Below are 112356 nucleotides of genomic sequence, written 5' to 3'. Positions count from 1 at the left end.
CGCCACCACATCGAGGCGGTGCTCGCCGAAGCTGAGCCGGCCGGCCGCGCCGCCCGCGGGTTCCTCGGCGCGTCCCACCCAGGGCAGCACCCGCTCGCAGAGCGGGGGGATGTCCGGGCGGGCCGGTTCCGGCAGGGCCGGCAGGGCCGCGGCGAGTGCTTCGACGACAGGGTCCGAGCCGGTCGCCCCCGTGTGCTCGGGGTGCTCGGCGTGCTCGGCGTGCTCGGTGTAGAGGACCGTGCCGTCCCGGCGTCCGTACGCCGTGGGATCGGCCAGTGTCTTGACGGCATAGCGGAGCCCGGCCGCTTCGAGACGCGCCGTGATCTCGGACAGGAAGCGGGGCGCCGAGCGGGAGGGCAGGTTGAGATACCAGCGGACCAGCGGGCCGCCGGGCGCACCGCGGGAGCCGAGCACCGTGAAGAACCCGGGAGAGAGATTCGGGCGGCAGGCGGGCAGCCGCAGGGTGACGGTGTCAGCCCCGACCGAACGCCCGCCGGAACCGGCGGCGGGATCGAGGTGACGGGCCGGGTCCACCGTCAGACGCAGCCCCTCCCGCTCCACCAGCAGACCGCCGTCCGGCTCGGTGCGGACCACCCGCCAGCCGGGGTCGGCGGTCCAGGGCACACGGACGGAATCGAGAAGCAGCCCGGTGAACTCCTCGTCGGGATCGGCGGCCGGCCCGGTCACCGGCCGTCCCGCGTGGAACGTTTCGTACAGCACGCGGCCCAGCTCGGCCACGGCTCGGCCGCCGTTCAGATCCACCTCGGTGGTGCCCGCCGGGGAGCGCACGGCGACGCTGCGCGGCTCGCGCCACTCCACCGCGTCGAGCACGGACAGGAAGACAGGGGCCAGGGCCGGCGCGGCCGGGTCGGGGCGCGCATTCCCGGCCGCGTACGGGCGGCCGGCCGGGTGGGTGGTGTCGGTCGGGTGGGTCATGGTCCTCTCGTCACTCATGGCAGCCGCGGTGCCTCGTCCAGGTAGCGCCCGGCCGCCCGCAGGGGATGCACCAGAAGTTCGCGGGCCCGCCCCACGACCAGCAGGTCCCGTGGCGTCGCCTGACCGGTCACCCGCACGTCGCCCGCGACCCGGGCCAGCAGTGCGGCTCCCGCGTGAGCCATCACCAGGACCGGCAGCAGTGGCGGCCGGCCGGCAGGGTCTGCCGTACCCACCAGGTATCCCTGCCAGAAGCGGCGGACACGGCGGGCGGCGGTGGACAGTCCGGGTTCGGCGGCGGCCAGCCAGGTGTCCACATCGGCACGGGGGGCGCGGACCGCGTACAGGACCCGGTGGAGCAGGTTTCCGATGAAGTAGCCCAGCTCGACGGCCGGGTCGCTGATCCGGGCGAGTTCCCAGTCCACGACGGCGGCCCGGGTGTCCGAACCGTCCCGCAGCAGTACGTTCTCCGCACGCAGGTCGCCATGGATGAGACAGCGCGGACGGAAAGCCTCCAGCAGCGCCTGCTGGGCGGCCGTCATCGCCCGGTCGCGCTGCACCAGGCCGGCCAGCCGGATCTCGCCGGGCGAGAACGCGGCGTACGTCTCGGCGGAGAGCGTGGCGTAGTCCGCCAGTTGGGCGCGCTCGTCCGCCGACGATGCGGTGGGTGCTCCGGCAGCGAGTCCGGCTCGGAGCGAACCCGCGTGGAGTGCTCCGGTGAAGCGGCCCAGGGCTCCGAACAACTCGTCCCGGATCCCCGCCCCCTCGGTGACCCGGTCGGCCAGGGTCACCGCACCCGGCACCAGCTCGAACTCCAGGAGCCGGTCGGCCTGGCAGGAGTCCAGCAGACGCGGTACGAAGATCTCGCCGCCGCCGGGGACGAGGGCGGGCAGTACCCGCTCGTGCACCAGCCGCTCGGCCGGATAACGGTCGTCGGACCGTGCGCGGTGCTGCTTGACCAGTACGCCGTGCCCCTCGGGACGGGCGAGCGCCACGACGGTGTTGCGCCCCGGGCTCACCTGGATCCGGGCGTAGTCGTCCAGCCTTTCCCGCCTGCGGCCGAGCACGGTGGCAAGGCCCTGGGCGGACCCCAGGTCCAGGGGAACATGACCGGGGATACCGGGAGTCGGTGTGACGCCCGGTATCCCCTCCGCGTGGTTCAGCAACCGGCCCACTTGGTGGCGCAGTTCTTCTTGACGGTGTTCTTGATGATGGTGCGTGTGACGGCCGTCGAGACGGGTCCGATCATCTGCAGGTCCGTCAGCTCGCTTCCGCCGTCGGCCTCCAGGATGCGGCGCGCCTCGTCGTCGTAGGCAGCGGCGTCGCCCTCGACCGTCCGCTCGGCCAGCCCGACGAGGGCCGCCTCCAGCATCAGGTCCATGTACTTGCGGCCGCCCTCGTCCAGACCCTCGTACCACTGGTCGAAGGACATCCAGACGTCGTTCTTGCGCCGCAGGATGTCCAGGCTCTCGTCGACACCGACGTGCTTGGTGCTTCCGTCGAGCCCTTCCCGGGCGACGACGTCACGGACGACGTCCTCGCTGAGGTACTGCATCTCCGACAGAGCGGCGATCTGATCGGCAACCGGCATGAGTCAGCCCTTCTCGCAACTGATGGGGTGTGTTGCCCATCCTGCGAGGCCGGGGTGCGTACCGGTATTGGACCTTGGTACACGCCCCCGTCCGGCGGCACAGCGGCACAGCAGGTCGTGGTGGCGCAGTGCCACGACGGCGACCTCCACCCGGGAGGACACCCCGAGTTTGGCCATGACGCTCGACAGGTGGGCCTTCACCGTCCGCTCGGTGATGAGCAGACTGCGGGCGATGGCTCTGTTGCTGTCACATCTGGCGAGCCGGAGCACCACCTGGCGCTCGCGCTCCGTCAGATCCGAGATGGCTGCGGTGAAGTCGGCGGTGAGAGCCGCCACTTCGTCGGAATGGCAGTCCTGAACTGTCACCGGGTTCATGTCCGGTACCCCGTTTCCCCGTTGTACTTCCTGATTCCGCCGCGGTGCGCGAAAGATCTTCCGGGAATGGTCGGGTCCCCGGGATTCGGTCGGCACGTGTCACGGCTTAGGATCACGTTCAGGCTCGCAGACGTCGTCGCCCCGCCTCTCCGACCGCAGGACGACCTTCGCTCTACGACTTGAGGCCGGAGGCGGGGACCGGGGGAGGACTGGCATGATCCGTGTGCTTGTCGTCGACGACGAAGAACTTGTACGTTCCGCGCTTCGCCGCATCCTGGACTCGGCGGACGGCATCACGACCGTCGGCGGGTGTGACGGACACGAGGCGACCGAGACCGTCCGGAAGCTGGCCCCCGATGTGGTCCTGCTGGACATCGGTATGCCGTCCAAGGACGGTCTCAGTGTGCTGCGTGAACTGCGCGCCCTGCCCCGGCCGCCGGTGGTGGCCATGCTCACCGCCCTGGACACAGACGCGCACGTGGACGCCGCGCTGCGGGACGGCGCGTCCGGGTTTCTGCTCAAGACCACCGAGCCACGGCTGTTCATCGACGCGGTGCGGCTGCTGGCCGCGGGCGGCGCGATCTGGACGCCTGGCGTCAGTGCGAGAGTGATGTCCCGGTACGCCGGCACCGCCCCCGTGGCGGCCCCGCGGGAGCTTGCGGGTCTGGAGACGCTCACCGACCGCGAGCGCCAGGTGCTGGCGCTGATCGCGGCCGGGCTGGCCAACGGCGACATAGCCACTCACCTGGGCATGGGGGTCACCACGGTGAAGACCCATGTCGGTGCGCTGAAACGGAAGCTCGCCGTGCCCAACCGGGTCGCCCTGGCCGCCGCGGCCCACCGGGCGTCGGCAGCGGCGGAGTCCGGCGGGCGCGCCGGCTCGGGCGGCGCCGCCGCATGAGCCGGTGGGGGAGGGCGGCGGAGGCGGCTCTGCTTCTCGCGGCCGTCGCCGAGGTGTTCGCCACCAGGTCGCTCGGGCCGTCCTGGGTGTTCGCGGGGGCGTTCGTGGTCGTCTGCGCGCTGACCCTGCGCAGACGTTTTCCGCGTACGGTCCTCGGCCTGGCACTGCTGGCCCTGTCGACCGGCTACCTGTGGATTCCCGCGCTCGGCGCGCTGCACACGCTGGCGGTGACGCGCCGCCGGCTTGCCGAGGTGATCACGGGCTCCGTCGCCGTCGCCGTCGTGGCGTTCGTTCCCTGGCGCCTGTTCGGCAGTGAGCCGGTGTCGTTGCCGGAGGCCACCCTCGGTGTGCTGACCGCGCTGATGCTGGCGTCGGCTCCGGCGTCACTGGGGCTGCTCGGACGCTCCCGCGCCGAACTCGCCCAGCGGGTGGGCGAACTGGCCCTGGCCCGCGAGCGCGAAGGGCGGCTGGCCGCCGAGCAGGCCGTACTGAGGGAGCGGGAGCGGCTCGCGCGGGACATGCACGACACCGCGGCCCACCACCTGAGCCTCATCAGCCTGCAGGCCGCGGCCCTGGCGGCGGTCGCGGACTGCCCCGACTACCGCGAGGCGGCAGAGGAACTGGGCGGACTGAGCCGGCACGCGGCGGCCGACCTGCGCCGGACCATCCGGCAGCTCGGCGCCGACCGGGACGAGTCCGGGCCCGGCCTCGCGGACCTGCGCGTGCTGATCAGGGCGGCGGGGGACACCGTGCGGGCCGAGCTGGACGCGGTCGACCCCGCCGAGTGCTCGCCCGAGGTGCAGCACACGGCTTACCGCGTGGTGCAGGAGGCGCTGGCCAACGTCCGGCGGCACGCTCCGGGCGCGCCGGTGGAGGTCGAGGTGCGCCGGACGGCCGCGGGACTGCTGGTGGGGGTACGCAACGGCCCCGCCGCGGGGGAGGGTCCGCCGGGCGGCCCTGCCGACCCCGGCGGATCGGGGCTGGCCGGGCTGCGGGACCGGGTGGCGGCGGTCGGCGGCACCCTGCGGGCCGGCGCCGAACCGGAGGGCGGCCATGTGGTGCGGGCCGAGATCCCGCTGCGGGGTCGCGGCGGGGCCGGCTGATGCGCGGCGGGACGTCCTAGCGGCCGAGGGCCGCCCGCAGCCCGACCTGGTGGTCGCGGACCACGGCTGGGCGGGCTGCGCGGGCCAGCGCGGGATCGACGCGGTGGGGTACGCGGACAGCAACGACCCGGCGCTGTTCCTCGGCGAGGCGGAGGGCACGCTCCAGGTGACGGTGCCGCTGGACGACCACGTCACCGACCCGCGCTTCTACGACCCGCTGACGGCGTACCTGCTGGACGCGGCGGGGCTGACGGAACGGGACTGACCAGCGTTCGTCAAGGCGGGCCAGGCTTTCACTCGTACGGCGGACTTCTCACGGCTTCCGGCGCCCCATACACTGAGACGTATATACGTTCCGCTGTATGGAAGATCCCTTTGTCGTTGAGATCGAGCCGGAAGTCCGGCTGTGGCTGGCCAACCTTTCGGACCGCGACTATCTCGCTGTCGAGGACGTCGTTGACCGTCTCGTGCGCAACGCAACCACCCTCGGAGAACCGTACTCACGCCATCTGGGTGGCCCGGTGCGCGAGTTGCGGTTCAATCTCGGAAACGATCGTGATGCCGTGCGTATCCCGTATTGGCTGGGCCCGGGACGGAGGATCATCCTGCTGACGGTCTTCCGCAAGAGTCGGCAACGTGAGGTCGCCGAAGTGGCTCGCGCCCAGCGGGCGCAGGCGGTTTGCGAAGCCGAACACGAGCCGGCTCATGAGGAATACACCCGCATCATCAAGGAGGAAAAGCCGCGATGAACCACGCACGATGGAAACTCGCCCGTGACAAGCAGGTCGCCGAGGGGATCAGCGAGGGCCCCGAGGTAGAACGGATGCGCGAGGAAATCCGGCTGGCTTTCGACCTCGGGCAGGCCGTCTACGACCGGCGTACCGAGCTCGGCATTTCGCAGACCGAGCTTGCCAAGCGGGCCGGGATGACTCAGCCGCAGATCTCCAAACTGGAGCTGGGCGGGACCATGCCGACGTTGCCCCTGCTGGCCCGGCTGGCGCGGGCGATGGACGCGGCCCTGAGCCTGGAGCTGGACGGAGACACATCCCGCGTCGCCTTCACTGCGCACACCACGGCCGCCTGAGGCGATGACCAGCGATAAGCGGATGTCGAAGCTCTACGTCGAAGTCGACGACGACGTGCTGAGCGAGGCCGCTTCGGTACTCGGTACTACGACGAAGCAGGACACCATCAACGCCGCCCTGTATGAGTTGGCGCAGCGGCACCGGCGTCTCACGGCGTTGGAGGAGCTTGCAGCCATGGGCGACCGTGGTGACTTCGGCATCCTGCTGGACAAGGGGAACTACCGCCGATAAGGCGGCGGGTCGCAGAACGGGGCGACGCAGCAGCGCGATCTCGCTCAGCGAGGGACCCGGACCACGCCCTCCTGGATCACGGAGATCGCCAGCCGGCCGTCCGCCGTGTAGATCCTGGCCTGGCCGAGGCCCCGTCCGCCGTGAGTGGAGGGCGACTCCTGGTCGTACAGCAGCCATTCGTCGGCCCGGAACGGCCGGTGGAACCACATCGCGTGGTCCAGGCTCGCGCCCACCACATCGCCGACCGTCCAGCCGCCACGCCCGTGCGCGAGCAGCACCGAGTCCAGCAGCGTCATGTCGGAGACGTACGTGGCGAGGCAGACGTGCAGCAGCGGATCGTCCGCCAGCTTGCCCTGGGTACGGAACCAGACCTGCGAGCGCGGCTCGCGCGGCTCGCCCACGCTGCCCCAGGGCGGCGTGTCCACGTAGCGCAGATCGACCGCGGAGCGGGCCTCGATCATCCGGTCGACGACACCCGGGTCGCGGAAGATGTCCCGGTAGCGCGGCAGCATCTCCGCGGCGGTGGGCAGCGATTCCGGGTCCGGTGCGGCCGGCATCTCCGTCTGGTGTTCCAGGCCCTCCTCGTACGTCTGGAATGACGCGGAGAGGTGGAAGACCGGCTGCCCGTGCTGGACCGCGACCACCCGCCGGGTGGTGAAGGAGCGGCCGTCGCGGATCCGGTCGACGGTGTAGACGATCGGCGCGCCGGGGTCACCGGGCCGCAGGAAGTACGCGTGCAGCGAGTGCGCGGTGCGGTCCTCGGGGACGGTACGGCCGGCGGCGACCAGGGCCTGTGCGGCGACCTGGCCGCCGAAGACGCGCGGCACCAGCGAAGGGCGGCTGGTGCCGCGGAAGATGTCCTGCTCGATCGGCTCGAGGTCGAGCAGATCGAGCAGGGACTCCAGTGACTCGTTCATGATTGAACAGTAAGGGAGATCAACTGCCCTAGAGGCCCATCGACTTGGCGATGATCGACTTCATGACCTCGCTGGTGCCGCCGTAGATCCGGTTGACCCGGTTGTCGGCGTACAGGCGGGCGATCGGGTACTCGTTCATGTACCCGTAGCCGCCGTGCAGCTGGAGGCACCTGTCGATGACGCGGTGCGCGACCTCGGTGCAGAACAGCTTCGCGGACGCGGCCTCGGCGGCGGACAGTTCGCCCGCGTCCAGGGCCTCCAGGGCGCGGTCGGCCACGGCCTCGGCGGCGTCCACCTCGGCCTGGCAGGCGGCCAGCTCGAACTTGGTGTTCTGGAAGTGCGAGACCGGCTTGCCGAAGACCGTACGGTCCTGCACGTACTGCTGGGCGAACCGGACGGCGGCCTTGGCCTGCGCGTACGCGCCGAACGCGATGCCCCAGCGCTCGGAGGGCAGGTTCTGGCCGAGGTAGTAGAAGCCCTTGTTCTCCTCGCCGAGCAGGTCCTCCACCGGGACCTTGACGTCGACGAAGGCCAGCTCGGCGGTGTCGGAGGTGCGCAGGCCGAGCTTGTCCAGCTTGCGGCCGACCGAGTAGCCCGCCGACTTGGTGTCCACCGCGAACAGCGAGATGCCGAAGCGGCGGTCGTCCTCGCGCGGGGGGGAGGTGCGGGCGCACACGATCACGCGGTCGGCGTGCACACCGCCGGTGATGAAGGTCTTGGCGCCGTTGAGGACGTAGTGCGTGCCGTCCTCCGAGAGCTTGGCGGTGGTCTTCATGCCCGCGACGTCGGAGCCGGTGCCCGGCTCGGTCATCGCGAGCGCCCACATCTCCTCGCCGGTGACGAACTTCGGCAGGTAGTTCTTCTTCTGCTCGTCGGTGGCGAGCAGCTTGATGTACGGCAGGGCGAGCAGCACGTGTACGCCGGAGCCGCCGAAGTTCACGCCCGCGCGCGAGGTCTCCTCGTAGAGCACGGCCTCGAACTTGTGCGTGTCCAGACCCGCGCCACCGAATTCCTCGGGGACGTTGATGCCGAAGATGCCCAGCTCACCGAGCTTGTAGTAGAAGTCGCGAGGCGCCTGGCCGGCCGCGTACCACTCGTCGTAGACGGGGATGACCTCGGACTCGATGAAGGCCCGGATGGTCTCCCGGAACGCCTCGTGGTCCTCGTTGTAAACCGTACGGCGCACGGACGCCTCCTCAGGACTGTGTGGTGCGGTGCATGTCTAAGCGCTTGCTCAGTCCTAAGTTACCGGGCGGTTGTCTAGCGTGTCCAGAGTGATGCTGCGCACGTACGGCCGCTCATGGCCGGTCCGGAAGGCGGCGTCAGCAGGCGATGCCCTGCGACCGCAGCCACTCGCACTGTGTTTCGCCCGACGTCTTGCCGCCGTCGTAGGCGCGCGGATCCTTGTAGCCGGGCCCCACGGGCTCGTGATCTTCGAAGACGCCGTCGCCGTCCAGGTCGCCACCGTCGGGATCGATGGTCCCGCTCGGGTTCCGGCAGTTCGCGCGGTCGGCCGGGTCCGTGGTGCAGACGGTCCCCGCGCTCTGCGCTGCGGTGAATCCCGACAGCGACAAGGGGAGGCATAGGGCCAGGAGGGCAGAGCCGACGAATGTACCGGTTTTGCGGGGTATGTCGCGCTTGAGGCCCATAGTCCGACCAATGTGAGAATGCGGCGTTGGCATGGACAACGCTACGGCGGCTCTCAGGGCCGGTCAACGCGGGAAGGTGCCGCCTTTGACGGCCGAGACGAAGAACGTCCAACCGGCAATCGGGAAGACCAAGGCGGGGCCGTGCGGAGCCTTGGAGTCGCGGACCGGGACGGCCGAGGGGTAGCCGTCCAGGACCTCGACGCAACTGCCCGACTCGGGCCCGCTGTAGGACGACTTACGCCAGCCGCTCAGCGCCGAAGCATCCGGGATCGTGTGCTCAGTCATGGTGACCGTAGTCCTTAGCTGTCGCTCGCAACGCGGCAAGTGACTCTTTCAGTGGTAGTGCGTCGCTCAGTGCAAGATCGTAGATGCCTTGCAGTCGTGCGACAACGGCTGGGGAATCGTGGAGCTTTCCGATGGACAGGCCCTCGGTGTAGGCGGCCGGGGGCTGGTCCTCGAACCACATGAGCGACACCATGCCTTGACTGATCGGGTGGACGCCGGCGCTGAGAGGGAGAACGTGCACGCGTACTCGCCCGCTCTCGACGAGGCGGACGAGGTGCATGATCTGCTCGGCCATGATCTCCCGGCCGCCGACCGGGCGTCGTAGCACCATCTCGTCCAACAGGGCCCACACTACGGGCGTTTCCTGGTCAGCGAGGATCTTCGCGCGCTCAAGCCGTGTGGCAACGTGCCTGTCGCGTTCTTCGTCGCTCCTGGGAGGAAACGTCGTGCCGAGAACCGCACGGGCGTATCGCTCCGTTTGGAGAATGCCGGGCACGAAGGTCAGGGCGAACTCCCTGATCATCGTTGCCTGTTGTTCGAGTTGCCGGGCCGCCTCGAAGTAGTCGGCAATCGTGCCGTCCTCCTGCGGCCGGAAGCTGCTCAGTACGTTCCCCGTGTTCAGGGCCCTGTCCAGCCGTCGCGCGTCCTCCTTCGACGGGATGCGGCGGCCGGCCTCGATATGGGCGATGTGCGAACGGGTCATGATCGCCGCTTCGGCCAGCTCCTGCTGCGTCAGTCCGGCCGCCTCGCGTTGAGCCCTGAACCACTCCCCATATGTGTTACTCACCGGGCCAGCGTAGCTACACAGCGGAGTCTGAGTACGTCAAAGCCAGCGCAGCGCGAACCACAGGTCCATGCGGACGTCCGGGTCGTCCAGGTCCGCGTCCAGCAGTGCGGCGCAGCGCGCGATGCGCTGGCGCACGGTGTTGCGGTGCACCCCCAACGACACGGCCGTACGGTCCCAGCTGCCGTGCAGCGAGAGCCAGGCGCGCAGCGTCTCGGTGAGCGCGGCGGAGTCCGCGACCGGCGCCAGCCGGCCGCGGGCGTGGGCGCGTGCCTCGTCCGGCGCGACCAGCGCCGCGAGACCGGCCTCGCGGTGCCGGACCAGGTCCGCGCGGCTCGCCTCGGCGCGGCGCAGGGCCCGGCGCGCCTGGGTGTCGGCCGCGGCCAGGTCCGTGGCCGCCGCGGGGGCGCTGACGCCCAGCACCCAGCCCGGCTGCCGCGCGACCTCGCGGTCCGTGACGATCCGTACGGTCCCACCCTCGGTGTCCACCAGCGCGCTGCCCAGGGCCGCGCCCAGTGCCGACGCGGCGAACGGGTTCTCCGGTCCGGTGTCCATGCCGTCACCGCCGGCGCACGCGTGCACCACCGTCCACGGGCCCGGCCCCAGCAGCGGAGCCACCTCCTCCGGCGCGGCCCCGAGCAGCAGCCGGACCAGCGCGGCCGACCGGCCCGCCGCGTCGGCGCCCTGGTGGGGCGCGGTCAGCAGCGACAGCAGGACGGCCGCGACCCCGGCGATCGTGTGGTCGCCGGGCTCGCGCCCCTCGGTGGCGACGCCGAGGACCAGCCCCTCGCTGCCGCCGAGAGCGTACGCGGCCAGGTGCGCGCCCCCGGCGGTGTCGGTGGCGGAGGACGGCCCGGTCCGGGGCGGGGCCGGGGTCACCACCTGAGCCAGCCGGCCCAGGGCGGTCCGGGCCCCGGCGGACGGCGGCCGGTCGGCGGCCTGGATTTCCGTACCGTCCGGGGCGAGCAGCACCGTCCAGCCGCCGACCCGGGTGGCCAGCTGGCGCAGGACCGACGGCACCGGGTCGGGGCGGGCGGCGGCGGTGGCCAGGCCCTGCTGCGCCTGGGTCACCCGGCGCAGCTCATGGGTGCGGGCCTCGGCCATCAGCCGCCACACCGCACGGGCGATCCCGGTGAACGTGGTCTGCGGCGGCACCTCCAGCAGCGGCAGTCCGTGCCGGTCGCAGGCGGCGATCAGCGCCTCCGGTACGGCGTCGTGCACCGGCGCGAGGCCGAAACCGAGGGCCGCCGCGCCCGCCTCGACGATCCGTGACACATAGAAGTCCAGGTGCGCGTCGACGTCGGCGGCCTCCGCGAAGTGCACGCCGGCACTCAGCAGCAGTTCCCCGCCGAGCAGATAGGGGTACGGGTCGCCCATCTCCGAGGTGTGCACCCAGTGCACCGCCACCTCGTCGGCGGGCGGCCCGGCCACCTGGCGCAGCCCGAGATCGCGGTACGCCAGCAGGGCGGGCAGCGGGATGGGCGGAGTGGGCGGGGCCAGGTCCGGCATGGTGGACGGTCCATCCATAAGGTGCGGCAAGGATGTATGAAAAGTACACTTCAGCGCTGCTTTTCGGCCACCTATCGTCATGCCACGCAAGCGATGCCACGCACGCGTCCCGCGGATGAATGGAGGAAGGCCCATGGCTGTCGACTACGCAGTGATCGTCGTCTATCTGGCCGGCATGCTGGCCATGGGCTGGTGGGGCATGCGCCGCGCCAAGTCCAAGAGCGAGTTCCTGGTCGCCGGCCGCCGCCTCGGTCCCTCGATGTACTCCGGGACGATGGCCGCCATCGTTCTCGGCGGCGCCTCCACCATCGGCGGCGTCGGCCTCGGCTACAAGTACGGCCTCTCCGGCGCCTGGATGGTCTTCACCATCGGCCTGGGCCTGCTGGCGCTGTCCGTGTTCTTCTCCGCGCGGATCGCCCGGCTGAAGGTCTACACCGTCTCCGAGATGCTCGACCTGCGCTACGGCGGCAAGGCCGGCGTCATCTCGGGCGTGGTGATGTGGGCGTACACGCTGATGCTCGCGGTGACCTCGACCATCGCGTACGCCACGATCTTCGACGTGCTCTTCGACATCAACCGCACTGCCTCGATCGTGCTCGGCGGGGCGATCGTCGTCGCGTACTCGACGCTCGGCGGCATGTGGTCGATCACCCTCACGGACATGGTGCAGTTCGTCGTCAAGACGATCGGCGTCCTGCTGCTCCTGCTGCCGATCGCGGTCGTCAAGGCGGGCGGCTTCAGCGAGATGAAGGCGGCGCTTCCGACCGAGTACTTCGACCCGCTGGGCATCGGCGGCGAGACGATCTTCACCTATGTCCTGATCTACACGTTCGGCATGCTGATCGGCCAGGACATCTGGCAGCGTGTGTTCACCGCTCGCAGCGACAAGACGGCCAAGTGGGGCGGCACCGTCGCCGGTACGTACTGTCTGGCGTACGCTCTGGCCGGCGCGGTCATCGGTACCGCGGCCAAGGTCCTCTACCCCAACCTCGCCAACGCCGACGACGCGTTCGCCACCATCGTCAAGGACGAACTTCCGGTGGGCGTCCGGGGTCTGGTACTGGCCGCCGCGCTCGCCGCCGTGATGTCCACCTCCTCCGGCGCGCTGATCGCCTCCGCCACCGTCGCCAACAACGACATCTGGTCGCGGCTGCGGGGCGTCGTCTCCCGAGGCTCCGGCGACGGCGGCGACAAGGAACACGACGAGGTGAAGGGCAACCGCGCCTTCATCCTGATCATGGGCGTGGCCGTCATCCTCATTGCCATCCAGCTCAGCAGTGTGCTGGAAGGCCTCACCGTCGCGTACGACCTGCTGGTCGGCGGCCTGCTGGTGCCGATCCTCGGCGGACTGCTGTGGAAGCGCGGCACGGTGTACGGCGCGCTGGCCGCGGTGGTGACCGGCGGTCTGACCGTGATCGCGCTGATGTGGAAGTTCGGCATCCTCGCCAACGAGCCCGTGTACTACGGTCTGCTGGCCTCGCTCGCCGCCTACGTGATCGTCTCCCTCGCCACCAAGCCGACCGACGAGGCCATCCTCGCGGTCTGGCGGGAGCGGCTGGCCGGCCGCGGCGCGGAGGAGGACGAGAAGCCGGAGCCCGAGCCGGTACCGGTGACCACCCCCTAACCGGGTCCCGGCCCGCTCCCCCCGGGCGGGCCGGGACCCACCCCCGCCGGCCCCCGCCGCACCTGCCGGCCGGGGGTACAGGCACACTCGTAACAGCACAGACCCCATGAATTCCGCAGTGAGCAGTACGAAGTACACCGAAGGAAGGCAGCCCCCCATGAGCAGCACCGAGCAGCCGCGCGGCCCCATCGACTCGTCCCGCATCCCGCGGTACGCCGGACCCGCCACGTTCGCCCGGCTGCCCCGGCTCGACGAGGTCGGGACCGCCGATGTCGCCGTGGTCGGCGTGCCCTTCGACACCGGCGTGTCCTACCGCCCCGGCGCCCGCTTCGGCGGCAACGCCATCCGCGAGGCGTCGCGGCTCCTGCGCCCGTACAACCCGGCCCAGGACGCCTCGCCCTTCGCCCTCGCGCAGGTCGCGGACGCCGGTGACATCGCCGCCAACCCGTTCAACATCCACGAGGCCGTCGAGACGATCGAGGCCGCGGCCGACGACCTGCTCGGCACCGGCGCGCGGATGATGACGCTCGGCGGCGACCACACCATCGCGCTGCCGCTGCTGCGCTCGGTGGCGAAGAAGCACGGCCCGGTGGCGCTGCTGCACTTCGACGCGCACCTCGACACCTGGGACACCTACTTCGGCGCCGAGTACACGCACGGCACGCCGTTCCGCCGCGCCGTCGAGGAGGGCATCCTCGACACCGAGGCGCTCTCCCACGTCGGTACCCGCGGCCCGCTGTACGGCAAGCAGGACCTGGACGACGACGCCAAGATGGGCTTCGGCATCGTGACGTCGGCCGACGTCTACCGCCGCGGCGCCGACGAGGTGGCCGACCAGCTGCGCCAGCGCATCGGCGACCGCCCGCTGTACATCTCCATCGACATCGACGTGCTCGACCCGGCCTTCGCGCCCGGCACCGGCACCCCCGAGGCGGGCGGCATGAGCTCCCGCGAACTGCTGGAGATCATCCGCGGACTGTCCTCCTGCAACCTGGTCTCGGCGGACGTCGTCGAGGTCGCGCCGGCGTACGACCACGCGGAGATCACCTGTGTCGCGGCCTCCCACACCGCGTACGAGCTGACGACGATCATGTCCCGGCAGATCGCAGCCTCGCGTCCGGCAGAGGCCGCCAAGTGACCCACGACCATCACCACGAGACGCCCCGGCTGACCGCCGAGCAGACCGCGGCCGCGCTCGCCCCGCCGGCCGGCCGCAACGGCGGTGACCTCCTCGTCGAGACGCTGCACGGCCTCGGCGCCACCACCGTCTTCGGGCTGCCCGGCCAGCACGCGCTCGGCATGTTCGACGCGCTGCGCCGCTCCTCGCTCCAGTACGTCGGCTTGCGCGTCGAGAACAACGCCGGCTTCGCCGCCGACGCGTACGGCCGGATCACCGGCGAGGTCGCCCCGCTGCTGCTCTCCACCGGCCCCGGCGCGCTCACCTCGCTCGCCGCGCTCCAGGAGGCGGCCGCGGCCTCGGCGCCCGTCCTCGCCGTCTCCAGCCAGGTCCCGACCGCCGGTCTCGGCGGCGGGCGGCACGGCTACCTGCACGAACTCCGCGACCAGCAGGCGTCGTTCCGCGACATCGTGAAGTCCGTGCACACCGTCCGGACGGCCTCGCAGATCCCCTCCGCGATCGCCGCCGCGTGGGAGTCCGCTCTGACCGCCCCGCACGGGCCGGTGTGGGTCGAGATCCCGCAGGACGTCCTGCTCGCCCCGACGTCCCTGCCGGTGGTCACGGCCATGGACGCCACCCCGCGCGAGCTGCACCCGCGGCCCGAGCTGATCGCGGTGGCCGCCCACCACCTGGCGCACGCCGAGCGTCCGGCGGTCATCGCGGGCGGTGGGGTGGTGCGCGCGGACGCGTCCGGCAAGCTGCTCGCGCTCGCCGAGAAGCTGAACGCGCCCGTCGTCACCACCTTCGGCGGCAAGGGCGCCTTCCCCTGGGAGCACCCGCTCTCGCTCCAGTCCTGGCTGGAGGACCGGCACACCACCGACTTCCTGGAGGACGCGGACGTCCTGCTCGTCGTCGGCTCGGGCCTGGGCGAACTCTCCTCGAACTACCACACGTTCAAGCCGCGCGGCCAGGTCATCCAGATCGAGGCGGACCTCGGCAAGCTGGAGTCCAACCACGCCGGCCTCGGCATCCACGCCGACGCGCGGCTCGCGCTGTCCGCCCTGCTGGAGGCGGTGCCGACCGTCCGGGAGGATCCCGCCGCCGCGGCGTCCGTACGCAAGGTCCTCGCGCGGGTACGGGAACGGATCGCCGGCCAGGACCTCACCCTGGAGCAGGAGCTGCTCGCGGCGGTCCGGGAGGCGCTGCCCGCATCGTCCCCGAGCTTCTGGGACATGACCATCCTCGGCTACTGGGCCTGGTCCGCCTTCGACGCCCGGCACCCGAACACCATGCACTCGGGGCAGGGCGCGGGCGGCCTCGGCTACGGCTTCCCGGCCGCCCTCGGCGCGGCCGCGGCCGACCGTACGAAGCCGGTGCTCGCGGTGTCGGGCGACGGCGGCGCGATGTACTCGATCGCGGAGCTGGCCACCGCCCGGCAGTACGACCTGCCGGTCACCTGGCTGATCGTGGACGACGGCGGCTACGGCATCCTGCGCGAGTACATGACCGACGCGTTCGGCGAGGCCACCGCCACCGAACTGGCGCGGCCGGACTTCGTGGCGCTCGCCGAGTCCTTCGGTGTACCGGCGGTCCGCACCACGCCGGAGGCCCTGGGCGAAGACCTGGCCAAGGCCCTGGCTGCCCCCGGGCCGTCGGTGGTCGTCCTGCCCGCGCTGCTGAGGATGTTCGCCCCGACGCACCTCTGAACAGCGCCTCTGAACCCGCCGCAGCCGGTGGTTTCCGAAGTGTGATCGAAAGTCGTACAACCATTCCTTCACATCGGTGAGTCATGTGGAGCGGGTGCGCCGGAGGGCGCGCCCGCTTCTACCTCAGGGGACGGGAAAAGCCTCCATGACTCACCACCGAATATCCCGCCGTGCGCGCGGGGCGCTCTCCGCGGTCCTGGCCGCGGGCGTGCTCGTGCCCATGGCCGTCGCCGCGGCGCCCGCCGCGGCGGCCACGCCGACGGTGACGTGCACGTCCGAGAAGCCGGGCCTTGCCACCAAGCTGTCGGCGGACATCACCGCCGCGCTGAAGGGCCGGACCTCGACGACGGCCGTGGCCGTGTACGACCGCACCACCAAGACCATGTGCACCCTGCGCGAATCGCAGCGGTTCGACTCCGCGAGCGTCGTCAAGTCGACGGTCCTCGCGGCGCTTCTCTGGGACGCGGGGAAGCAGAAGCGCCGGCTGACCGACCGTGAGGTCGAACTCTCCACCGCCATGATCACCAAGTCGGACAACGCCTCCACCAGCACCCTGTGGAAGCAGCTCGGCGTGACGAAGATCAAGGCGTTCCTCCAGGTCGCCGGGATGACACAGACCGTGCCCGGATCGGACGGCTACTGGGGCCTCACCCAGATCACCGCCCGCGACCAGCGCAAGCTGCTGGGGCTGCTCACCAATGCGAACTCCGTGCTGAGCGACAGCGCACGGGCCTACGAGCTCAGCCTGATGCGCAGGGTCGTCGCCTCGCAGCGATGGGGGGCGCCGGCCGGCGCCCCCAGCTCCGCCACCATCCATGTCAAGAACGGCTGGCTGTCCCGTGCCACCCACGGCTGGCGGGTGAACAGCATCGGCGCCTTCACCGGCAACGGGCACAACTACTCGATCACCGTGCTCACCCAACAACCGGACCATGGACGAGGGTGTGGCCACCATCCAGGCCGTGGCCCGTGCGGTCCACAAGGACCTGAACCCGACGGTTTCGGCCGACATGCGGTACACGCCGACCACCAAGCCGCAGGAAGCGTTCGTGGCGGTGCCCGAGTCCTAGACGACCGGTATTTGTTGCGGCGGGATGAAAACCGCCGACAGCCGCGTTGGTGCCTTCCGGCGGCAAAGGACTACGGGAGGCACCAGTGGCGGCGGCACAGCAGGGCGAGGCGTCCCAACCGGGCGAGGCGGCGTCCCGACAGGCGTCCCGACGGGAGGACGGCTGGGCACGGCGTCTGACGGGGTACGCCTGGCGGTACCGGCTGAACGTGCTCCTCGCGCTCGGGTCGTCCCTGGCCGGTATGGCCGTGATGGCCCTCGTCCCGCTGGTCACCAAGGTGATCATCGACGACGTCATCGGCGACGGGACCCGGCCGCTGGCCCCCTGGGCGGGCGCCCTGGTCGGCGCGGCCGTCGTCGTCTACGTCCTGACGTACATCCGGCGCTACTACGGCGGCCGCCTCGCCCTCGACGTCCAGCATGATCTCCGTACCGAGATGTACGGAGCGATCACCCGGCTGGACGGCAGGCGGCAGGACGAGCTGTCCACCGGCCAGGTCATCGGCCGCGCCACCAGCGACCTCCAGCTGATCCAGGGCCTGCTCTTCATGCTCCCGATGACCATCGGGAACATCCTGCTGTTCGTGATCTCACTCGTGATCATGACCTGGCTGTCCCCGCCGCTCACCCTGGTCGCCCTGGCCGTCGCCCCGGCCCTGTGGTTCATCGCCAAGCGCAGCCGCACCCGCCTCTTCCCCGCCACCTGGTACGCCCAGGGGCAGGCGGCCGCGGTCGCCGGCGTCGTCGACGGTGCCGTCACGGGCGTCCGCGTGGTGAAGGGCTTCGGGCAGGAGGAGCAGGAGACCGGCAAGCTGCGCGTCGCGGGCCGCCGCCTCTTCGCGGGCCGGCTGCGGACCATCCGGCTCAACTCCCGCTACACCCCCGCCCTCCAGGCCGTGCCCGCGCTCGGCCAGGTCGCGATGCTGGCGCTCGGCGGCTGGATGGCGACCCGCGGGCAGGTCACCCTCGGCACGTTCGTCGCCTTCTCGACGTATCTCGCGCAGCTCGTCGGCCCGGTCCGGATGCTCGCCATGGTGCTCACCGTCGGCCAGCAGGCGCGCGCGGGCGTCGAGCGGGTCCTCGAACTGATCGACACCGAGCCGTCCATCCAGGACGGTACGAAGGAGCTGCCGGCCGACGCGCCGGCGAGCGTCGAGTTCGACGCCGTCTCCTTCGGCTACACCGAGGACCGCCCGGTCCTGCACGGCCTCTCCCTCACCATCGAGCCCGGCGAGACCGTCGCCGTGGTCGGCGCCTCCGGCAGCGGGAAGTCCACGGTCTCGCTGCTGCTGCCCCGCTTCTACGACGTGAGCGCCGGCGCGGTCCTCGTCGGCGGCCACGATGTGCGCGAGCTGACCATGGACTCGCTGCGGGCCGCCATCGGGCTCGTACCGGAGGACAGCTTCCTCTTCTCCGACACCGTGCGCGCCAACATCGCGTACGGCCTGCCGGACGCCACCGAGGAGCAGATCCGCACCGCCGCGCGCGCCGCCCAGGCGGACCGTTTCATCACCGAGCTGCCCGAGGGGTACGACACCAAGGTCGGCGAACACGGCCTCACCCTCTCCGGCGGCCAGCGCCAGCGCGTCGCCCTGGCCCGTGCGATCCTCACCGACCCTCGGCTGCTGCTCCTCGACGACGCGACCTCGGCGGTCGACGTGCGGGTCGAGCACGAGATCCACGAGGCCCTGCGCTCGGTGATGGCCGGGCGCACCACCCTGCTGATCGCCCACCGCCGCTCCACCCTCGCGCTGGCCGACCGGATCGCCGTACTGGACCGCGGGCGGCTCTCCGACATCGGTACGCACGAGGAGCTTCAGCGGCGCTCCGCCCTCTACCGGCGGCTGCTGACCGACCCCGACGAGCTGGCGGGCGGCTCGCCGGACCCGGCGGCCGCCGCCGTCGCCGCCTCGCGCTACGGGCGGGAGGCCGTCGGCCGCGCCGAGCGCGATCCCGAGCTGGACCTCGACCTGGACATCGAGTTCGAGGCGGAGATCGACTCGGAGCCGGTCAGCGCCAAACGCCGCGTCGTCGACGGCGTCACCCCCGAGCTGTGGCGCCGCTCCGAACGCGGCGGCGCCGACACCGCCGGCCGGTCGGCCACCCCCGCCCAGCTCGCCGCCGGCGGCCCCGGTATGGCCGCCGCGATCGAGGGCATGCCCGCCACCCCGGAACTGCTCGCCCAGGTCGCCGCGCTGCCGCCGGCCACCGACACCCCGGACGTCGACGAGACGCGCGCGGCCGGCGCCGAGGAGTCGTACGGCCTGCGGCGGCTGCTGCGCGGCTTCGGGGCGCCCCTGCTGATCAGTCTGCTGCTGGTGGCGGTGGACGCGGGCGCCGGACTGCTGCTGCCCGTCCTGATCCGGCACGGCATCGACGAGGGCGTCCAGCAACTCGCCCTGAGCGCGGTGTGGGTGGCCTCCGGGGTCGCCCTGCTGGTCGTACTCGCCCAGTGGGCCGCGCAGTTCGGCGAGACGCGGATGACCGGGCGTACCGGCGAACGCGTGCTGTACGCACTGCGCGTGAAGATCTTCGCGCAGCTGCAGCGGCTGGGGCTCGACTACTACGAGCGGGAGCTGACCGGGCGCATCATGACCCGGATGACGACGGACGTGGACGCCCTGTCCACCTTCCTCCAGACCGGTCTGGTCACCGCCGTGGTCTCCGTCTTCACCTTCTTCGGCATCCTCTTCGCGCTCCTCGTCATCGACGTGCAGCTGGCGATAGTGGTGTTCGCGACCCTGCCCGTGCTCGTCGTCGGCACGTTCTTCTTCCGGCGGAAGTCGGTCAAGGCGTACGAGCTCGCGCGCGAGCGGGTCAGCGCCGTCAACGCCGACCTCCAGGAGTCGGTCTCCGGACTGCGCATCGTCCAGGCCTTCCGCCGCGAGCACACCGGCGCCGCCGCCTTCGCGGGCCGCAGCGACAGCTACCGCCAGGCGCGGGTGCGCGGGCAGTGGCTGATCTCGGTGTACTTCCCCTTCGTCCAGCTGCTGTCCTCGGTCGCGGCGGCCGCCGTGCTGATCGTGGGCGCCGGGCGGGTGGAGACCGGAACCCTGACGACGGGCGCGCTGGTCGCGTACCTCCTCTACATCGACCTGTTCTTCGCGCCCGTGCAGCAGCTCTCCCAGGTCTTCGACGGCTACCAGCAGGCGACGGTCTCGCTCGGGCGCATCCAGGAGCTCCTGCGGGAGCCGACCACCACACCGCAGGTGGAACGGCCGCGTGAGGTCGCGTCGCTGCGGGGCGAGATCGCCTTCGAGGACGTGCATTTCCACTACGGGGAGGAAGACGCGCAGGCCCTCGCAGGTATCGACCTGACCATCCCGGCCGGCCAGACCGTCGCGTTCGTCGGAGAGACCGGCGCGGGCAAGTCCACCCTCGTCAAACTGGTCGCACGCTTCTACGACCCGGCGTCGGGCCGGGTCACCGCCGACGGCAGGGATCTGCGCGAACTCGACCTCACGGGCTACCGGCACCGCCTCGGCGTCGTCCCGCAGGAGTCGTACCTCTTCGCCGGTACGGTGCGGGACGCCATCGCGTACGGCCGGCCCGACGCCACCGACGCCGAGGTGGAGGCGGCGGCCCGCGCGGTCGGCGCCCACGACATGATCGCCACCCTGGAGCACGGCTACCTGCACACGGTCGCCGAGCGCGGCCGCAACCTCTCCGCCGGCCAGCGCCAGCTGATCGCCCTGGCCCGGGCGGAGCTGGTCGATCCGGACGTACTGCTGCTCGACGAGGCCACCGCCGCGCTCGACCTGGCCACCGAGGCGCTGGTCAACCAGGCCACGGACCGGCTGACCGGCAAGCGCACCACGCTGGTGGTGGCCCACCGGCTGACCACGGCCGCGCGCGCGGACCGCGTCGTGGTGATGGACCGGGGGCGGGTCGTCGAGGACGGTACACACGCCGAGTTGCTGAAGGGGGACGGGCGCTACGCGGAACTCTGGCGCACGTTCGTGGGCGAGGACGAACCTGCCGCGGCCTGAACCTGCCGCGGCCTGATCCGGTCGCAACCAGTCGGTGGCCGCCGTGCGTCCGTACGCGTGTACGCTCACGCGGCGGAGGGAAGAAACTGTGTTCGACGGTTCGAAGAGCAGGCTGCCCGCACGCGGGCTGGCCGTGGGCGCGGCGGCCGTGGCGCTGGCCCTCGGCGTCCTGGCCCTGGGCGCGCCCGCCGCGCAGGCGGCCCCGCCGTGCGCCGGACGGCTCGTCAAGAAGATCCCCTTCGCCACCGGCCAGATACAGCTCTACAAGACCCGCAGCCACGCCTGCGCGGTCACGGTCGCCCGTCGCCCGGGCGTCCGGCAGCACATGTCGGTCAGTGTCCAGCCGCGCGGCGGCCGCGCCGTCAAGGACAGCGGCCGCTTCACGCGCATGGCGGGCCCGGTCACGGTGCACGCGGTGAACCGCTGTGTACGGGTGGCGGGTTCGGTGGGCGCCAAGTCGGCGGCGTCAGGCTGGATCCTCTGCTGATCCCGCCTGATCCCGGCAGCTGCACTCCCTCCTTCCCCTGGCGCGCCAGCCACTTGGCGGTCATTTTCAACTGGGTCTGGCGGCCGATGCGTTGATCCCGCTAGGTTCACGGCGACTGTCGTGAATCCAGGGGAGTGTGAATGCGCAAAACGCTCAGATGGCTGCTGTCGCTCGTGGTGCTCATCGGCACCGTGAGCGCGGCCGGTGCCACCGCTGGGGCGGCCACCGCCGCCGAGCCGGCCGCCGGCCCGGACATCAAGGACCGGATCCTCGCGATACCGGGAATGAGTCTCATCGAGGAGAAGCCGTACCCCGGTTACCGCTTCTTCGTCCTCAACTACACCCAGCCGGTGGACCACCGGCGCCCGGCCAAGGGCACCTTCAAGCAGCGGATCACCCTGCTGCACAAGGACACCAACCGCCCGACCGTCTTCTTCACCTCCGGCTACAACGTCAACACCAACCCGCGCCGCAGCGAGCCGACGACGATCACCGACGGCAACCAGGTGTCGATGGAGTACCGGTTCTTCACGCCGTCCCGCCCGGACCCGGCCAACTGGTCCAAGCTGGACATCTGGCAGGCCGCCAGCGACCAGCACCGTATCTTCACGGACCTGAAGAAGATCTACGCCAAGAAGTGGCTCTCCACCGGTGGTTCGAAGGGCGGCATGACCGCCACGTACTACGAGCGCTTCTACCCGCGTGACATGGACGGCGTCGTCGCGTACGTCGCCCCCAACGACGTGGTGAACAAGGAGGACTCGGCGTACGACCGGTTCTTCGAGAAGGTCGGCACCGAGGAGTGCCGCAACAAGCTGAACGCCGTGCAGCGCGAGGCGCTCGTGCGACGCGAGGAGCTGCAGGTCAAGTACCAGGACTGGGCAACGGCCGAAGGCGCCACGTTCAGCACGGTCGGCAGCCTCGACAAGGCGTACGAGGCCGTCGTCCTGGACTACGTCTGGGCGTTCTGGCAGTACAGCCTGGTGGCCGACTGCGCGTCGATCCCGGTCGCCGCGACCGCCACCGACCAGGAGATCTACGACTCGATCGACGCGATCTCCGGCTTCTCCTTCTACACCGACCAGGGCCTGGCGCAGTACACGCCGTACTACTACCAGGCCGGCACCGAGCTCGGCTCGCCCGACATCAAGCTCCCGCACCTGGACGGCCTGAGCCGGTACGGCTACCAGCCGCCGCGGAACTTCGTGCCGCGCGACATCCCGATGCGCTTCAAGCCGTCGGCGATGGGCGACGTGGACCGCTGGGTGCGGCACAACGCCAAGCAGATGATGTTCGTGTACGGCGAGAACGACCCGTGGGGCGCCGAGCCGTTCCGCCTGGGCAAGGGCGCGCGGGACAGCTACGTCTTCACCGCGCCGGGCGCCAACCACGGCGCCAACGTGGCCGGTCTGGTCGCGGACCAGAAGGCGAAGGCCACCGCGGAGATCCTGGAGTGGGCGGGCGTCGCCCCGGCCGCCGTCCAGGAGAACCCGGCGAAGGCCAGGCCGCTGGCGAAGTCCGACGCGAAGCTCGACAGGTTCGACATCGAGCGCGAGCCGACGCTGCGCCCGTAAGCACGGCACGTCGGCACGGCACGTCCGTACGGCACGTCCGACCGGTTCGAGAGGGGCTGTGCCCGCCGTTCACACGCGGCGGGCACAGCCCACCGGTTTGTCGCCGACCAGGTGTACGTACAGCGCGGTCGACGGCGGGCACTGCCCCCGCCGGGTCACCGCCCGCTCCACCCGGAACTCCGGGGCCCGCTCGGCAGATCCGTCGCAGGCGGTCTCCCGCACCTGGCCCTCGCGCGCACGGTAGACGCAGTCGCCGGCCACGGTCAGCGGCCCGCCGCCCATGCCGGGGTCGCCGGGGTGCGGTGGTTCGAGGTTGCGCATGCAGGCATACCCCTGCGGGACCGTGGCGGGTCCCGGCGCGGTCCCGCTCTCGCTGATGTGCAGGACGAAGTCGGTGGCTGCCGGGCAGGCGGGGCCGACGGCCCGGCTGCCGTCATGACGGGCCAGCACCTGGGCGGCCGCCTTCTCGCTGGTGCAGGAGACCTCGCGGAACCTGCCCTCGGCGCGTGAACTGCACTCCGCCGTCCCCAGAAACGTCGCGCCGTACCCGGACGGCGTGACGGCGGCGGGGCGGTCGCCGTCGCCGAGCTCCGCCCCCGCGCTCTCGCGGCCGGCCGGCCGCGACTGGCAGCCCGACAGGACCACCGACAGCAGCAGGGCCCAGATCACCCCCGTGTACGGCGACTTGCTCATGAGAACCCCCCGGTGCGTCCGTCCAGCGTGGCCCGCCGGAGCGGGCACACGCCGGATGAACCGGGGTCAGTACGTCAATCCGTGTCCCATCGGATACAGCACCTGCGTGGGGTCGTCCGCGCGCTGTATCGGCACGGGCAGCCGGCCGGAAGGCGCGGCCTGCCCCGCGATCACCCGCGCCGCCGCCCGGAGTTCGACATCCGTCCAGGAGTAGGTGGCGAGGCTTGCGGCGAACCCGCTCAGCCGGGCGATGTCGTACGGATTGCGGATCGCGACCGCCACCACGGGTACCCCGGTCGCCGCCAGCTCCGCCACCAGCGTGCGCTGCGGGCTGGTCGCCGAGACGTTGTACGTGCCGACGACGACGACGTCCTTGCCCCGCGCGGCGGCGACCGCTTCGTCGATCTTCGCCCGCGTCGGCGTGATACCGGTGGAGAGCGCGGTGGCGGTGAAGCCCAGTTCCGTGAGCGCCCGGGCCAGGACGGTGGTCGGCGGACCGGTCGTCCCGGACGGCGAGGCCGGGTCGGCCCCGACGACCAGCAGCTTCGGTTCGCGGCGCCGGGACAGCGGCAGCAGCCCGCCGGTGTTGGTGAGCAGGGTGGTGGTCTCCTCGGCGATCCGGTCGGCCGCGGCGAGGTGCGAACGGGTCCCGACGGTCCGGTCGACGCCCCGGTGGGTGACGTACGGATCGCGGAACAGCCCGCGCCGCGCCTTCAGTTCGAGAATGCGCAGAATCGACTCGTCGAGGCGCGCCTCGCTGATCTCGCCGTTCTTGACGGCGTTCAGTACCGCGTTCCAGGCGACCGCCAGGTTCGGCGGGTTGAGCAGCTGGTCGCAGCCCGCCTTGAGCGCGAGCACCGGTACCCGGTCGTCTCCGTACTTCTGCCGTACGCCCGCCATGGCGAGGGAGTCCGTGACCACGACCCCGTCGTAGCCGAGCTTCTCGCGCAGGATGCCGGTGAGGATCGGGCGGGAGAGGGTGGCCGGGTCCTCGGCCGGGTCCAGCGCAGGGACGACGATGTGCGCGGTCATGATCGAGTCGATGCCGGCGGCGATCGCGGCCCGGAACGGCGGGGCGTCCAGCTCCTCCCACTGCTCGCGGGTGTGGTGGATCGTGGGCAGGGCGTAGTGGCTGTCGTCCTTGGTGTCGCCGTGCCCGGGGAAGTGCTTGGCCGTCGCGGCGACTCCGGCGCTCTGGTAGCCCGCGACCTGTGCGGCCACCAGGCGGGCGGCGGCCTGCGGGTCCGAGCCGAAGGACCGTACCCCGATCACCGGGTTGGCCGGATTGACGTTGACGTCCGCGACCGGGGCGTAGTTCTGCAGGATGCCCACGGCGGCGAGTTCGGCGCCGGCGATCTGCGCGGCCCGGCGGGTGTCGGAGCGGGAGCCGCCCGCCCCGAGCGCCATCGCGCCGGGCAGCAGGGTGGCGGGCCTGCCGACCCGGCAGACGATGCCGTGCTCCTGGTCGGTGGAGATCAGCAGCGGTACGGGGGTGGGCTGGGCGAGGCCGGCCCGCTGGATGCCGTTGGAGAGGTCGGCGATCTGGTGCGGGTCGCGGGTGTTGTGGGCCCAGGTGAAGTAGATGATGCCGCCGACGTGGTAGGTGGCGATCAGCTCGGCGGCCGTCCTGACGCCGATCTCCTGGAGGTTGGCGTCGATGTCGGCCTGGTCGGGTGCGGTGGCGGAGTGCCCGTACACCCGCATCACGAAGAGCTGGCCGACCTTCTCCTCAAGGCTCATCCGGGCGATGAGCCGCTTGAGCCGCTTGAGCCGTTGCCGGGTCTGCGACGGGCCGGACTCGGCGCCGGCGGTGGCAGCGGCGGCGGTCGGGGCGGTGGCGGCCGCGGCGGCCACCGCGGCGGTTGCGGTGAGCAGGGTGCGTCTGGAGGTGCGGTACTGCACGTGAGCTCCTTCCGGCCGTGCTGTGAAGGAAACTTCCAAGGAGTCACGGATATCCGGAAAGTAACTGCCAGGTCAAGAGACCCGCCCGAGAAGGGACCGCCACCGGCGCAAGGGAGGGGGGCGCGCCGATGGCGGTGTGCGGCCGGCCGCGGGCGGCTGGAGAGGGAAGTCGACGGTCGCAGCCAGCAGCGAGGCCGACACCGCCCGGCGGAGACTCTCCGACGGCACCCCCCTGGGACGCCTCTGCCCGGCCGAACGGTTCCCCCGCGGGGCGTTATCTTCTGCTATGGGGCGAGTACGGAAACGGCGACCGGCGCTCCTAACTTGCACTCATGCCGCGATCGGGCCAGCGGGTAGTCTCTCCGAACATCGCGTTGATCTTCCGCGACGCTTTGAGGAAGAGGTAGTCCGCGTCACCATCGACGGGCTGGGATCTGCGGCTGGTGGTGTCCATGGTCAGACGGCGTGACATTTCTGCCGGATCGTCACCAAAAACGTACTCGATGAAGTTCTCGCCTTCGGATACCTTCCGAAAGTAGACGAGTGCAGCCATCACCAATCACCCTCCATGTCCTCGCGCTTGTTCAGCGGCACCTGTTCCTGCCAATTGTACTTTTCGTTCGCCACGCGGTGCGCTTCCTGATAAGTGGCTCCGGGGTTTTCGCGGAGATAAGTGAGCTCGGCAACTTCGTGTTCCAGCAGAAGATGATCCTCGGGGAGCGCATTGCCCGAGCGCAACCGGATCCAGGCGTCGGCTATCTCCGCGTCCGCATCGAACTTCCGCATGACGACCTGGCCCGTTTCATAGTCTTCGATGGGGTGTTCCGTATCGAAGACATGCTTCTTGACCGCTGCAATCTCCTCAGCAGTGAATCCGGTGGAGCCGTCTGCGCGGGTCACCCCGTGGGTGCCCTGAGCGATGGCGTCGATGTCGCGCGAATCCTCCAGGAAGTTTGCGTACGCCTGCTCGGCCCACCGGGTCTGCTCCGGGTCGTCGAGCAGGTCGCGTGGACGCCTTCGTGCTCCCGTAAGCCATTCGTCGGTCAGCCGTTGCAGGGATCCGACTCCTGGGTTCCTCAGTCCGGCCCGGAGGCCAGCGCGACCGAGACCGGACCCCTTGGTTCCGATGAGTTCAGGTATGAGTCGGCCGAGGAACTCACTCGGGTCGTTCTTGAGGCCGTCCCAGGCGTTTTTGATGGTCCGGTCGGGGTGGGCAACGCTTGCAGCCAGGCCGGCGAGTGTCGTGTTGATGCTCTCGTAGTACTCGGCCGGATGGGTCAGGTTGTACGGGTCCAGCGGATTGACGCCGCGGACGAAGTTGACCAGCCCTCCAGCGCCCTTGGCCACGCCGCCCACCACGTGGGCGAGTTCGACGCCTGCAGCCACCCTGCCGGTGATGAAGTCGTTGACGGCCCGCTCCAGGGGCGGCGGCTCAGCTGGTGCATGCGCTAGGGCCGCGCTGACGGCCTTCTTTGCGGTCTCCGCAGCGTCGTTGCGCTGCCGACGGGCGTCGTCGAGGATCTCCTGAGCGCGCTCCATCTGAGTCATGCCCGGGTCGGAGAGAGTCCCGGGCCTCGGGCCCGGATCTTCTCCCGCTTTGAGGAGCGTTTCGTAATTATCGACCTTCTTCTGGTGCGCGTCGACGGCCTTGGCGGAGGCTTCCCTGCCTTCCTTGTAGAGATCGATCGCCTCCTTGGCCTTGTCCTGTGCCCACTTGACTGTGTCTGCGTAGGCGCCCAGCGCCTTGGCCGCGCTCTCGCAGGCGTCAGCGGCGTGCAGCCAATCGGCGGGATGCATGGCGAATTCGTCGCGAAACGCCTCGGCCGCTTCACCTTTCCAATGCGAGGAATCGAGCCGCTTCATGCCCTGGCCGACGCGGTCGAACGCCACCTGGAAGTCGAAGAGATGCTTTGCCTTCTCCCGGATGGTGCTTGGGCTGCCGTGGACGAGCTCGTTGGCGTCCTCGGTCTTGCCGAGCTGCTGCTCGCCCACCTCCGCGCCGAGCGACGCAGCGGTGCGATCGCCCCAGTCCTCCACTGCATCGGCGGCGTCTTCTGCATCGACGTAGTCCAGGCCGTCACCGATCCGGTCGGTGGTCCAGTCGACGCCCTCGCCGAGCTTTTCCTTGCCCCAGTCGGCGCCCTCCTCAAGCCCGCCAAGGCCCTTGTTTGCCCAGTCGCCAAGCGGCCCCCAGTCCGGCATCAGCTGCCCCAGCTCTGCTCGTTCGCCCTGTCGTGGGCGTCATCTGAAGGGCCAATCCATTCGTCGAGCCTGCCGTCCGCCACGTCCCTTATGGCCGGATCCACCATCCCGGCGTTCTCCATTGAGTCCATCAGTCCGTCGTTCACGTCCCAGGCCGTGTCCCGCCATGTCTGCTTGACATTCGCGTGAGCCTTTTCCGCGGACGCCGAGCTCCAGTCCGGGTTGTCGTACGCCGACTGCGTGCGGATTTCGGCCCAGTCTTTCTTGGTGATGTCCTCCTCACTCGCGTAGGGATTGCCGTTCACCGAGTTCGCCAGCACCTTGAAGCTGTTGCCGAGGTACTGCTCCTGCTCATGAAAGACACCCGCAGACAACCCCACCTGCTGCGCGAACGTGTTGCCCTTCTGCACCAGTGAGCGGACACCCCACTCCCAGCGCTCGCAGAACGTCTTGAACTCAGCCGCCAATCCTCCGTGGCCCAGCTCGAGACCTGACAACACAAGGTCGGAGAAGCCGCGCCCCATGCTCGCTTCACCGACCATGCCGAGCTCTTTCAGCTCGGCTATCGCCTTCGTGATCCCGTCAGCGATCAGAGCCAAAGCTGCCTCAGGGGCCGCGAGATCCGGCTCGCCCCCGCTCATGACACCCCTTCGTTGTCCAAATCCACAGCTGCTGAGTCCGGCACGATCCCCACCACGGGTGGGAACAGCATTCCCTCCTCGCATCCCGGATCCAGCGCCACACCGCACGGCACCGTGACGGCTGGAACGACATCGTCCAGCAGCCGCGCGCCCGACACCGTTCGGAACCCCCACTCCCGTGCTCCGTCACACCGCGCAAGCGCGAACTGTGCCATCGTTGTCTCGCTGGAGAACGCCAGGATCCAACGAACATCTCCCTGTTCGGCAGACCATGGGCTGCCTCGTTCATCGAGGGGCACCATGACAATGGCACTGCGGAATAGAGCGATGCGTTCCAGAACCACCTCGCGTGCGTTCGCAGCAACGCTTCCGTGCTCTCTGGAAGACGCAGCGCGATCCCCCTCTCTCACCGCTGATGTAGCAGGGAGGTCTGGGGTCTGCTGTTTGGTGGCAGACCGTTCCGTCGCTGCGGCGCGCAGCAGACGCCACTGGTCCGCGAAGCCTCCGTGGTGACTCCCGCACTCTGGTCGGTTGGCCGGGTCGGCCTCGCCGGGTGAAGGCGACAGTGAGTCGACCAAGTCCGCCAGCCGGTAGGGCCTTTCCTGCCCCACTGTCCCGTCGTCGTTCGTGATCACGCCAGAAATTGTCACATGAGCGAACTCTCGCTCGTCTTGAACGTCTCTGCAAGGATGGCGCGAAGTGGTCCACCCGCTGTCAGGTAGCCGCGTCAGCCCGGTCTTGCAGGTACTTCCGTCCCGCGGCCAGTAGTTCCGGCAGGTCGGGGGCCTCGGGGTGCCAGCGCTTCTCGTACTCCCAGCACAGCCACGCGTCGACCCCGAGGAGTTCCACCGCCTCGGCGAGCGGCAGCACCCCCGCGCCCAGCGGCAGTGGCGTGGTGTCCTCGGCCGAGGCGATGTCCTTGACCTGGACGTAGCCGAGGTGCGGAGAGAGGGCGGCGTGGGTGTCCACCGGGTCCTCGCCGCCCAGCCAGGTGTGCATCACGTCCCACAGCGCGCCGATGTTCGCGTGCCCGACCGGGCCCAGGACGCGGATCGCGTCGGCGCCCGTGCGGTGCGAGTCGTGGGTCTCCAGCAGGACGCGCACCCCGCGGTCGGCGGCGAGCGGGGCGACGGCGGCCAGCCTGCGCGCCGCCGTCGCGTCCGCCTCCGCCGGGTCCTGGTCGCCGCCGCCGGGGAAGACCCGGACGTAGGGCGCGCGTAGGTCGGACGCGAGGAACACCAGCTCGTCCAGCTCGTGCTGCACGGACTCTTCGTCGCCCTCCGCCGCGACCTTCGTGTAGCCGGCGACGGAAAGGATCTCGATGCCCCCGTCCGCGAACTGCCTGACCACCTCGGCCCGTTCCCGCATTCCGAGGCCCGGGTGCACGGGCTCCTCGGGGTGCGCGCGCAGCTCCACGCCGTGGTAGCCGTGCGCGGCCGCGAGCCGCACCACGTCGGGGACCGGCATTCCGGGAAGGCCGAGGGTTGAGAAGGCGAACTTCATCTGATTTCTCCCAGGGTGCCCCGGCCTTCAGGCCGGGGAGGGATGGGTCCTTGGAGCGGAGCCGCGAAGCAGCGGAGTTATCTGCACATCTGGCGTGACCTGTCCTTTCGGCTGTTGTCAGTGGTCGGGGATAGGTTGAAGAGGTGAAGATCGTGGTGCAGGTGAAGCTGCTGCCGTCGCCCGGGGTGGCGACGGCTTTGGCTGCGACCCTGTCCGCGTGCAACCGGGCGGCCGATGCCGTATCGGTGGTGGCGTACGAGACGGGCACCACGTCCCGTAACGAGTTGCAGAAGCTCGTCTACGCCCGTCTCAAGGTCGAGTTCGGGCTCGCTGCCCAACCGGCCGTGCGCACGGTGAAGAAGGTCGTGGACTCCTACACGACGTTGCGTGCGAACATCCGGGCGGGGCACCTCGGTCCGGCCGGGTCGAAGCGGCGCGGGCGTGCCGAGTCGAAGCCGATTGTCTTCCGTCACGATGCCGCGCAGCCGTATGACGACCGGATCTTGTCGTGGCAGCACGACGCCAAGACCGTCAGCATCTGGACCGTGGCCGGGCGGATCAAGGGCATCCGGTACACCGGGCACCCCGGCCAGTTGGCGATGCTGGCGAAATACCGGCAGTGCGAGTCGGATCTCGTTCACCGGGGCGGCATGTGGTTCCTGATTGCGGTGTGCGAGGTCCCCGAAGCGGCGCTGAACACTGATCCGGTGGACTGGATCGGTGTGGACCGGGGCATCGCCAACCTCGCCACCACTTCCGACGGGGACAACTACCAGGGCCGCCGGCTGGTGCGGTACCGGCGCTGGCACGCCCGCAAGCGTGCTGAACTCCAGGCGAAGCAGACCCGCTCCGCTACCCGCCGTGCCAAGCGGCGGGCCAAGCGTGAGGCGCGGCACGCCGCGCACGTCAACCACAAGATCAGCAAGGAGATCGTGGCCGTCGCACAACGCACCGGACGCGGTATCGCCCTCGAAGAACTGGGCGGCATCCGTGACCGGGTACGGCCTCCCCGCGACCAGCGGGCCGCGCTCTCCTCCTGGCCGTTCCACCAGCTCGAAGAACACCTCCGGTACAAGGCCCGGCGGGCCGGAGTACCGGTGGTCGCGGTGGACGCCCACTACACCTCGCAGATGTGCCCGCGCTGCGGACACACAGCGAGACACAACCGTCCCACCCGGGACACCTTCCGCTGTCGTCGGTGCGGCCTCGCTGGGCCCGCCGATCACGTCGCCGGGGTCAACGTGCGCAACCGCGCCCGCTCGGCGTGGGTTCTCGTCAACGGACCCGTACCACAAAGGGCTTAACCTCCCTGGCTGGTAGATGCGACCCGTGACCGCCCTGTCGTAGGGGGCAGTCGGGAGCGCGACTAGGTGTAGACGACTGAGTCGACAAGCTCGGTCGTTACGGCCGAGAAGTTGACCGTGCGGTTCCTTCCTGGAGGCCGAGCCGCCAGTCCTGGCCGACCAGGTCCACTCCGTACGAGCGGTGCGGCTTCTCCGCGACGAGCGTGAAGCCGGCGCGCTGATAGATCTTCCGGGCCGCGGCCAGCACGTCGTTGGTCCACAGCACGAGTTCCCGGTACCCCGCCTCGCGCGCGAAATCCACCACGGCGCCGACCAGTTGCTCACCGATCCGGTGGCCCCGGCCCGCCGGATCGACCAGCAGCAGGCGCAACCGGGCCGTGCCGGGCACGTCGTCCCGTACGCACATCACCGAACCGACCGGCCGGCCGTCCAGTTCGGCGATCCACACCCGTTCCAGGAGGGGGTCGTGGTCCTGGGCGAAGTCCGCGACGATCCGGGCCACCAGTCCCTCGAAGTCGGCGTTCCAGCCGAACTCGGCGGCATAGAGCGCGCCGTGCCGCTGCACGATCCACCCGAGGTCCCCGGGCGCCGGCTCGCGCAACGTGACCTTTCCGGGCGTGGTCGTCATGTGGTCCTCCGGGTGCCGGGTGATCTCACGATAACGCGCCGGCCCGCGGCCGCTCGCGCCGCGCCCGCCTGCACGTGGTCACCGCCCCGGCCGGGCCGTCGAGGCGCGGGCGATCAGGTCCGCCGGGACGTTCGCGAGGCCCCCGGGCGGCGGCTCCTCGCGGCCCATCGCCAGCCGTCCCGCCCGCGCCCCCGCCTCGTACAGCGGCAGCCGTACGGTCGTCAGGGCCGGGACCGCGTCCGCGCTGAACGGCAGGTCGTCGAAGCCGGCCACCGAGACGTCGCCCGGGATGCTCAGGCCCTCCTCGCGCAGCGCCACGCAGGCGCCCAGCGCCACCGTGTCGTTCGCCGCCACGACGGCGGTCAGCCCGGGGTCCCGGCGCAGCAGTTCCCGGGTGGCGTCGAAGCCGGTCCGGCGGTCGTACGGGCCGTGCACGGTGAGCCGGTCCGCGCCGTCGCCGAGCCCCGCCGCGGCCATGGCCGCCCGGTGGCCCTCCAGCCGGTGCCGGGTGGTGGTGCGGCCGGCCGGGCCCGCGATGTAACCGATGCGCCGGTGGCCGAGGGTGAGCAGGTGCTCGGTGAGCCGCTGTCCGCCGCCCCGGTTGTCGAACGTGAGCGCGGCCGTGACGGAGTCCTCCGCACCGGCGAGCCGCGGCCGCCCGCACAGCACCACCCGGGTGCCGGCCGCCGCCAGCTTCGCCAGCTTGGCGGTCATGGCGGCGCAGTGTTCCGGGTCCTCGACGGCGCCGCCGGTGATGACGACCGCGGCGGCGCGCTGCCGCTGAAGCAGGGTCAGGTAGGTGAGCTCGCGGTCGGGCGAGCCGCCGGTGTTGCAGACGACGGCGAGCTTCTCGCCACCGGCCCGCCCGGTGCCCTCCTGGCCGCCGATCTCGGACTGCGCGGCCCCGGCCAGGATCCCGAAGAACGGGTCGGCGATGTCGTTGACCAGGATGCCGACCAGGTCGGAGGTGGCGGCGGCGAGCGAGCTGGCGGGCCCGTTCAGTACGTAGTCGAGTTCGTCGACCGCCCGCAGCACCCGCTCCCGCGTCGACGCGGCCACCGGGTAGTTGCCGTTCAGCACCCGGGAGACCGTGGCAGGGGAGACCTGGGCGCGGGCCGCCACATCCGCCAGCGTCACTGTCATGAGGTCCTCCCGAGGAGCGTTTGTCCGCCGGGCCCTTGCCGGGCCGCTGTCCGCAGGCTAGCTTCATCGGGCACAGAAAGCGCTTGCTATCGCGGTACGGTGCCCGGTTCGCCGAGCACGTGCTGTAGGCGGAAAGAAACTCCCCGCAGCCGTGCAACCATTCCCGCCGTTTGTGGGTCGTACTGGGAGTCAGGGCTTCTGGGAGGGGATCCGGGGGGATCGGGAAGACCTGACGGGGAGGGAACCGCGAGGGGTCCCGGCCGACGGGCCGGGCCCCCTCGATGAGTTCGGCCCCCGTTCCCTGACCGTCCACAGGGCGGGGACTTGTCCACAGGCCGCACGCGCTGTCGGCGCCCGGCGGTAGCGTCGGATCATGTCCAACCCAGCAGTGGTCGAAGGGGTCCTTGAGCGGATCACGTACGCCAACGAGGAGAGCGGCTACACGGTCGCCCGTGTCGATACGGGCCGCGGTGGCGGCGACCTCCTCACGGTGGTCGGCTCGCTGCTCGGCGCGCAGCCCGGCGAATCGCTGCGCATGGAGGGCCGCTGGGGCTCCCATCCGCAGTACGGCAAGCAGTTCACGGTGGAGAACTACACGACCGTCCTGCCGGCCACCATCCAGGGCATACGCCGCTATCTCGGCTCCGGCCTGATCAAGGGCATCGGGCCGAAGATCGCCGAGCGGATCGTCGAGCACTTCGGTACGGACACCCTCGACGTCATCGAGCAGCAGCCGGAGCGGCTCATCGAGGTGCCCGGACTGGGCCCCAAGCGCACCAAGCTGATCGGTGCCGCCTGGGAGGAGCAGAAGGCCATCAAGGAGGTCATGGTCTTCCTCCAGGGAGTCGGGGTCTCGACCTCGATCGCCGTCCGCATCTACAAGAAGTACGGCGACGCCTCGATCTCCATAGTGAAGAACCAGCCCTACCGGCTGGCCGCCGATGTCTGGGGCATCGGCTTCCTGACCGCCGACCGGATCGCCCAGGCCGTCGGGATACCGCACGACAGCCCGGAGCGGGTCAAGGCCGGCCTGCAGTACGCGCTGTCGCAGTCCGCCGACCAGGGCCACTGCTTCCTGCCCGAGGAGCAGCTCATCAGCGCAGCGGTGAAGCTCCTTCAGGTCGACACCGGGCTGGTGATCGACTGCCTGGCCGAGCTCGCGGGGGAGGAGGAGGGAGTCGTACGAGAGAAGGTCCCCGCCCCGGACGGCGGCCCGCCCGTCACGGCCGTCTACCTCGTGCCCTTCCACCGGGCGGAGCTCTCCCTGTCCGCGCAGCTGCTGCGCCTGCTGCGGGCCGAGGAGGACCGGATGCCGGCCTTCCAGGACGTGGCGTGGGACAAGGCGCTGGCCTGGCTCGCGGACCGTACGGGGGCGGAGCTGGCGCCCGAGCAGGAGGCGGCGGTCAAGCTCGCGCTCAGCAGGAAGGTGGCGGTGCTGACCGGCGGGCCGGGCTGCGGGAAGTCCTTCACCGTCCGGTCCATCGTGGAGCTGGCCCGCGCCAAGAAGGCCAAGGTGGTCCTCGCGGCGCCGACCGGCCGGGCCGCCAAGCGGCTCGCCGAGCTCACCGGGGCCGAGGCCTCCACCGTGCACCGGCTGCTGGAGCTGAGACCGGGCGGCGACGCGGCGTACGACCGGGACCGGCCGCTCGACGCCGATCTGGTGGTGGTCGACGAGGCGTCCATGCTCGACCTGCTGCTGGCGAACAAGCTGGTCAAGGCGGTGGCACCCGGTGCCCATCTGCTGATGGTCGGCGATGTGGACCAGTTGCCCTCCGTGGGCGCGGGCGAGGTGCTGCGCGATCTGCTCGCCGACGGCGGCCCGGTCCCGGCCGTCCGGCTCACCCGGATCTTCCGGCAGGCCCAGCAGTCCGGTGTGGTCACCAACGCCCACCGGATCAACTCCGGGGTGCCGCCCCTCACCGACGGGCTGCCCGACTTCTTTCTCTTCGCCGAGGAGGACACCGAGGAGGCGGGCAGGCTGACGGTGGACGTGGCCGCCCGGCGCATCCCGGCGAAGTTCGGACTGAACCCGCGCCGGGATGTCCAGGTGCTGGCCCCGATGCACCGGGGCCCGGCCGGTGCGGGCACGCTGAACGGCCTGCTCCAGCAGGCCATCACGCCCGCCCGGCCGGATCTGCCGGAGAAGAGGTTCGGCGGCCGGGTCTTCCGCGTCGGAGACAAGGTCACCCAGATTCGCAACAATTACGAGAAGGGGCGAAACGGCGTGTTCAACGGCACCGTCGGCGTCGTCACCTCGCTCAACCTTGATGACCAGCGGCTGACGGTGCTGACCGACGAGGACGAGGAGGTGCCGTACGACTTCGACGAACTGGACGAACTGGCGCACGCGTATGCCGTGACGATCCACCGCTCGCAGGGCAGCGAGTACCCCGCCGTGGTGATCCCGGTCACCACCGGCGCGTGGATGATGCTCCAGCGGAATCTGCTCTACACGGCCGTCACCCGGGCCAAGAAGCTCGTGGTCCTGGTGGGCTCGCGCAAGGCGCTGGGCCAGGCGGTTCGGACCGTTTCCGCAGGCCGGCGGCATACCGCGGTCGCGCATCGGCTGTCCGGCACGCTGCCCGCGGGAAACGTCACCCAAGCGGCACCCGGCCCGGGTTTCCGGAACCCGCGGTAAGAAGGCAGGATGTGGAAGTTGGCGGCACTCAGTGCCGTCGATAGGCCTGATGGTCGACCCCGAGTGCACTCTCCTGGGCCAAATGGGGGAAGGTAGAGACAGTCAGGGCACCTCGAAAAAGAGGCACTACGTCGGTGAGGGATGACGTGAGCGACAACTCTGTAGTACTGCGGTACGCGGACGGTGAATACACCTACCCGGTGGTCGACAGCACCGTCGGTGACAAGGGCTTCGACATCGGGAAGCTCCGAGCCCAGACCGGTCTGGTCACCCTGGACAGCGGATACGGCAATACCGCCGCCTATAAATCCGCGATTACCTACCTCGACGGTGAGCAGGGCATTCTGCGCTACCGCGGCTACCCGATCGAGCAGCTCGCCGAGCGCAGCACCTTCATCGAGGTGGCGTACCTGCTGATCAACGGCGAACTGCCGACGGTCGACGAGCTCGCGGCCTTCAAGAACGAGATCACCCAGCACACGCTGCTGCACGAGGACGTCAAGCGCTTCTACGACGGCTTCCCGCGCGACGCGCACCCGATGGCGATGCTGTCGTCCGTGGTCAGCGCACTGTCGACGTTCTACCAGGACAGCCACAACCCGTTCGACGACAACCAGCGCCACCTGTCGACGATCCGGCTGCTCGCCAAGCTTCCGACGATCGCGGCGTACGCGTACAAGAAGTCGATCGGCCACCCGGTCGTCTACCCGCGCAACGACCTCGGCTACGTCGAGAACTTCCTGCGCATGACCTTCTCGGTGCCGGCCGCCGAGTACGAGCTGGACCCGGTCGTGGTCTCCGCGCTCGACAAGCTGCTGATCCTGCACGCGGACCACGAGCAGAACTGTTCGACGTCCACCGTGCGCCTGGTCGGCTCCTCGCAGGCGAACATGTTCGCCTCGATCTCCGCCGGTATCAGCGCCCTGTGGGGGCCCCTGCACGGTGGCGCCAACCAGTCGGTCCTGGAGATGCTCGAGGGCATCAGGCAGTCCGGCGGCGACGTCGACACCTTCATCCGCAAGGTGAAGAACAAGGAAGACGGCGTGAAGCTCATGGGCTTCGGGCACCGCGTCTACAAGAACTTCGACCCGCGGGCGAAGATCATCAAGGCGGCGGCGCACGACGTCCTCTCGGCGCTCGGCAAGTCCGACGAGCTGCTCGACATCGCGCTGAAGCTGGAGGAGCACGCGCTCGCCGACGACTACTTCGTCTCGCGCAAGCTCTACCCGAACGTCGACTTCTACACCGGTCTGATCTACCGGGCGATGGGCTTCCCGACCGAGATGTTCACCGTGCTCTTCGCGCTCGGCCGGCTGCCCGGCTGGATCGCCCAGTGGCACGAGATGATCAAGGAGCCGGGTTCCCGTATCGGCCGTCCGCGCCAGATCTACACCGGCGAGGTCCTGCGCGACTTCGTCCCGGTCGAGGCCCGCTGACGTTCGTCCGCCGCTGCACAGCCCGCCGACGCACCGGCCGCTGACGTAGAGCTTGCCGGCGTACAACCTGCCGACGTGCCCGCTGACGTACGCCAAGCGGAAAGCGCCCCGCCGCCGATCCCCCCACGGGTCGACGGTCGGGGCGCTTCCCATTTCCCCGGTGCGGATTCCCCCCACGGGATCCGTCCGGGCGTCTGCGGGTCGCAAGCTCCGTATGCGGTCTGCCGGGACGCGTACGTGCGGGAGGGCCGCTCAAAGCACCCCGCGTGGCACGTGCCCCGGCCAACGCTTGCCCAGGACGTCCCCCAAGACATCCACTGAAACGTCCCCCAAGACGTTTCTGGCATCGCCTCTTAGACTCGCGAGCCCCCCGAATGGTTACGTTCGGATTGCTGTGATCTACGTCTCTTGCATATGTCCAGTAGTGGCGCAAGAGCCCCGATATGACGATCGGCGCTCAGAGGTGTGGATGCTGCGGACCTCATGTGAAGAACTTGAGATGAGGGCGGTTCGCCGCCAGGGTGCGCTCAGACCTGTCCGTCGAGCTCGTAGCCCGCCTCGTCGACCGCGGCGCGCACGGCGTCCTCGCCGAGCGGGGTCGCGGAGACCACGGTCACCTGACCGGTGGAGGCTACCGCCTTCACCGAGGTGACGCCGGGGATCCCGGAGATCTCGGCGGTGACGGCGCCTTCGCAGTGGCCGCAGGTCATGCCGGTGACCCGGTAGACGGTGGTGATCTCGGTCTGGGTGGTCATGGCGTTCTCCTCGTCGGTGCGTACGTGTCGGGGGCGCCAGGAGGCATCGGGTACCCCGGTATCTCCTGACGCACTCGACACTATACCCCTAGGGGGTATTGAGGAGCGAGTCGGTGCGGGCGTGGCGTCTCAGTCCACGCGTCTGCCCCGGTTGCCGGGGCGGCGGGCGACCCAGGCGCGGACGGTGTCGGCGTACCAGTAGGGCTTGCCTCCCTCGACGTGGTCCGGCGGCGGGAGCAGGCCGTGCTTGCGGTACGAGCGGACGGTGTCCGGCTGCACGCGGATGTGCGCGGCGATGTCCTTGTAGGACCAGAGCCTTCGGTCGGTCACGGTGGCACCTCCCTGTCCGCACCGCAGCGGCAGCCGGGGGGGCCGTCGGGGGAGCTGGGGCACGGACTGCTGACGATCAACTCAGCCTGTGTTCCGTGAACGACACGGACGCCGGACAGGGGAGGGCCTGTCGACCGGCTGTGACGGAAGGGCCGCGTAACCGGGACATGTGTGACACGAGAGGGACGACACTGGTGTGTCTACGCGGAGACCGAAACGCCCGACACTGTGTCCGGCCCGCCCGCCGCGCAGGCATGGTGGGATTGGTCCAGTGGCCGAGACCGCGACCCGCCCGTCGGCGGCCCCGGCCCCGCGAGGAGTACGACCGTCAAGCCCCAGCGCGACGTCGCCATCTGTGAAGGAGTACGTAATGAAGACCGTCAACCACTGGATCGGTGGCAAGACCGTCGAGGGCGCGTCGGGCAACTACGGCCCGGTCACCGACCCGGCGACCGGCGAGGTCACCACCCAGGTCGCGCTCGCCTCCACCGAGGAGGTCGGCGCCGCGGTATCCGTGGCCAAGGCCGCGTTCGAGACCTGGGGGCAGTCCTCCCTCGCCGCCCGTACCAAGGTCCTCTTCGCGTACCGCGCGCTGCTCGACGCCCACCGCGACGAGATCGCCGCGCTGATCACCGCCGAGCACGGCAAGGTGCACTCGGACGCGCTGGGCGAGGTCGCCCGCGGTCTGGAGATCGTCGAGCTGGCCTGCGGAATCACCACGCAGCTCAAGGGCGAGCTGTCCACGTCCGTCTCCAACCGCGTGGACGTCTCCTCCATCCGCCAGCCGCTCGGTGTTGTCGCGGGCATCACCCCGTTCAACTTCCCGGCGATGGTGCCGATGTGGATGTTCCCGCTGGCCATCGCCTGCGGCAACACCTTCGTCCTCAAGCCCAGCGAGAAGGACCCGTCGGCGTCCATGAAGCTCGCCGAGCTGGCCTCCGAGGCCGGCCTGCCGGACGGCGTGCTGAACGTCGTCCACGGCGACAAGGTCGCGGTCGACGCGCTGCTCGCGCACCCCGACGTCTCGGCGGTCTCCTTCGTCGGCTCCACCCCGATCGCCCGGTACATCCACACCACCGCCTCCGCCAACGGCAAGCGCGTCCAGGCGCTCGGCGGCGCCAAGAACCACATGCTGGTCCTGCCGGACGCCGACCTGGACGCCGCCGCCGACGCGGCCGTCTCCGCCGCGTACGGCTCGGCCGGTGAGCGCTGCATGGCGATCTCGGCGGTCGTCGCGGTCGGCTCGATCGCCGACGAGCTGGTCCAGAAGATCCGCGAGCGCGCCGAGAAGATCAAGATCGGTCCGGGCAACGACCCGACGTCCGAGATGGGCCCGCTGATCACCAAGGCGCACCGCGACAAGGTCGCCTCCTACGTCACCGGCGCGGCCGCCCAGGGCGCCGACGTGGTCCTCGACGGCACGGGACACACCGTGGACGGCTTCGAGGACGGCCACTGGATCGGCCTGTCGCTGCTCGACAAGGTCTCGACCGACTCCGACGCCTACCGCGACGAGATCTTCGGCCCGGTGCTGTGCGTCCTGCGCACCGAGACGTACGAGGAGGGCGTCGAGCTGATCAACGCCTCCCCGTTCGGCAACGGCACCGCCATCTTCACCCGTGACGGCGGCGCCGCCCGCCGCTTCCAGCTGGAGATCCAGGCCGGCATGGTCGGCGTGAACGTCCCGATCCCGGTGCCGGTGGGCTACCACTCCTTCGGCGGCTGGAAGGACTCGCTCTTCGGCGACCACCACATCTACGGCAACGACGGCGTGCACTTCTACACCCGCGGCAAGGTCGTGACCACCCGCTGGCCGGACCCGGCCGACGCCCCGGCGGGCGTGGACCTGGGCTTCCCGCGGAACCACTGACCGCGCACCGGCGGCGCGCACCGGCGCACGCGTCGGCCCGTACGGAATCCGCTTCCGTACGGGCCGACGCGGCGGGCCGGGGCCGAAGGTCAGGTCTGCGCACCGGAGCCGGGCATCGCCGCCTTGACCTCCTCGGTCATGTCCACCGTGTCGCCGGCCGGCGGGGCCTTGATGGGCTTGGTCGGGCCGAACTTGTCGAAGTCCATGGTGACGATGCTCGGGCCCACCTGCTCCTTGATCCGGACGGGCAGGTCATTGCCGTCCACCCAGGCATCGATCGTGATCTCCTCGACGCCTGCGGTGAACTCGTTCAGGAGCGCCTTCTCGTCCTCCGGCCTGAGCAGCTCCTTGGCCGCTCCCAGGTCGTCCTTGGTGATCACGCCCTTGTAGTGCGTGGCCTTCTTGCCGAGCACGGTTTCCTCGCCGACGTTCTTGACGTCGTCGGCGAGTGTGAGCAGGCCCAGGTCGCTGAAGCCGCTGCCGGAGAGCGCCGAGGCGCCTGCCTCGCCCAATGCCGCCGAAGCGTCGACCTTCATCCAGCGCTTGCCCTGGAGCGGACCGCTCGTCTGCGGATCGACGTTGTAGTGGTACGCCCCGTCGACGAACACGCACCGGACGGTCCCGTCGGACACCAGGTCCTGCATACCGGCTGCCTCGGCGTCCATCTCAAAGTCCAGGGCCACCTCGTCGCCCCAGGAGTAGGTGCCCTCCATCGCGACCGGATCGGCGGCGGGCATCTGGATGGTGGTGTCGATCTCGGCCGAGCCGAACTCGTCGGCCTTCGCGATCGCCCGTTCGACCGCCACGCGCTCCGGATCCGGCGTGGACGGGTCCATCGGCATGGCGAATGCGCTGGAGGGCAGCAGCGCGCCTCCTGCGGCCAGGGCGGCGGAAGCGGAGATCAGCACGAGACGCTGGGTCTGGGAGGTGCGGGACATGGGATTCTGCTCCATAAGAGAAGGGGGCGGGTGGCTGACGGCCCTGGCGGTTCGGGCCCTGCCTCAAGTACGCCCCGGCGAGTGAATCCCGTCACGCCGCTGAATCTCGGGGCTTGACAAGGGACAGCGGTCCTGAGCAACGGAAAGGGGCGGGGGGGGGGGGGGGGGGGGAAAAGAGACAACCCCCCCCCCCCCAAAACACCCCCCCCACAACCAGAGAAAAACAAAAAAAATACCGCCAACATCCCCCCCCCCCTTTGGGGGGTGGGGGGGTGGGGGGGGGGGGGGGGGGGGTGGGTAAGGGGGGGGGGGGGAGTGTTGCCTCCCCCCCCCCCCCCCCCCCCCCCCCCCCCCCCTGCCCTCAAAAGGTCCGCCTATGCGGTCAGAAGAGCGAGTACAGCAGCTTGTTCGGAGATCCGGTCCTCGGGTCCTGGACCTTGCCGCTCGTCGCGTTGTTCACGACCGCGTCCCTGACCTGTGCCGGGCTCGCCGTCGGGTTGTTCGCGAGGTAGAGCGCTGCGACGCCCGCCGTGTGCGGGGTGGCCATCGAGGTGCCGGAGATGGTGTTGGTGGCGGTGTCGTTGTCCTTCCAGGCCGACGTGATGCCCACCCCGGGAGCGAAGAGATCCAGGCAGGTGCCGTAGTTCGAGAACGACGCGCGGCGGTCGTTCTTGTCCGTGGCGCCGACCGTGATCGCCTCGGGGACGCGGGCCGGGGAGTAGTTGCACGCGTTGGCCGGCCAGCCGAGGATGTTCCCGTTGCCCGCCGCGATGGCGTAGCTGACACCCGAGGCGATGGACCGCTTCACCGCGTTGTCGAGGGTGGTGTTGGCGCCGCCGCCCAGGCTCATGTTGGCCACGGCGGGCTTGACGGCGTTGGCCGTCACCCAGTCCACGCCCGCGATGACCCCGGCGTTGGTGCCGGAACCCGTGCAGTTGAGGACACGTACGGCGACGAGCTTGACGCCCTTGGCGACGCCGTAGTTCTTGCCGCCCACCGTGCCGGCGACATGCGTGCCGTGGCCCTGGCAGTCGTTGCCGTTCTGCCCGTCGCCGACGGTGTCCGTGCCGAGCCGGGCGCGGCCGCCAAACTCGCTGTGCGAGGTGCGGATCCCGGTGTCGATGATGTACGCGGTGACGTTCGACGCGGCGGTGTTGTGCGTGTAGGTGCCGGACAGCGGCAGGTTGCGCTGATCGACGCGGTCGAGGCCCCAAGTGGCATTCGGCTGCGTGTCGTTGATACGGACCACGGCGTCCTGCTCGACGTACGCGACGCGCGGGTCGGTCGCGAGCTCGGCAGCCTGCGCCTTGGACATCTTGGCGGAGAAGCCCTTGAGCGCGCTGCGGAAGATGTGGTCGACCGAACCGCCGGAACGGTCGGCGAGGGCGGTGGTGGCGGCGGTCGACGTGCCGTCCTTGAGGACGACAATCCAGCTGTTCTGTACGGCGGTTGCAGAGGGGGCGAGACGGAGATCGCCGGTCGGAGCGCCCTGGGCGGACGTCGTACCGGCGAACTGGAGACCGGCCGCGAGGACAACTGCGGGTATCAGCGTCCCGATGCGGCGGGCAGTAAATCTCATCTCGTGCACCTGACCTTTCGTTGACCGGATCTGGATCTCGGGCACGTACAGGTTGCCTTGGTGCGCACTGGCGAAGGTGATGCTGAAGTGCAGGAAAGGGTCTCGTGCGGTGTCCGGGTGCACAAGATGTCGTTACTGGCGGGTTCCAGCCAATTGAACGGCGCGCCGATCACCGGGACCGACCGGGTCCTCGACATCGGCTGCGGCAACGGGCGGATCACCCGGCTCGCCGACCGCGGCGCACTGGGTGGTTACTGTGGTTCGTCCGCGAAGGGCCAGCTGAGCAGGGCGAACACCCCGTCGTCCTTCGCGGCCGCCGACCGGTAGGTCGCCAGCGCCGGATCGTTGTCCGTGTCCACCCCCACCCACATGTCGTAGCACTCGCGCTCCCGCGCGACCGCCGCCAGCGCGTCGGTCAGTGCGCGGCCGATGCCTCGGCGCCGGTACGCCTCGTCCACCCCCAGTTCGTACAGGCACATCTCCGTGCCCTTGTCGGGGTGGCTCATTTCTATCCCCGAGACCATGCCGGCCGGGAACCCGTCGACGTACGCGATCAGCATCAGATGCCCGGGGGAGGCGAGGAAGCGCTCGGCCCACGCCTGCCGTACCGGTCCGTCGAACAGATGCTGCGCCGCGCTGAGTTCGGCCACGGTCGTCGCCCGTCGGATCTCCATGAAGCGTCGCCTCTCCGGGGAAGGTGGGAACGGGGAAGGTGCAAGGTGTACCGCGTCTGCTGTACGCCGGACGGCCCGCGTACTCCTCAAGGAGACGCGGACCTCCGCCTGAGGGCAGCTTAGGCGGAGGGAAATGGCGCTTAGGGTTTGTCGTCATGGAGATCCGACTTCCCCGGCGCCGCCGGCGCCTTCTCGCCGGTGCGGCTGCCCTCGCCGTCCTCGCGGGAGCCGGCACCTGGACCGCCGCCGCCTCCGACGGCGAGCCCGCCGTGCGGCGGGCGGACCGAGTGATGCAGATGCCGGGGGCGGGGATCGACACCTCGTACTTCACGGCCGGCGGCGGCGGGCGGCGGCCCGCCGTACTGATCGGCCACGGCTTCGGCGGCAGCAAGGACGACGTCAGGGCGCAGGCCGAGAAGCTGGCGCGGGACGGCTACGCCGTGCTCACCTGGTCCGCGCGCGGCTTCGGCCAGTCCGGTGGGCGGATCGGCATCAACGACCCCGATCACGAGGTCAAGGACGTGTCCCGGCTGATCGACTGGCTCGCCGGGCGCCCCGAGGTGGAGCTCGACGCGGCCGGCGACCCGCGCGTCGGAGTCACGGGCTCCTCGTACGGCGGAGCGGTCTCGCTGCTCGCCGCCGGCCACGACAAGCGTGTCGACGCGATCGCCCCGCAGATCACCTACTGGAACCTGGCCGACTCGCTCTTCCCGAACGGCGTCTTCAAGAAACTGTGGGCCGGGCTGTTCTTCACGACCGGTTCGGCGCAGGGTGCGAACGGCCTCGCCGGCCCCGCCGAGCCCGCCCGCCCCGCCGGCCCGACGCAGACCGGATGCGGGCGGTTCGAGAAGCGGCTGTGCGAGATGTACGAACGGGTCGCCGTCGCCGGCCGGCCCGACGCGGCCGCCCGCGCCCTGCTGGAGCAGCGCAGCCCGTCCGCCGTCGGCGACAGGATCAAGGTCCCGGCTCTGATCGTGCAGGGCCAGTCCGACTCCCTCTTCCCGCTCGGCCACGCCGACGCCATGGCGAAGACGATCCGGGCCAACGGCGCGCCCGTCGCCGTCGACTGGATCGCGGGCGGGCACGACGGCGGGGACCGGGAGACGGTGCGCGTCGAGAGCCGGATCTCCACCTGGTTCGACCGCCATCTGAAGCAGGACAAGGGTGTCGACACCGGCCCGGCCTTCCGCGTCACCCGGACCGGAGGCGTCGACTCCACCAACGGCGCCGCGCAGCTGAGGGGTGCGACCGGCGGCAGCTACCCCGGACTCGCCGGTGGCGGCCGGACGTTCGCGCTGAGCGGCCGCGCGCAGTCCTTCGGCAACCCGGCCGGGGCCACGCCGCCCGCGATCTCGGCCCTGCCCGGAATCGGCGGCGGCCTCTCGCAGTTCTCCTCCCTCGGCGTCGGGGTCTCGCTCGACTTCCCCGGCCAGTACGCGCGCTTCGACTCCGCGCCGCTCGCCACCGGCCTGCGCGTCACCGGATCGCCGACCGTCAGGGTCAAGGTGACCTCCAGCGCGGCGGACGGGTCCGCGGTGCTGTTCGGCAAGGTCTACGACGTGGCGCCGGACGGCCGGCAGCAGGTGCTGCCCGCGCAGCTCGTGGCACCGGTGCGCGTGACCGGCGCGAAGGCGGGGAGGACCGTCGAACTGACGCTCCCCGCCGTCGACCACGGCGTCGAGGCCGGCCACCGGCTGCGCCTGGTGCTCTCCGCGACCGACCTCGGCTACGCGTCACCCGTAGCCCCCGCCACGTACACCGTCTCCGTCGAGAGCCCGCTCACCGTGCCGACCGCCGACGGCGTGAGGACCGCCGCCGCCGGGCTGCCCTGGTGGACGTGGGGACTGCCGCTCGGCGCGGCCGCCCTGGCGGCCGGGCTGTTGCTCACCGCCCGCCGCCGCACCGCGGCCCCTGCGCCCGACCCCGCGCTGGCGGACGTACCGCTGGAGATCACCGGCCTGACCAAGCGGTACGCCAAGTCGGCCGACCGGTACGCGGTGCGCGACCTCGCCTTCCGCGTCGAACAGGGCCAGGTGCTCGGGCTCCTCGGTCCCAACGGCGCCGGCAAGACCACCACCCTGCGCATGCTGATGGGCCTGATCACCCCGGACAGCGGCGAGATCCGGGTCTTCGGTCACGCCATCCGCCCCGGCGCGCCCGTCCTCTCCCGCGTCGGCTCCTTCGTGGAGGGCGCGGGTTTCCTTCCGCATCTGTCCGGCCGGGCCAACCTGGAGCTGTACTGGCAGGCCACCGGCCGCCCTGCCGAGGACTCCCACCTGGCGGAAGCGCTGGAGATCGCCGGGCTCGGCGACGCGCTGGAGCGGGCCGTGCGGACGTACTCCCAGGGCATGCGGCAGCGGCTCGCCATCGCCCAGGCCATGCTGGGACTGCCGGATCTGCTGATCCTCGACGAACCGACCAACGGACTCGACCCGCCCCAGATCCGCGAGATGCGGGACGTGATGATCCGGTACGCGGCCGGTGGCCGGACCGTCATCGTCTCCAGCCACCTGCTCGCGGAGGTCGAACAGACCTGTACCCACCTGGTGGTCATGGACCGCGGGCGGCTGGTGCAGGCCGGCCCGGTCGCGGAGATCACGGGCGGCGGCGACATGCTGCTCGTCACCGTGGCCGGGGAGGTCACCGAGGCGCTGGCCGAGAAGGCGGCGGCACTCGAAGGGGTCGGCTCGGCGGTCCGTACGGACGAGGGCCTGCTGGTACGCCTCGATGGCGCGACCCCGAGTGAGCTGATCGCCGAACTCGTCCGCCTGGACGTGCCGTTGACCGGTGTGGGACCGCACCGCCGCCTGGAGGACGCGTTCCTCACCCTGATCGGAGGTTCGGCATGAGCACGCTGACCGCGGCTCCCGGATACCGCGCTCGCCACACCCTTCCGCTGCGCGTCGAGGCGAAGCGGCAGTGGCGCAGGCGCCGGACGCTGGTGATGGGGGCGGTGCTGGGAGCGCTGCCGTTCATCCTGATCGCGGCGTTCGCGATCGGCGGGGAGCCGGACGGCGGTGGGAACGACCGGATCACGCTCATCGACACCGCCACCGCGTCCGGCGCCAACTTCGCCGCGACCTGCCTCTTCGTCTCGGCCGGCTTCCTGCTGGTGGTGCCGGTGGCGCTGTTCTGCGGTGACACGGTGGCATCCGAGGCGAGCTGGTCCTCGCTGCGCTACCTGCTGGCCGCGCCGGTACCGCGGGCCCGGCTGCTCGCGTCGAAGCTGACCGTCGCGCTCGGGTTCAGCCTGGCGGCGATGGTGCTGCTGCCGGTGGTCGCGCTGGCGGCGGGCACGGTCGCGTACGGCTGGGGGCCGCTGAAGCTGCCGACCGGCGGCGCGCTGGCGGCGGGCGACACCGTGCCGAGGCTCGCGCTCGCGGTCGCCTTCATCTTCGTCTCACAACTGGTCACGGCGGCGCTGGCGTTCTGGCTGTCGACGAAGACGGACGCGCCGCTGGGCGCGGTGGGCGGGGCGGTGGGCCTGACGATCGTGGGCAATGTGCTGGACGCGGTGACGGCACTCGGCTCGTGGCGCGACTTCCTGCCGGCGCACTGGCAGTTCGCCTGGGCGGACGCGTTGCAGCCGCAGCTGGAGTGGGGCGGAATGGTCAAGGGCGCGGCGGTTTCGGTGACCTACGCGGTGGTGCTGTTCGCCCTGGCGTTCCGCGGCTTCGCCCACAAGGACATCGTGTCCTGAGCGGGCGCCGGGTCGCCGGGGGCGGCGGCGAGAACCCCGCGTGCCCGGCGCGTGCCGCGCTGCGCCGGCCGCGCGCGCCCGCTGGGCCCGGCCACACTCGCCGCCGCGCCGGCCGCGCGCCCGCGGTGCCGGCCCCGCGTGCCCGCCGTGCCGGGCTGTGCCGACTGAGCCCGGATCGAGGATGGCCTCGGGGCATGTGCCACGGTGCCAATGCTGGGGCGGCTCGTGGCCGGTGGCGGCCACGAAGCGCGCGTAGTCGTTGTTGGTGACCGGGAAGACGTCGATGTAGAAGGACGGGAGCCAGACCGGCTCGTTCTTCTCGCCGCACAGGAAGGTACCGGCCTCGACCAGGGCCATCTTGCCGTCGCGCGGGTGGCGGACCTGGCGCTGCTGCGGCTGGAGACCGGGGCTTGAGGTCTCCTGGGTGGGAAGCACCGTGCCCAGCGAGCGGGCGAGGCTCGCGAACCGCTCGTGGACATCGGGCGCGGAGCTGGCGAGGAGTGTGTCCAGAGCCGCTTGGTTCACCTGCCTGAGCCGGATCGTGTCCTTGCGTGCTTCCCACTTGGACACCATGCGATCGCTGACACCGAGGCGCGTCGCGAACTCCTCGGTACTCATCCGCGATGCCTCGGGTAAGGCCCGGACCTCCAGTCCGGACCATCGCTCAACTGTCGCCACCCCAGGACTCCTTGCTGCTGGCCGGTCCTGCCCAGCCTAGCCAGTGGGAGCCGGACCTCGGAGCGTTACAGCAAGTCGCCTGTGATCTCCGTGTACTCCTTACGGAGCGCATCGATGATCGCGTGGGATTCAGGCAGCTCGATGCCGTCGATCGCTCTGACGGCGCGGACGCCGATCGCCGCGTTGGTGGCGAATACGGCCTGCATGTTTGTCAGGTCGTCCAGTCGGATTGTCCGCGTGACGTGCTCGTGGGCGTTTTTCAGGAGCTCCATGGTCACGCCGACAAGGCAGTCGGCGTTTGGCCAGATCACCTGACTGCCGTCGAAGAATCCGACGTTCCAGGTGCCTCCCTCCGAGATCATGCGCTCCTGGTCTACGAAGAGGGCGTCGTCGAAGCCGTTCAGCTGTGCGTGACGGCGGTGGTGCAGGGTCGCGAAGAGGCCGACGCTCTTGACGCTCGGTACGTCGCGTACGTAGGTCGTGGACTGCACCTTGAGCGGCGGGAGCGGGAGGGCGCCCGCCGGCCGTGAGGTCACCAAGACGTGCGGGTCGTTGGCCTTGTTCGGATGCCCGAGGTCGAGGCTGGGGTCGAAGACAGTGACACGGACCGTGGCGGATCCGGTGAGGGGAGCGGCACGCCTGGCCAGCTCGCGGACGCGCTGTGGGTCGATGTTGGCGCCGAAGAGCGTTCGGCAGTCGCGCTGAAGCCGCTCCATGTGCAGGGACAGGCCGCGTACGCGTCCGTCGTCCACCCGCATGGAGGTGAAGTGGCCGTAGTTGGTCAGGGCCAGGTTCTGGAGCTGGGCCAGCTCGACCGGTTCTCCGTTGAGTTCTGCCATGCGGCCAGCGTGTCACCTCGTTCACTCCCCTCAGCCACCCGGGGAGGACAGCTCTGTCTTCGGCCAGTACGCCACCTGCGCGATCTTCGGCAAGAGGCGATCACGGCCGTGGCCACCAACGTCCGGTCTGCTTCGGAACAGCTCCGAACAGTCACAGCACGAGTGGGAGCAATGCGGATGAGAACCGACTCTCGAACGTCTCGGGCGACATCGACGCTGATCCCCATGCAGCCGACCCTCCAATGCGTCGAGGAGCCCGTGGGACGAGCCGCCGCTCTCGGTCCCCGCCCCGCCACGCGTCGGCACAACCTCGTCGTGGTCGGCTTCGACGAGATCGTCGCCAACAAGTACCTGCCCTGCATCAAGGACGCCATTGAGGACGGCCACGTCGATTCGTACTCCGTCATCGACCTGGAGTCGGAGCGGCCAACGATCGAGGAGCGAATCCAGGAGGTCGACTTGAAGCCTCGGGAGGTCATCTACCTCCCCGAGTCGCGCCGTGGCGTGACCGCGCAGCAGAAGCAATCAGAGCTGATCCGAGCCGCCCTCCGGCGGCTCCGTCTGCCCGAGCTGCCCGTGAAGGTGTACATCGCGACCGAGGTGCGGGCGCACGAAGCGTACCTGCGCTACTGCGTCGAGAACGGCATCGATTCCCTGATGGAGAAGCCGGTCCTGGCGCCCTTGGCGGATGGCCGGTTCGCGCCGTCCTGCATCACCGAGACCATGCGGGAGCTCATCGCCCAGGCCGGTCGTACCGATGCCAAGCACTTCGTGATGACGCTGAGCCGGTACCACCGCATCTACAACGGGGAGGTGCTGCGCTCGCTCGAAGAGAGGGTGCGGGACTGGCAGGCCCCCGTCACCTCGTTCCACTTGCGCGCCGCCGGCGAGGAGCTGCGTGTGCCCGTCTCGGCGCGGTTCCGCGCCCTGCTGACTTCCCTCCCTGCGGACATTCCGCGGCGCGCTGTGGACCTCGGATACGGCGCTGGGGCCTACACCATCGCCCTGGCAGAGGCCGGGTTCACCGTTGTCGCGGTGGACCAGGCGCCAGCTGAGCCGCTGCTCCGGCGGCTCTCGCCGCGCGAGCCTGGCGGAGCGCGTCGCGGTGGTGGAGCGCACGGGAGCTCAAGAGTGTTCCTCGGCGTAGCGGATGAGTGCCCCTGCGCTTGCCGCCCACAGGTGGATCCGTGTGGCACCGGCCTCGTCCGGGCTCTGCTCGGCGGCGCGGATGACGTAGTGCACCGGGCCCGCGATGTTCGTCGTGACGGCGACGTCCCCCCAGCTGCCGCCGAGAGCGGTCATCGCAGCTCTCAACGCGGGTCCGGGGTCGTCGGCGTCCCCGCTGACCGGTCCCAGCACCGCGTCTGCACCGTCGTTGTCGTCCTGGATGCGGCAGTCTGGCTGCCCGAGTCCTGTGCGGATCTGCTCAGCGAGCCGGACGGCCGCCCCCGCTACGGGGGCTTCCGCCTCGACCTTCACTGAGACCATCAGCCCCGTCAGGTCACACAACAGCCTGGAGAGCTCCTCAGCCTCCTCGGCGGACAATCTCGTCTCGTCCGCTGGCTCTGTGTCCTCGTCGTTGTTCTCCACAAGGAGCATTCTCGCCGTATCGCTGCACGAATGTTCGGCACGGCCGCGGATGGTGGTCCAACTTCGGTGTCAATCGGTCCAGGTCCGCTGTCGCAGGACAACCGGTTCGCCGGGGGCAGACGGGAAAGAGTCTCAAAAGACTGGCCAACGGGTGCAGAGCGATGTCAGCGTAGACGACCTTCCAGAACCCCAGGTCAGAGAGGTGATCGCCGTGACCGTGGCTCCCAGGAGCCCCGGCTCCTCCACCACCGTCAAGGCTCTGAAAGTGCGTGACTGGCAGCTCGGCCCGGGCGATCCCGCGCTCGTGATGGATCAGTTCTCTGCCGAGGATTTCCACATGGTGGTGGACGACCGCGCCGACGTGCACGTTGATTCGAAGGACGGCCGCTTCTACTTGGGCTGGTCTCCGCTCGGCCGTCCCGGAACCGACGGCGAGGGCTGGTAGATCGCCGTCACCGGTACGGCGAAGGTCCCCGGGTACAGCATCTCCTTCGACACCGAGACGCCGGCCGAAATCGTCGCCGCCGCTGTGACGCGCGTGCTGGAAACCACCCGTCTACCAGTCCACGTCGTTCGGTGGCTCCTCGGTGGGGTCCCACGGGGGTGCCTCCGACGGGTTCCCAGGCTCTTGGGACTCGGGGCGCGGCTCGGGGGCCGCGGCCGTGCCCAGTGTGGCCAGGACCTGTTCGCCGTACTTGGCCAGCTTGTTCTCGCCGACCCCGCTCACCGTGCCGAGCTCCGCGAGGCCTGTCGGCGCGGTGGTCGCGATCTCGCGCAGGGTCGCGTCGTGGAAGATGACGTACGCCGGGACGCCCTGCTCCTTCGCCGTGGCGGCCCGCCACGTCCTGAGCGCCTCGAACACCGGTACCGCCCCGGCCGGCAGGTCGACCGGCGCCGCGCCGCGCTTGGCGGTGCTCGGCTTCGTCACCCGCGCCCGCTTCTCCGGCTCGCGGCGCAGGGCGACCTCGCGCCGCCCGCCCAGCACCTCACCGCTCGCCTCGGTGAGCACCAGCGTGCCGTACTCGCCCTCCACCGCGATGAGCCCCTGCGCGAGCAACTGCCGTACCACGCCCCGCCATTCCGCCTCGCGCAGCTCCGTGCCGATGCCGAACACACTCAGCGCGTCATGGTCGAACTGGATGACCTTCGCCGTCTTCCTGCCCAGCAGGATGTCGGTGATCTGCCCCGCCCCGAACTTCTGGCCGCGCTCCCGCTTCAGCCGTACCACCGTCGACAGCAGCTTCTGCGCGGCGACCGTCCCGTCCCAGGACTCCGGCGGGGTCAGGCACGTGTCGCAGTTGCCGCACGCGCCGCTCTTCTCCCCGAAGTAGTCGAGCAGCCGCACCCGCCGGCACTCGACCGTCTCGCAGAGCGCGAGCATGGCGTCGACATGCGCGGACAGCCGGCGCCGGTGCGCGTCGTCGCCCTCCGAGCCGTCGATCATCTTGCGCTGCTGGACGACGTCCTGGAGCCCGTACGCCAGCCACGCCGTCGACGGCAGTCCGTCGCGCCCCGCACGCCCGGTCTCCTGGTAGTACCCCTCCACGGACTTCGGCAGGTCGAGATGGGCGACGAAGCGCACATCGGGCTTGTCGATGCCCATGCCGAAGGCGATCGTGGCGACCATCACCAGCCCGTCCTCCCGCAGGAAGCGCGCCTGGTGCTCGGCTCTCGTACGGGCGTCGAGCCCCGCGTGGTACGGCAGCGCCTCGATTCCCTGCTTCACCAGGAACTCGGCCGTCTTCTCGACCGACGCCCGCGAGAGGCAGTAGACGATCCCCGCGTCCCCGGCGTGCTCGGTGCGCAGCAGGTTCAGCAGCTGCCGCTTCGGTTCGTCCTTCGACTCGATGCGGTACTGGATGTTGGGCCGGTCGAAGCTCGCCACGAAGTGACGGGCGTCCTGGAGCGCGAGGCGGGACGCGATCTCCGCGTGCGTGGCCTCGGTGGCGGTCGCGGTGAGCGCGATGCGCGGTACGTCGGGCCAGCGCTCGTGCAGTGCGGAGAGGGCGAGGTAGTCGGGCCGGAAGTCGTGCCCCCACTGGGCCACGCAGTGCGCCTCGTCGATGGCGAACAGCGAGATCGTGCCGCGCTCCAGCAGCCGTACCGTCGACTCGACGCGCAGCCGCTCCGGCGCCAGATACAGCAGGTCCAGCTCTCCGGCGAGGAACTCGGTCTCCACGAGCCGCCGCTCGTCCAGGTCCTGGGTGGAGTTGAGAAAGCCCGCCCGGACACCGAGGGCGCGCAGGGCGTCGACCTGGTCCTGCATGAGGGCGATCAGCGGCGAGACGACGACGCCGACGCCCTTCCGGACCAGCGCCGGGATCTGGTAGCAGAGCGACTTGCCGCCACCGGTCGGCATGAGGACGAGCGCGTCGCCCCCGCCGACCACGTGCTCGATGATCTCCTGCTGGCTGCCGCGGAAGGAGTCGTAGCCGAAGACGCGGTGCAGCACGCGCAGCGCGTCGGTCACCTCTGGTGCGGTCTCGAGGTCGGAAGCGCTCATCCGGCGAGTGTACGAGATGGGTATCGTTGGCCCCGCCGAATCGAACGGCCTGGCGGACCGCCGGGCCGATACGCATGTGCGGGGGCCATGTATGCGTGCACTTGAGGGGAAGACCGCCCTGGTCACCGGGGGGAGCCGCGGCATAGGGCGGGGGATCGCCCGGCGGCTGGCGCGGGACGGCGCCCTGGTCGCCGTCCACTACGGCGCGAGCGGACCGGCCGCGCGGGAGGTCGTCGAGCTGATCAGGAAGGACGGGGGAAGGGCCTTCACCGTCGGAGCCGAGCTCGGGGTGCCGGGCGACGCGGCGGCGCTCTACGCGGCGTTCGACGCGGGCATGGCGGCCGAGGGGGAGCCGCCCGTGCTCGACATCGTGGTCAACAACGCCGGCGCCAGCGGCTCCGGGCGGATCGACGAGGCCACGCCGGAGGTGTTCGACCGGCTCTTCGCCATCAACGTCAAGGCGCCCCTGTTCCTCATCCAGCAGGGGCTGAAGCGGATGCGTGACGGCGGACGGATCATCAACATCTCGTCGGCCGCCACCCGGCACGCGTTCCCGGAGTCCGTCACGTACGCGATGACCAAGGGCGCCGTGGACACCCTCACCCTGGCCCTCGCCAAGGAGCTGGGCGGCCGGGGGATCACAGTGAACGCGGTGGCGCCCGGCTTCGTGGAGACCGACATGAACGCCCGGCGGCGCGAGACGCCCGAAGCGGCGGCGGCCCTGGCCGCGTACTCCGTCTTCGGCCGGACCGGGCAGCCGGCCGACATCGCGGACATCGTGGCCTTCCTCGCCTCCGACGACTCGCGCTGGATCACCGGTCAGTACATCGACGCCACGGGTGGTACGCAGCTCTGACGGCGGACCGGTGCGCGCAGGGCGCGGGTGCCCTGCGCGGGCAACGGGTCACCTCACGGTCACTCCTCCGGCTCCGGGCTGAGCTCGGCCTCAGGGCTCAGCCCTGCCTCGGAGGTCAGCCCGGCCTCGGGGGTGAGTTCGGCCGAGAGCCGGGCTCCCCGGTCGAGGGAGAGGTCCAGTGCGGCCAGCACGGACGGGACCGCGATGCTGGGCAGGATGTGCCTCTGAAGTGAGGCGTAGCGACACTCCAGATCCTGGTATTCGCTGAGCGTCTGGGACACCACCTGGACTCCCGCGAACGCGCTCACATACAGATCGGCCGACTCGGCCGGAACCACGTGCGGCAGCAGCTCTCCGTTGTCCTTGGCCTGGTTCAGCAGGTCCAGGGTCGTCTCCTTCCACCGCAGGAACGGGCCGCTGCGGTCGAGGCCCTGCGCCTGCTGGTCCATGGACAGACGGACGCCGGCGCGAGCCAGCAGGCTGGTGCGCAGCCGGTGGCTGAACACCATGCCCATGTCCACCAGCTCCTGGAGCTTGAGGGGCTGGGCCGCGACCGCCTGCGGTGGCTCCTGGGCGTCGAACACCCCCAGCGCCAGTTCTTCCTTGGACTGGAAGTGGAAGTACAGGGCGCCCTTGGTCACCCCCGCCACCTTGAGGATCTCCGTGATGGTGGCCGCCTGGTAGCCCTGCTTCTCGAAGACCTGGGCCGCTGCCGTCAGGATCGTCCGACGAGTGCGGATCGCCCGGCTCTGCATGGCCATCCTGCCTCCTTCATTGCGCCGTGCCCGACTGCGTCGTCGAGCTGTCGGGCGGACGACTGTGCGAGTCCGCCCTCAATAGGGGATAGAAAAAAAACCGCTCAGTCTGTATCTTACCAGTGTGCGCGCAGCACAGGAACAGGAACAGCTCGCCATCACATGACCCCTGGGGGGGAGTTATGCCCGAAGCAGCAGTTTTGACCCATTTCGCGCCCATCGCCAACACGTCTTCACAAACCGCACATCCGGTTCCGATGGAGCTGGTCCACCGGACCAAAGCCGAGGACGCCTTTCCGCGGAGCTGGATACCCATGGGCGACGACCGATTCTCCGTCGCCGCGGTGCTCCCGCACGACCATCCGTTCTTCGCACCGGTGCACGGGGATCGGCACGATCCGCTCCTGGTCGCCGAGACCATGCGCCAGGCCGCGATGCTGGCCTTCCACGCGGGGTACGAGGTCCCCGTCGGCTACCACTTCCTGATGGCCAACCTCGACTACACGTGTCATCTGGAGCACCTCGGCGTGGGGGGCGCGCCGACGGAGGTCGACGTCGAGGTGGCCTGCTCCCAGCTCAAGTGGCGCGGCGGACAGCCCGTACAGGGCCAGGTCGACTGGGCCGTACGGCGCGCCGGGCGGCTCGTCGCGACGGGCACCGGAACGACGAGGTTCACCAGCCCGCAGGTGTACCGGCGGATGCGCGGCGAGTTCGCCTTCCCCGGCACCTCCATACCCGTGACGGCGCCCGTCTCCCCGGCCGGCGCGGGCCGCGGCCGCGCCGAGGACGTCGTCCTGTCGGAGACCCCGCAGGAGAACGTGTGGCAACTGCGGGTGGACACCCGCCACTCGACCCTCTTCCAGCGCCCCAACGACCATGTGCCGGGGATGCTCCTGCTCGAAGCGGCCAGGCAGGCCGCCTGCCTGGTGACCGGGCCCGCTCCGTTCGTCCCGTCCGTCGGCGGCACGCGCTTCCACCGGTACGCGGAGTTCAACAGCCCCTGCCGCATCCAGGCCACCGTCCTGCCGGGCGTGGCGCCGGGCATGACGACGGTGCGGGTCGCCGGCCATCAGGACGGCAACCTGGTCTTCGACACCACCCTGTCGGGCCCCGCTCTCACCGGCTGAGCGCGGAGCCTGTCTTCCGAGGAGGGGGACTCCATGATCCTTGTGACCGGTGCGACCGGGGCCGTGGGCCGCGAGGTCGCGGGCCTGCTGGCCGGCGCCGGGCCCGTACGCATCCTGGCCCGGCGGCCCGAGCGGGTGCGCGTGAGCGGCCCCGAGGTCGACGTCGTCGCGGGGGAGTACGGGGACCGCCCCTCCCTCGACCTGGCACTGCGGGGAGTCGGGGCCGCCTTCCTGGTGACCAACAGCCCCACCGAGCCGGACGACGAGCGTTTCGCGACGGCCGCGAAGGCAGCCGGCGTCCGGCATCTGGTGAAGCTGTCGATGATGGCCGTGGAGGAGCCGGGTGCGGACGACTTCATCACCCGGCTCCAGCGTGAGAACGAGCGGGCCCTCAGGGAATGCGGTCCGCCCTGGACGTTCCTGCGCGCCAGGACCTTCATGTCCAACGCGCTGTCCTGGGCGCCGGGCATCCGCTCCGACGGCGTCGTACGCGCGCTGTACGGAACGTCGCCCGTCGCCTGCGTCGACCCGCGTGACATCGCGGAGGTCGCCGTCAGGGTGCTCACCGAACCGGGGCACGAGGGGAAGGCGTACGCCCTGTCCGGTCCGGAGGCGATCAGCGCGCAGCAGCAGACGGCTCAGCTCTCCGAGGTGCTCGGACGGCCCCTGAGCTTCGAGGAACTGGGTCCCGACCGGGCGCTTGCCCAGCTGCTGGGGCGGTACCCGCGGCCCGTGGCCGAGGCGTTCCTCGAGAGCGCGGAGCGGCAACGGGCGGGTGCGAAGGCGGGGGTGGTACCGACGGTCGCGGAGGTGACCGGCCGGCCGGCCAGGCCGTTCCGCACCTGGGCGGCGGATCACGCGGAGGCGTTCGCCTGACCGGGGCGTGCGATGGCCGCGGGCGCAGCGGGACGTGGACGTCGACGCGGGTGCCGGTGCCGGTGCCGGTGCCGGTGCCGGGGGACAGTAGAAAACCGTGCTGGCGGTTTTCAATGGATGCGGGCAGCTGACCGCTTCGCGTCCTCGGCGGACGGCTCCCGGCCGTCCGGCCGGCGGAGGTGCCAGGTCAGCGCCGCCAGCGCCGCGGCCACGGTGACCAGGCCTCCGACGTAGAGCCCGGAGCGGGCGCCCCAGCGTTCGCCCAGCCAGCCGATGATCATTGCTCCGGCCGGGGTGGAGCCCTGCAGGATCACCGTGTACAGGGCCATGACCCGGCCCCGGTACGCCGGATCGGTCCCGAGCTGAATCCGGTGGTTCGCCGCCTGCGCGAAGTAGATCGACGCGAAGCCGGTGCCGGCCAGAAGGACCAGCGCGACGCTGAACGTCGGGGCCAGACCGGAGACGGTCTCCAGCACCCCGAACGCGAGGGCGGCCGCGATGACGAGGGCGGCGGACGGCCGCGACCGGCGGGCCGTGGTGGCGAAGGCCGCGAGCAGCGATCCCGCGGCGAGCGCGCTGGCCAGCAGGCCGAACGCGGACGCGTCGGCGTGGAACACCGTCTTCGCCAGCAGGGGCAGCGTCAGCTGGAAGTTGAAGCCGAACATGCCGACGACTCCGACCAGGCAGATGGGCAGCAGCAGATCGGACCGGCTCCGCAGATAGCGCAGCCCGTCCAGTACGCCGGTACGGCCGGGGCGTTCGGACGCGCGGTGCAGTGCGCCGGGATTCATCAGGAGCAGCGCGACGACACTGGCCGCGTAGCTGAATGCGTTGAGCAGGATCACCGGCCCGGTGTCGAACCGGCTGATGAGGACTCCGGCCACGGCGGGGCCGACGACCCGCGCGGCGTTGAAGTACGCGGCACTGAGCGCGGAGGCGTTCGGCAGCAGCTCGGAGCCCACCATCTCGCTGACGAACGCCATCCGGGTGGGGGCCTCCACGGCGTTGACGGTGCCCAGCCCGGCGGCGAACAGATAGAGGTGCCACAGCTGCACGGCACCGGTGAGGACGATCACGGCCAGCAGCAGGGAGAGGACTCCGGAGGCGAGATTGGCCCCGATGAGGAGCACTCGTTTGTCGTAACGGTCCGCCAGCCGTCCGCCGTGCAGGGTGAGCAGCAGCATCGGGGTGAACTGCAGCGCGGTCACCAGGCCGAGCGCGGTCGCGGAGTCCCCGGACAGGGAGAGCACCATCCAGTCCTGCGCGATGAACATCATCCACGTGCACGTCACGGACAGCAGCTGGCCCACGGCGAAAAGCCGGAAGTTGCGGACCGTCAGAGCTTCGAACATCCGCTTGAACGTGTTCACCGGCCGGCCGTCCGCCGGTCGTCGTGCCTGGCCATGTCGTTCCCCTCGCGCGCCGGATGTCCTGTTTCAGTCGATGCCACGGTCGAGCGTGGCGTGTGTCATCGGTATCGGCCTTTCGGTACGGAAAGCGGAAGCGGGTGTGCCCGCGTTCGGGCACACCCGCTTGATCCGGATGCGGACTGCTGCCGGGGAGGCCGGCTCGGAAGGTCAGCCTCGGGAGGCCGGGACGGGCGGCGTGGCGAGTGTCTTGAGGTAGACGGCCTCCGGCTGGGAGCCGGAGAGGGCCGTTCCGTTGTCGAACAGGAGGAGAGGCACCGACGTGATGCCGAGTCGGCGCATCCGGTCCAGTTCCGCGGTCAGTTCCGCCGTACCGTCCGCGCTCGGCTCGACTCCGACCTCGGCGGCCAGCCGAGCGAGGGTGCCGGCGTCGCCGATGTTCAGGCCCTCGCTCATGTAGGCGCGGAAGAGGCGCTCCGCCATCGCCTCACCGGCGCCCAGGGCCGTGGCGGTGGCGAGCAGCCGGTGTGCCTCGAAGGTGTTGGTGTGCACGGCCCGCTCGAAGTCCACCCGCACCCCGTCCTCGGCGCCGAAGGAGGTGTCCTGCGCGATCGCGCGGGCCTGCTGCTCGCCGAAGGCCGCCTTGTGTACCTCGAACAGCGGCCGGCCGGACGCGGGTGCGTCGGGGGCGATCTGGAAGGGGCGGAAGACGACGTCGACCACGCCTCCCGCGTCGCGGTAGCGCGCGACCGCCCGGGAGAAGCGGGTGAAGGCGATGTAGGAGTGGACGCAGATGAGGTCGAGAACGAACTCGACGGTGCGCGGAGTGCGTGTGTTCAGTTCCATGAGTCAACTCTCCGACTTAAACAGAGGTTTAAGTCAAGCTAGTGTGGCCGGTATGTCTGAGACGCCGTCCGCGGTCGCGGAACTCACGGTCGGAGAACTGTCCGCACGCAGCGGAGTACCGGCCTCCGCGCTGCGCTTCTACGAGCGCGAGGGGCTCATCAGCAGCCGCCGCACCACCGGGAACCAGCGCCGCTACACCCGTGACACCCTGCGCCGTGTCGCGTTCGTCCGGGCCTCGCAGGCCGTCGGCATCCCGCTCGCGACCGTGCGTCACGCCCTCGGGCTGCTGCCCGAGGACCGCACTCCGACCCGGGAGGACTGGGCCTGTATCTCCCAGCACTGGCACGCCGACCTCGACGCACGCATCCGGCAGCTCGAACGTCTGCGGAGCCAGCTCAGCGAGTGCATCGGCTGCGGCTGCATGTCCATCAGCAAGTGCGCACTGGCCAATCCCGACGATGTACTCGGCGAGGAGGGCCCCGGAGCGCGGCGGCTCATGGAGTCCTGACGGGAACGGCGGCGTCGCGCGCCAGCAGGCACTCCTCCAGGAACGCCATGGCCCGGAAGTGGTACGTACGGGCCGCCCAGCCGAGACTGATGTTGTGTCCGGCGTCCGGCTGCCGGGCGATCGTCACCTTCGGCGCGGCCAGCAGCCCGACCAGGGCGTCCAGCGCCTCGTCGTCCTGGCGCCACCACTGCTCCTGCTCCGCGAAGGTGAAGCGGACCGGTACGCGGACCCGGGCCGCGATGCCGGGATACAGCTCGGGCCACAGCGGCAGTTCGGCGGCCTCCCGCGCGGGAACGGGCGCGACGAGCGAGCGGCCCTGCTGGAAGGCGCCCGGCGGGTAGAGCCGCAGCGCGCCCCAGTGCCGACGCCACTCCCCGCGGATGTTCGCGCCGGGAAGCTGCGGCAGGTCCACCGCGTAGGCGAGGCCGAGGCCGGAGATGTCCAGCCCCAGCAGGGTGTCGCCGCCCTCGTCGGCCGCGGCCGCGAGGGCGAGCTTGCCGCCGTTGGAGTGAGCCACCAGGAAGTATCCCGCCCCGAGCGGGTGACGGCGGGCGAAGTCGGCCAGAGCGGCGTGCAGGGTGACGGACTGCTCGGCGAGCACCTGGCCGGCCGGCACCTGGGCGGCGGACCGCCCGTAGCCGGGCCGGTCGACGGCCAGCACGGTGTAGCCGAGTTCGGCCCCGAGTTCCAGCAGCGACAGTCCGGGGCGGGCCCGGCTGTCGAAGTAGCCGGCGCGCATGCCGCCGCCGTGCACGGCGACGACCACGGCCCGGGGCGGGCCGTGCAGAGGCTCGGCGAGCAGTCCGGACAGCGGGATGCCGTCCGCGTCGAGGGTGATCTCACGCACCCGTGGAGGTTTAGTACGCGGCAACTCGGTCATGCGATCAGTCGCTCCCCGGGCGGCGAAGGCCCTTGTGCGGCAGGGCTCTCGGCCCCGTGGGCGGGTTGACGTGCTGCGGACATTCATCTCGACATTCTTGTGAGAACTCCCCTGACGCCCCTGACATCGCCGTCAGTAGCGTCGCGGGCATGGACGTGACCCCACTGCCCCAGGGCGCAGGCCGGCGCTGCCTGGACGAGCTCAATTCGCTGCACGCGACGATCTACTTCGCCCCGGACCTCGGGGAGGAACTCGCCGCGCACGGCGTCGACGACCCGATGGCGGTGTATCTCGCGGGCCGGGCCGCCCCGTGGGGAGCGGTCGGCGCCGGTCCGGTCGCCGCCGCGTTCAACGGGCTCAAGTACGAACTGATCGCCCGTCATCTGCCGCGGCTGTGGACCCTGGTGGCGCCGGACGCCGTGGTCGCTCTGCGGCTGCGGGCCGCCGATGCCGTACTGCGCCGGTACCTCGGGGAGGCTGCGCTCGGCTCGCCGGAGATGACCGAGGCCGCGGGACTGGCCGTACGGGCCCTCCAGGCGTGCGTACCGCGCGGCCGGCCGATGTACGCGGCGCACGCGGACCACCCCGTCCCGGACGCGCCGCACCTCGCGCTGTGGCACGCGGCGACGCTGCTGCGCGAGTACCGCGGCGACGGGCATGTCACGGCGCTGACCACGGCCGGGATCGTGGGACTCGACGCGCTCGTTTCCCACTCCGCCGGCAGCGACGGGCTCCCGAAGGAGTTCGTCATGGAGCGGCACGGCTGGACCGCGGAGGACTGGGCCGCAGCCGAGGGGCGACTGCGGGCCCGTGGTCTGATGGACGCCGACGGCCGGCTGACGCCGCAGGGTGTGCTGGCGCGCGAGCGGCTGGAGGAGGAGACGGACCGGCTCGACAGCGCCCCCTACGAGCACCTGGGCGCGGCGGGTGTCGCCCGGCTCACGGAGCTGGTCGGCTCGTTCACCGCGACGGCCGCGGCCGCGGGTGCCTTCCCGGCGGAGCTGAACGTTCAGTCCCCGGACAGGGCCTAGTACGTCACATGGGCCATCGACGGCAGCGGCTCGCCGGTGGCCCATACGACGTGGAAGGTCACGTCGTCGAACCGCCAGCCCTCGCCGGTGCGCACCGCCCGCAGCTGGTAGGACCCGCCGACGTCGAAGTGGGAGCCGAGGGCCGGGGAGCCCGGGTGCACATGGGTGGCGAACTGATGGGCACGGATCACGGCCCGGTCGCCGTCGACGTCGACGACGTGGTTGGCGGTGATGTGGTGGGTACGCGCCCAGCGCGCCCTGGCCTCCCGCTGGAACGCCGCGAAGCCCTCGACTCCCTTGTGGTCACCGATGGGGAAGACGAACCGGGCGTCCTCGGTGAAGACGGTACGGAACCAGTCGTCGTCGTAGTCGTCGGCGTAGTCCCGCTCACCGATCAGGTCGAGCGAGACGACGTACCGGTCGAACAGGTCCCTGATCTCGGCGCGGTCGGTCAGCGTCCTGAGCCGGTCGCGCAGGGCTGCGATCTCGTCATCGGTCGAAGACATGGCGTCGGTTCACTCCTGTGGGCGTGGTGGAAACAGCACGCTGCCCGGCTCGCGGGTGGCGAGCCGGGCAGCGTGACGGCCGTGACGGCCGGTGTGGTTCCGGTGAAAGCCGGGTCAGACCTTGTACGGGCGCTTGTCCCGTGCCTCGTTCAGGCTCCGGGCCCACCAGTCCAGCTGATCGAGCAGGGTCTTGGCCGCGGCGTCGACCATCTCGGGATCCTTGGGCCGGCCGTCCGCGTCGAACTGGGCGCCGGCGTTGTGGAAGCTGATCGTGTTGCGGATGGTGACCGCGTGCAGCTCGGCGAAGACCGGGCGCAGGTGTTCCACCGCCCGCAGCCCGCCGGACATGCCGCCGTAGGAGACGAAGGCGACCGGCTTGGCGTGGAACTCCTCGTCGTGCCAGTCGATCACGTTCTTGAGCGATGCGGGGTAGCTGTGGTTGTACTCGGGCGTGACCACGACGAAGGCGTCCGCGGCCGTCAGCCGGGTGGTGACGGCCCCTACCGCGGCGGCCGCTTCCCTCGACGGTTCGCTGCCGAACGACGGGAGGACCACCGGCAGGGCCGCCTCGGCGAGGTCGACGACGTCGACCTCGAAACCGCCGTGTTCGGTGGCCCGCTCGACGAACCAGTTCGAGACGACCGGGCCGAAGCGACCCTCCCGGACGCTGCCGACGATCACTGCGACGCGGACGCTGTCTGCGGACATGGAGTGCTCCCAAGGATGTGGTGCGGAGTGGCCTGTGAGGCAAGCCAACAACTTAAACCTTGGTTCAAGTCAAGCCGCGGCATGCTCGCGCATGTCGTGCAGCAGCTCGGCCTGGCGCAGGCACACCGGGTCGGGCTTCCCGCCGGTGCGGACCGCGTCCGCGAACGCGGAGACTGTGCGCGCCACCTGATCGGCGGCGGGCAGCGGGATCCGGCTGGTGCCGGAACGCCGCTCCAGCAGGACGTCGGGCGTCTGACCGGCCGGCGGGGTGAAGGCCCGGCCGACCGTGATGCGCCCCTCGCTGCCCCAGATCTCGTACGAGGACCGGTAGGCGTGGTCCAGCCCGAAGACGAGCTGGGCGCTCACCCCCTCCGCCGTGCGCAGCAGTGCCGCACCCGCCGTGTCGACCGTCCGGCCCGGCCCGGCCGTGAGGGTGGCCCCCACCACGCGCAGGCTGTCGCCCAGGTGGTGCAGCGCCGCCCGGACCGGGTAGACGCCGGTGTCCCACAGGGCCCCGCCACCGAGGTCGGCGCGGTACCGGATGTTGTCCCCGGGCAGCGCGGGGACCGCGAACGCCGCCTGGAAGGCGCGCACTTCGCCGATCGCGCCGTCCGCGACGAGCTTGCCGACGGCGGCGTGCTGCGGGTGATGGACGAACATCACGTTCTCCATCAGGACCCGCCCCGACCGCTCGGCCAGCGTCATGAGCCGGCCGGTGCCCGCCGGGCCGGTGGTGAGCGGCTTCTCGGCGAGGACATGCTTCCCCGCGCGAAGGGCGGCCTCGGTCCACTCCTCGTGCAGGGCGGCCGGCAGCGGTACGTACACGGCGTCGACATCGTCGCGGTCGAGGAGCGCGGCGTAGCCGTGCACCGGCCGGGCGCCGAACTGCCCGGCCAGCTCCCGCGCCCTGGCCGCGTCCCGGCCGGCGACCGCCGCGATCTCGATGCCGTCCGCGGCGGCCATGGCGGGGAGCATCCGGCGGCGTGCGATGTCGGCGCAGCCGAGGACCCCGATGCGTACCGGGGTCACCGGCCGTGCACCGCCGTCGCGTTCAGGCAGGCGAGCAGGGTGCGGGCCTGCACATTGAGGTAGTGGCCGTGGCGGACGAGGGTGCTCAGCTGGCCGGGGGTGGCCCAGCGGTAACCGGCGGGCGGGTCAAGGGGCGCCTGCTCCTCGTCGGCCTCGATGAGGAGGTAGCGGCTCTCGGCGTTGAGGAACCGGCCTCCCTCCTCCGAGTGCACGGCCTCGTACCGGATACGCGCCGGGTCGGCGGCGAGCACCAGATCGAGGAAGGGCGGCCGGTCCGCACCACTCAGATGGGCGTAGTTGCCGGGCGTGTACTGGACCGTGGGGCCGAGTTCGACGGTGTCGAGGAACCCTCCCTCGATCCGGGCGTGCACGAGGACGTGCGGCACTCCGCCGATCCGCCGGGTCAGGAACGCGGTGACACCGAGGCCGCGCGGTTCGAACAGCGGCTGGGTCCAGCCGGTGACCTCGCGGCTGCCGGCCTCGACGGCGACGGCGACGACGTCGAAGTACCGGCCCGCCTCGTGCTCGATGGTGGACTCGCCGCGTGTCCAGCCGGGCACGGCCGCCAGCGGGACGCGCTCGGCGTGCACGTCGTGGCGGGAACGCTCGGCGGTGAACCAGGAGAGCAGTTCGGCGTCCGAGTACAGGGCACTGGCCTCCTCGTCGGGGAACGGCGCGCAGGCGAGCACGGTGCGGGCGTCCATGTTCACGACGTTGTCGCGATGCAGCAGTTCGCCGATCTGGCCGAGGGTGAGCCAGCAGAAGTCGTCGTGGACCGGCACGTCGCCGACGGCCTCGACGAGCATGTTGCGGTTGCTCTTGCGGAAGAACCAGGAGCCGTGCTCCGACTGCAGGACGTCGGCGAGGACCCGGCCGCGGCCCGGCTCGGTGAAGTACTCGATGTACTTCACATCGGCGCCCTGGTGCACCTTGGTGTAGTTGCTGCGCGTGGCCTGGACGGTGGGGGAGAGCTGGAGCAGATTGCGGTTGCCGGGCTCCATCTTGGCCTGCATCAGGAAGTGCAGGACTCCGTCGAACTCCTTGACGAGGATGCCGAGGATGCCGACCTCGGGCTGCTTGATGATCGGCTGGTACCACTCGCGGTGCGGGCCCTGGCCGGTGGTGACGTGCAGTCCCTCGACGGAGAAGAACCTGCCGCTGCGGTGCACCAGGTTTCCGGTGGTCTCCTCGAACGACCAGCCGTCCAGCTCGGCGAACGGGATGCGGCGGACGCCGAACCGGTGGGCCCTGCGGCGGCCTTCGAGCCAGTCGGGGAAGTCCTCGGTGCGCAGCCGCGCACCGACGGCGACGGTGGCCGACCGGGCGATCCGGTCGGCCACCGTGGGGTCCTCCCGTGGCTGCAGCAGGCTCGGAGCTGCCGGGGGCCTGGCGAGGGGGGACGGCATGACGTACTCCTGTGGATCGGTGGGAACAGGCGACGGAACAGGCGACGGTCGCGGCGGGTCAGCCCCGGGCTGCCACGAACTCCTTCACGGAGGAGGCGATGTAGTCGGTCATCTCGTCGGTCAGACCCGGGTAGATCCCGACCCAGAAGGTCTGCTCGGTGATGATGTCGCTGTTGGTGAGGTCGCCGACCACCCGGTGGGGCTGGTCGATGTAGGCCGGGTGGCGGGTGAGATTGCCGGCGAACAGCCTGCGCGTGCCGATCTTGCGGTTCTCCAGGAAGTCCACCAGCTCCGCCCGCGCGAACGGCGCGTCGGGGTCCACGCTCAGGGCGAAGCCGAACCAGCTGGGGTCGCTGCGCGGGGTGGCCTCCGGCAGCACCAGGTGCGGCAGTCCGTCCAGCCCCTCCCGCAGCCGCCGCCAGTTGCGCTTGCGGTCGTCGATGAAGCGGTCGAGCTTGTCGAGCTGGGTCAGGCCCAGGGCGGCCTGGATGTCGGTCGCCTTCAGGTTGTAACCGACGTGCGAGAAGATGTACTTGTGGTCGTAGCCGGCGGGCAGGGTGCCCATCTGGTAGTCGAAGCGCTTGAGGCACTTGTTGCTCTCGCCCGGCTCGCACCAGCAGTCGCGGCCCCAGTCGCGCAAGGACTCCACGATGCGCGCGAGCGCCAGGTTCGAGGTCAGTACGCAGCCGCCCTCGCCCATCGCGAGGTGGTGGGCCGGATAGAAGCTGACGGTGGTGATGTCACCGAAGGTGCCGGTGAGCCGGCCGTCGTAGGTGGAGCCGACGGCGTCACAGTTGTCCTCGACGAGGAAGAGATCGTGCTGCTCGGCGAGCTGGGCGATCTCGGCGACCTCGAACGGGTTGCCGAGCGCGTGGGCGATCATGATGGCCCGGGTCTTCGGGCCGATGGCCTGCGCGACGCGGTCGGCGGTGGTGTTGTAGGTGCCGAGCTCGACATCGACGAAGACCGGGACGAGCCCGTTCTGCAGGATCGGGTTGACGGTGGTCGGGAAGCCCGCGGCCACCGTGATCACCTCGTCGCCGGGCTTCAGCCGGCGGTCCTGCAGCAGGTGCGAGGTGAACGCCGTCATCGCGAGCAGGTTCGCCGAGGACCCGGAGTTGGTCAGGTGCGCCTTGCGGCGCCCCAGGCGCCGGGCGAAGCGGGACTCGAACCGGCGCGAGCTGGGGCCGGCCGCGATCCGCATCTCCAGCGCGGCCTCGACCAGGGCGAGCCGGTCCTCCTCCTCCAGCACCGCGCCCGCGGGCCAGATCTCGGTGGTTCCGGGTACGAAGGGCCTGTCGTCGCGGCTCTCCCGGTGGTAGTCCCTGGTCGCGTCAAGGACCTTGGCCTTGAGGTCGCTCATGACCGGTTCCCTTCTCGGTTCTCTCGGTCGGTGTGGTCGCTGCGGTGCTTGACGGGCTTCCACCAGCCGGGGTGGTCGCGGTACCAGGCGACGGTGTCGGCGAGTCCCTGCTCGAAGGGGATGCGCGGCGCGTACCCGAGCTCCTCGCGGATCTTGGTCTCGTCGAGCGAGTAGCGCAGGTCGTGGCCCTTGCGGTCGGCGACCCTGCGCACCATGGAGTGATCGGCGACGCACAGGTCGAGCAGTCGCTCGGTGATGTGGAGGTTGGTCCGTTCGTTGCCGCCGCCGATGTTGTAGACCTCGCCGGCCCGGCCGTCCGCCAGGACGAGCGCGATGGCCCGGCAGTGGTCGTCGACGTGCAGCCATTCGCGGATGTTGCCGCCGTCGCCGTACAGCGGTACCGGCACGCCCTCCAGCAGATTGGTGACGAACAGCGGGATCAGCTTCTCGGGGTGCTGGTACGGGCCGTAGTTGTTGGAGCAGCGGGTGATGGACACGTTCAGCCCGTGCGTCCGCCAGTAGGAGCGGGCCAGCAGGTCGGACGCGGCCTTGGACGCGGCGTACGGGGAGTTCGGCGCCAGCGGCCACTCCTCGGTCCAGGAACCCTCGTCGATCGAGCCGTACACCTCGTCGGTGGAGACGTGCACGACCCGGCCGACGCCGGTGGTGAGACAGGCGTCGAGCAGGGTCTGGGTGCCGCCGACGTTCGTCCTCACGAACTCGGCCGCGGACTCCACCGAGCGGTCCACGTGGGACTCGGCGGCGAAGTGCACGACCGCGTCGTGGCCGGGGAGCAGGTCCAGCAGCAGCGGGAGGTCGCAGACGTCCCCCCGTACGAACTCCAGCCGGGGATGGGCGCCGGGCAGGTTGTCACGGTTGCCGGCGTAGGTCAGCTTGTCCAGTACGGTCACCCGGGTCTGCTCGTGGCCGGGGTATCCGCCGTCGAGGAGGGTGCGCACGAAGTGCGAGCCGATGAAGCCGGCACCGCCGGTGACCAGGATCCTCATGCCGCCACCTCGACCCGGGTGAAGTCGCCGACCACCAGACGGTGGTGGGACGCGCGCCGGCTGCCCGTGCCGACCGTGGCGTCGCGGCCGATGAGCGAACTGCGCAGGCCGTGGACGCCGGAGATCCGCGCCCGGTCCAGGACGATGGAGTCGGACACCGCGCTGGAATTCACCACGCAGTCCCGGCCGATGGAGGTGTTCGGCCCGATGTGGCTGTCCTCGATCACCGTGTTCTCGCCGATGATCACCGGCCCCTCGATACGGGACCGGACGACACGGGCGCCCGCCCCGATGACGACCTGGTCGTCGACCCGGCTGTCGGCGTCGACGTCGCCGGCGATGTCCGGGTGCAGCCGGGAGAGCAGATGCTGGTTGCACTCCAGTACGTCGTCGACGTTGCCGGTGTCCTTCCAGTAGCCGCTGTACTCGCTGGCCCGGACGTCGGCGCCGTTGCTGACCAGCCACTGAATGGCGTCGGTGATCTCCAGTTCGCCCCGGGCGCTGGGCTCGATCGAGGCGACCGCCCGGTGGATCGCCGAGGTGAAGAAGTAGACGCCGATCAGCGCGAGGTCGCTCCGCGGCTGCGGCGGCTTCTCCACCAGACGCTCGACGTTGCCTTCCGCGTCGAGTTCGACGACTCCGAAGGCGCGCGGGTCGGCCACCTTGTGGACGACGACCTGGGCGGTCGGCCGGCCGGCCCGGAACTCGTCGGCGATCTCGGTGATGCCGTCGGGAAGCATGTTGTCGCCCAGGTACATCACGAAGTCGTCGTCGCCGAGGAAGTCCTGGGCGATCTCGACGCAGTGGGCCAGGCCGAGCGGCCGGTCCTGCCGGATGTAGGTGACCTGGGTGCCGCACTGGGCGCCGTAGCCCATGACGTCGGAGATCTCGGGCGCCCAGTCGCCGACGATCACGCCGATCTCGGTGACGCCGAGGTTCTTGATGTTCTGCAGGACGTGCGCCAGCACCGGCTTGTTGGCGATGGGCACGAGCTGTTTGGGCATGGAGTAGCTGAACGGCCGGAGCCGGGTACCCGACCCGCCCGACAGCACCAGAGCCTTCATGGGAATGTCTCCTCGGGGGTGGTGATGGTTCGGTGGCCTTCGTGGGCGGCCGGGGCTAGTCCCGGTCCTGGCGTCGCGCGTCGACCGCCTTGCGCAGCGCGGCGGCCACGGTGCGGACGTCTTCGTCGTCGAGTCCGGGGTGGAGGGGCAGGCACAGGGTCTCGCCGGAGGCACGGTCGGACTCCGGCAGCACCTGGTCCTCGCAGTGGTAGGCGGGAACCTTGTGCAGAGGGGCGTAGCGGAACGTGGTGTAGATACCGGCCGCGTACAGCTCGGAGGCGACCTCGTCGCGGATCTCCGGGCTCATCTGCACCCAGTAGAAGTAGTAGCTGGACTCGTGGCCCTCGGGCAGCGCCGGCGGTGTCCGCACCCCGTCGAAGCCGGCCAGCTCACGGTCGTACAGCTCGACGATCTCCCGGCGGCGGGCGACGAGTCCGGGCAGGCGGCGCAGCTGGACCGAGCCGATGGCGGCGGTCAGGTCGTTGCCGATGACGCGGCGGCCGATCTCCGGTACGTCCAGTTCCCACCAGCGGTGCGAGACCTTGGCGTAGCCGAATCCGCTGGGCTGGGCGAGTCCGTGGTAGGCGAGGCGCCGGGCACGGGCGGCGCCCTCCGGGTCGCGTACGTACAGCATGCCGCCGTCGCCGGTCACCATGACCTTCATGGCGTCGAAGCTCCACATGGCGAGGTCGCCGAAGGAGCCGACGGCCTTGCCGCCGACGCGGGAGGCGGGAGCGCAGGCGGCGTCCTCGACGAGGGCGATGCCCCGTTCCCGGCAGAGCTCCGCGATACGGACGACATCGCCGGGGTAGCCGCCGTAGTGCAGCACGATCACGGCCTTGGTCCGGGGCGTGAGGGCGCGCTCGATGTCCTCGGCCGTCGGATTCAGCGTCCGGGCGTCGACGTCGCAGAACACGGCACGGGCCCCGGTCGAGCCGATGGCGTTGGCGGCGGCGACGAAGCTGAGCGAGGGCAGGACGACCTCGTCGCCCTCGGCCAGGCCGAGCGTTTCGAGGGCGAGGAACAGGCCGGCCGTACCGGAGTTGATGAAGACGACCTGCTCGGCCTCGACGCCGATGTGCTCCGCGAAGGCCGCCTCGAACGCCTTGGTACGGGGCCCGTGGCCGAGCCAGCGGCTGTCGAACACCTCGGCGACGGCGCCGAGTTCCTCCGGGCCCACCTGTGGCTGGAAGAGATTGATCACGTCTGTCTCCTGAATGGACCTGAAGGGACCTGAAGAGATGGGAGCGGAAGAACCGGCGCGTGGGGAGGGAGGTCAGCCGCGGCGCTGCGCGGCGAGCTTCTCCAGCGGGCCGACCATGTCCGACGGCAGTGGCAGACGGGCGATCTCCTGGGAGAGTTCCCGTGCGCGCTCGGTGTAGGAGGGGTTGGCGAGCAGCTCGGCAACGGCGGAGGCCACCCGCTCCGGGGTGGCCTCGGCCGGCTGCATGGTGAGCGCGGCGCCGTAGTCGACGATGCGCTGTGCCGGTGCGTTGAAGACGACGGCTTCCGGGATGATCAGCTGCGGAACGCCGGCGTTCATGGTGGTCATGGTGGTGGCGCCGCCCGCGTGGTGCACCACGAGGTCGCAGGTCGGCGCGAGGATGTCGAGCGGGATCCAGCCGGTGCGCACGCCCGGGAGTACGGACCGCAGTTCGGCGGCGAGGGCCTCGGGCGCGGGGATGACGATCTCCACGTCCAGCGGGGCGATGTTCTGCGCGAGCGCCCGCAGGAAGTCGAAGGTGCGCTCCTTGCTGGCGCGGCTTCCCGCGGTGACGCACACCCGGCGCCGGTCGCCGCGGGTGAACATCCAGGGCTCCAGCCTGCGCTGGAGGTTGCCGGGAAGCCAGCGCATGAGCTGGGCCGGAGGTGCTTCGGGCGGAGTGAGGCTGGGCGGGCAGATCTCGATGCGCAGGTCCGGCTCGGGGAGCCGGTCGAGGCCGAGGGCGTCCAGCTCGGGTCGCAGTTCCAGCTCGGCGCCCCGGTCCTGGGCGTTGGAGTCGTCGGTGTCCCAGGCCTGTCGCACATAGGGGATGCCCAGATGGGCGGCGAGCAGCGGGGCGGCGTAGGACATGGAGCCCCCGACGACGAGGTCCGGCCGCCAGCTCCGGGTGATGTCGAGGAGTACGGGGAGTCCGTCGGCGCCCATCTGCGCGAACCAGCGGCCCACGAAGGGGCCCTGCCGGGGCAGGTCCTCGGGTATCTCCTTGAGGTTCCCCTCCCGGTCCTTGGTGATGTAGTGCCAGATGTCGTGCGGCGTGACCGCGATTCCCGGGATGCCGGTGCCGGTGACCACCGGCATCATCTCTTCGTTCGAGGCCATCAGGACCTCGTGGCCGGCGTCGCGCAGGGCCCGGGCGAGGGGGACGAGGCCGAAGACGGTGGCCGGGCTCCCGCCCGGGACGAACAGGAACTTCATGGGTTTCTCCGTTTCTCTCCCCGCGGGATGCGGGTCAGGCGACGGCCTGCTCCGGCTCGTCCTTCACCGCCGGGGACGGGGCGGGATCGGTGATGCGCGTGGCCAGCAGGGCCAGGAGCAGCACGGTGGACAGTCCGGCGCAGGCCAGGAATCCGGTCTGCACGGACGTGCTGTCGACCAGCGGGCCCAGCATGAGCGGGGAGACGAACTGCCCGGCGAAGGACGCGGTGCCGGACAGGGCGGTGGCCTGGCCGCGCAGGGCGGCCGGCGCGGTGTCGCCGATCAGCACCGTCACGGCCGGCATGACGATGCCCATGCCCAGACCGAAGAGCCCGGTGCCGACGACGACCAGTGCGGCGTGCCCGGTCGTACCGATCAGGGCGAAGGCGAGCATCCAGGACACGGCCGAGAGCCGCAGCAGGGTGCTGTAGCCGAGGGAGGAGCGCAGCTTGGCGTAGCCGAAGCCGATCAGGCTCATGGTGACGGACGCGGTGGTGCTGATCAGGGCGACGAGGAACGGCTTCTCGATGCCGATCTCGGCGAGCCGGAACGGGACGAACACGGCCAGGCCGTAGAGCAGCACCGAGGCGGCGACGAACAGTCCGTAGTAGCCGAGCAGCGCGGGGCGGCGGCCCAGCAGCGGGAGGATGCGTCCCTTGGGGGTGCCGTCGGTGGGGGCGGTGCCACCGGTGTCGGGCAGCATCAGCAGGCCGGCGAGGCCCAGCGGGACGCCGATGAGGTAGATCGCGAAGGGGGCGTGCCAGGAGAAGCCGCCGATGGCCCCGGCCAGCAGCGGCCAGGTGACCCCGCCGAGACTGATGGCCGTGGAGCGCCAGCCCATGACCCGGTCGCGACGCTCGCCCTCGTAGTACGAGAGCAGGGCGACCGTGGTGCCGGCGAACACGGCGGCGGCGCCCACACCGAAGGCGATACGGCCGGCGATGAGCGCCGGGTAGGAGCTGGTGAACACCCCGGCGCCGCCGGCGACTCCGTACAGCAGCAGTCCGCCGGCCAGCGGGACGCGGACGCCCCAGCGGTCGATCATCCAGCCGACGACCGGACTGGCCACCGCGATGGACAGTCCGTGCGCGGTGAGGATCATGCCGGCGGCCGTACCGCTGAGACCGAGGTCGTTGCGGATGACCTCGAGCACGGGGGCGATGACGGCCCCTGCCATGACGGTGAGGGTCGAGGCGAGGAGAAGGATGGGGAGCACGGCGCTGCGGCCGGCGCTCGTGGCGGCTTTCATGTGTGACTCCTGGTTCATGCGGTGGGGCGCTGCCCCCAGGCGGAGACAAGCAGCGTCGTCATGTCCCGCGCTCGCGGGTCGCCGAGCGATCCGACGAACTCGGCGAGCTGGTCGGCGGTCACCACCCCGTTGTCGACGAGCACATGCCCCTCCTGACGCATGCGCAGGGCGATCAGTTCGTCGTCGACGGCGGACTGGCCGGGGCCGGCGGGTGTCATCCGGGACGCGACGGAGGTGAGGCCGATGCGGGCGAGCGTGGCGGGCAGCCGGCGCCCCCACCACAGATCGGCCCCGTTCTCCCGCATGCGCCGGAGGTAGCCCCCGACGAGGGTGCGGCTGACGTCGGTGGTGGCGTCCTCGGGCGGCAGGTAGTAGAAGTCCTCCACGACCAGCCAGCCGCCGGGGGCCAGCCAGCCGGCCACGCGCTCCAGCAGGTGCGCGGGCTTGTCGAGGTGCTCGAACACCGCCCGCGCGAGGATGAGGTCGAACGAGGCGGGCTCGAAGTCCTCTTCCTGGATGTCTGCCTGTCGCACCGTCAGGTTGGGGTGCGGGCCGGCGTCGATACGGCCGGGTTCGACGTCCACGGCGAGGACCGTGCCCCGGTCGGCACGCCGCGCGAGCAGGCGCGCCATGGAGCCGCCGCCCGCGCCTATCTCCAGACACCGCCAGGACCGTTCGAGGGGCAGTCCCTCGACGATGGCGGTGGTCACCGGGTCGTACTTCTTCTCGAACAACCGCACCTGGTCGAGCGGGGATGTCTTTCCCCTGGTCAGGGACCCGGTGCTGTGGCTCCGCGGCGAGGCGGTGTCCGTCATCTCTCTCCCCTTCGGTACTGACGTGCGGCTGCCGTCGTGCTCAGCCGTGACTGCCGGGTGCCTCGGTCTCCGCGGCCACGGTGCACAGCAGGAACTCGGGAGGGGCGACTTCGAGCCGGGCCACCTCCTCCAGGCCCTCGGCGATCTTCGGGTGCTTCATGTAGGTGTCGTAGGCGCTGCGGTCCACCCACATCGGGCAGTTGACGAAGGTGGTGCCGTCCTCGCCGATGTACGGCGTCGCGGAGATGAAGCCGGCGGACTCGCGCTTCCACTCGCCGCTGTCGGTCAGCAGTCCGTGCACGGTACGGGCGGCCTCGGGGCCGCTCAGGCGCCGGACGGCGAATCCGACGAGTCCGGGCTTCCGGCCCGCTGCGGGGCCGCGCAGGCCTGCGGCCGGGGTGCCGCGGAACACGCTGGCGGAGTGGACTCCGGGCCGGTCCGCGAGGGTGTGCAGGACGCGGCCCTCGGGCCGGTCCGTGAACGAGGTGCGGTACGTGCGCGCGTCGGTCCACCTGCCGCAGTGCACCACGGAGGTGCCGTCGAGGGCGATGTGGGTGCGCGAGGAGACGAAGCCGTCCGCGTGCCGTACCCAGGCGTTCACCTCGCCGGCGATCAGGCCGGCCAGTGCGATGGCGGTCTCGGGGCTGTCGGTCCGCAGCACGCCGAACGTGGCGAAACCGGCCTTGCGGACCGGGGGGTTCGGGTTCGCCGAGGTCATCAGCTCACCTGGATGATCTCGTAGTGGCCCTTCTTGAGGAGCATCCGGCCGTCCTGGGCGTCGCTGAGCCAGTCGATGATCACGTACCGGCCCGGCTGAAGCGGCAGCTGGAGGACCGACGAGACACCCGACGACATCGGCAGGCCGCCGGGACCCTCACCGAGCGGACCGGGGTCCTCCGGGAACTGGCCGCTGTCGCCGAACTTGTCGAACCAGGCGACGAGTTCCTCCTCCGTCACCCCGTCGGGAAGCGGGAAGAAGATCGCCTCGGCGGGCTGCCCGGTGGGCATGAGGTTGCGGAAGAGCAGCGGCCGGCCCGCCTTGACGGTGCCGGTGACCTCGTAGCGGGGCGCGCCGTCGATCAGCTTGGCGGTGACGGCGGCCGTGTACGCGGGGGCCGTGCCGTACGCGGGTCCGCCGACGGTGAGGGTGCGGTAACGCGGCTCGGTGTCGCGGATGTGCTTGTAGTCGAACAGGAAGTAGCGGCCGGGGGTCAGCTTCTGGGTGAAGGCGGCCGGCTGGTCCGGGTAGATGACGGTGCCGCCGAGCAGCTCGCCGGTGGTCAGCATCTCCCTGCTGCCCTCGATGATGTCGGGGCCGTTGGCATTGATGATCTTCATCAGGGTGGCGTGGAACTGCTCCCAGGTCACACCGTCACGGGGACGGGCGAGGCCGACCCAGCCCGACGCCGTGTCCGTGGTCGTGGTGCGGAACGTCACTGTGCCGGGGGCGGTGCCGCTGGGGGCGTACAGGGCGGTCGCGGTGGACCTGACGTCCAGCGTGCGTACGCCGGCGGTCTCCGCCGGGGCCGGGGCCGCGGCGGTGGTCCGCGGGGCCGCCACGGGGGTGGCGGCGTGGCCGATCGCCGGTGTGGCGGTCGCGGTGAACACGAGGGAGGCGAGCGCGGTGCCGATCCGCGCGCCGAGGGTCGGTGTCCTCTTCATACGGGAACTCCCAGGAATGGCAGCGTCTTCGGGGTGTCGGGGCATGCGGCCCGCAGGAGGAAGCCCCGGGCGCCGATGCGTAACCGGCGCCCGGGCCCCCGAGGGGTTCAGCGCTTGTACGGGCGCTTGGCGCGGGCCTCGCGCAGCGCCTCGGCCCACCAGCCGAGCTGGTGCAGCAGATTGGCGGCCGCGTCCTCGCTGCCCTCGGGGCTGACCGGCCGGCCGTCCACCTCGAAGGCCTGCCAGGCGTTGTGGAAGCTGAGCATGTCGCGCACGGTCGTGGCGTGGACCTCGGCGAACACCTGGCGCAGGTGCTCGGAGGCCCGCAGGCCGCCGCCCATGCCGCCGTAGGAGATCAGGCCCACGGGCTTGGTGCTCCACTCGTCGAAGAACCAGTCGATGGCGTTCTTCAGCGACGAGGGGAAGGTGTGGTTGTACTCGGGGGTGACCACCGCGAAGGCGTCGGCCTCGTGGAGACGGGCGGAGAGCTGGTCCGTCAGCGCCTTGGTCTGCGCGTCGGGCTCCTCGCCGAACGCCGGCATCTGCACGGGCAGCGGGAAGTCGAGCAGGTCGATGAGGTCGACGGTGAAGTCGCCGTGCTCCTTCGCCCGCTCGACGAACCAGTTTGCGACGGTCGGTCCGAACCGGCCGCCGCGCACGCTTCCAATGATTACCGCGAGCTTGACGGGGTTGTCGGGCATGCTGAACCTTTCCATTCGTGAAACGCGATACTGGCCGGGCGCCCGAATGTGCCGCCCGGCGGGATGGTCACCGGAAATCACTTCCCGGCGGCCGGAGGATTTTCGAGCCAGGTGCGGGGACCCCGAAATCCGGACTGCCGGTCAAGCCGGCGCCAACCGGCCGTGCGCCGCTCGTTCCGGTCCGAATCGCCGTCCTGATCTGCGCCGGCGGCGGCCAGGGCGAGCACGACCGCCGTGAGGGCGGCCAGTTCCGCGGCGTCCGGCGAGCCCTTCTCCACGCGAATGAAGTGGGCCGGTTCTCTCGGTTCCATTACTGACCCCCCGGTACAGCGGGCAATGCACATCAGTCGAGGCGCGTCGGTCGAGACACATCAGTCGAAGCTATTGACCAGCTTCTTCGACCGGAAAGCCGACTTCAAGAGAGACCGGTTCATATCTCGGTGAACTTCTACAAATTCCTGCCGTCACGTCAGAGAAACGTGAAATCCGTGTCAGACGCAGGACGTCGGACTCAGGACGCGTCGACCTGGACGGCCACGGTGCACAACAGGTACTCGGGCGGGGCGACTTCGAGGCGGGCCAGCTGCTCCTGCCCCTCGGAGATCCGCGGGTCGGCCATCCACGCCTGATAGGCCACCTCGTTCACCCACATCGGATAGTTGATGAAGGTGGTGCCCGCCCGGTTCACATAGGGCGTGGCCGAGATGAAGCCGGGGAACCGGCGCTTCCACTCGCCGCTGCCGGCCAGCATCTCCAGGACCGTGTCCGCCGCGGAAGGGCCGCTGAGATGACGGGTGGCCACCACCACGACCCCCGGCTGTTCCGCCGCCTCCGGGCCCTCCAGCGGGGTGGCCGGCGTACCGCTGAAGACGGTGGCCGCGAGCACGCCGGGCCGGGTGCCGAGGGCGTGCAGCACCCCTCCCGAGGGGCTCTCCTGGAAGGACGTCCGGTACGCCTCCTCACTCGTCCACTCGCCGCGGTTGACGACGGTGGTGCCGTCCGTGCTCACATGGACGCGTGAGGAGATGAAACCCGGCGTGTGCCGGACCCATCCCCTCACCTCCTCCGTGACGGTCTCCACCAGGGCGGCGGCCGTTTCGGGGCCGTCGACCCGCAGCACACCGAAGGTGACGAAGCCGACCTCCGGTGCGGGGCCGGGCTCGTGCTCTGAAGACATGGAACAACTCCGTTGGGGGTCAGGGGTGTCCGGTTCGGGGCCGCCGGTCAGCGGAACGCGTCGGCGCGCTCCTCGGCCCAGGTGCGGAAGGAGCGGGCCGGCCTGCCGGTCACGTCCGCCACGACTGTGGAGCCCAGTTCCGGCTTCTCGGTGATCATCGCGAAGTAGTCGAGCGCGCCGTCCGCGTAGGCCGGCGGCCAGCCGGAGGCGACCATCGCCGCCTTCGCCGCCTCGTGCTCGATGTCCACCCAGCCCACCTCGCGGCCGATGACCTCACCGATGATGCGCACCTGCTCCCGCTGGGACAGCTCCTCGGGCCCGGTGACCAGGTACTTCCGCTGGGCGTGCGCGCCGGTGAGCAGCGCGGTCACCCCGACGGCGGCGAGGTCGCCCTCGTGCACCGAGGTACGGACGGCGTCCCCGTACGGGAAGTGCACCACCCCGCCGGAGCGGATCTGCTCGGCGAAACCCAGCGCGTTGGCCTGGAAGCCGGTGGTGCGCAGGAACGTCCAGTCGAGGTTCGTGGCCTCCAGCAGCGCTTCGAGATAGGCGTGGCAGTTGTTGTCCACGCGCTCCAGGCCGATGTGCACGCCCACCGACGAGACGAGCGCCACCCGGCGCGCGTTCGCCTCGATCCTCTTGACGACGGCGGGTGCGGTCGCCACGTCGGTGGTGAAGAAGGGCCACATCAGGAACACGCCGTCGACACCGTCCAGGGCCGCGTCCAGGCTGTCCGGGTCGGTGAGGTCGCCGTAGTGGATCTCGGTGCCCTCGGGCAGCCGGTCGATGTTCGGGTCGTCCCTGAGCACCAGCGCGCGTACGGTGGCGCCCGCCTGAAGCAGTTGGGCGACCGCGTGCGGTCCGACATTGCCGGTGGCCGCGGTGACCAGGACGGTGTTCTGCTGCGACATGGATGAATCCCTCGTGTCGTCGGTTTCTGCGGATGTCACTGCGGCGGGTTGCCGTGCTTGCGGGACGGCAGATCGGCGTGCTTCGCGCGCAGCATGGCCAGGGACTTGATCAGCACCGCGCGGGTGTCGCGGGGGTCGATGACGTCGTCGATCAGGCCCCGTTCGGCCGCGTAGTAGGGGTGCATCAGCTCGGACTTGTACTCCTTGATCCGCTGCCGGCGGACCCCTTCGGGGTCGTCCGAGGCATTGATCTCGCGGCGGAAGATGACGTTTGCCGCGCCTTCCGCGCCCATCACCGCGATCTCGTTCGTGGGCCAGGCCAGGGCCAGGTCGGCGCCGATCGAGCGCGAGTCCATGACGATGTACGCGCCGCCGTACGCCTTGCGCAGGACCAGCGAGATGCGCGGCACGGTGGCGTTGCAGTAGGCATACAGCAGCTTGGCCCCGCGCCGGATGATGCCGTTGTGCTCCTGGTCGACGCCGGGCAGGAAGCCGGGCACGTCCACCAGCGTGACCAGCGGGATGTTGAACGCATCGCAGAGCTGGACGAAGCGGGCGGCCTTCTCGGACGCCTCGATGTCCAGTACCCCGGCCATGGCGGCGGGCTGGTTGGCGACGATGCCCACCACCTGCCCGTCGAGCCGGGTGAGCGAGCAGACGATGTTCGGCGCCCAGCCCGGGTGGATCTCGAAGTGCTCGCCGCCGTCGACGATCTCCTCGATCACGGCCCGGATGTCGTACGACTGGCCGGGGTCCGCGGGCACCAGCTCCAGCAGGGCGTCGGTGAGGCGGTCGGCCGGGTCGCCGGTGCGCTCGACGGGCGCGAGTTCGCGGTTGTTGGAGGGCAGCAGGGACAGCAGGAAGCGCACGTCCTCCAGGCAGCTCTCCTCGTCGTCGTAGGCGAGGTGGGCCACGCCCGAGGCGGTCGCGTGGACGTCGGCGCCGCCCAGGCCGTTCTGGGTGATCTCCTCGCCGGTCACCGCCTTGACCACGTCCGGTCCGGTGATGAACATCTGCGAGGTCTCGCGGACCATGAACACGAAGTCGGTCAGGGCCGGTGAGTAGGCCGCACCACCGGCGCACGGGCCGAGCATCACGGAGATCTGCGGGATGACGCCCGAGGACCGCGTGTTGCGCTGGAAGATGCCGCCGTACCCGGCGAGCGCGGTCACACCCTCCTGGATCCGCGCCCCGGCGCCGTCGTTCAGCGACACCAGGGGCGCGCCGGCCGCCTCGGCCAGGTCCATCACCTTGTGGATCTTCTCGGCATGGGCCTCACCGAGGGCGCCGCCGAAGATCCGGAAGTCGTGGGCGTAGACGAAGACGGTACGGCCGTGCACGGTTCCCCAGCCGGTGATCACACCGTCGCTGTGCGGGCGCCTGCCCTCCAGGCCGAAGCCCGTGGCGCGGTGCCGGCGCAGCGGCTCGATCTCGGTGAACGAGCCCTTGTCCAGCAGCAGTTCGATCCGCTCGTGGGCGGTCAGCTTGCCCTTGGCATGCTGCCGTTCGGTCGCGGACGGGTCCGTGCCCTCCCGCGCGGCGGCCTTGAGGGAACTCAGCTCGTCGAGACGATCGTGCAGGTCATGTGCAGACATGGTGCTCCTGTTCCGTGTTCGGTCGTCGTGGTCAGACGGCACTGCCGGCGGTGGCGAACGACTCGACAGTCAGGGCGAGTCGGCGGGCGTCGTCCGTGCTGCGGATCCGCGCCTCCGGTGCGATCCGGCGGCACAGGCCGCCGAGTACCCGGCCGGGGCCGACCTCGACGAACCGGTCCACTCCCCGTTCCGTCAGGCCGCGTACCGTGCCGGTCCAGTGCACCCGGCCGGTGAGCTGGCGGCGCAGTACGGCGGCCGCCTCGGCGGCGCTGGTCACCGGGGCCGCGGTGACGGCGGAGACCACCGGGATCCGCGGGTCGCGGAATTCGGTCTCCAGCAGCGCTTCGGCGAACTCGGCCTCGGCGCCGGCCATCAGCGTGCTGTGCAGCGACACCGGGACCTTGAGGTCGACCGCCCGCGCGCCCGCGGCCCGGGCCTGCGCCATGGCCTCCGCGACGGCCTCGGTCTGGCCCGAGATCACCAGCTGGGCCGGCTCGTTGTCGTTGGCGACGCCGACGACCTGGCCGGTGGCTTCGGCGACCCGCGCGCAGATGCGTTCCAGCGCCGGCAGGCCGAGGCCGATGACGGCGGCCATCCCGCCCGGTACGAGGTCGTTGACCGTGGCCATGAGTTCACCGCGCTGGCGCACCAGCCACAGGGCCTCCCGCCAGTCGAGGACGCCGGCGCAGACCAGCGCCGCGTACTCACCGACGCTGTGTCCGGCGACGACATCGGGCCGCACCCCTTCACGGCGCAGTACCTCCAGGGTGACCACGCTGGTGAGGAACACGGCCGGCTGGATCAGCGAGGTGTCGTGGAGGACCGAGCGCGGCCCCTCCCAGCACAGCCGGGACAGCGGGAAGCCCAGCAGGTCGTCGGCGGGGCGGTAGTAGGCGTCGATCAGGTCGGGCCAGCGCTCGACGAGATGGCGGCCCATGCCCACGCGCTGTGAGCCCTGGCCGGGGAAGACGAAGGCGGTCCTGGTCATGGCACATCGACTCTCTTTCGGTGAGTTGCCCTGCCGTGCGGGGGGGTTTCGGCCGCGGTGGACCCGCCGTCACGCGAGCCAGTCGGGCGGCAGCCGGCGGACGGAGGTGTCCGCCGGGGCGTCCCCCGCGAGGGCGACGGCGCCGGCGTGGCGCGGCCCGCACGGAATGTCGGTGATCGACCATCCGGCGGGCCTGCGCCGGGGGTTGGAGCCCAGGTAGTCCCGGGACGGGGCGCGGCTCAGTCCGGTGCCGAGACCCTTGAGGTAGGCCTCCTTGCGGGTCCAGAGCCGGGCGAACATCGTGCGCCGCTCCTCGCGCGGTGCGCCGGCGAGTTCGGCGCGCTCGTCGGGGTGCAGGGCCTCGGTGCAGACCTCGACGGTCTCGGCCCCGGGCAGCCTCTCCAGGTCCACGCCCACGGTCGTGGCCGCGATGCCCACCAGGGCGAGACCCCTGCTGTGCGACAGCGAGAAGTGCAGCGGCGGATCGGTGACGGCGACGGCGGGCCTGCCGTGCGGGCCACCACAGCCCGGGCACGGCTGCCGGACGAAGGTGATGTCCCGCGGCGCGAGGTCCAGGTACATCCCGAGCAGCCGGCGCAGCGCGATGTGCGCCGACGCGTACAGCAGGCCGTCGGCCGGCCGGACGAAGGACGCCGCGCGGTTCCGTTCGGCGTCGTCGAGTTCGGACTGGTCCAGGGCCGCCGCGCTGTCCGCCCTCGGCGGACGCAGCAGCCAGAGGTCCACCTGCCGTTCCTGCACCGCGGGGGGCACGACCGCGGCCTGCGCGTTCATGCCGTGACCGTGGCGCCGAGACGCCGGTGACGTGCGGAGTCGGGGGCTGAGTCCGGTGCGGTGGGCGGGTGGGTGTGGCCGTCGCCGCCGAGCTGTCCGGCCAGGCAGTCGATCAGCTCGGCCGCGCTGTTGGCGAGCAGCAGCCGCTGGAGGTTCACCTCGACGTGCAGGGCGGCTTCCATGCGGTGCTGGAGTTCCATTCCCATGATGGAGCCCACACCGAGGCTGCGCATGGGGCAGCCGTCGGTGTCGATGAGGTGCGGGGCGACGCCGAGGACGCGGCCGAGTTCCTCGCGGACGTACCGGTCCACGATCCGGGTGCGTTCCGCGGTGCCGGCGCGGGCGAGGGCGGCCGGGTCGGGTGCGGTGACCTCGGCCTTGCGCGGCGCGTCGTCGATGTCCTCGCCGTCGTCCCAGCGGTCCCAGTCGTCCCAGTTGTCCAAGTCCTCCCCTCCCTTCCAGGTGCCGGGGCGGGCGTTGACGGTCATGTCTCCTCCGGGGTATGTCTGCGGGTGGGGCGGGGAAGGACCCCCGTGAGCGCGACCAGCAGGCCGAGGACGCCGACGGCGGTGACGAGCAGGACGGCCGGGCGATGCCCGGCCGGATGCAGTGCGGCCACCAGGGCGAGCGTCAGTACGGCCCCCATCTGGACGGCGGTCTGGTAGAGGCCGCCGACGGCTGCCTGCCGGTCCGCCGGGACGGCGGAGGTGGCCTGCATGTGCAGAGCCGTGAACGAGAGCGCGAAGCCGAGGCCGACCAGCAGCATGGTGGGCAGCACGTCGGCCGGGTAACTCACGGGCGACTCCAGCCGCAGGTACCAGGCGTAGCCCAGCGGGGGGAAGACCGCGCCGAGCGCGATCAGCCGGGCCGGGCCGAAGCGGGCGACCATGCGCCCGGAGTACAGGGCGGACAGGGCGAGCGGGGCGGCGGCCGGCAGGAACGCCAGCGCCGTCGCCATCGGCGACCAGCCGGCCGACTGCTGGAGCCGGAGCGTGCAGAGCAGCAGCAGCCCGAGGTACGAGCCGTTGAGCGCGGCCGCACCGAGCGCGGATCTGAGCAGCGGCCGGTGGGCGAACAGCTCCAGCCGCATCAGGGGCTCCGCGGCGGTGCGCTCGATCCGTACGAAGAGGGCCAGCAGCATCGCGGCGGCCGTGAACGCGCCGAGCGTGCCCGGGTGATGCCATCCGGCGGTGGGTACGGACGTGATCGCGTACACCAGGAGCAGGGTGGACCCCGTCAGCGTGAGGGCGCCGGCCGCGTCGTAACGCCGCGGCCGGCTCTCGGCGGGTGTGTCGCGGGGGATCAGCCGGAGCCCGCACAGGAAGAGCAGCACGGCGACCGGGGCGGGGAAGGCGAAGGTCCAGCGCCAGCTCTCCCCGGTGAGCAGACCGGAGAGCAGCAGTCCGGCGGAGAAACCGCCGGCACCGAAGAGGGAGTAGACGGAGACCGCGCGGCTGCGGCCACGGCCCTCGGGGAAGGTGGCGGCGATGATGGCCAGGCCGGTGGGGGCGGTGAGGGCGGCACAGAACCCTTTCACCAGACGGGTGGCCACCAGCGGTACGAGACTGTCGGCGAGGGCCGCGGCCAGCGAGGCCGTGGCGAACACGAGCAGGGCCGCCAGATAGACGCGGCGGCGGCCCAGCAGGGCCACCACTCTGGTGCCGAAGAGCATCAACGCGCCGAAGCCGACGGCGAATCCGGTCACCACCCAGTGCAGCTCGCCGGGCGGGAGGCCCAGGTCTTCGCCGACGGCGGGCAGGGCCACGATCGCCACGGACACTTCGAGGGCGTCGATGAGCATGTTGCCTGCGAGGACGAACAGCAGCCCCCACAGGGCGGGGCTCCATGCCGCGTCGGGGGAGGGGGCACGTGGGTGGCTCGGGGTTCTCGTCGGAAGCGTCATGATCCTGTTCCGCCGTGAGGGGTGGTGCGGGACATGGGAAGGCCGGCCGCGAGCGCTGCTCGCGGCCGGCCGGTCGGCGCCGCGGGGGACGGTACGCCGACGTCTGTCAGCCGAGCAGCGTGCCGCCGCTGGCGTCGATGAAGGCGCCGGTGATCCAGCGCGCGTCGTCGGTGGCGAGGAACGCCACGACGTCACCGACGTCCTGGGGCTCGCCGACCCGGTTGAACGTGGACAGGGCCGCCATCTGCTCGACGACCTCCGGGATGTCGAAGGCCGGGTTGCCGTTGCGGGTGATGCCCGGTGCCACGCTGTTGACCGTGATGCCGCGCGGGCCGAGCGCCTTGGCGTAGTGCAGGGCGAGCATCTCCACGGCGCCCTTGGTCATCGCGTACGCGATCTCCTGCGGGTTCGCGAACCGGGTGAGGCCGGAGGAGATGTTGATGATGCGCCCGCCGCCCGGCATGTTCTTCAGCGCCCGCTGGATGATGAAGAACGGCGCCTTGGCGTTGACCGCGACCAGGCGGTCGAACTGCTCGGGCGTGGTGTCCTCGGGGGGCACACCGCCCATCACACCGGCGTTGTTGACCAGGATGTCCAGGTCCGTCGTGCCGGTGCGCTCCTTCAGACCGTCCTCCAGGCCGACGAAGAGCTCGTGGACGTCCCCGGGCGAACCGAGTTCGGCACGGACGGCGAAAGCCCGGCCGCCGTCCTTCTCGATCGAGGCGACCGCCTCGTCGGCCGCGTCCTTGTTGGCGGAGTAGTGCACCGCCACCAGGGCGCCCTCCTGTGCGAGACGTACGGCCGTCGCCCGGCCGATACCCCTGCTCGAACCCGTGACCAGCGCTGTCTTACCGGTGAGCCTGCCCATGGTGTGTTCTCTCCGCTTCTTGGACTTGTTGGCCGTTGCTGAGACCGCCGGGGCACCGAACCAGCGGTGCAGGGCGGTGGTGAGGTCCGCTTCGCCGTCCGAGCCGGTCCACGCGACGTATCCGTCCGGGCGTACGAGGACGGCCCCGGCACCCCGGAACGGGCCGTCCTCCGGCAGGGGGCCGGCGGTGACCGTGTCCACCACGTCCGCCCACGGCGCCGCCGCACCGAGCGACCGGGCGCGGTGGCCCTCGTCGCCCGACAGGTCGAGCAGCAGTCCGCGGCCGGAGCGCAACAGCGCCGTGGTGGTGAACGACTCGCCGTCGCGGGCCAGTTCGGCGTGCGGCAGACGCGCGCCGAGCAGGGGGTGCTCGCCCGGGCCCACGTCGTGGCGGATGTCCAGGCCGGAGATCATCCCGGCCAGGTGGGTGCGTACGTCGTCCTGCCGGACGAGTTCGCCGAAGACGCCCCGGGCGGCATCGACCTCCGGCCCGCCGAGCAGCAGCAGGGCCTGCGCCCCGATGTTGCCGAGGACCCGCCGGCCGACCGCGTGCCGTTCCGTGTGGTAGCTGTCCAGCAGTCCGTCCGGGCCGCGTTCGGTGACCTGGGCGGCCAGCTTCCAGCCGAGGTTCACGGCGTCCTGCAGGCCGAGGTTGAGGGCCTGCCCGCCGATCGGCATCTGGGCGTGGGCCGCGTCACCTGCCAGGAAGAGCCGGAAGTCGCGGTACCGCGTGGCCTGCCGGGACACGTCACCGAAGGCGTTGACCCAGAGCGGGGTACCGCCGCCGATGTCCTCGCCGGTGACGCGCTGCCAGGCGGCCACGATCTCCGCGAAGTCCGGCTCCCCGGTGCGGGGCCGGACGGTGCGCCCGAACTCGTGCACCATCACACGTGTCACTCCGTCGGGACGGCGTGCGGCGATGGCGAGTCCGTGCTCCAGCCGCTGGAAGCGACGGTTCGGGATGTCAATCCCGGTCACGTCCGCGCGGATCAGTTCGCGGGACGCGTCCGTGCCGGGGAAGTCGAATCCGCCGAGGCGGCGGACGGTGCTGTTCTCCCCGTCGCAGCCGACGATGCACTTGGCACGCAGCCGTACGGGGCCGTCCGGGCCGAGTGCCTCGGCCTCGGCGTAGTCCTGGGTCACGGTCAGCCCGCGCAGCTCGTGGCCGCGCAGGACGACCGCGCCCAGGCCGGTCGCCCAGTTCCCGAGCAGTTCCTCGGTGCGGACCTGTGGGACCTTCCACTGGCCCGGGTGGGGGCCGGGAAGGGTGAGGTCGAGCGGGATGCCCCCGAAGTGCCCCATGACGTCGTTCGGGACCGGGCCCAGCTCGTCGAGCAGGCCGCGGCTGTCGAGGAGCTCCATGGTCCGGGCGTGCAGGGTCGACGCCCGCGACTCCGTCGTGGGGGCGGTCAGCCGTTCGAGGACGGTCACCTCCGCTCCGCCCAGGCGCAGTTCACCCGCGAGCATCAGCCCGACGGGTCCGGCGCCGACCACGACCACCTGGGTTTCCGTGTAGTCGCCGGCCATGGTCAGCGCTGCTGCTCGGCGTGGTTCTTGGCATGGCCGAGGGTGGCGCGGCTGTTGGTGCTGAGGGCGGTCCGGACGTACTCCCGCGCCTCGGCGACACCGGCGTCGGGGCCGAGGACGCGGGTGATGTTCTCGGTGTTCAGCACGACGGTGTGCTGCGAGGACGCGGCGACACCGTCCTCGTTCTCCGCGAAGGTCCAGTAGCCGGTGTGCAGGGTCATCAGCGCCGGCAGGGTGACCTGCTTGTAGGCGATCCTGTGGTTCGGGAAGCACACCCGGTACGACTTGGTGGTGTGCGTGGAGCCGTCCTTGGCGCGGGTGTCCATCTCCAGGATCTGCAGCCCCGGGGAGACCTCGTCGAGGCGGACGGTCGCCACGTGCGGCAGCCGCTCCTGCCACCGGTCGGCCTCGTTGACGAAGTCGAAGAGGTCCTTGGCGGAGCCGTTGACCTGGACGGTGTCCTCGAAGGAGAAGGTCACCTCGGCGGCGGCGTGGGCCAGTTCGACGTTGGTCCTGAGCGCGGCCAGCTCCGAGCGGGAGTTGCGGTCGACGGCCTCGTCGATCCACTTCAGGCCCTCGGGGTCGTCGTCGACCGCCCGGTAGTCGTGCAGCAGCCGGATCCGGGACGCGCCGTCGGAGAGCGGCTCGATGATCCAGGTCCCGCCCATGGAGGCGACCGGCGGGGCGGAGACCTCCTGGCGGAAGGTGATGCGCAGCGCCTCGGGGTCGAGGGTGCGGCGCGAGGTCCAGTTCTTGACCTCGCCGTTGGCGGTGGCCCAGATCCGGATGCGTTCCTCGTGCTCACCGCGCTCGACATGGTCGACGTAGAGGGTGGGCGGGAAGATCCGCGGCCAGTTCTCCACCTCGGCGATCAGGCGGTAGACCTCGGCGGCGGGGGCTTGCACGGTGATCTCGTGCTCGACCTCTTTGGTCTCTTTGGTCATGGATGCGGTGTCCTTGTCCGTCGGTGCGGGGGCGGGGTGCGGGGTGCGGGGGTGCGAGGTGCGGGGGCGGCGTGCGGCCTGCCGGTCAGAAGTTGCCGAGGCCACCGCAGACGTTCAGCGCCTGCGAGGTGATGGAGGCGGCCGTGTCCGAGGCGAGGTAGCCGACGAGACCCGCGACCTCCTCCGGGGTGGAGTAGCGGCCGAGCGGGATCTTGGCCTGGAACTTCTCGAGGATCGCCTCCTCGGTGGCGCTGTACGCGGCGGCGTAGCCCTGGCGCACGCGCTGGGCCATCGGCGTCTCGACGTAACCGGGGCAGACCGCGTTGACGGTGATGCCGGTGGGCGCCAGCTCGTTGCCGAGGGCCTTGGTGAAGCCGACGACACCGTGCTTGGACGCCGAGTACGGGGCGCCGAGGACGACGCCCTGCTTGCCGGCGGTGGAGGCGATGTTGATGATCCGGCCGCGGTTCTTGTGGCGCATCCCGCCGGTGGTCAGCACCTCGCGGGTCAGCCGGAAGACGCTGTTGAGGTTGGTGTTGATGACGTCCAGCCACAGCTCGTCATCGATGTCGGCGGTGACACCGCCGCCGCTGCGGCCCGCGTTGTTCACCAGGACGTCGACGCCGGCGCCGAAGCGGTCGACGGCGGCCTGGACGAAGGCGCGCGCGTCGTCGGTGGAACGGACGTCGAGGGTGCTGCCGTCCACGTCGAGGCCCTCGTCCTGGAGCTGCTTGACGGTCGAGGCCACGTTCTCGGCGTCGCGCGCGCCGATGAACACCCGGTGGCCCTGGGTGGCCAGCAGCCGGGCGCTGGCCAGGCCGATTCCGCTGGTGGCGCCGGTGACGAGGGCGACCCGCTGGTCCTGCTGCGACATGTTGTCTCTTCTCCCGTGGGTGGTTGCGAAGGGTGCGGCCGCCGGGCCGGAGCACGCCGGCCCGGCGGCAGTCGGGCGGGTCAGGCCGCCACGGACTCCTGGAGCTGCGCGTTGACGGCGGCTATCAGGCCGCGCGGGGTGGGGTTCTCGCTGAAGACGTCGTCGTCGAGGGCGATGGCGTACTCGCGCTCGATGCGGCCGGCGGTCTCCAGCAGGGCCAGCGACTCGTAGCCCAGCTCCTCGAACTCGGTGTCGAGGATGTCGCCGTCGAGGTCGACGCCCTCGTCGGCGCCGGCTCCTTCGAGGAGGATGCGCTTGAGGTCGTCGAGGCTGAATTCCTTCTGGGACATGTGGATTCCTCCGTGGGTTGCGTGCGTTGCGTGGGTGGATGGGTGGAAACGGCGTGCGGGTGAACGAGAAGCGCCCACCGCCGACCGGGGGAGGATCGGCGGTGGGCGCCGGCCGGTGGGACCGGTGTCCGGTCGGCGTCAGTCGACGGCCTGGACGACGACGGCGGAGTTGAAGCCGCAGTAGCCGCGGGCGAGGACGAGTGCCGCGCGTACCGACGCGGTGCGCGGCTGGTCGGTGACCAGGTCGATGTCGTACTCGGACGACAGGGTCACGTTGGTGGTGGGCGGGATCAGGCCCTCCCGCATCGACAGCACCGCGGAGACGACGTCCACGGGCGCGGCGCCGGAGTACAGCCGGCCGATCATCGTCTTGGGCGCGGTCACCGGCACCCGGCCGGGACCGAACACGGTACGGATCGCCTCGGCCTCCACCCGGTCCAGCTCGGGGGTGCCGGCCGCGTCGGCGAACACCACGTCGATCTCGCCGGGCTCCAGGCCCGCGTCGGCCAGCGCGATCTCGATGGCGCGGCGCAGGCCCGGCTCGCGGCCGCTGTCCGGCTTCGGGTCGAACGTCGATCCGTAACCGGAGATCTCGCCGTAGATGTTCTGCGCGCCACGCGAGCGGGCCGCCTCGGCGTCCTCCAGGATGAGCAGCGCCCCGCCCTCGCCGGGCACATAGCCGCAGGCGTCGGCGTCGAAGGGCAGGTAGGCCCGGTCGGGCTCGTCGCTGGTGCTCAGACGGCCGTTGGCGAGCTGTGCGACCCAGCCCCACGGGCAGATCGAGGCGTCGAACCCGCCCGAGAAGATCAGCTTGCTGCCCTTGCGGATCTGGCGGCGGGCCTGGGCGATGGCGTCGAGTCCGCCGGCCTGGTCGCTGACCACCACGCCGCTCGGTCCGCGCATCCCGTTGCGGATCGAGATCTGGCCGCTGTTGACGGCGTAGAACCAGGCGAAGGACTGGTACGCGCTGACGTACTGGCTGCCCTGGCTCCACAGTTTCTTGAGCTCGTTCTGGCCGAACTCGAAGCCGCCGGAGGTGCTGGCGGTCACCACCCCCATGTCGAACTCGGGGATGTCGCCGGGCCTGACGCCCGCGTCCTCGAAGGCGCAGTCGGCGGCCACCAGCGCGAGCCGGGTCATCCGGTCGGTCTGCGGGATCAGCCGGTTCGGCAGGTGGTCCTCGGCGACGAAGCCCTGGATCTCCCCGGCCAGCCGGGCCGGGTACGAGGACGGGTCGAACCGGGTGATGCGGCCGATGGCGTTCTTGCCGATCCGGGTGGCCGCCCAGAAGTCGTCCACGCCGAGCCCGTTGGGGGTGGCCACGCCGATGCCGGTGACGACGGTCCTGGGTGTGTCGGCGCTCATGCGGCGCTCCTCTCGGGACGGGCCAGCACCATCGCGCTCTGGAACCCGCCGAATCCGCTGCCGACCGTCAGCACCGCGTTCGTGGTGTGCTCACGGGCGGTGAGCGGCACGTAGTCGAGGTCGCACTCGGGGTCGGGGGTGTGCAGGTTCGCGGTGGGCGGCACCACGTTGTTCTCCATGGCCAGCACGGACGCGGCGATCTCGATGGAGCCGATCGCGCCGAGCGAGTGCCCCACCATCGACTTGATGGAGCTGACCGGCGTGCGGTAGGCGTGCTCGCCGAGGCTGAGCTTGAACGCCGCGGTCTCGTGCCGGTCGTTCTGCTTGGTGCCGGAGCCGTGCGCGTTGATGTAGTCGATGGCCTCGGGGTTCATCCGCGCCTCGTCGAGCGCGACCCGGATCGCCTCGGCCATCTCGCGTCCGTCGGGACGCAGTCCGGTCATGTGGAAGGCGTTGCAGCGGGAGGCGTAGCCGGCGATCTCGGCGTAGATGCGGGCGCCGCGCCCGCGCGCGGCCTCCAGCTCCTCCAGGACGAACACGGCGGACCCCTCACCGAGCACGAACCCGTTGCGGGTGCCGTCGAAGGGCCGCGAGGCATGCTCGGGGTCGTCGTTGCGAGGCGTGGTCGCCTTGATCGCGTCGAAGCAGGCCATCGTGATGGGCGAGATCGGCGCGTCGGTGGCACCGGCGATCATCACGTCGGCGGTGCCCTCGCGGATCAGCTCGACGGCGTGGCCGACCGAGTCGAGACCGGAGGTGCAGCCGGTGGAGACCACCGTGTTGGGCCCCTCCGCGCCCACCGCCCAGGCGACCTCGGCGGAGAACGAGCTCGGCACGAAGTGGTTGTACAGATGCTGCGGGGTGTAGGTGTGGTCGACGAGGTCGAGCCGGCCGCAGTCGCTGACCACGCGGTACTCGTCGTCGAGTCCGGTGGTCGCCCCGACCGCGCTGCCGATGGTCACGCCGGTGCGGTGCGGATCGAACCCGGCCAGGTCCAGACCGCTGTCCGCCAGTGCCTCGCGCGCGGTGACCACACCGAACTGCGCGGCGCGGTCCATCCGCCGGATCTCCTGCGGGCTCAGGCCGTGCAGTCCGGCGTCGAAGTCCGCCTCGGCCGCGACCTGCGAACGGAACGAGGAGGGGTCGAAGAAGGTGATGCCCCGGGTCGCGGTGCGGCCCTCGCTGAGCAGACTCCAGAAGTCCTTCGTGCCGATACCGCCCGGCGCGAGCACTCCGATTCCAGTGATTACTACCCGGCGCCCCACTAGAGGTCGCCTCCCCTCAGGTCGGGGGACGGCTTCACGAGGATGCCGTCCAGTTGTAGAAGCGGGTGGCCATCGCGTCCGCCGGTGACCGCCAGGTCGCCGGGTCGTAGGCCTCGATGAAGGGCTTGAGGTCCTCGCTGATCCCGACGAAGCGCGGGTCGGTCTTGGCCTCTTCGATGAGTTCTCCGCCGTTGTCGCCGTCGAAGTCCTGCAGGTGGAAGTACAGGCCGCGGTACGAGAACAGCTGGCGGCGCCGGGTGCCCATGCGGTGCGGCATCTCGGTGGCGTCGAACTCGCCGAACAGCCGGGCCACGTCGATGCTCGCCGCGGCGTCCATACGAGCCACGATCAGGGTGCTGTGCATGTCTCTTCTCTCTTCCTTGGTCGGTCTGCCGGACGACGCGCGGGCCGGCCGGGGGGTGCCGTACCGGGTCAGCCGCCCACCACGGGCCGGTAGAGGCGCAGGAAGTCCCGCACGCCGTCGGCGACGATTTCGTGGGACTCCTCGTCGGTGAGGGGAAGGGCGCCGTGGAACGACCGGTGGGCGACCGGACTGGCCACGAGCAGGATGAAGCGGCCCGCGGCCCGGCCCGCGTCCTCGACGTCGAGCAGGCCTCGCTCGGCGAGCTGGCACAGGTGGTGGGCCAGGACGTGCTGGGCCTGCTGCGGACCGACGTTCCGCCACACCTCGATCACCTGGGCCGGCAGCCGGTCGATCTCCGCGCCGATCTGTCGTACGAGCCGGAAGTGGTCCGGGAAGTCCAGCAGCGGCTGCTGCCAGGCCAGGCCGAAGGCGACGAGGTCCGCCTCCAGGTCGGTGACGTCCGTCAGATGGCGCTCGGCGACCGCGGACAGCGCGCCGGCGACCGCCGCGGCGCTGGCCAGGACCACCGACAGCAGGAGCTGGTCCCGGTCCCGGAAGTGCGTCAGGAGGGTGCTCTCGGAGACGCCGGCCTCGGCCGCGACGGTGCCCAGGCCGGCCCGGGTACATCCGTCGCGGGCGAACACCTTGAGCGCGGCGCGCTCGATGGTCCGGCCCTCCTCCGCGGATCCGGGGCGCGGGGCGGGGGCGGTGTGGGTGGTCATGCGTGTCTCCTGAAGGGGTCGGGCGACAGCGGGGGCACGGCGCGGGCGGGCTGCGCGGGCGAGCTCGGGGGCTACCCGGGCGGGCTACAGGGTGCGTCCGGCGGCGGGGCTGCCGAACCAGCGCTCCAGGGTCATCGGCAGGTCGTGGTGGCTGCCGGGGGCGGCCCAGGCGACGTAACCGTCGGGGCGGATCAGCACGGCGGCCGTGCCGTCCAGCGAGCTGTCCTCGGCGACGCCGTGCGGGGTGGCCGTCACGATGTCGACGCGCCGCGACCAGGCGGCCGCCCGGTCGCGCAGCCGGGCGTTGTCCGCCAGGTCGAGCAGCACACCGCGTCCGGAGTGGAGCAGTTCGGTGCTGCTGGTCTTGCGGGTCTCGCCGACCAGTTCGAGGTGCGGCATGCGCTTGCCGAGCAGCGGGTGGCTGCCGCCGCCCACGTCGTAGGTGATCTCCAGGCCGCTGACCATGCCGGCGAGGTGACGGCTGACGTCCCGGTAGCCGATCAGTTCGTTCAGCACGTCGCGCAGCGGCTGTACTTCGGGGCCGCTGAGGAAGAGCAGGCCCTGCGCCCGGGTGTTCATCAGCAGACGCTTGCCGACCGGGTGCCGCTCACCGTGGTAGGTGTCGAGCAGATCCGCCGGCGCCCAGCCGCCCACGACCGCGGCCAGCTTCCAGCCGAGGTTGACCGCGTCCTGGATGCTGGTGTTCATGCCCTGTCCGCCCGCGGGCAGGTGGATGTGCGCGGAGTCGCCGGCGAGGATGACCCGGCCGCGGCGGTACTCGGTGACCTGCCGCGTGGCGTCGCCGAAGGCGCTGACCCACACCGGTTCGCCGTGCGAGATGTCGTTGCCGGTCAGGCGCTTCCAGGCGGCCGCGACCTCATCGAAGGTGGGGGGCGCGGTCCGCCGCTGGGGCGGGGTGCCGCGCTCGCAGACGATGAGGCGGGTGATGCCGCCGGGCAGCGGGCCGACCATGACCATGCCGCCGGGCAGCGTCTCGCCGATCATGCGGGGTTCGAGGTCGAGCCCCTTCACATCGGCGAGGTACATCTCCAGCGTCGCGGCCGTGCCCGGGAAGTCGAACCCGGCCGCCTTGCGTATGGTGCTGCGGCCGCCGTCGCAGCCCACCAGGTAGCCGGCGCGCAGAGTGTGGACGCCGTCGGGTCCGCGGACCTCGACCTCGACGCCGTCCCCGTCGTCGGTGAAGGACAGCAGTTCGTGGCTGCGCCGGATGTCGGCGCCCAGGTCGGTGATCCACTCCTCCAGCCTGGTCTCGGTGACGGACTGGGGCACGGTCTTGGCCGCCTGCCAGGCGCCCTCCAGTACCCCGAAGTCCACCGGCAGACCGCCGAAGTGGCCCTGGTTGCTCGTTTCGATCTCGCCGAAGCGCGGCAGCAGGCCGCGCTGGTCGAAGACCTCCATCGTGCGCGCGGTGAAGCCCAGTCCGCGGGACTCCCCGGTGCGCTCGGCCAGCCGTTCCAGGACGATGACCTCCACTCCCGCGAGCCGAAGTTCACCGGCGAGCATCAGCCCGGCCGGACCGGCGCCCGCGATGATCACCGCAGCGTCCATGTGCCTCTCCTTGGGTGTGATCGGAATAAACGCCAAAAGAAAATGTCTTGGCTGCCGCATTGACGACTGAGGCGTCGTGAGAACCGGAAATCAACACAGTTCAGCGGAGGCTATGAATGAGCTTCTTCGCTTTCACCGCACGGGTCAACCCGCATGGATTCAGATCTCTGTCAGGTTGCGTCAGGCGGTTTGCAGAACAACAGATCGGCCCTACGGGAGTGTCAGAGAAGTGCAAGACCAGCCAATTTCAGCGCACTTACGACCATCTTTGTGACTTGTGACACCACATTCGGCCGCCCGGCCGGAGTGCGGAGCCACGGCGCCGGCGGCCGTGAGTCGCGGGCCGCACGCCGCGCGAGAATTCCCGTACAGGTTCCCCATGCCGCGCAGAAATCGACTACACGGAACGCACAAATAGCCGCCTGTCCCTTGCCCGTCGGCGAATGCCGGAAATAGCTTTGCCGCGTCCGACGACATGGGGGGATCGAAGTGAGTCAGACATTCAGAACGGCAACGGTGCTCGCGGTGTGCGAGGGGGCGGGCTGTCGCAGGCAGGAAGCGGCGGGCCGGGCCCGCCGCTGCGCCGAGGCGGGGTCCCGGCTGTGCTTCAGCTGCGCGGACCGCCTCGCCCTCGACCTCCGGGGACTGCCCCGGCAGTACGAGGAGTGCGGTCTGCGGCTCGGCGGTTCCGACCAGCCTCGTGAGCGGACCTCGGGCGGCCCGCTGCCCGGCATGCCCTTCAACACAGCGGCCGCGGAGACCCGTTCGGCGATCCTGGGCGTGCTCAGGTCGTGGGCGGCTGTGATCGTCGAGCAGCGGCGCGTCGCCGCGCCGCCCGAGGGGACGGTCTCCCGGCTCGCCCTGTTCCTGGTACGGCACGCCGAGTGGCTCGGTACGCACGAGGCCGCGGCTGACGTCTCCGAGGAGGTGGCCCGGCTGGTCCGCCGGGCCCGCCGGGTGATCGACCCGGACCCGCTGCGCCGGGTGCCGATCGGCGAATGTGTGGAGCCGGACTGCGGTGGCGCTCTGACGGCCACGGTGAAGTCCCGGCAGCCGCAGGTACCCGCCGAGATCACCTGCGAAGCGGACCCGGCCCACCGCTGGCTGGGCCACGAGTGGCTGCAGTTGAGCCGCCGGCTGGCGAGGGTCCGCCGTACCGCGCCCGGTTCCGGCGCGGAGGAGAGCGCGGCGCCGGGCACCAAGGCGGGCGCGGACACCGCGGACGACTCGGTGCGCTGGGTGGGCGCCGCGGAGATCGCCCGGCTGTGGGGCATCGCCCCCGGCAGCGTCTACCGGCACGCCAGTGAGCAGCGGTGGCGCCGCCGCACCCGGGCGGGCCGCACCCAGTACCACGACGAGGACGTCCGCCGGACGCTCCACGGACGCGCCACACGCGCGCACCGGGCGTAACAGCACCGGGTGTGACAGACACCCGCCACAGCATGTGGGGAAGCAGTGCCGGTCCGCCTCCCGCGAAGCCGCGGGAGGCGGACCGGCTCGACGGCCGCCGGCACGGCCGGGACGGGGTTCAGTCCTTGATTTCGCAGATGGGGGCGCCGGAGGTGATGGAGGCGCCGACTTCGGCGGTGAGGCCCTTGATGGTGCCGGAGCGGTGGGCGTTGAGGGGTTGTTCCATCTTCATGGCTTCGAGGACGACGACGAGGTCGCCCTCGTTGACCTGCTGGCCTTCCTCGACGGCGATCTTGACGATGGTGCCCTGCATGGGGGAGGCGAGGGTGTCGCCGGAGGCGGCCGAGGCGGACTTCTTCGCCGCCCGGCGCTTGGGCTTGGCGCCGGCGGCCAGGCCGGTACGGGCCAGCGACATGCCCAGCGAGGAGGGCAGGGAGACTTCCAGCCGTTTGCCGCCGACCTCGACGACGACAGTCTCGCGGCCCGGCTCCTCGTCCGTGTCGGTGTCGACGGCCGCGGTGAAGGCGGGGATGTCGTTGACGAACTCGGTCTCGATCCACCGGGTGTGCACGGTGAACGGGCCCTTGGCCGGGGCGAACGCGGGGTCGGCGACCACCGCGCGGTGGAAGGGGATGGCGGTGGCCATGCCCTCCACATTGAACTCGGCCAGCGCACGGGCCGCACGCTGCAGGGCCTGCTCACGGGTCGCGCCGGTGATGATCAGCTTGGCGAGCAGGGAGTCCCAGGCCGGGCCGATGACCGAGCCGGACTCCACGCCGGCGTCGAGGCGGACGCCGGGGCCGGACGGCGGAGCGAAGTGGGTGACGGTGCCGGGGGCGGGCAGGAAGTTACGGCCCGGGTCTTCGCCGTTGATGCGGAACTCGAAGGAGTGGCCGCGCAGTTCGGGGTCGCCGTAACCGAGGGCCTCGCCGTCGGCGATGCGGAACATTTCGCGGACCAGGTCGATGCCGGTGACCTCTTCGGTGACCGGGTGCTCGACCTGGAGGCGGGTGTTGACCTCCAGGAAGGAGATCGTGCCGTCGGTGCCGACCAGGAACTCCACCGTGCCGGCGCCGATGTAGCCGGCTTCCTTCAGGATGGCCTTGGACGCCGCGTACAGCTGGGCGTTCTGCGCCTCGGAGAGGAACGGCGCGGGGGCTTCCTCGACCAGTTTCTGGTGGCGGCGCTGCAGGGAGCAGTCGCGGGTGGAGACGACGACCACGTTGCCGTGGGAGTCGGCCAGGCACTGGGTTTCGACGTGGCGGGGCTTGTCGAGGTAGCGCTCGACGAAGCATTCGCCGCGGCCGAAGGCGGCGACGGCCTCGCGGACGGCGGAGTCGTACAGCTCCGGGACTTCTTCGAGGGTGCGGGCGACCTTCAGGCCGCGGCCGCCGCCGCCGAAGGCGGCCTTGATCGCGATCGGCAGGCCGTGCTCCTTGGCGAAGGCGACGACCTCCTCGGCCCCGGAGACGGGGTCGGGGGTGCCGGCGACCAGGGGTGCGCCGGCGCGCTGGGCGATGTGACGGGCCGCCACCTTGTCGCCGAGATCGCGGATGGCTTGCGGGGGCGGGCCGATCCAGGTCAGACCCGCGTCGAGAACCGCCTGAGCGAAGTCGGCGTTCTCGGAGAGGAATCCGTAGCCGGGATGGATGGCGTCCGCACCCGAGTCCTTCGCGGCCTGCAACACCTTGGCCATGTCCAGATAACTGGCGGCCGGGGTGTCACCGCCCAGCGCGAACGCCTCGTCGGCCGCGCGGACGTGCAGAGCGTCCCGGTCCGGATCGGCGTAGACGGCTACGCTCGCGATCCCAGCGTCCCGGCAGGCCCGGGCAACGCGGACAGCGATTTCGCCTCGGTTGGCGATGAGCACCTTGCGCACGATGGCTCATTTCTCCTGGCTCGTTGGGTCGTCTGGGGTCGTCTGGAGTCGTCACGCGTGACCGAGGCGGAATCCGACACCTCGGACGGTGATGATCCAGCTGCTCGATCCGAGTTTCCCGCGCAGGCTGCTGACGTGGGTGTCGATGGTGCGGCCCGGCCGCGACCACGAGTCGTCCCAGACCTGGGTCATGAGCTGCTTGCGCGAGATGACGTTCTCGGGCTGGGAGGCGAGCAGATACAGCAGGTCGAACTCCTTGCGGGTCACCTCGACCGGACGATCGTGCAGGCGGACTTCGCGGGTGCGCGCGTCGATCACCAGCGGGCCGCTCGTGATGACCTGCATGGCCGGCGGCTGGGGACGCGCCCGGCGCATGACGGCCTCGATGCGGGCCATCAACTCGCGGAATCCGTACGGCTTGACCATGTAGTCGTCCGCCCCCGCCTGCAGCCCGAGAACCCGGTCGAGTTCGGTGTCGCGGGCGGTGACGGCGATGACGGGGGTGTCGCAGTCGGCCCTGATGCCCCGGCAGACCTCAAGTCCGTCCAGGTCGGGAAGGTCCAGGTCGAGCAGCAGGAGGTCGGCATCGCGGTGTGCCTGGAGTGCCTTGGCGCCCGTGTCGACGCTGTCGGCCCCGTATCCGTGCCGACGCAGGCCCAGGACCAGGAACTCGGCGGCGCGCGGCTCGTTCTCCACCACGAGCACGCGCAGCGCGGTCCGCGCGTCTCCCGGGCCCGGGACGGGAGGTGGTGGGGGGACGGGGACGCGGGCGGTCACCTGTCGCGGTATGCGGGCTTCGAGAAGGTTGGCACTGGGCTGCTTCATCTACTGCTCCTGCACTTCACGCGACCGAGGGGCCGCGAGCCTCCGTTTGGAAGCAGATTACAAACCGCTGCGCCGGTTTGTCAAAGAGGCGAACATCGCACAGCCCCTCCCGGTCACCACGCCGATGGTGAGTCAACTTGCCCGTAAATATGGGGAGTTACTGTCATTCAAGGTACCTCGACCCGGGGCCTCCCGATCGCGACATGGGCTTAACCGGAAGGCAATGCCCCGGTTTTTTGCTCCATAAGGGTTCACCCACTAGAAATAAAACCAGGAAGTTGGTTTGATATCACCCATGATGCAGTCCCACCTCCCTGGTCAGGGGCCTCCGGCTCCTGCGGCCTCCCGCGCAGGCCGAGTCCTCCGCTCCCGCCCCGAGGGGAGGCTCCGTTGACCAAGCAGGAACGCGCCACCCGTACGCGCCAAGCGCTGATCCACTCCGCGGCGGCCGTCTTCGAGCAGCACGGGTACGTCCAGGCGCGCCTGGCACTGATCAGTTCCGGCGCGGGGGTCAGCACGGGTGCGCTGCACTTCCACTTCGAGAACAAGGCCGCGGTCGCCTCGGCCGTGGCGGCGGAGGCGTCGCGCGGCCTGCGCGCCGCGTCCCGCGGTATCCGCCGGAGGAAGACCACCGCCCTGCAGGCCCTCACCGACACCTCGCACGCCCTCGCGGATCTGCTGCGCCACGACGCGGTGACCCGGGCCGGGTTCCGGCTCAGCTGTGACGGCGACCGGATCACCGACCCGGACCTGCGCGAGCAGTGGCAGAGCTGCGTGCAGGAACTGCTGGACGAGGCCGCCGACGAGGGGGCCCTCGCGGAAGGTGTCTCCCGCCAGGACATGGCCGCCGCGATCGTGGCGGCGACGACCGGGTTCGAGGTGCTCGGGCGCCGCGACCCGGCGTGGCTGTCCCCGTACTCACTGACCGGCTTCTGGCAGCTGATGCTGCCCCGCCTGGCCGTCCCGGAGGCGCTCCCCCTCCTGAACCCGGCCGGCGCCGACACGTGGACGGCCCCGGGCCTGGCTGATGCGGAGCCCGCGAGCCGAATCTAGACTGGCGAAGGCACGAAAAGTCCTGTTGAGGGAGGTATGCACCATGGCCAAGCGAGGCAACAAGCGCCGCGCCCGCAAGAAGAAGAAGGCCAACCACGGCAAGCGCCCCAACGCCTGATCAGCCGGGGCCCGCCCGAGGAATCGGTGGCGGCTCAGCCCCGCCGCCGACGCGGCGGCAGCCGTCGGCAAGGGCTGCCCAAGCCCGTCGCCGCCCGCCGCGGCACCTCGCACGGCTCCGGGCCGGGTGCCGGCGGCGGGGCCGCCCACGGATCCGCCGGGACCAGGAAGCGTTCCCCAAGCTCACATGACCGGGGACGCCTGCCTGCCCGCCCGCCACTCCGGCGCAAGCACCGACCAGATCTCCTCGTCGTGCCGCTCGCCCCGGTACAGGTAGCTCTCCCGCAGCACGCCGTCCCTCGTCATCCCGAGCCGCCGGGCCACGGCGATGCTGGGCTCATTCGCCGCAGAGACCCACCACTCCACGCGGTGGATGCCCCGCTCCTCGACCGCCCAGTCGATGATCACGCGCGCGGCCCGGGTCACCAGCCCCCTGCCGACCGCCGACGGCTCCAGCCAGCAGCCCGCCTCGGCGGTGCCCTGTCCGACGTCCATCCTCCGGAAGATGACCGCGCCGACCAGCTTGCCGTCCGTCCGGATCCCGCAGATCCGCCCGGCGTCGGCCGCGGCCTTGTCCGCGTACGCCTGGAGGAACGCCCGGCTCGACTCCAGGTCCGTGACGACGTCGGGCAGCCCGTTGTGCTGCCCGATGAACTCCCGGCCCCGGTCCACGTGGGCCAGGAACTCCTCGGCCTGCCACGGCTCGAGCGGGCACAGCTCGGCACCGTCGTCGCCCAGGGATATCGCGTACATCGTCACCTTCCAGGAGGGGAACGCTGTCGCCGTTGCTGAACACTCTGCTGGCCAAGCGGGCCTTGGCCGCCGACCCGACAACGACGGTGGCACCCGCCGTACTTGCCGCGCCGGTTGGGGTGCAGGGATCGCCGCAGCACCAGCCGGTGCGTGCAGCTACAGTACGGGCATCGAGGCCAAGAACGAGCGGCTGACCGCCGGCGGTATGCCGGAGGAGTTCTCCAACTGCCCTTACGCCGGCCGTTCGTCTGTCACCGCGTCCCGGGAGCGGCCACCTGGAACCCTGGATGGCCGCCGATGCCCGCCATCAATGAGGAGGCCGCCCCATGGAACCCGTCACGCTGATCACTGGTGGTTCGACCGGAATCGGTGCCGCCACCGCCCGCGCCCTGATCAAGCAGGGCCACCGCGTGGCCGTCACCGGTCGCGACGCCGATCGACTGGCTGCCTTCGCTGATTCCGCCGGAGCGGGGGAGCGGCTGCTGACGCTCACCGGTGACACCAGCGACGAGAGCCATATCGCCTCCGCTGTGCGTCATATCGTGGGCTCGTGGGGCCGTTTGGACACTGTTATCGCCAACGCCGGGTTCTCCCTGCCCGGCACCCTGGAGGACCACGACCCCGAGGCGATGCGTGCCATGGTCCTCACCAACGTCCTCGGCCCGGCTCTGCTGGTGCGGGAGACACTGCCCCACCTCAGGGAGTCCAAGGGCCGGATCGTGATCGTCGGTTCGGTCGCCGGCGTCAGGAACACGCCCGGCAACCTGTACTCGGTCACCAAGTGGGCCGCGCACGCCCTGGCCGAGAACACCCGGCTCCTGGTCTCCAAGGACGGAGTCGGCGTCACCCTCGTCGCCCCCGGGATCGTGGACACCCCGTTCTGGGACAAGCGCGGCGGATGCCCCGAGGCGGCACCGGCGATGAGCGCCGAGCAGATCGCAGAGGTGATCCTCTTCGCCATCAACCAGCCCGAAGGCGTGGACATCAACCACCTCACCATGCGGCCGGTCGGCCAGATCAACTGACCTCGCGCTGTCATGTGCCGGGCGACGGGACACTCGGTCTCGTCGCCCGTCCACTGGCTGAGTTGGGTCACAGCACGAAAGCCGTACCGTTCCTGCCCAACAGGTAGCCCATCTGCAACCGGTTACGTGCGCCCAGTTCTTGCTTCATGGACGCGATGTGCGTCTGCACCGACCGCTCGCTGATACCGAGGCGCCGAGCTATCTGCTTGTCCGAGTAGCCTTCGACCAGCAGGCGCTTGATCGACTCGCGGATTGCGGGCATGACCTCGTCTGCTGCCTTCGCCGCGTGGTGCGGGACGAAGGGGAAGGGCTGCGCCCGGTCCCACGACCTGTTGAACGTGTCGCGGAGGAACCTCACGACGGCCGGCTCCCTCACCGCGGCCGCGGAAGTGCGGTCCTCGTTCGTGGCGATGAATGCGACGTCGTCCACGATGACGAGGCGGTCGAAGAACTCGTCGAGTGTACGAACTGACGCCCCATGCTTCGTCACCTCGCGCACGTATTCCTTGGTCGCCTCATCGAAACGCGTGCTGTGCTGATACAGCGTCCGCATGGCGACACCTGCGGATATGTGACGCCGCACGCTTTCCAGGGCTTCCTTCAGGACTCCGCTCGGGCGGGAACCGTCCGGCTGTGCCGTGAGAATTTCCCGCATAGCTCCCGAGAGAGCTTCGCTGATTGCCTGAGTGATATTGGGTAGGCCGTGGATGTAGCGGATGTCTGAGCGCCGGCCGTCGGCTGCCGGCAACGCACCGCTCAGCCGGCTGACGTGTTCATCCGTGAGACGGCTCAGGTTTGCCAGGTGTTCGGCCATTCCGCGGAGGAACTTTTCCGGCTCCGTCGAGCTGCTCGCCGGGGCGACGAGCTGGTGGTGACTATGGGAGTTTTCATCGTCTTCCGAGTCGTTTGTGGCCTTCACTTGTCCCCCTGTTGTGCCCGTTTTGCTTGGTTATGGACCATGCGGCTTTCGGTACTGCGGAAACCCGAACCATCTTAGAGCTTTGCCTGCCGGGGGCGGCCACGAGACATTGGAGGTGAGATCTCTGGGGGGAGAGATCTGGTCCAGCCTCCCTTCCAGTTGCACCGAAAACTGTAAGAGGAGCTTGGTTTTCATGCTGAAGAATCTGTCAGTGTTCACCCGCGCCGCCCGTGCCGCGTTCCGCGGCAACGTCACCGGCGCCGTCGTCGCGGTAACCCTCGGGCTCGGCTTGTGGTCGGTGGCCATGGTCGGAGCGCCGGCGGTGGTGAGCACCGGCTCGAGTGCGCTGTATGCCGGCGACGTCGGCTGGAATGTGGCAAAGCCCGGCGTCGCTTCCTGACCGCGCATGACATAGCGAGAGTGACCGTGACTGTCTGACCAGTCACCTTGACGAGCAGCAATCACCACAGCCGAACCGACGTCATCTCGTCCGTCAGCTTCTATGGATTGCCGAAGGCATGCGCGACATTTCGCGGCCTGTTGTCATTCACTCGTGCCCATGAACGATGGTGAATCTCGCCGTGCTGGGACCTGGTCGCGAGTTCTCTCCATGCGAACCATCGCCGAGCTCAGAGCTAGATTTCGAGGAACTTCTGTGTCTTATCGTGTCCTGGTGGTGCAGCCGGCGTTCTCCGCGAACGCCTATGTCGCTCATGCCCATTCCCTCGGCTGGGATGTCTTGGTGGCCTCCCTCGAAAGCGAAGGCCGCAGAGTCGCCGACGCCGTGCGATCTCTCGCCACGGAGATCATCACGGTGGACACCAATGACAGCGCTGCCCTGGAGGCTGCTGTCGTTCAAGCTCACCAGCGGAACGCCATCCATGCCGTTGTCGCCGGCGGCGAATACTATGTGCCGGCCGCCGCACAGTTGTCCGCCCGGCTCGGTCTGCCCGGTCTGAACCCCGCTGCCGTCGACCAGGTACGGCACAAGGCGAGAATGCGCGAGGCGGTGGCCGCGGCCGGCCTGGAGGTACCGAAGTTCACCGTGGTCCGCGATCTGACGGACATCGAAGAAGCGTGTACGTACGTGGGCTTCCCCGCCGTCATCAAGCCGGTCGATTCCGGCGGCAGCGTCCACGTGTCGCGTGTTGACACCCCGGAAGAGGTACACGCGGCGGTGGCCGCGATGCACGCCGAAGAAGGGCTGGAGTTCGACCGGGCACTGACCACCGACGCGATCCTCGAGCAGTACGTGCCCGGTACGGAGTACAGCGCCGACGGTTATGTGCGCGACGGCGAAGTGGTCGTCGTGGCAGTGACGCGAAAGCTGCTCGGCCCCGAGCCGCGATTCCTGGAGCTCGGGCACCTCACGCCGGCCCCGCTCGACGAACCCACCCGTCATGAGCTGGCATCGTACGCTTCGGGCGTCGTCAGGGCAGTGGGGATCACGACAGGGCCGTTCCACTGCGAGCTGCGTCTCAGCGATGGCCGTCCGGTCCTCATGGAGGTGGCTGCGCGCCTGCCCGGTGACAAGATCACCGACCTCATGGAAATGGCCACCGGCCTGGTGCTGCCGGGAAGGGTCCTCGCGGACATCACCGCCGCTGACCCGGCGAGTGCGGGGGCATACCGGGAACCTGTCGCCAAGGCGGCCGGGATTCGCTTTCTGACAGCGGGCGGAGCGGGTTCGTACGCGCGGCTCGACGGCTGGGAGGAACTGACGGCCGAGCCGTGGGTGGTGGCGAGCCCGGTCCTCGTACAACCGGGCGCCGGAATCAAGACGGATGAAGCGGACTACAGCTGCCGGATCGCCGCCGTCGTCTTCACCGCGGATTCCCCTGAAGAGGCCCACGAACGCTGGTCCGAGATCGGTGACCGCGTGCGCGTGCTCCGCGCCTGAAATGGAAGGGAAAACCAATATGGACGCTCTGCGCTTTCACTGGTGCTCGCCCCCCGACACGGGGCAGGCGACGCCGACGGATACCTACAAGATCGGCGCGCTCGACATGGGTGAAGTCATCGACTTCGTCCAGGAAGCCGAAGAACTCGGCGTCGACAGCCTGCTGTTCGGGATATCCAACTACCTGCCCGATCCGCTCCCGGTGCTCGGCGCTCTCTCGCAGGTGACGGACCGCGTCAAGTTCATGCTCGCCTACCGGCCGGGCCTGATGTCGCCGACCCTCTTCGCGCAGGTCGTCAACACCCTGTCCTGGATGACGGACGGGCGCATCTCCCTCAACATCGTCTCCGGGATCTCGCCTGCGGAGCAGGCCGGTTACGGCGATTTCCTCAGCCATGACGAGAGGTACGCGCGGTGCAATGAGTTCCTTGAGGTCATTCGGGGCCTCTGGGAAGGCGAGTCGCCGCTGAGCTACGACGGGCAGCACTACACCGTCAAGGACGCGGCGCTGGGCCTCGGTCACAAGGGCGGCGGAAGGCCCGAGATCTACATCAGTGGGGCGTCCGCCGTGGCACAGCAGACGGCGCTGGCTTCCGGTGACTGCTGGCTGCGTTACGGAGACACCCCCGAGGGGCTCGCCGAGGCGACCCGGCCGCTCATCGACGGTGGGTGCCGGGTGGGCACCAGAATGCACGTGCTGTCCCGGCCCACGCGCGAAGAGGCGGTGGCCGAACTCGCCCACCTCATGCGCAATCCGGACGAGAACCACGAGGCGTGGATCCGTCAGTGGGTGAACACGACCGACTCCGAAGCGGTGAAGTCCTCCTACCGGCTCGCGGACAGCGCGACCGACGAATGGCTGTCGCCCTACATCTGGACCGGTGCCGTTGCCTACCGCGGCGGTCCGGCACTGTGCATCGTCGGCAGCCATGAGGAAGTGGCCCAGTACGTCCACAGCTACAAGGCCGCGGGCATCAGCGAGTTCATCTTCTCCGGATGGCCGACCCGGGACGAGATGAGGAACTTCTTCACCAACGTGGTCCCCCTGATCCGGCGCCTCGAGGAGCAGTCGTCATGAGCGAGCAGGATGACCGCGAGCTGCTGCTCGTCGGCGTCGGATTCATGGGCCGACCCTATGCTGCGGCCGCCCGGCGGCTGGGCCTGCGCGTGCGCGCAGTCGAGGCGCACGACTGGGCCGGGGCGATCGAGCACCTGGTCGATGAAGTCGAGCCGAGCCAGGGCAGGTACGGCTCGCTGGACGAGCTGTGGGCCGAGACCGTCCACGCCGCCGTGGAGAAGAGCCGGCCGACTGGAATCTTCGGGTTCACCGAGTCCCACGTCCTCGGAGCGGCCATGGCTCAGGACCGGTTCGGTCTGCCGGGGCCGTCGCTCCAGGCAGCCGTGATCTCGCGGAACAAGGCACTGCAGCGCGGACGCTTTCGCGCCCACGGGGTCGGCCAGCCCGAGTACCTCCTCACGAACGACCTGTCGGATGCGGCGGATTGGGCCGGCGCCCGCCTTCCCGTGGTGGTGAAACCGCTGTCGTCGGCCGGCAGCGACGGCGTCGAGCTCGTGGCCGATGCCGCCGCCTTCGAGAGTGCCGCGCTGCGGCGGGCCTCGGAGCGGCCGCTGCTGGTGGAAAAGGCGATCGAGGGGCCCGAGTACAGCTGGGAAGCCCTGGTTCGTGACGGCGAGGTCTGGTTCGCGAACGTGACCGCCAAGACCACGACGGGCGCGCCCAACTTCGTCGAACTGGAGCACCGGGCCGCGGCGCCCCTGTCGGCGCAGGATGCCGAGCGTGTCGCCGAACTCGGCCGGTCTGTCCTCTCGGCCATCGGGATGCGTACCGGCATCGTCCATCTGGAGTTCCGGCTGACGAGTTCAGGGCCTGCGGTGATGGAGGTGGCGGTCCGCACTCCCGGCGACTACATCATGGAGCTGTGCTCCCTGGCGTACGGGATCGACTGGTTCGAGATGGTGGTGCGACTCGCCGTCGGCGCCGAACTGCCACCGCCGCCGGAGGGGCCGGTGCGGCACGCGGCCAGCCTCTTCGTGGTCTCCGACCCCGGCCAGGTGATCGCGCTCGACGGACTGGACACGGTCCGGAGTCACCCTGCCGTCGTGGACGCCGCGTTCAAGGTGGCGGTCGGCGACACCGTCGGACGGACTTCCTCCTCCCTGCAGCGGACCGCGTACGCGGTGCTCGCCGCGGATTCGCCCGAGGAGCTGGAAGAAGCAATCGAGTTCACCCGGCGAACCCTGTCGATCAAGACGGTTCCCGCGGCGACTGAGGAGTGACCCGTGCACATTGTTGTCGTCAATCGCTGGCCGAGGTTCCGCGACGGGCACCGCTGGGACTTCTCGCTCGGCCGCTTCGAGGAGCTCATCGACCATGAGCGGCATCGCGTCAGTTACGTGGTCGACCCGGTCGGCGTCACCGGCGTTCTCGCAGATCCCTCGCAGATCGCCAGTCTCGTCGAGATCGAGGACGTCAACGACTTCGAGGCGCTTTGCGGAGCGGTCCGGAAGATCGCGGATCAGGTGGGGCCGGTCGATCAGCTCATCGCCGTGTCCGAATTCACCCTCGGCATAGCGGCTGAGGTCCGCGAGGCACTTGGCATCCCCGGCCCGCGTCCTGAGGACGTGGCGGTCTACCGCAACAAGCTGAGGATGAAGGAAGTGGTGGCGGAGGCGGGCATACGTGTGCCTCTCTTCGCTTCCTGTGACCCTGCGGAGTCCGCGGTGGGGTTCGCTCGGACGACCGGGTTCCCGCTGATACTCAAGCCGGTGTCCGGGGCGGCGAGCATGGGAGTGCACCGCGTCGAGGACGAAGGCACGCTCACGACGCTGCTGGGGCAGATCGACACCGGCGACTACGAACTCGAGGAGTTCATCGAGGGGCCCATCTACCACGTGGACGGGTTCGCCGGCGAAGATTCGCAGATCCCGTTCATGGCGGTGTCCCGCTACATCAATGACTGCCTGTCCTTCGAGGCCGGCGGGCAGCCGCTCGGTTCGGTCGTCGTCCAGGCGTCCGCGTTGCGGAGCCGCATAGAAGAATTCGCGCAGCAGTGCATTTCGGCTCTGGGCATGACCTCCATGCCGTTCCACCTCGAACTCTTCGTCACTCCGGACGGAGACCTGGTCTTCCTGGAGATCGCGGGCCGCATCGGCGGAGCCGAGGTGCCGTATCTCACGGAAAAGCTCTTCGGAGTCAACCTTTTCCAGGTCTGGCTGGACGCCCTCTGCGAGGGGCGGGTGACGCTCCCGCCCATGACAGGCGATCCGTCGGGCGGCTGGCTGATCATCCCGAAACCGGACGGGCTGCCGGCACGGGTCGTCACGGCGACCTCCATGCGCGGGGATTTCGGCACGATCTGGCGCGAGTTGGTGCCGAGCCCAGGTGAAGTCCTGCTTCCGGGGGGCAGTTACGACGCGGTGCACAGCGGGCGGTTCATCCTGACCGGGGATGAGGCGACCGTGGAAGAAGACATTCGGAAGATTATCGCCGGTTTCCATCTCGAAACCGTTCCGGTGTCGGAGTGACGAGTCTCCCGCCGATCTGCGGCCGGCGGAGCAAAAGGGAGCACCCAATCTGATGACCACGCGATCACGGCTGCACCAAAGGCTTTTCGCCTGCGGTGTTCTCCTCGGAATCGTCGCAGAGCAGATGATCTTGTTCGCTGTGCCTCTGCTTATCTTTCAGGACACCAAAGACGTATCTGCTCTCGGATTCGCCTATGTGATCGAGTGGCTTCCGGCCCTGCTCGCGTATCCGTTCGCCGGCCTCCTCGCCGATCGGGACGGCGGCGCACGGCTGTTCCGCTTCGTCACCGCGGGCCGGGCCGTCGTCCTTGGCGGCGCCCTCGTCGGCTGTCTGGCCGCCCCTTCCCTGCTGACACCGATCCTGATGACCTCCGGGGCGCTGCTTTCCCTCTTGATGGCGCCGGTACGGATGTCCGTCGAGAAGGTGGTGCCGCAACTGGCCAAGGGTACGGAGCTGGCGAAAATTCAGGGCCTGGTCCAGAGCATGGAGGTGTCGGCGATGGCCGTCGGCCCCGCCCTGGCCATGCTGGGCGTGGCCTTCATCGACAAGATCTGGCTCCTGGGCGGCGCCTCAGCGATCTTCCTCGCGGCGGCGGCCTGCTGGCTACCGCTGCCTCGCGGGCTGCGGTCGCCCAGCAGCGGTGGAGCGCGAGAGACGCTTGCCGAGCTCCGCCTGGGCTGGTCACTCCTGGGACGCAGCCGACCGCTCGTCCTGCTGGCCAGCCTCAACTTCTCGATCAACCTGGTCTTCGCCGTGGTGCTCAGTGCCAATGCCGCACTTGTCACGGGCGTGTTCCACGCACCCGAGTCCACGTTTGCCTTGCTCAACATCTGCGTCGGCGTACTGGGAATCATCAATCTCCTGGTGATCCCATCCTTGCTCAGATACGTCGACGTTCGGATCCTCGGAATCTTCGGTCTCGCTCTTCTCTGCGTGTGCCTGCTCCTTATCGGGTTCGCTTCCTCAATGCTGCTGTATGGTGCGGCATTCGTTGCGGCGATGCTCGGCGTGACTTACTTCAACGTTTTCAACCGCACGCAACGGATCAAGGTCCTGCCAGAGGAGCACCTGGGCAAGGTGATGGGGCCCTTCTATCTGCTCAACATGCTGGCCCTGCCCCTCGCCGGCCTTCTCGTAGCCGGTTTCGGATCCAGCGTGGGCCCGCAACGGCTTGTCGCCGTACTGGCGATAGCACTCACCGGATTCGGCGCGATCATGCTGCCGTTGACGGTACGTGCTTTCGGCCGCGCAATTGCCGCACGGGAAGTGTCTCTCGTGGACGCGAACGCAGGAGGAGCTTGATGGACGTGGGTTCTGTACGGTTCAGCGAACTCTTCGGCTCGTTCCCGACCCCGATTGCGATTGTCACGGCAACGGATGAGGAAGGTAAGCCGTTCGGATTCACCAGCAACGCGGTGTGCGCTGTGTCGGCAGCGACGCAGATGCTGCTCATATCCGTGGGCAAGGGGTCCCGGACTCTGCCGGCGATCATGTCGTCGAAGGCGTTTGCGGTGAACTTCCTCTCTGCGTCCGGGCGGGCCGCCTCACAGGTGTTCGCGAGCAAGGCCACGGACAAGTTCGCCGATTTGAAATGGCAGCCTTCAGTTGTCGCGGAAGGCGCGCCGCTGCTCCTCGACATCGCCCTGAGCTATGCGGAATGCAGGGTTGAGAGTGCGATCGAGGTGAGCGACCACTGGCTCTTCATCGCCCGGGTGGAAGGCGCCGGAGTATTCCCTCGCGAACCATTGCTTTATCGCAGGGGCGACTACGGCGTCTGGTCGCTGCAGAATGCCGACGCGCAAGAATTGTCGGCTATTTAAAGGGCGTCGACCATCGCCTGTCGATAATTCAAACAGAAAGGCATCGCATGGATATCGGAGCCGTAGACCACGTCGAGTTCTACGTCGGGGACGCCCAGCAGTCCGCGTTCTACCTCTGCACCGCGTTCGGCTTCCGCGTATGTGGACAGGCCGGTCCCGAGACCGGGCAGGACGACCACCGCTCGCTGCTGCTGCGTCAGGGCGGTATCGAGATCGTTCTCACCTCTGCCCTGAGACCCACCCACCCGGCGGCGTCCTATGTGGCGCAGCACGGCGACGGCGTCGCCAACATCGCATTCGAGGTCACCGACGCGGCCAAGGCGTTCGCGACGGCGGTGGAGCGGGGTGCCACCCCGGTCGAGCAGCCCGTCGTCCACAGCAAGGACGGCACCGAGGTCGTCACCGCGTCGGTCCTGGGCTTCGGGGACGTGGCGCACCGGTTCGTCCAGCGGACGGGAGACCGCGAGCAGTTCCTGCCCGGCGTGATGGACATCATCGCTCCGGATCCCGACGAGGGTGAGCACCTGCTGAGCACCGTGGACCACGCGGCGATCTGCTTGCCCGCGGGCCAGCTCCGTCCCACGGTCGCCTTCTACGAGAAGGTCTTCGGCTTCTCCCAGATCTTCGAGGAGTTCATCGAGGTCGGCAGCCAGGCCATGGACTCCAAGGTGGTGCAGAGTCCGTCCGGCAAGGTGACCTTCACGCTGATCGAGCCGGTGACCGACCGGGAGCCCGGCCAGATCGACACCTTCCTGGCCCGCCACGGCGGCGCCGGCGTGCAGCACCTGGCACTGCTGTGCGACGACATCGTGGGCACCGTACAGACCCTGGAGAACCGGGGCGTCAAGTTCCTGCAGACGCCGGACTCCTACTACGAGCAGCTTCAGGAACGCTTCGCGCGCACGAATCTCCAGGTCGAGGACCTGCGCCGGACCAACGTACTGATCGACGAGGACCACTGGGGCCAGGTGTTCCAGATCTTCACCCAGTCCCAGCACGTACGGAAGACGTACTTCTGGGAGGTCATCGACCGGCACGGCGCCCGCACCTTCGGCAGCGGCAACATCAAGGCCCTCTATGAGGCGGTGGCCCGCGAGAAGGCCCCTTCCTGACCCGGGTACCTCGCGCATCCCGTCCATCGACATACGTACTCATACGTACTTGTGAGGAAGACCATGACCGTTCAAGACTCCCGGACTTTCGCACTGACCGACGAGGAACTCAGCCTCCTCCCGTCCGACGAGGACGTCGCCTTCTACGCCGAGCACGGCTGGTACCTGTCGAAGAAGCTCTTCACCGACGAGGAGGTGGACCAGCTGGAGGCCGCCGGCGAGCGCTTCTACGGCGGCCATCGTGACCGGACGCTGCCGGTCCGCCCGCCCAAGCTGGCGTACTGGGAGCCGGAGCACGGTCCTGTCCAGCGGCACAACGACTACATCCACTACGAGGACGACACCATCGGCCGCATCCTGCGCAAGCCGCTGCTGGGTGCTGTGGCGGCACGGCTTGCCGAGGCGGAGCAGATACGGGTGTTCCAGTCGACCCTCATCTACAAGCCGCCGGTGGCGCAGGAGCAGTCGAACATCGTGCCCTGGCACTTCGACCGGCACTACTGGGCCACGTCCACCTCCGAGCGCATGCTGACGGCGTTCATCCCCTTCCACGACTGCAGTGAGGAGATGGGCACCATCACGATGGTCGACGGCAGCCACGTGTGGAAGGAGATGTCCGAGAACGACAGCACCTCTCTCCACTTCGCCGAGCGCGACCGCAGCGAGCTGGACGAGATGCTCGAGGAGAACGCCGCCTTCAACGGAGTCGAAGTACACAAGATCCCGGTCTTCATCCCGAAGGGACACGTGAACTTCCACCACTGCCGTACCTATCACGGCAGCGGTGCCAACGTCAGTGACCGTCCGCGTCGGGCCATCTCGTTCCACCTGCAGGACGGCGAGAACCGGTACCGCGAGTTCTTCCGCTCGGACGGCACCCAGGTCTCCTACAACCACGACGTGCTCGTTCGACGGACCGCCGAAGGCACTCCGGACTACAGCGACCCCGAGTTTCTCCCCCTTCTGTGGAGCAACCACTGATGCGAAGTGCCGCAGTGGTCGGAACCGGCCTGATCGGTACATCGATCGCCCTGGCCCTTCGGGGCCGGGGCGTGACCACGTATCTGATCGACACGAACCCGGAAGCGGCGCGCATGGCTGCCGATCTCGGGGCCGGTATCGCGGGAAGGCCTCGTGAACCGGTCGATCTGGCCGTCATCGCGGTGCCACCGCAGCAGGTCGCGGCGGCGCTCAAGGAGCATCAGCTGCAGGAGCTCGCGCATGACTTCACGGATGCGGCGAGCGTCAAGGAAGGGCCTCAGCGGGAGGCGGCCCAGGCCGGCTGCGACCTGACTCGCTTTGTCGGGGGGCATCCCATGGGCGGCCGGGAGCAGTCCGGGCCACTGGCGGCGAGGGACGACCTGTTCCAGGGACGGCCCTGGGTGCTCACTCCCTCCCCGCAGACTCGGGTGCAGACCGTCGAGCGCGCGGAGAAGCTGGCCGGGTTGTGCGGAGCCCGGCCGGTAGTGATGGCCCATGCGGAGCACGACCGGGCGGTCGCGCTCACCTCCCACGCCCCTCATCTGGTGTCGAGCCTGCTCGCGGCACGTCTGCTGCAGGGCGACCAGTCCCAGCTGGGGCTCGCGGGACAAGGACTCCAGGACGTGACCCGCCTCGCCGGAGGCAGCGTCGAGCTGTGGACGGACATCCTCGGCTCCAACGCCGTGGCCGTCGCCGACGTCCTCGCAGAGTTCGCACACGACGTGCACCTGGTGGTCGACGCCCTGCGGGCGTTGGGCACCGCCCGGGAGCCGGAACAGCGGCGTGCCCCTCTGGACCGGCTCTCGACGGCCCTGCTCCGCGGTGTACAGGGCCGGGCTCGGATCCCCGCACGTAGCACGGGCGGACTTGGCTTGATCCCGGCCTACGCGACCGCACCGAGAGGAGTCTGAGCGGTGACTCAAGCTGCTCCGCCGCTCCCGCATGCGCTCCCGTATGCGCTGTCGCTTGCCGAGCTGCACGGATCGCTCGGTGACCCGGTCCTCGATGCGATGAACTTCCTCAACGAGGTCGTCGGCCGTTTCCCGGACGCGATCTCCTTCGCTCCTGGCCGGCCCGCCGAAGGCGACTTTGAACCGGAGGACCTCGCACGTCATCTCCTCACGTACACCACGTACTTGGAGAAGGAACGCGGCTGGTCACGTGATCAGGTGAGAACCCAGCTGTTCCAGTACGGTCGTACCAACGGGATCATCCACGAACTGATCGCCAGGACGGTCGCGAACGACGAGGGAATTCAGGTCCCGCCGGAAGCGATCGTGGTGACGACCGGTTGCCAGGAGGCCATGCTCCTCACCCTGCGGGCGCTCTTCGCCCGGCCCGAGGACACTCTGCTGGTCAGCTCGCCGTGCTACGTGGGCATCACGGGTGTGGCCCGGCTCCTGGGTATCCGGGTGCGCCCCGTGCCCGAAGGCCCCACCGGACCCGACCCGGAAGCGGTGCTGGCGGCTGTCCGTGCCGGCAGGGAGGCCGGTGAACGCCCTCGGGCCTTCTATGCGGTACCGGACTTCGCCAACCCGTCAGGAGCGAGCATGAGCCTCGCGGCCCGGGAGCGTCTGCTGGAGGTGGCCGCGGGCGAGGACCTGCTCATCCTGGAGGACGACCCTTATGGGTTCTTCGTCCGGATCGGATCGGCCCGCCCGACGCTGAAGGCCCTCGACCACGGCCGACGCGTGGTGCATCTGGGTTCTTTCGCCAAGACGGCGCTGCCCGGAGCCCGTGTGGGCTACGTCATCGCCGACCAGGAGGTCATCGGTCCGGCCGGCCGGCGCTCTCTGCTCGCAGACGAGCTGTCGAAGATCAAGAGCATGACCACGGTCAACACCTCGGCCGTCAGCCAGGCCGTCATCGGCGGACTGCTCATCGAGAGCGACTGCCGGCTCCGCGAGGCGAACTCCCAGGCCATCGCCTACTACCGCACGAACATGGACACGCTGCTCGACGAGTTGGAGCGGCACTTCCCCGCGAAACGCCAGGCCGAGCTCGGTATCTCCTGGAATCGTCCGGACGGCGGCTTCTTCGTCGTTGTCAATGTCCCCTTCGCCGCCGACCACAAGGCCCTGGAGCTCTCCGCACGCGCGTTCGGCGTGCTGTGGACCCCGATGTGCGACTTCCATCTGGATGGTGGTGGCACCCGCCGGCTGCGTCTCTCGTGCAGTTCTCAGAGCCCGGAAGTGATCACCGAGGGCATCGCCAGGCTGGCCGCCTTCATCACCGCGCAGATCGCCGACACAACCGCCTGATGGCGGGTCACTGACATCCGTTTACAGTACGGAGATACGGAGCCAGAGTGGTGCTGACGCTGCATACGTACGAGGCAGCGGCCAAGGAGCGGTTGCCGGGACCGGTATGGGACTTCCTTGCAGGCGGCAGCGGCACCGAGTCGATGCTGACGGCGGGGCGAGAAGCTCTGGACCGCATTCAGTTGCGGCCGCGTTGTCTCGTCGATGTCTCCCGCTGCGACTCCCGCACTTATCTGCTGGGTGCGGAGCTGGCGGCTCCGTTGGGCATTGCCCCCATGGCGTACCACCAGCTCGCCCACCCGGAGGGCGAGGTGGCGACGGCGCGAGCCGCAGGCGAGGCCGGCGCACTGCTCACGGTCAGCATGTTCGCGAGCCGGACTCTCGAGGACATCGCTGCTGCCGCGAGTGGCCCCTTGTGGCTTCAGCTCTACTGGCTCAAGCGCCGTGAGCTGATGATCGACCTGATCCGCCGGGCCGAGTCCGCCGGCTTCCGGGCGTTGGTACTGACGGTCGACGCACCCAGGGTCGCGTTCCGCCCGCGGGACGCGATCAACGGGTTCTCGGTTCCCCCGGGTATACGAGCGGTCAACTTGTCTTCGGAGGTCATGGCTGCTTCCCACGGGAGCCGGGCCGGGGAATCGGCTATCGCAAGACACTCGATGGAGCAGTTCGATCCCTCAATAACCTGGGAGGACCTCGCCTGGCTGCATGAAGTGACGTCCTTGCCGGTGGTGTTGAAGGGCGTGCTGACCGGGGAGGACGCCCAACTGGCCGTCAAGCACGGCATTTCAGGACTGATCGTCTCCAATCACGGTGGTCGGCAGCTTGATTTCTCCAGGAGCGCTCCGGAATGCCTCACCGAGGTGGTGGATGCCGTGGACGGAGGATGT

General features: G+C 70.2%; 103 protein-coding genes and 5 pseudogenes (2 of these 108 running past the window's edge). 42 read left to right on the top strand and 66 right to left on the bottom strand.

What is annotated here, in order from left to right; genetic code table 11:
* The 4 genes in view from ACWV17_RS15415 to ACWV17_RS15400 are tightly spaced (at most 3 nt apart) and all read right to left on the bottom strand, a layout consistent with a single transcriptional unit that may run on beyond the window.
* Positions 1-954, bottom strand: partial view of a T3SS effector HopA1 family protein gene (locus ACWV17_RS15415; RefSeq protein WP_455360144.1) — the 5' portion only. 126 nt of this gene lie to the left of the window's left edge; 954 of the gene's 1080 nt are visible here — the first part of the coding sequence; it begins with the start codon at positions 952-954; its stop codon lies off the left edge, out of view.
* On the bottom strand, positions 951-2099 hold the full coding sequence (locus ACWV17_RS15410; RefSeq protein ID WP_455360143.1) for a phosphotransferase: 1149 nt from the start codon (positions 2097-2099) through the stop codon (positions 951-953). Before ACWV17_RS15410 ends, ACWV17_RS15415 begins: the two co-directional genes overlap by 4 nt.
* Positions 2093-2524, bottom strand: coding sequence for a hypothetical protein (locus ACWV17_RS15405; protein WP_455354537.1), 432 nt, complete (start codon positions 2522-2524; stop codon positions 2093-2095). Before ACWV17_RS15405 ends, ACWV17_RS15410 begins: the two co-directional genes overlap by 7 nt.
* A 3-nt stretch (positions 2525-2527) precedes the next feature.
* A complete protein-coding gene (locus ACWV17_RS15400; RefSeq protein ID WP_455354536.1) occupies positions 2528-2899 on the bottom strand; it encodes a response regulator transcription factor in 372 nt (123 codons plus the stop codon).
* 214 nt (positions 2900-3113) lie between these two features.
* Here ACWV17_RS15400 and ACWV17_RS15395 point away from each other — a divergent pair, with 214 nt between their 5' ends.
* The 6 genes and pseudogenes from ACWV17_RS15395 (at position 3114) to ACWV17_RS15370 (ending at position 6219) form a co-directional block, all read left to right on the top strand.
* On the top strand, positions 3114-3800 hold the full coding sequence (locus ACWV17_RS15395) for a response regulator transcription factor (RefSeq protein ID WP_455360142.1): 687 nt from the start codon (positions 3114-3116) through the stop codon (positions 3798-3800).
* Complete coding sequence (locus tag ACWV17_RS15390; protein ID WP_455360141.1) at positions 3797-4903, top strand: sensor histidine kinase; 1107 nt, start codon at positions 3797-3799, stop codon at positions 4901-4903. Before ACWV17_RS15395 ends, ACWV17_RS15390 begins: the two co-directional genes overlap by 4 nt.
* Positions 4904-4922: 19 nt before the next feature.
* Positions 4923-5168 (top strand): annotated as a pseudogene (locus tag ACWV17_RS15385) (phosphatase); the annotation flags it as partial.
* 97 nt (positions 5169-5265) lie between these two features.
* A complete protein-coding gene (locus ACWV17_RS15380) occupies positions 5266-5652 on the top strand; it encodes a type II toxin-antitoxin system RelE/ParE family toxin (protein WP_455360140.1) in 387 nt (128 codons plus the stop codon).
* Positions 5649-5987: a helix-turn-helix domain-containing protein gene (locus ACWV17_RS15375; RefSeq protein ID WP_455354532.1), complete on the top strand. Its 339-nt coding sequence runs from the start codon at positions 5649-5651 to the stop codon at positions 5985-5987. The genes ACWV17_RS15380 and ACWV17_RS15375 overlap by 4 nt, the downstream gene beginning before the upstream one ends.
* Before the next feature lie 4 nt (positions 5988-5991).
* Positions 5992-6219, top strand: a complete 228-nt coding sequence (locus ACWV17_RS15370) for a type II toxin-antitoxin system VapB family antitoxin (RefSeq protein ID WP_455360139.1) — start codon at positions 5992-5994, stop codon at positions 6217-6219.
* Positions 6220-6263: 44 nt separating this feature from the next.
* On the opposite strand, the gene ACWV17_RS15365 is transcribed toward ACWV17_RS15370, so the two are convergent.
* The 6 genes from ACWV17_RS15365 to ACWV17_RS15340 all read right to left on the bottom strand — a co-directional run bounded on the left by ACWV17_RS15365 (position 6264) and on the right by ACWV17_RS15340 (position 11363).
* The gene (locus ACWV17_RS15365) at positions 6264-7136 is read right to left on the bottom strand and encodes an acyl-CoA thioesterase (RefSeq protein WP_455360138.1); all 873 of its coding nucleotides are present in this window, start codon (positions 7134-7136) and stop codon (positions 6264-6266) included.
* Between the two features lie 28 nt (positions 7137-7164).
* On the bottom strand, positions 7165-8322 hold the full coding sequence (locus tag ACWV17_RS15360) for an acyl-CoA dehydrogenase family protein (RefSeq protein ID WP_455354530.1): 1158 nt from the start codon (positions 8320-8322) through the stop codon (positions 7165-7167).
* 136 nt (positions 8323-8458) lie between these two features.
* Complete coding sequence (locus tag ACWV17_RS15355) at positions 8459-8710, bottom strand: hypothetical protein (protein WP_455360137.1); 252 nt, start codon at positions 8708-8710, stop codon at positions 8459-8461.
* Positions 8711-8848: 138 nt separating this feature from the next.
* Entirely contained in the window at positions 8849-9070 is a 222-nt protein-coding gene (locus tag ACWV17_RS15350; protein WP_455360136.1) for a DUF397 domain-containing protein, read from the bottom strand.
* Positions 9063-9857 (bottom strand): helix-turn-helix domain-containing protein, encoded by a 795-nt coding sequence (locus ACWV17_RS15345; RefSeq protein WP_455360135.1) that lies wholly within the window; start codon positions 9855-9857, stop codon positions 9063-9065. The genes ACWV17_RS15350 and ACWV17_RS15345 overlap by 8 nt, the downstream gene beginning before the upstream one ends.
* Before the next feature lie 36 nt (positions 9858-9893).
* Positions 9894-11363: a PucR family transcriptional regulator gene (locus tag ACWV17_RS15340; protein WP_455360134.1), complete on the bottom strand. Its 1470-nt coding sequence runs from the start codon at positions 11361-11363 to the stop codon at positions 9894-9896.
* 133 nt (positions 11364-11496) lie between these two features.
* Between ACWV17_RS15340 and ACWV17_RS15335 the strand changes: the two genes are divergently transcribed.
* The 7 genes and pseudogenes from ACWV17_RS15335 to ACWV17_RS15305 all read left to right on the top strand — a co-directional run bounded on the left by ACWV17_RS15335 (position 11497) and on the right by ACWV17_RS15305 (position 22929).
* Positions 11497-12987, top strand: coding sequence for a sodium:solute symporter (locus ACWV17_RS15335; protein WP_455360133.1), 1491 nt, complete (start codon positions 11497-11499; stop codon positions 12985-12987).
* A gap of 157 nt (positions 12988-13144) precedes the next feature.
* Positions 13145-14125, top strand: coding sequence for an agmatinase (speB, locus tag ACWV17_RS15330; RefSeq protein ID WP_455354524.1), 981 nt, complete (start codon positions 13145-13147; stop codon positions 14123-14125).
* A complete protein-coding gene (locus ACWV17_RS15325; RefSeq protein WP_455360132.1) occupies positions 14122-15810 on the top strand; it encodes a thiamine pyrophosphate-binding protein in 1689 nt (562 codons plus the stop codon). The genes speB and ACWV17_RS15325 overlap by 4 nt, the downstream gene beginning before the upstream one ends.
* Positions 15811-15955: 145 nt before the next feature.
* Positions 15956-16880, top strand: a pseudogene (locus ACWV17_RS15320) (serine hydrolase).
* Positions 16881-17055: 175 nt separating this feature from the next.
* Entirely contained in the window at positions 17056-20868 is a 3813-nt protein-coding gene (locus tag ACWV17_RS15315) for an ABC transporter ATP-binding protein (protein ID WP_455360151.1), read from the top strand.
* A gap of 88 nt (positions 20869-20956) precedes the next feature.
* Complete coding sequence (locus ACWV17_RS15310) at positions 20957-21355, top strand: hypothetical protein (protein WP_455360131.1); 399 nt, start codon at positions 20957-20959, stop codon at positions 21353-21355.
* 140 nt (positions 21356-21495) lie between these two features.
* The gene (locus tag ACWV17_RS15305; RefSeq protein WP_455360130.1) at positions 21496-22929 is read left to right on the top strand and encodes an aminopeptidase; all 1434 of its coding nucleotides are present in this window, start codon (positions 21496-21498) and stop codon (positions 22927-22929) included.
* A gap of 69 nt (positions 22930-22998) precedes the next feature.
* Here the strand turns inward: ACWV17_RS15305 and ACWV17_RS15300 are convergent, their stop codons facing one another.
* The 7 genes from ACWV17_RS15300 to ACWV17_RS15270 all read right to left on the bottom strand — a co-directional run bounded on the left by ACWV17_RS15300 (position 22999) and on the right by ACWV17_RS15270 (position 29870).
* Positions 22999-23622 (bottom strand): hypothetical protein, encoded by a 624-nt coding sequence (locus tag ACWV17_RS15300; protein ID WP_455360129.1) that lies wholly within the window; start codon positions 23620-23622, stop codon positions 22999-23001.
* Positions 23623-23688: 66 nt separating this feature from the next.
* Positions 23689-25524 carry a glycoside hydrolase family 3 protein gene (locus tag ACWV17_RS15295; protein WP_455360128.1) on the bottom strand — a complete coding sequence of 612 codons (1836 nt, stop codon included), beginning with the start codon at positions 25522-25524 and terminating at the stop codon, positions 23689-23691.
* 319 nt (positions 25525-25843) lie between these two features.
* Positions 25844-26077: a hypothetical protein gene (locus ACWV17_RS15290; protein WP_455354518.1), complete on the bottom strand. Its 234-nt coding sequence runs from the start codon at positions 26075-26077 to the stop codon at positions 25844-25846.
* Positions 26077-27726 carry a putative T7SS-secreted protein gene (locus ACWV17_RS15285; RefSeq protein WP_455354517.1) on the bottom strand — a complete coding sequence of 550 codons (1650 nt, stop codon included), beginning with the start codon at positions 27724-27726 and terminating at the stop codon, positions 26077-26079. Before ACWV17_RS15285 ends, ACWV17_RS15290 begins: the two co-directional genes overlap by 1 nt.
* A complete protein-coding gene (locus ACWV17_RS15280; RefSeq protein WP_455354516.1) occupies positions 27726-28367 on the bottom strand; it encodes a hypothetical protein in 642 nt (213 codons plus the stop codon). Before ACWV17_RS15280 ends, ACWV17_RS15285 begins: the two co-directional genes overlap by 1 nt.
* Positions 28364-29002, bottom strand: coding sequence for a hypothetical protein (locus ACWV17_RS15275; RefSeq protein WP_455360127.1), 639 nt, complete (start codon positions 29000-29002; stop codon positions 28364-28366). Before ACWV17_RS15275 ends, ACWV17_RS15280 begins: the two co-directional genes overlap by 4 nt.
* Positions 29003-29081: 79 nt before the next feature.
* The gene (locus ACWV17_RS15270; protein ID WP_455354514.1) at positions 29082-29870 is read right to left on the bottom strand and encodes a sugar phosphate isomerase/epimerase family protein; all 789 of its coding nucleotides are present in this window, start codon (positions 29868-29870) and stop codon (positions 29082-29084) included.
* Between the two features lie 143 nt (positions 29871-30013).
* Here ACWV17_RS15270 and ACWV17_RS15265 point away from each other — a divergent pair, with 143 nt between their 5' ends.
* Complete coding sequence (locus ACWV17_RS15265) at positions 30014-31174, top strand: RNA-guided endonuclease InsQ/TnpB family protein (protein ID WP_455354513.1); 1161 nt, start codon at positions 30014-30016, stop codon at positions 31172-31174.
* A gap of 97 nt (positions 31175-31271) precedes the next feature.
* On the opposite strand, the pseudogene ACWV17_RS15260 reads toward ACWV17_RS15265, so the two are convergent.
* Positions 31272-31781 (bottom strand): annotated as a pseudogene (locus tag ACWV17_RS15260) (GNAT family N-acetyltransferase); the annotation flags it as partial.
* 99 nt (positions 31782-31880) lie between these two features.
* Positions 31881-32945: a LacI family DNA-binding transcriptional regulator gene (locus ACWV17_RS15255; RefSeq protein ID WP_455360126.1), complete on the bottom strand. Its 1065-nt coding sequence runs from the start codon at positions 32943-32945 to the stop codon at positions 31881-31883.
* A 373-nt stretch (positions 32946-33318) separates the two neighbouring features.
* On the opposite strand from ACWV17_RS15255, the gene recD2 reads away from it, so the two are divergent.
* Together recD2 and ACWV17_RS15245 are read left to right on the top strand one after the other, a co-directional pair.
* Positions 33319-35583 carry an SF1B family DNA helicase RecD2 gene (gene recD2 / locus ACWV17_RS15250; RefSeq protein ID WP_455360125.1) on the top strand — a complete coding sequence of 755 codons (2265 nt, stop codon included), beginning with the start codon at positions 33319-33321 and terminating at the stop codon, positions 35581-35583.
* Between the two features lie 146 nt (positions 35584-35729).
* Positions 35730-37019, top strand: a complete 1290-nt coding sequence (locus ACWV17_RS15245; protein ID WP_455360124.1) for a citrate synthase — start codon at positions 35730-35732, stop codon at positions 37017-37019.
* Between the two features lie 527 nt (positions 37020-37546).
* Here ACWV17_RS15245 and ACWV17_RS15240 read toward each other — a convergent pair.
* Both ACWV17_RS15240 and ACWV17_RS15235 read right to left on the bottom strand, forming a co-directional pair.
* Positions 37547-37774 carry a heavy-metal-associated domain-containing protein gene (locus ACWV17_RS15240; RefSeq protein ID WP_455360123.1) on the bottom strand — a complete coding sequence of 76 codons (228 nt, stop codon included), beginning with the start codon at positions 37772-37774 and terminating at the stop codon, positions 37547-37549.
* Positions 37775-37903: 129 nt separating this feature from the next.
* Positions 37904-38104 carry a helix-turn-helix transcriptional regulator gene (locus ACWV17_RS15235; protein ID WP_455354508.1) on the bottom strand — a complete coding sequence of 67 codons (201 nt, stop codon included), beginning with the start codon at positions 38102-38104 and terminating at the stop codon, positions 37904-37906.
* Positions 38105-38474: 370 nt separating this feature from the next.
* Here ACWV17_RS15235 and ACWV17_RS15230 point away from each other — a divergent pair, with 370 nt between their 5' ends.
* Complete coding sequence (locus ACWV17_RS15230; RefSeq protein WP_455360122.1) at positions 38475-39974, top strand: CoA-acylating methylmalonate-semialdehyde dehydrogenase; 1500 nt, start codon at positions 38475-38477, stop codon at positions 39972-39974.
* A gap of 89 nt (positions 39975-40063) precedes the next feature.
* Here the strand turns inward: ACWV17_RS15230 and ACWV17_RS15225 are convergent, their stop codons facing one another.
* The 3 genes from ACWV17_RS15225 to ACWV17_RS15215 form a co-directional block, all read right to left on the bottom strand.
* Complete coding sequence (locus ACWV17_RS15225) at positions 40064-40912, bottom strand: hypothetical protein (protein WP_455360121.1); 849 nt, start codon at positions 40910-40912, stop codon at positions 40064-40066.
* 382 nt (positions 40913-41294) lie between these two features.
* Positions 41295-42491 carry a S8 family peptidase gene (locus tag ACWV17_RS15220; protein ID WP_455360120.1) on the bottom strand — a complete coding sequence of 399 codons (1197 nt, stop codon included), beginning with the start codon at positions 42489-42491 and terminating at the stop codon, positions 41295-41297.
* A 251-nt stretch (positions 42492-42742) separates the two neighbouring features.
* On the bottom strand, positions 42743-43165 hold the full coding sequence (locus ACWV17_RS15215; RefSeq protein ID WP_455354504.1) for an N-acetyltransferase family protein: 423 nt from the start codon (positions 43163-43165) through the stop codon (positions 42743-42745).
* A 155-nt stretch (positions 43166-43320) separates the two neighbouring features.
* Between ACWV17_RS15215 and ACWV17_RS15210 the strand changes: the two genes are divergently transcribed.
* Positions 43321-46014, top strand: a complete 2694-nt coding sequence (locus ACWV17_RS15210) for an alpha/beta fold hydrolase (protein ID WP_455360119.1) — start codon at positions 43321-43323, stop codon at positions 46012-46014.
* The gene (locus ACWV17_RS15205; RefSeq protein WP_455360118.1) at positions 46011-46865 is read left to right on the top strand and encodes an ABC transporter permease; all 855 of its coding nucleotides are present in this window, start codon (positions 46011-46013) and stop codon (positions 46863-46865) included. The genes ACWV17_RS15210 and ACWV17_RS15205 overlap by 4 nt, the downstream gene beginning before the upstream one ends.
* Before the next feature lie 258 nt (positions 46866-47123).
* Here ACWV17_RS15205 and ACWV17_RS15200 read toward each other — a convergent pair.
* Positions 47124-47222, bottom strand: a pseudogene (locus ACWV17_RS15200) (DNA-binding protein); the annotation flags it as partial.
* Between the two features lie 386 nt (positions 47223-47608).
* The gene (locus ACWV17_RS15195; protein ID WP_455360117.1) at positions 47609-48382 is read right to left on the bottom strand and encodes an aminotransferase class IV family protein; all 774 of its coding nucleotides are present in this window, start codon (positions 48380-48382) and stop codon (positions 47609-47611) included.
* Between the two features lie 225 nt (positions 48383-48607).
* Between ACWV17_RS15195 and ACWV17_RS15190 the strand changes: the two genes are divergently transcribed.
* On the top strand, positions 48608-49864 hold the full coding sequence (locus ACWV17_RS15190) for a hypothetical protein (RefSeq protein WP_455360116.1): 1257 nt from the start codon (positions 48608-48610) through the stop codon (positions 49862-49864).
* A gap of 319 nt (positions 49865-50183) precedes the next feature.
* A pseudogene (locus ACWV17_RS15185) lies at positions 50184-50528 on the top strand (DUF317 domain-containing protein); the annotation flags it as partial.
* On the opposite strand, the gene recQ reads toward ACWV17_RS15185, so the two are convergent.
* Positions 50529-52475, bottom strand: a complete 1947-nt coding sequence (gene recQ / locus ACWV17_RS15180) for a DNA helicase RecQ (protein ID WP_455360115.1) — start codon at positions 52473-52475, stop codon at positions 50529-50531.
* A 91-nt stretch (positions 52476-52566) separates the two neighbouring features.
* On the opposite strand from recQ, the gene ACWV17_RS15175 reads away from it, so the two are divergent.
* Entirely contained in the window at positions 52567-53331 is a 765-nt protein-coding gene (locus ACWV17_RS15175; RefSeq protein ID WP_455354493.1) for an SDR family oxidoreductase, read from the top strand.
* 59 nt (positions 53332-53390) lie between these two features.
* Here the strand turns inward: ACWV17_RS15175 and ACWV17_RS15170 are convergent, their stop codons facing one another.
* Complete coding sequence (locus ACWV17_RS15170) at positions 53391-54092, bottom strand: ScbR family autoregulator-binding transcription factor (RefSeq protein WP_455360114.1); 702 nt, start codon at positions 54090-54092, stop codon at positions 53391-53393.
* Between the two features lie 251 nt (positions 54093-54343).
* Here ACWV17_RS15170 and ACWV17_RS15165 point away from each other — a divergent pair, with 251 nt between their 5' ends.
* On the top strand, positions 54344-55213 hold the full coding sequence (locus ACWV17_RS15165; protein ID WP_455360113.1) for a ScbA/BarX family gamma-butyrolactone biosynthesis protein: 870 nt from the start codon (positions 54344-54346) through the stop codon (positions 55211-55213).
* A gap of 33 nt (positions 55214-55246) precedes the next feature.
* Positions 55247-56089, top strand: a complete 843-nt coding sequence (locus tag ACWV17_RS15160; protein ID WP_455360112.1) for an SDR family oxidoreductase — start codon at positions 55247-55249, stop codon at positions 56087-56089.
* A 110-nt stretch (positions 56090-56199) separates the two neighbouring features.
* Here ACWV17_RS15160 and ACWV17_RS15155 read toward each other — a convergent pair whose 3' ends face one another.
* Both ACWV17_RS15155 and ACWV17_RS15150 read right to left on the bottom strand, forming a co-directional pair.
* Positions 56200-57441, bottom strand: a complete 1242-nt coding sequence (locus ACWV17_RS15155; protein WP_455360111.1) for an MFS transporter — start codon at positions 57439-57441, stop codon at positions 56200-56202.
* A 225-nt stretch (positions 57442-57666) separates the two neighbouring features.
* The gene (locus ACWV17_RS15150; protein WP_455360110.1) at positions 57667-58302 is read right to left on the bottom strand and encodes a DsbA family oxidoreductase; all 636 of its coding nucleotides are present in this window, start codon (positions 58300-58302) and stop codon (positions 57667-57669) included.
* Between the two features lie 52 nt (positions 58303-58354).
* On the opposite strand from ACWV17_RS15150, the gene soxR reads away from it, so the two are divergent.
* Complete coding sequence (soxR, locus tag ACWV17_RS15145) at positions 58355-58810, top strand: redox-sensitive transcriptional activator SoxR (protein ID WP_455354487.1); 456 nt, start codon at positions 58355-58357, stop codon at positions 58808-58810.
* Here soxR and ACWV17_RS15140 read toward each other — a convergent pair.
* A complete protein-coding gene (locus ACWV17_RS15140) occupies positions 58797-59690 on the bottom strand; it encodes an alpha/beta hydrolase (protein ID WP_455360109.1) in 894 nt (297 codons plus the stop codon). The genes soxR and ACWV17_RS15140 overlap by 14 nt on opposite strands.
* Before the next feature lie 149 nt (positions 59691-59839).
* On the opposite strand from ACWV17_RS15140, the gene ACWV17_RS15135 reads away from it, so the two are divergent.
* Positions 59840-60721 carry an SCO6745 family protein gene (locus tag ACWV17_RS15135; RefSeq protein WP_455360108.1) on the top strand — a complete coding sequence of 294 codons (882 nt, stop codon included), beginning with the start codon at positions 59840-59842 and terminating at the stop codon, positions 60719-60721.
* Here ACWV17_RS15135 and ACWV17_RS15130 read toward each other — a convergent pair.
* From ACWV17_RS15130 to ACWV17_RS14980, 31 genes are all read right to left on the bottom strand, one after another.
* Positions 60718-61227, bottom strand: a complete 510-nt coding sequence (locus ACWV17_RS15130) for a nuclear transport factor 2 family protein (RefSeq protein WP_455360107.1) — start codon at positions 61225-61227, stop codon at positions 60718-60720. The two genes, ACWV17_RS15135 and ACWV17_RS15130, sit on opposite strands and share 4 nt — an antisense overlap.
* 114 nt (positions 61228-61341) lie before the next feature.
* Positions 61342-61935, bottom strand: coding sequence for an NADPH-dependent FMN reductase (locus ACWV17_RS15125; RefSeq protein WP_455360106.1), 594 nt, complete (start codon positions 61933-61935; stop codon positions 61342-61344).
* A gap of 69 nt (positions 61936-62004) precedes the next feature.
* Positions 62005-62910, bottom strand: coding sequence for a Gfo/Idh/MocA family protein (locus tag ACWV17_RS15120; RefSeq protein ID WP_455360150.1), 906 nt, complete (start codon positions 62908-62910; stop codon positions 62005-62007).
* A 50-nt stretch (positions 62911-62960) separates the two neighbouring features.
* The gene (locus ACWV17_RS15115) at positions 62961-64370 is read right to left on the bottom strand and encodes an NDP-hexose 2,3-dehydratase family protein (RefSeq protein WP_455360105.1); all 1410 of its coding nucleotides are present in this window, start codon (positions 64368-64370) and stop codon (positions 62961-62963) included.
* A 58-nt stretch (positions 64371-64428) separates the two neighbouring features.
* On the bottom strand, positions 64429-65733 hold the full coding sequence (rfbH, locus tag ACWV17_RS15110) for a lipopolysaccharide biosynthesis protein RfbH (RefSeq protein WP_455354480.1): 1305 nt from the start codon (positions 65731-65733) through the stop codon (positions 64429-64431).
* Positions 65730-66740 carry a dTDP-glucose 4,6-dehydratase gene (gene rfbB, locus ACWV17_RS15105; RefSeq protein ID WP_455360104.1) on the bottom strand — a complete coding sequence of 337 codons (1011 nt, stop codon included), beginning with the start codon at positions 66738-66740 and terminating at the stop codon, positions 65730-65732. The genes rfbH and rfbB overlap by 4 nt, the downstream gene beginning before the upstream one ends.
* On the bottom strand, positions 66737-67804 hold the full coding sequence (locus ACWV17_RS15100; protein WP_455360103.1) for a glucose-1-phosphate thymidylyltransferase: 1068 nt from the start codon (positions 67802-67804) through the stop codon (positions 66737-66739). Before ACWV17_RS15100 ends, rfbB begins: the two co-directional genes overlap by 4 nt.
* A 55-nt stretch (positions 67805-67859) precedes the next feature.
* Complete coding sequence (locus tag ACWV17_RS15095; protein ID WP_455360102.1) at positions 67860-69008, bottom strand: DegT/DnrJ/EryC1/StrS family aminotransferase; 1149 nt, start codon at positions 69006-69008, stop codon at positions 67860-67862.
* 72 nt (positions 69009-69080) lie between these two features.
* Positions 69081-70223 carry a nucleotide disphospho-sugar-binding domain-containing protein gene (locus ACWV17_RS15090; RefSeq protein ID WP_455360101.1) on the bottom strand — a complete coding sequence of 381 codons (1143 nt, stop codon included), beginning with the start codon at positions 70221-70223 and terminating at the stop codon, positions 69081-69083.
* 34 nt (positions 70224-70257) lie between these two features.
* Positions 70258-71472 (bottom strand): MFS transporter, encoded by a 1215-nt coding sequence (locus ACWV17_RS15085; RefSeq protein ID WP_455354475.1) that lies wholly within the window; start codon positions 71470-71472, stop codon positions 70258-70260.
* Between the two features lie 14 nt (positions 71473-71486).
* Positions 71487-72287, bottom strand: coding sequence for a class I SAM-dependent methyltransferase (locus ACWV17_RS15080; RefSeq protein WP_455360100.1), 801 nt, complete (start codon positions 72285-72287; stop codon positions 71487-71489).
* Positions 72288-72327: 40 nt separating this feature from the next.
* Entirely contained in the window at positions 72328-73005 is a 678-nt protein-coding gene (locus tag ACWV17_RS15075) for a hypothetical protein (protein ID WP_455360099.1), read from the bottom strand.
* Positions 73005-73949 carry a hypothetical protein gene (locus ACWV17_RS15070; protein ID WP_455360098.1) on the bottom strand — a complete coding sequence of 315 codons (945 nt, stop codon included), beginning with the start codon at positions 73947-73949 and terminating at the stop codon, positions 73005-73007. Before ACWV17_RS15070 ends, ACWV17_RS15075 begins: the two co-directional genes overlap by 1 nt.
* Positions 73950-74056: 107 nt before the next feature.
* Positions 74057-74650, bottom strand: a complete 594-nt coding sequence (locus tag ACWV17_RS15065) for an NADPH-dependent FMN reductase (protein ID WP_455354471.1) — start codon at positions 74648-74650, stop codon at positions 74057-74059.
* A gap of 77 nt (positions 74651-74727) precedes the next feature.
* A complete protein-coding gene (locus ACWV17_RS15060; protein WP_455360097.1) occupies positions 74728-74961 on the bottom strand; it encodes an acyl-CoA carboxylase epsilon subunit in 234 nt (77 codons plus the stop codon).
* A gap of 200 nt (positions 74962-75161) precedes the next feature.
* Positions 75162-75827 (bottom strand): antibiotic biosynthesis monooxygenase, encoded by a 666-nt coding sequence (locus tag ACWV17_RS15055; RefSeq protein WP_455360096.1) that lies wholly within the window; start codon positions 75825-75827, stop codon positions 75162-75164.
* A 47-nt stretch (positions 75828-75874) separates the two neighbouring features.
* Positions 75875-76738 carry an SDR family oxidoreductase gene (locus ACWV17_RS15050; RefSeq protein WP_455360095.1) on the bottom strand — a complete coding sequence of 288 codons (864 nt, stop codon included), beginning with the start codon at positions 76736-76738 and terminating at the stop codon, positions 75875-75877.
* Positions 76739-76773: 35 nt separating this feature from the next.
* Positions 76774-78333, bottom strand: a complete 1560-nt coding sequence (locus ACWV17_RS15045; RefSeq protein ID WP_455354467.1) for an acyl-CoA carboxylase subunit beta — start codon at positions 78331-78333, stop codon at positions 76774-76776.
* Between the two features lie 31 nt (positions 78334-78364).
* Positions 78365-79321, bottom strand: a complete 957-nt coding sequence (fabD, locus tag ACWV17_RS15040; protein ID WP_455360094.1) for an ACP S-malonyltransferase — start codon at positions 79319-79321, stop codon at positions 78365-78367.
* Between the two features lie 69 nt (positions 79322-79390).
* Positions 79391-80113 carry a 4'-phosphopantetheinyl transferase family protein gene (locus ACWV17_RS15035; protein WP_455360093.1) on the bottom strand — a complete coding sequence of 241 codons (723 nt, stop codon included), beginning with the start codon at positions 80111-80113 and terminating at the stop codon, positions 79391-79393.
* Positions 80110-80601, bottom strand: a complete 492-nt coding sequence (locus ACWV17_RS15030; protein ID WP_455354464.1) for an acyl carrier protein — start codon at positions 80599-80601, stop codon at positions 80110-80112. The genes ACWV17_RS15035 and ACWV17_RS15030 overlap by 4 nt, the downstream gene beginning before the upstream one ends.
* Positions 80598-82016, bottom strand: coding sequence for an MFS transporter (locus ACWV17_RS15025; RefSeq protein ID WP_455360092.1), 1419 nt, complete (start codon positions 82014-82016; stop codon positions 80598-80600). The genes ACWV17_RS15030 and ACWV17_RS15025 overlap by 4 nt, the downstream gene beginning before the upstream one ends.
* Positions 82017-82122: 106 nt before the next feature.
* The gene (locus tag ACWV17_RS15020; RefSeq protein ID WP_455360091.1) at positions 82123-84411 is read right to left on the bottom strand and encodes an SDR family oxidoreductase; all 2289 of its coding nucleotides are present in this window, start codon (positions 84409-84411) and stop codon (positions 82123-82125) included.
* A 2-nt stretch (positions 84412-84413) separates the two neighbouring features.
* The gene (locus ACWV17_RS15015) at positions 84414-85355 is read right to left on the bottom strand and encodes an aromatase/cyclase (RefSeq protein WP_455360090.1); all 942 of its coding nucleotides are present in this window, start codon (positions 85353-85355) and stop codon (positions 84414-84416) included.
* Between the two features lie 85 nt (positions 85356-85440).
* A complete protein-coding gene (gene fabG / locus ACWV17_RS15010; protein ID WP_455360089.1) occupies positions 85441-86229 on the bottom strand; it encodes a 3-oxoacyl-ACP reductase FabG in 789 nt (262 codons plus the stop codon).
* A gap of 80 nt (positions 86230-86309) precedes the next feature.
* On the bottom strand, positions 86310-86579 hold the full coding sequence (locus tag ACWV17_RS15005) for an acyl carrier protein (RefSeq protein WP_455354459.1): 270 nt from the start codon (positions 86577-86579) through the stop codon (positions 86310-86312).
* Between the two features lie 138 nt (positions 86580-86717).
* Positions 86718-87944: a ketosynthase chain-length factor gene (locus tag ACWV17_RS15000; protein ID WP_455360088.1), complete on the bottom strand. Its 1227-nt coding sequence runs from the start codon at positions 87942-87944 to the stop codon at positions 86718-86720.
* Entirely contained in the window at positions 87941-89209 is a 1269-nt protein-coding gene (locus ACWV17_RS14995) for a beta-ketoacyl-[acyl-carrier-protein] synthase family protein (RefSeq protein ID WP_455360087.1), read from the bottom strand. Before ACWV17_RS14995 ends, ACWV17_RS15000 begins: the two co-directional genes overlap by 4 nt.
* A gap of 34 nt (positions 89210-89243) precedes the next feature.
* Positions 89244-89573 (bottom strand): TcmI family type II polyketide cyclase, encoded by a 330-nt coding sequence (locus tag ACWV17_RS14990; RefSeq protein ID WP_455354456.1) that lies wholly within the window; start codon positions 89571-89573, stop codon positions 89244-89246.
* Between the two features lie 68 nt (positions 89574-89641).
* Positions 89642-90295 (bottom strand): TetR/AcrR family transcriptional regulator C-terminal domain-containing protein, encoded by a 654-nt coding sequence (locus ACWV17_RS14985; protein WP_455360086.1) that lies wholly within the window; start codon positions 90293-90295, stop codon positions 89642-89644.
* Between the two features lie 84 nt (positions 90296-90379).
* Positions 90380-91864, bottom strand: coding sequence for an FAD-dependent monooxygenase (locus tag ACWV17_RS14980; protein ID WP_455360085.1), 1485 nt, complete (start codon positions 91862-91864; stop codon positions 90380-90382).
* Positions 91865-92353: 489 nt separating this feature from the next.
* Between ACWV17_RS14980 and ACWV17_RS14975 the strand changes: the two genes are divergently transcribed.
* Positions 92354-93274, top strand: coding sequence for a hypothetical protein (locus tag ACWV17_RS14975; protein WP_455360084.1), 921 nt, complete (start codon positions 92354-92356; stop codon positions 93272-93274).
* A gap of 118 nt (positions 93275-93392) precedes the next feature.
* Here the strand turns inward: ACWV17_RS14975 and ACWV17_RS14970 are convergent, their stop codons facing one another.
* Positions 93393-95153 carry an acetyl/propionyl/methylcrotonyl-CoA carboxylase subunit alpha gene (locus ACWV17_RS14970; RefSeq protein ID WP_455360083.1) on the bottom strand — a complete coding sequence of 587 codons (1761 nt, stop codon included), beginning with the start codon at positions 95151-95153 and terminating at the stop codon, positions 93393-93395.
* Between the two features lie 51 nt (positions 95154-95204).
* On the bottom strand, positions 95205-95978 hold the full coding sequence (locus ACWV17_RS14965) for a response regulator transcription factor (RefSeq protein ID WP_455354451.1): 774 nt from the start codon (positions 95976-95978) through the stop codon (positions 95205-95207).
* A 390-nt stretch (positions 95979-96368) separates the two neighbouring features.
* Here ACWV17_RS14965 and ACWV17_RS14960 point away from each other — a divergent pair, with 390 nt between their 5' ends.
* A complete protein-coding gene (locus ACWV17_RS14960; protein WP_455360082.1) occupies positions 96369-97031 on the top strand; it encodes a ScbR family autoregulator-binding transcription factor in 663 nt (220 codons plus the stop codon).
* A 43-nt stretch (positions 97032-97074) separates the two neighbouring features.
* Positions 97075-97149: a 50S ribosomal protein bL37 gene (locus ACWV17_RS14955; RefSeq protein ID WP_100661309.1), complete on the top strand. Its 75-nt coding sequence runs from the start codon at positions 97075-97077 to the stop codon at positions 97147-97149.
* Positions 97150-97331: 182 nt separating this feature from the next.
* Here ACWV17_RS14955 and ACWV17_RS14950 read toward each other — a convergent pair whose 3' ends face one another.
* The gene (locus ACWV17_RS14950) at positions 97332-97901 is read right to left on the bottom strand and encodes a GNAT family N-acetyltransferase (protein WP_455360081.1); all 570 of its coding nucleotides are present in this window, start codon (positions 97899-97901) and stop codon (positions 97332-97334) included.
* A 326-nt stretch (positions 97902-98227) separates the two neighbouring features.
* Between ACWV17_RS14950 and ACWV17_RS14945 the strand changes: the two genes are divergently transcribed.
* Complete coding sequence (locus ACWV17_RS14945; RefSeq protein WP_455360080.1) at positions 98228-98926, top strand: SDR family oxidoreductase; 699 nt, start codon at positions 98228-98230, stop codon at positions 98924-98926.
* Between the two features lie 67 nt (positions 98927-98993).
* Here ACWV17_RS14945 and ACWV17_RS14940 read toward each other — a convergent pair whose 3' ends face one another.
* Complete coding sequence (locus ACWV17_RS14940) at positions 98994-99845, bottom strand: LuxR C-terminal-related transcriptional regulator (RefSeq protein ID WP_455360079.1); 852 nt, start codon at positions 99843-99845, stop codon at positions 98994-98996.
* 193 nt (positions 99846-100038) lie between these two features.
* On the opposite strand from ACWV17_RS14940, the gene ACWV17_RS14935 reads away from it, so the two are divergent.
* The 12 genes from ACWV17_RS14935 to ACWV17_RS14880 all read left to right on the top strand — a co-directional run.
* On the top strand, positions 100039-100245 hold the full coding sequence (locus ACWV17_RS14935) for a hypothetical protein (RefSeq protein ID WP_455354445.1): 207 nt from the start codon (positions 100039-100041) through the stop codon (positions 100243-100245).
* Positions 100246-100500: 255 nt separating this feature from the next.
* Entirely contained in the window at positions 100501-101745 is a 1245-nt protein-coding gene (locus ACWV17_RS14930; protein WP_455360078.1) for an ATP-grasp domain-containing protein, read from the top strand.
* Between the two features lie 19 nt (positions 101746-101764).
* Positions 101765-102823, top strand: a complete 1059-nt coding sequence (locus ACWV17_RS14925; protein ID WP_455354443.1) for an LLM class flavin-dependent oxidoreductase — start codon at positions 101765-101767, stop codon at positions 102821-102823.
* A complete protein-coding gene (locus ACWV17_RS14920) occupies positions 102820-104043 on the top strand; it encodes an ATP-grasp domain-containing protein (protein ID WP_455360077.1) in 1224 nt (407 codons plus the stop codon). The genes ACWV17_RS14925 and ACWV17_RS14920 overlap by 4 nt, the downstream gene beginning before the upstream one ends.
* Positions 104044-104160: 117 nt before the next feature.
* Entirely contained in the window at positions 104161-105291 is a 1131-nt protein-coding gene (locus ACWV17_RS14915) for an ATP-grasp domain-containing protein (protein ID WP_455360076.1), read from the top strand.
* A gap of 52 nt (positions 105292-105343) precedes the next feature.
* Complete coding sequence (locus ACWV17_RS14910; protein WP_455360075.1) at positions 105344-106594, top strand: MFS transporter; 1251 nt, start codon at positions 105344-105346, stop codon at positions 106592-106594.
* Entirely contained in the window at positions 106594-107112 is a 519-nt protein-coding gene (locus tag ACWV17_RS14905) for a flavin reductase family protein (protein ID WP_455354439.1), read from the top strand. The genes ACWV17_RS14910 and ACWV17_RS14905 overlap by 1 nt, the downstream gene beginning before the upstream one ends.
* A gap of 47 nt (positions 107113-107159) precedes the next feature.
* Positions 107160-108224 (top strand): 4-hydroxyphenylpyruvate dioxygenase, encoded by a 1065-nt coding sequence (gene hppD / locus ACWV17_RS14900; RefSeq protein ID WP_455354438.1) that lies wholly within the window; start codon positions 107160-107162, stop codon positions 108222-108224.
* 63 nt (positions 108225-108287) lie between these two features.
* Positions 108288-109205 carry a phytanoyl-CoA dioxygenase family protein gene (locus ACWV17_RS14895; protein ID WP_455354437.1) on the top strand — a complete coding sequence of 306 codons (918 nt, stop codon included), beginning with the start codon at positions 108288-108290 and terminating at the stop codon, positions 109203-109205.
* Complete coding sequence (locus ACWV17_RS14890; protein ID WP_455360074.1) at positions 109205-110116, top strand: prephenate dehydrogenase; 912 nt, start codon at positions 109205-109207, stop codon at positions 110114-110116. Before ACWV17_RS14895 ends, ACWV17_RS14890 begins: the two co-directional genes overlap by 1 nt.
* A 3-nt stretch (positions 110117-110119) precedes the next feature.
* Entirely contained in the window at positions 110120-111466 is a 1347-nt protein-coding gene (locus ACWV17_RS14885) for an aminotransferase-like domain-containing protein (protein WP_455360073.1), read from the top strand.
* A 47-nt stretch (positions 111467-111513) separates the two neighbouring features.
* Positions 111514-112356, top strand: the 5' portion of a protein-coding gene (locus tag ACWV17_RS14880; protein ID WP_455360072.1) for an alpha-hydroxy acid oxidase. The gene runs 258 nt beyond the window's last position; 843 of the gene's 1101 nt are visible here — the first part of the coding sequence; it begins with the start codon at positions 111514-111516; the stop codon falls past the right edge of the window.

The organism is Streptomyces mabaensis (genome assembly GCF_053763515.1).
Note: the sequence above shows the minus strand (reverse complement) of the source record. Positions and strands in the feature narration are given on the sequence as shown.

What these genes read in the sequence shown, in the direction of transcription:
- ACWV17_RS15005 (WP_455354459.1), bottom strand. Translation starts at nt 86,579, where the DNA reads ATGTCCCAGAAGGAATTCAGCCTCGACGACCTCAAGCGCATCCTCCTC.
- ACWV17_RS15135 (WP_455360108.1), top strand. Translation starts at nt 59,840, where the DNA reads ATGGACGTGACCCCACTGCCCCAGGGCGCAGGCCGGCGCTGCCTGGAC.
- ACWV17_RS14985 (WP_455360086.1), bottom strand. Translation starts at nt 90,295, where the DNA reads ATGACCACCCACACCGCCCCCGCCCCGCGCCCCGGATCCGCGGAGGAG.
- ACWV17_RS15000 (WP_455360088.1), bottom strand. Translation starts at nt 87,944, where the DNA reads ATGAGCGCCGACACACCCAGGACCGTCGTCACCGGCATCGGCGTGGCC.
- ACWV17_RS15230 (WP_455360122.1), top strand. Translation starts at nt 38,475, where the DNA reads ATGAAGACCGTCAACCACTGGATCGGTGGCAAGACCGTCGAGGGCGCG.
- ACWV17_RS15375 (WP_455354532.1), top strand. Translation starts at nt 5,649, where the DNA reads ATGAACCACGCACGATGGAAACTCGCCCGTGACAAGCAGGTCGCCGAG.
- ACWV17_RS15400 (WP_455354536.1), bottom strand. Translation starts at nt 2,899, where the DNA reads ATGAACCCGGTGACAGTTCAGGACTGCCATTCCGACGAAGTGGCGGCT.
- ACWV17_RS15280 (WP_455354516.1), bottom strand. Translation starts at nt 28,367, where the DNA reads ATGAGCGGGGGCGAGCCGGATCTCGCGGCCCCTGAGGCAGCTTTGGCT.
- ACWV17_RS15335 (WP_455360133.1), top strand. Translation starts at nt 11,497, where the DNA reads ATGGCTGTCGACTACGCAGTGATCGTCGTCTATCTGGCCGGCATGCTG.
- ACWV17_RS15055 (WP_455360096.1), bottom strand. Translation starts at nt 75,827, where the DNA reads ATGTCTTCAGAGCACGAGCCCGGCCCCGCACCGGAGGTCGGCTTCGTC.
- ACWV17_RS15050 (WP_455360095.1), bottom strand. Translation starts at nt 76,738, where the DNA reads ATGTCGCAGCAGAACACCGTCCTGGTCACCGCGGCCACCGGCAATGTC.
- ACWV17_RS15370 (WP_455360139.1), top strand. Translation starts at nt 5,992, where the DNA reads ATGACCAGCGATAAGCGGATGTCGAAGCTCTACGTCGAAGTCGACGAC.
- ACWV17_RS15195 (WP_455360117.1), bottom strand. Translation starts at nt 48,382, where the DNA reads ATGGCAGAACTCAACGGAGAACCGGTCGAGCTGGCCCAGCTCCAGAAC.
- ACWV17_RS15025 (WP_455360092.1), bottom strand. Translation starts at nt 82,016, where the DNA reads ATGACGCTTCCGACGAGAACCCCGAGCCACCCACGTGCCCCCTCCCCC.
- ACWV17_RS15225 (WP_455360121.1), bottom strand. Translation starts at nt 40,912, where the DNA reads ATGTCCCGCACCTCCCAGACCCAGCGTCTCGTGCTGATCTCCGCTTCC.
- ACWV17_RS15215 (WP_455354504.1), bottom strand. Translation starts at nt 43,165, where the DNA reads ATGGAGATCCGACGGGCGACGACCGTGGCCGAACTCAGCGCGGCGCAG.
- ACWV17_RS15065 (WP_455354471.1), bottom strand. Translation starts at nt 74,650, where the DNA reads ATGCCCGACAACCCCGTCAAGCTCGCGGTAATCATTGGAAGCGTGCGC.
- ACWV17_RS14925 (WP_455354443.1), top strand. Translation starts at nt 101,765, where the DNA reads ATGGACGCTCTGCGCTTTCACTGGTGCTCGCCCCCCGACACGGGGCAG.
- ACWV17_RS14905 (WP_455354439.1), top strand. Translation starts at nt 106,594, where the DNA reads ATGGACGTGGGTTCTGTACGGTTCAGCGAACTCTTCGGCTCGTTCCCG.
- ACWV17_RS15020 (WP_455360091.1), bottom strand. Translation starts at nt 84,411, where the DNA reads ATGGCCGGCGACTACACGGAAACCCAGGTGGTCGTGGTCGGCGCCGGA.
- ACWV17_RS15100 (WP_455360103.1), bottom strand. Translation starts at nt 67,804, where the DNA reads ATGAAGGCTCTGGTGCTGTCGGGCGGGTCGGGTACCCGGCTCCGGCCG.
- ACWV17_RS14965 (WP_455354451.1), bottom strand. Translation starts at nt 95,978, where the DNA reads ATGAAGCAGCCCAGTGCCAACCTTCTCGAAGCCCGCATACCGCGACAG.
- ACWV17_RS15255 (WP_455360126.1), bottom strand. Translation starts at nt 32,945, where the DNA reads ATGACAGTGACGCTGGCGGATGTGGCGGCCCGCGCCCAGGTCTCCCCT.
- hppD (WP_455354438.1), top strand. Translation starts at nt 107,160, where the DNA reads ATGGATATCGGAGCCGTAGACCACGTCGAGTTCTACGTCGGGGACGCC.
- ACWV17_RS15085 (WP_455354475.1), bottom strand. Translation starts at nt 71,472, where the DNA reads ATGAAAGCCGCCACGAGCGCCGGCCGCAGCGCCGTGCTCCCCATCCTT.
- rfbH (WP_455354480.1), bottom strand. Translation starts at nt 65,733, where the DNA reads ATGAGCGACCTCAAGGCCAAGGTCCTTGACGCGACCAGGGACTACCAC.
- recD2 (WP_455360125.1), top strand. Translation starts at nt 33,319, where the DNA reads ATGTCCAACCCAGCAGTGGTCGAAGGGGTCCTTGAGCGGATCACGTAC.
- ACWV17_RS15120 (WP_455360150.1), bottom strand. Translation starts at nt 62,910, where the DNA reads ATGCTCCCCGCCATGGCCGCCGCGGACGGCATCGAGATCGCGGCGGTC.
- ACWV17_RS15300 (WP_455360129.1), bottom strand. Translation starts at nt 23,622, where the DNA reads ATGAGCAAGTCGCCGTACACGGGGGTGATCTGGGCCCTGCTGCTGTCG.
- ACWV17_RS14945 (WP_455360080.1), top strand. Translation starts at nt 98,228, where the DNA reads ATGGAACCCGTCACGCTGATCACTGGTGGTTCGACCGGAATCGGTGCC.
- fabG (WP_455360089.1), bottom strand. Translation starts at nt 86,229, where the DNA reads ATGTCGCAGCAGGACCAGCGGGTCGCCCTCGTCACCGGCGCCACCAGC.
- ACWV17_RS14950 (WP_455360081.1), bottom strand. Translation starts at nt 97,901, where the DNA reads ATGTACGCGATATCCCTGGGCGACGACGGTGCCGAGCTGTGCCCGCTC.
- ACWV17_RS15045 (WP_455354467.1), bottom strand. Translation starts at nt 78,333, where the DNA reads ATGTCTGCACATGACCTGCACGATCGTCTCGACGAGCTGAGTTCCCTC.
- ACWV17_RS15115 (WP_455360105.1), bottom strand. Translation starts at nt 64,370, where the DNA reads ATGCCGTCCCCCCTCGCCAGGCCCCCGGCAGCTCCGAGCCTGCTGCAG.
- ACWV17_RS15285 (WP_455354517.1), bottom strand. Translation starts at nt 27,726, where the DNA reads ATGCCGGACTGGGGGCCGCTTGGCGACTGGGCAAACAAGGGCCTTGGC.
- ACWV17_RS15350 (WP_455360136.1), bottom strand. Translation starts at nt 9,070, where the DNA reads ATGACTGAGCACACGATCCCGGATGCTTCGGCGCTGAGCGGCTGGCGT.
- ACWV17_RS15170 (WP_455360114.1), bottom strand. Translation starts at nt 54,092, where the DNA reads ATGGCCATGCAGAGCCGGGCGATCCGCACTCGTCGGACGATCCTGACG.
- ACWV17_RS15290 (WP_455354518.1), bottom strand. Translation starts at nt 26,077, where the DNA reads ATGGCTGCACTCGTCTACTTTCGGAAGGTATCCGAAGGCGAGAACTTC.
- ACWV17_RS14910 (WP_455360075.1), top strand. Translation starts at nt 105,344, where the DNA reads ATGACCACGCGATCACGGCTGCACCAAAGGCTTTTCGCCTGCGGTGTT.
- ACWV17_RS15080 (WP_455360100.1), bottom strand. Translation starts at nt 72,287, where the DNA reads ATGACGGACACCGCCTCGCCGCGGAGCCACAGCACCGGGTCCCTGACC.
- speB (WP_455354524.1), top strand. Translation starts at nt 13,145, where the DNA reads ATGAGCAGCACCGAGCAGCCGCGCGGCCCCATCGACTCGTCCCGCATC.
- ACWV17_RS15125 (WP_455360106.1), bottom strand. Translation starts at nt 61,935, where the DNA reads ATGTCCGCAGACAGCGTCCGCGTCGCAGTGATCGTCGGCAGCGTCCGG.
- ACWV17_RS15130 (WP_455360107.1), bottom strand. Translation starts at nt 61,227, where the DNA reads ATGTCTTCGACCGATGACGAGATCGCAGCCCTGCGCGACCGGCTCAGG.
- ACWV17_RS15305 (WP_455360130.1), top strand. Translation starts at nt 21,496, where the DNA reads ATGCGCAAAACGCTCAGATGGCTGCTGTCGCTCGTGGTGCTCATCGGC.
- ACWV17_RS15035 (WP_455360093.1), bottom strand. Translation starts at nt 80,113, where the DNA reads ATGAACGCGCAGGCCGCGGTCGTGCCCCCCGCGGTGCAGGAACGGCAG.
- ACWV17_RS15240 (WP_455360123.1), bottom strand. Translation starts at nt 37,774, where the DNA reads ATGACCACCCAGACCGAGATCACCACCGTCTACCGGGTCACCGGCATG.
- ACWV17_RS15075 (WP_455360099.1), bottom strand. Translation starts at nt 73,005, where the DNA reads ATGACCTCGGCGAACCCGAACCCCCCGGTCCGCAAGGCCGGTTTCGCC.
- ACWV17_RS15165 (WP_455360113.1), top strand. Translation starts at nt 54,344, where the DNA reads ATGGAGCTGGTCCACCGGACCAAAGCCGAGGACGCCTTTCCGCGGAGC.
- ACWV17_RS15160 (WP_455360112.1), top strand. Translation starts at nt 55,247, where the DNA reads ATGATCCTTGTGACCGGTGCGACCGGGGCCGTGGGCCGCGAGGTCGCG.
- ACWV17_RS15405 (WP_455354537.1), bottom strand. Translation starts at nt 2,524, where the DNA reads ATGCCGGTTGCCGATCAGATCGCCGCTCTGTCGGAGATGCAGTACCTC.
- ACWV17_RS15155 (WP_455360111.1), bottom strand. Translation starts at nt 57,441, where the DNA reads ATGTTCGAAGCTCTGACGGTCCGCAACTTCCGGCTTTTCGCCGTGGGC.
- ACWV17_RS15395 (WP_455360142.1), top strand. Translation starts at nt 3,114, where the DNA reads ATGATCCGTGTGCTTGTCGTCGACGACGAAGAACTTGTACGTTCCGCG.
- ACWV17_RS14920 (WP_455360077.1), top strand. Translation starts at nt 102,820, where the DNA reads ATGAGCGAGCAGGATGACCGCGAGCTGCTGCTCGTCGGCGTCGGATTC.
- ACWV17_RS15150 (WP_455360110.1), bottom strand. Translation starts at nt 58,302, where the DNA reads ATGGAACTGAACACACGCACTCCGCGCACCGTCGAGTTCGTTCTCGAC.
- rfbB (WP_455360104.1), bottom strand. Translation starts at nt 66,740, where the DNA reads ATGAGGATCCTGGTCACCGGCGGTGCCGGCTTCATCGGCTCGCACTTC.
- ACWV17_RS15030 (WP_455354464.1), bottom strand. Translation starts at nt 80,601, where the DNA reads ATGACCGTCAACGCCCGCCCCGGCACCTGGAAGGGAGGGGAGGACTTG.
- ACWV17_RS15090 (WP_455360101.1), bottom strand. Translation starts at nt 70,223, where the DNA reads ATGAAGTTCCTGTTCGTCCCGGGCGGGAGCCCGGCCACCGTCTTCGGC.
- ACWV17_RS15190 (WP_455360116.1), top strand. Translation starts at nt 48,608, where the DNA reads ATGCAGCCGACCCTCCAATGCGTCGAGGAGCCCGTGGGACGAGCCGCC.
- ACWV17_RS15175 (WP_455354493.1), top strand. Translation starts at nt 52,567, where the DNA reads ATGCGTGCACTTGAGGGGAAGACCGCCCTGGTCACCGGGGGGAGCCGC.
- ACWV17_RS15390 (WP_455360141.1), top strand. Translation starts at nt 3,797, where the DNA reads ATGAGCCGGTGGGGGAGGGCGGCGGAGGCGGCTCTGCTTCTCGCGGCC.
- soxR (WP_455354487.1), top strand. Translation starts at nt 58,355, where the DNA reads ATGTCTGAGACGCCGTCCGCGGTCGCGGAACTCACGGTCGGAGAACTG.
- ACWV17_RS14935 (WP_455354445.1), top strand. Translation starts at nt 100,039, where the DNA reads ATGCTGAAGAATCTGTCAGTGTTCACCCGCGCCGCCCGTGCCGCGTTC.
- ACWV17_RS14990 (WP_455354456.1), bottom strand. Translation starts at nt 89,573, where the DNA reads ATGCACAGCACCCTGATCGTGGCTCGTATGGACGCCGCGGCGAGCATC.
- ACWV17_RS15340 (WP_455360134.1), bottom strand. Translation starts at nt 11,363, where the DNA reads ATGCCGGACCTGGCCCCGCCCACTCCGCCCATCCCGCTGCCCGCCCTG.
- fabD (WP_455360094.1), bottom strand. Translation starts at nt 79,321, where the DNA reads ATGACCAGGACCGCCTTCGTCTTCCCCGGCCAGGGCTCACAGCGCGTG.
- ACWV17_RS15140 (WP_455360109.1), bottom strand. Translation starts at nt 59,690, where the DNA reads ATGACCGAGTTGCCGCGTACTAAACCTCCACGGGTGCGTGAGATCACC.
- ACWV17_RS15380 (WP_455360140.1), top strand. Translation starts at nt 5,266, where the DNA reads ATGGAAGATCCCTTTGTCGTTGAGATCGAGCCGGAAGTCCGGCTGTGG.
- ACWV17_RS14895 (WP_455354437.1), top strand. Translation starts at nt 108,288, where the DNA reads ATGACCGTTCAAGACTCCCGGACTTTCGCACTGACCGACGAGGAACTC.
- ACWV17_RS15270 (WP_455354514.1), bottom strand. Translation starts at nt 29,870, where the DNA reads ATGAAGTTCGCCTTCTCAACCCTCGGCCTTCCCGGAATGCCGGTCCCC.
- ACWV17_RS15060 (WP_455360097.1), bottom strand. Translation starts at nt 74,961, where the DNA reads ATGGAACCGAGAGAACCGGCCCACTTCATTCGCGTGGAGAAGGGCTCG.
- ACWV17_RS15220 (WP_455360120.1), bottom strand. Translation starts at nt 42,491, where the DNA reads ATGAGATTTACTGCCCGCCGCATCGGGACGCTGATACCCGCAGTTGTC.
- ACWV17_RS15210 (WP_455360119.1), top strand. Translation starts at nt 43,321, where the DNA reads ATGGAGATCCGACTTCCCCGGCGCCGCCGGCGCCTTCTCGCCGGTGCG.
- ACWV17_RS15015 (WP_455360090.1), bottom strand. Translation starts at nt 85,355, where the DNA reads ATGACCAAAGAGACCAAAGAGGTCGAGCACGAGATCACCGTGCAAGCC.
- ACWV17_RS14980 (WP_455360085.1), bottom strand. Translation starts at nt 91,864, where the DNA reads ATGGACGCTGCGGTGATCATCGCGGGCGCCGGTCCGGCCGGGCTGATG.
- ACWV17_RS15070 (WP_455360098.1), bottom strand. Translation starts at nt 73,949, where the DNA reads ATGAAGAGGACACCGACCCTCGGCGCGCGGATCGGCACCGCGCTCGCC.
- ACWV17_RS14890 (WP_455360074.1), top strand. Translation starts at nt 109,205, where the DNA reads ATGCGAAGTGCCGCAGTGGTCGGAACCGGCCTGATCGGTACATCGATC.
- ACWV17_RS15205 (WP_455360118.1), top strand. Translation starts at nt 46,011, where the DNA reads ATGAGCACGCTGACCGCGGCTCCCGGATACCGCGCTCGCCACACCCTT.
- recQ (WP_455360115.1), bottom strand. Translation starts at nt 52,475, where the DNA reads ATGAGCGCTTCCGACCTCGAGACCGCACCAGAGGTGACCGACGCGCTG.
- ACWV17_RS15365 (WP_455360138.1), bottom strand. Translation starts at nt 7,136, where the DNA reads ATGAACGAGTCACTGGAGTCCCTGCTCGATCTGCTCGACCTCGAGCCG.